109 protein-coding genes, 3 tRNA genes and 3 pseudogenes (2 of these 115 cut by a window edge) are annotated in these 113,820 nt (G+C 66.8%); 50 read left to right on the forward strand and 65 right to left on the reverse strand.

Annotated elements, in window-relative coordinates:
* Together JOF55_RS05005 and JOF55_RS05010 are read left to right on the forward strand one after the other, a co-directional pair.
* Positions 1-73, forward strand: the 3' end of a protein-coding gene (locus tag JOF55_RS05005; protein WP_310270283.1) for a TIGR02680 family protein. 4,100 nt of this gene lie to the left of the window's left edge; the window shows 73 of its 4,173 coding nt (coding positions 4,101-4,173); the start codon falls outside the window, past its left edge; the stop codon is at positions 71-73.
* Positions 70-1,344: a TIGR02679 family protein gene (locus tag JOF55_RS05010; protein WP_310270285.1), complete on the forward strand. Its 1,275-nt coding sequence runs from the start codon at positions 70-72 to the stop codon at positions 1,342-1,344. The genes JOF55_RS05005 and JOF55_RS05010 overlap by 4 nt, the downstream gene beginning before the upstream one ends.
* A 9-nt stretch (positions 1,345-1,353) precedes the next feature.
* On the opposite strand, the gene JOF55_RS05015 is transcribed toward JOF55_RS05010, so the two are convergent.
* The 3 genes from JOF55_RS05015 to JOF55_RS05025 all read right to left on the reverse strand — a co-directional run bounded on the left by JOF55_RS05015 (position 1,354) and on the right by JOF55_RS05025 (position 3,497).
* Positions 1,354-2,400 (reverse strand): saccharopine dehydrogenase family protein, encoded by a 1,047-nt coding sequence (locus JOF55_RS05015; RefSeq protein WP_310278287.1) that lies wholly within the window; start codon positions 2,398-2,400, stop codon positions 1,354-1,356.
* Between the two features lie 199 nt (positions 2,401-2,599).
* The gene (locus JOF55_RS05020; protein ID WP_310270288.1) at positions 2,600-2,779 is read right to left on the reverse strand and encodes a DUF397 domain-containing protein; all 180 of its coding nucleotides are present in this window, start codon (positions 2,777-2,779) and stop codon (positions 2,600-2,602) included.
* Between the two features lie 139 nt (positions 2,780-2,918).
* Complete coding sequence (locus JOF55_RS05025) at positions 2,919-3,497, reverse strand: TMEM165/GDT1 family protein (protein ID WP_310270292.1); 579 nt, start codon at positions 3,495-3,497, stop codon at positions 2,919-2,921.
* A gap of 507 nt (positions 3,498-4,004) precedes the next feature.
* Between JOF55_RS05025 and JOF55_RS05030 the strand changes: the two genes are divergently transcribed.
* On the forward strand, positions 4,005-5,465 hold the full coding sequence (locus JOF55_RS05030) for an MBL fold metallo-hydrolase (protein ID WP_310270294.1): 1,461 nt from the start codon (positions 4,005-4,007) through the stop codon (positions 5,463-5,465).
* A 63-nt stretch (positions 5,466-5,528) separates the two neighbouring features.
* Here the strand turns inward: JOF55_RS05030 and JOF55_RS05035 are convergent, their stop codons facing one another.
* Positions 5,529-6,479, reverse strand: coding sequence for a bile acid:sodium symporter family protein (locus JOF55_RS05035; protein WP_310270297.1), 951 nt, complete (start codon positions 6,477-6,479; stop codon positions 5,529-5,531).
* A 232-nt stretch (positions 6,480-6,711) separates the two neighbouring features.
* Between JOF55_RS05035 and JOF55_RS05040 the strand changes: the two genes are divergently transcribed.
* The 4 genes from JOF55_RS05040 (at position 6,712) to JOF55_RS05055 (ending at position 10,792) form a co-directional block, all read left to right on the forward strand.
* On the forward strand, positions 6,712-7,623 hold the full coding sequence (locus JOF55_RS05040; RefSeq protein WP_310270299.1) for a Rieske (2Fe-2S) protein: 912 nt from the start codon (positions 6,712-6,714) through the stop codon (positions 7,621-7,623).
* Positions 7,624-7,679: 56 nt separating this feature from the next.
* Positions 7,680-8,666 (forward strand): Acg family FMN-binding oxidoreductase, encoded by a 987-nt coding sequence (locus JOF55_RS05045; protein WP_310270300.1) that lies wholly within the window; start codon positions 7,680-7,682, stop codon positions 8,664-8,666.
* A 91-nt stretch (positions 8,667-8,757) separates the two neighbouring features.
* A complete protein-coding gene (locus JOF55_RS05050) occupies positions 8,758-9,450 on the forward strand; it encodes a DUF429 domain-containing protein (protein ID WP_310270302.1) in 693 nt (230 codons plus the stop codon).
* A gap of 166 nt (positions 9,451-9,616) precedes the next feature.
* Positions 9,617-10,792 carry a 4-hydroxybenzoate 3-monooxygenase gene (locus JOF55_RS05055; protein ID WP_310270304.1) on the forward strand — a complete coding sequence of 392 codons (1,176 nt, stop codon included), beginning with the start codon at positions 9,617-9,619 and terminating at the stop codon, positions 10,790-10,792.
* A 58-nt stretch (positions 10,793-10,850) separates the two neighbouring features.
* Here the strand turns inward: JOF55_RS05055 and JOF55_RS05060 are convergent, their stop codons facing one another.
* Positions 10,851-11,717 (reverse strand): IclR family transcriptional regulator, encoded by an 867-nt coding sequence (locus tag JOF55_RS05060; RefSeq protein WP_310270307.1) that lies wholly within the window; start codon positions 11,715-11,717, stop codon positions 10,851-10,853.
* A gap of 165 nt (positions 11,718-11,882) precedes the next feature.
* Here JOF55_RS05060 and JOF55_RS05065 point away from each other — a divergent pair, with 165 nt between their 5' ends.
* The gene (locus JOF55_RS05065; protein ID WP_310270310.1) at positions 11,883-12,812 is read left to right on the forward strand and encodes an oxygenase MpaB family protein; all 930 of its coding nucleotides are present in this window, start codon (positions 11,883-11,885) and stop codon (positions 12,810-12,812) included.
* A 96-nt stretch (positions 12,813-12,908) separates the two neighbouring features.
* Here the strand turns inward: JOF55_RS05065 and JOF55_RS05070 are convergent, their stop codons facing one another.
* Positions 12,909-14,081 (reverse strand): DUF2267 domain-containing protein, encoded by a 1,173-nt coding sequence (locus JOF55_RS05070; RefSeq protein WP_310270313.1) that lies wholly within the window; start codon positions 14,079-14,081, stop codon positions 12,909-12,911.
* A 320-nt stretch (positions 14,082-14,401) separates the two neighbouring features.
* Here JOF55_RS05070 and JOF55_RS05075 point away from each other — a divergent pair, with 320 nt between their 5' ends.
* Together JOF55_RS05075 and JOF55_RS05080 are read left to right on the forward strand one after the other, a co-directional pair.
* Positions 14,402-15,082 (forward strand): DNA-3-methyladenine glycosylase I, encoded by a 681-nt coding sequence (locus tag JOF55_RS05075; protein WP_310270316.1) that lies wholly within the window; start codon positions 14,402-14,404, stop codon positions 15,080-15,082.
* Positions 15,083-15,869: 787 nt separating this feature from the next.
* Positions 15,870-16,643 (forward strand): helix-hairpin-helix domain-containing protein, encoded by a 774-nt coding sequence (locus JOF55_RS05080; RefSeq protein ID WP_310270318.1) that lies wholly within the window; start codon positions 15,870-15,872, stop codon positions 16,641-16,643.
* A gap of 52 nt (positions 16,644-16,695) precedes the next feature.
* Here the strand turns inward: JOF55_RS05080 and JOF55_RS05085 are convergent, their stop codons facing one another.
* Complete coding sequence (locus tag JOF55_RS05085; RefSeq protein ID WP_310270321.1) at positions 16,696-17,646, reverse strand: thermonuclease family protein; 951 nt, start codon at positions 17,644-17,646, stop codon at positions 16,696-16,698.
* 452 nt (positions 17,647-18,098) lie between these two features.
* Between JOF55_RS05085 and JOF55_RS05090 the strand changes: the two are divergent.
* Positions 18,099-18,300 (forward strand): annotated as a pseudogene (locus tag JOF55_RS05090) (IS5/IS1182 family transposase); the annotation flags it as partial.
* 144 nt (positions 18,301-18,444) lie between these two features.
* Positions 18,445-18,957: a hypothetical protein gene (locus JOF55_RS05095; protein ID WP_310270323.1), complete on the forward strand. Its 513-nt coding sequence runs from the start codon at positions 18,445-18,447 to the stop codon at positions 18,955-18,957.
* Here JOF55_RS05095 and JOF55_RS05100 read toward each other — a convergent pair.
* Both JOF55_RS05100 and JOF55_RS05105 read right to left on the reverse strand, forming a co-directional pair.
* Positions 18,921-19,139 (reverse strand): hypothetical protein, encoded by a 219-nt coding sequence (locus tag JOF55_RS05100; RefSeq protein WP_310270326.1) that lies wholly within the window; start codon positions 19,137-19,139, stop codon positions 18,921-18,923. The genes JOF55_RS05095 and JOF55_RS05100 overlap by 37 nt on opposite strands.
* Positions 19,140-19,314: 175 nt before the next feature.
* Positions 19,315-20,238 (reverse strand): AraC family transcriptional regulator, encoded by a 924-nt coding sequence (locus JOF55_RS05105; RefSeq protein WP_374727395.1) that lies wholly within the window; start codon positions 20,236-20,238, stop codon positions 19,315-19,317.
* 306 nt (positions 20,239-20,544) lie between these two features.
* Between JOF55_RS05105 and JOF55_RS05110 the strand changes: the two genes are divergently transcribed.
* The 5 genes and pseudogenes from JOF55_RS05110 (at position 20,545) to JOF55_RS05130 (ending at position 24,844) form a co-directional block, all read left to right on the forward strand.
* The gene (locus JOF55_RS05110; RefSeq protein ID WP_374727396.1) at positions 20,545-21,759 is read left to right on the forward strand and encodes a cytochrome P450; all 1,215 of its coding nucleotides are present in this window, start codon (positions 20,545-20,547) and stop codon (positions 21,757-21,759) included.
* 62 nt (positions 21,760-21,821) lie between these two features.
* Positions 21,822-22,859 (forward strand): NADH:ubiquinone reductase (Na(+)-transporting) subunit F, encoded by a 1,038-nt coding sequence (locus tag JOF55_RS05115; protein WP_310270336.1) that lies wholly within the window; start codon positions 21,822-21,824, stop codon positions 22,857-22,859.
* 64 nt (positions 22,860-22,923) lie between these two features.
* A pseudogene (locus JOF55_RS24385) lies at positions 22,924-23,502 on the forward strand (alcohol dehydrogenase catalytic domain-containing protein); the annotation flags it as partial.
* 14 nt (positions 23,503-23,516) lie between these two features.
* Positions 23,517-23,977: pseudogene (locus JOF55_RS05125) on the forward strand (MBL fold metallo-hydrolase).
* Between the two features lie 237 nt (positions 23,978-24,214).
* On the forward strand, positions 24,215-24,844 hold the full coding sequence (locus tag JOF55_RS05130) for a hypothetical protein (protein WP_310270343.1): 630 nt from the start codon (positions 24,215-24,217) through the stop codon (positions 24,842-24,844).
* 199 nt (positions 24,845-25,043) lie between these two features.
* On the opposite strand, the gene JOF55_RS05135 is transcribed toward JOF55_RS05130, so the two are convergent.
* Positions 25,044-25,334, reverse strand: a complete 291-nt coding sequence (locus JOF55_RS05135) for a hypothetical protein (RefSeq protein WP_310270345.1) — start codon at positions 25,332-25,334, stop codon at positions 25,044-25,046.
* Between the two features lie 207 nt (positions 25,335-25,541).
* On the opposite strand from JOF55_RS05135, the gene JOF55_RS05140 reads away from it, so the two are divergent.
* Positions 25,542-26,771, forward strand: a complete 1,230-nt coding sequence (locus tag JOF55_RS05140) for an IS4 family transposase (RefSeq protein ID WP_310270347.1) — start codon at positions 25,542-25,544, stop codon at positions 26,769-26,771.
* 302 nt (positions 26,772-27,073) lie between these two features.
* Here the strand turns inward: JOF55_RS05140 and JOF55_RS05145 are convergent, their stop codons facing one another.
* Positions 27,074-27,967, reverse strand: coding sequence for an SMP-30/gluconolactonase/LRE family protein (locus tag JOF55_RS05145; RefSeq protein WP_310270352.1), 894 nt, complete (start codon positions 27,965-27,967; stop codon positions 27,074-27,076).
* Between the two features lie 126 nt (positions 27,968-28,093).
* Entirely contained in the window at positions 28,094-29,083 is a 990-nt protein-coding gene (locus tag JOF55_RS05150; RefSeq protein WP_310270355.1) for an LLM class flavin-dependent oxidoreductase, read from the reverse strand.
* Positions 29,084-29,279: 196 nt separating this feature from the next.
* Here JOF55_RS05150 and JOF55_RS05155 point away from each other — a divergent pair, with 196 nt between their 5' ends.
* Positions 29,280-29,972, forward strand: a complete 693-nt coding sequence (locus tag JOF55_RS05155; RefSeq protein WP_310270358.1) for a TetR/AcrR family transcriptional regulator — start codon at positions 29,280-29,282, stop codon at positions 29,970-29,972.
* 83 nt (positions 29,973-30,055) lie between these two features.
* Here JOF55_RS05155 and JOF55_RS05160 read toward each other — a convergent pair whose 3' ends face one another.
* The 6 genes from JOF55_RS05160 to JOF55_RS05185 all read right to left on the reverse strand — a co-directional run bounded on the left by JOF55_RS05160 (position 30,056) and on the right by JOF55_RS05185 (position 34,300).
* Complete coding sequence (locus tag JOF55_RS05160) at positions 30,056-30,232, reverse strand: hypothetical protein (protein ID WP_310270361.1); 177 nt, start codon at positions 30,230-30,232, stop codon at positions 30,056-30,058.
* A 67-nt stretch (positions 30,233-30,299) separates the two neighbouring features.
* Complete coding sequence (locus JOF55_RS05165) at positions 30,300-30,776, reverse strand: hypothetical protein (RefSeq protein ID WP_310270364.1); 477 nt, start codon at positions 30,774-30,776, stop codon at positions 30,300-30,302.
* A gap of 449 nt (positions 30,777-31,225) precedes the next feature.
* The gene (locus JOF55_RS05170; protein WP_310270366.1) at positions 31,226-33,040 is read right to left on the reverse strand and encodes a tyrosine-type recombinase/integrase; all 1,815 of its coding nucleotides are present in this window, start codon (positions 33,038-33,040) and stop codon (positions 31,226-31,228) included.
* A gap of 89 nt (positions 33,041-33,129) precedes the next feature.
* Positions 33,130-33,204 (reverse strand) — tRNA-Val (locus JOF55_RS05175).
* An 83-nt stretch (positions 33,205-33,287) separates the two neighbouring features.
* A complete protein-coding gene (locus JOF55_RS05180) occupies positions 33,288-33,752 on the reverse strand; it encodes a peroxiredoxin (RefSeq protein ID WP_310270367.1) in 465 nt (154 codons plus the stop codon).
* Between the two features lie 110 nt (positions 33,753-33,862).
* Positions 33,863-34,300: a DUF3052 domain-containing protein gene (locus JOF55_RS05185; RefSeq protein WP_310270371.1), complete on the reverse strand. Its 438-nt coding sequence runs from the start codon at positions 34,298-34,300 to the stop codon at positions 33,863-33,865.
* A gap of 305 nt (positions 34,301-34,605) precedes the next feature.
* Here JOF55_RS05185 and aceE point away from each other — a divergent pair, with 305 nt between their 5' ends.
* The 9 genes from aceE (at position 34,606) to JOF55_RS05230 (ending at position 45,244) form a co-directional block, all read left to right on the forward strand.
* The gene (gene aceE, locus JOF55_RS05190; protein WP_374727228.1) at positions 34,606-37,383 is read left to right on the forward strand and encodes a pyruvate dehydrogenase (acetyl-transferring), homodimeric type; all 2,778 of its coding nucleotides are present in this window, start codon (positions 34,606-34,608) and stop codon (positions 37,381-37,383) included.
* 84 nt (positions 37,384-37,467) lie between these two features.
* Positions 37,468-37,935, forward strand: a complete 468-nt coding sequence (locus JOF55_RS05195; RefSeq protein WP_310270372.1) for a nucleoside deaminase — start codon at positions 37,468-37,470, stop codon at positions 37,933-37,935.
* Positions 37,936-38,164: 229 nt separating this feature from the next.
* Positions 38,165-38,413: a DUF3263 domain-containing protein gene (locus tag JOF55_RS05200; protein WP_310270373.1), complete on the forward strand. Its 249-nt coding sequence runs from the start codon at positions 38,165-38,167 to the stop codon at positions 38,411-38,413.
* A 166-nt stretch (positions 38,414-38,579) separates the two neighbouring features.
* Complete coding sequence (locus JOF55_RS05205) at positions 38,580-39,794, forward strand: PucR family transcriptional regulator (protein ID WP_310270379.1); 1,215 nt, start codon at positions 38,580-38,582, stop codon at positions 39,792-39,794.
* 484 nt (positions 39,795-40,278) lie between these two features.
* The gene (locus JOF55_RS05210; protein ID WP_310270382.1) at positions 40,279-41,223 is read left to right on the forward strand and encodes an ACP S-malonyltransferase; all 945 of its coding nucleotides are present in this window, start codon (positions 40,279-40,281) and stop codon (positions 41,221-41,223) included.
* Positions 41,224-41,237: 14 nt separating this feature from the next.
* Positions 41,238-42,203, forward strand: coding sequence for a beta-ketoacyl-ACP synthase III (locus tag JOF55_RS05215; protein WP_374727397.1), 966 nt, complete (start codon positions 41,238-41,240; stop codon positions 42,201-42,203).
* A 57-nt stretch (positions 42,204-42,260) separates the two neighbouring features.
* Positions 42,261-42,521, forward strand: coding sequence for an acyl carrier protein (locus JOF55_RS05220; RefSeq protein WP_310270387.1), 261 nt, complete (start codon positions 42,261-42,263; stop codon positions 42,519-42,521).
* Positions 42,518-43,765 carry a beta-ketoacyl-[acyl-carrier-protein] synthase family protein gene (locus JOF55_RS05225; protein ID WP_310270390.1) on the forward strand — a complete coding sequence of 416 codons (1,248 nt, stop codon included), beginning with the start codon at positions 42,518-42,520 and terminating at the stop codon, positions 43,763-43,765. The genes JOF55_RS05220 and JOF55_RS05225 overlap by 4 nt, the downstream gene beginning before the upstream one ends.
* A gap of 42 nt (positions 43,766-43,807) precedes the next feature.
* A complete protein-coding gene (locus tag JOF55_RS05230; protein ID WP_310270393.1) occupies positions 43,808-45,244 on the forward strand; it encodes an acyl-CoA carboxylase subunit beta in 1,437 nt (478 codons plus the stop codon).
* A gap of 73 nt (positions 45,245-45,317) precedes the next feature.
* Here the strand turns inward: JOF55_RS05230 and JOF55_RS05235 are convergent, their stop codons facing one another.
* From JOF55_RS05235 to JOF55_RS05245, 3 genes are all read right to left on the reverse strand, one after another.
* A complete protein-coding gene (locus tag JOF55_RS05235; protein WP_310270395.1) occupies positions 45,318-45,761 on the reverse strand; it encodes a hypothetical protein in 444 nt (147 codons plus the stop codon).
* Between the two features lie 244 nt (positions 45,762-46,005).
* A complete protein-coding gene (locus JOF55_RS05240; protein WP_374727398.1) occupies positions 46,006-46,482 on the reverse strand; it encodes a DUF3145 domain-containing protein in 477 nt (158 codons plus the stop codon).
* A 384-nt stretch (positions 46,483-46,866) separates the two neighbouring features.
* A complete protein-coding gene (locus tag JOF55_RS05245; RefSeq protein ID WP_310270400.1) occupies positions 46,867-48,297 on the reverse strand; it encodes a dihydrolipoyl dehydrogenase family protein in 1,431 nt (476 codons plus the stop codon).
* A 418-nt stretch (positions 48,298-48,715) separates the two neighbouring features.
* Here JOF55_RS05245 and JOF55_RS05250 point away from each other — a divergent pair, with 418 nt between their 5' ends.
* Positions 48,716-49,534 carry an LLM class F420-dependent oxidoreductase gene (locus JOF55_RS05250; RefSeq protein WP_374727399.1) on the forward strand — a complete coding sequence of 273 codons (819 nt, stop codon included), beginning with the start codon at positions 48,716-48,718 and terminating at the stop codon, positions 49,532-49,534.
* Positions 49,535-49,781: 247 nt separating this feature from the next.
* Here JOF55_RS05250 and JOF55_RS05255 read toward each other — a convergent pair whose 3' ends face one another.
* The 14 genes from JOF55_RS05255 to JOF55_RS05320 form a co-directional block, all read right to left on the reverse strand.
* Positions 49,782-50,174 carry a hypothetical protein gene (locus JOF55_RS05255; protein ID WP_310270404.1) on the reverse strand — a complete coding sequence of 131 codons (393 nt, stop codon included), beginning with the start codon at positions 50,172-50,174 and terminating at the stop codon, positions 49,782-49,784.
* A 460-nt stretch (positions 50,175-50,634) separates the two neighbouring features.
* Positions 50,635-51,120, reverse strand: coding sequence for a bacterioferritin (gene bfr, locus JOF55_RS05260; protein WP_310270405.1), 486 nt, complete (start codon positions 51,118-51,120; stop codon positions 50,635-50,637).
* Positions 51,121-51,239: 119 nt separating this feature from the next.
* Positions 51,240-51,449 carry a (2Fe-2S)-binding protein gene (locus JOF55_RS05265; RefSeq protein WP_310270408.1) on the reverse strand — a complete coding sequence of 70 codons (210 nt, stop codon included), beginning with the start codon at positions 51,447-51,449 and terminating at the stop codon, positions 51,240-51,242.
* A gap of 272 nt (positions 51,450-51,721) precedes the next feature.
* Positions 51,722-51,795 (reverse strand) — tRNA-Ile (locus JOF55_RS05270).
* Positions 51,796-51,935: 140 nt separating this feature from the next.
* Entirely contained in the window at positions 51,936-52,145 is a 210-nt protein-coding gene (locus JOF55_RS05275) for a hypothetical protein (RefSeq protein ID WP_310270411.1), read from the reverse strand.
* A 353-nt stretch (positions 52,146-52,498) separates the two neighbouring features.
* Positions 52,499-52,570 (reverse strand) — tRNA-Asn (locus JOF55_RS05280).
* A gap of 241 nt (positions 52,571-52,811) precedes the next feature.
* Positions 52,812-53,573: a trans-aconitate 2-methyltransferase gene (locus JOF55_RS05285; RefSeq protein WP_310270413.1), complete on the reverse strand. Its 762-nt coding sequence runs from the start codon at positions 53,571-53,573 to the stop codon at positions 52,812-52,814.
* A gap of 84 nt (positions 53,574-53,657) precedes the next feature.
* The gene (locus tag JOF55_RS05290) at positions 53,658-54,206 is read right to left on the reverse strand and encodes a hypothetical protein (RefSeq protein ID WP_310270416.1); all 549 of its coding nucleotides are present in this window, start codon (positions 54,204-54,206) and stop codon (positions 53,658-53,660) included.
* Positions 54,203-56,101: a DNA primase gene (gene dnaG / locus JOF55_RS05295; protein WP_310270419.1), complete on the reverse strand. Its 1,899-nt coding sequence runs from the start codon at positions 56,099-56,101 to the stop codon at positions 54,203-54,205. The genes JOF55_RS05290 and dnaG overlap by 4 nt, the downstream gene beginning before the upstream one ends.
* A gap of 135 nt (positions 56,102-56,236) precedes the next feature.
* Entirely contained in the window at positions 56,237-57,346 is a 1,110-nt protein-coding gene (locus JOF55_RS05300) for a serpin family protein (RefSeq protein ID WP_310270423.1), read from the reverse strand.
* Positions 57,347-57,526: 180 nt separating this feature from the next.
* Entirely contained in the window at positions 57,527-57,721 is a 195-nt protein-coding gene (locus tag JOF55_RS05305) for a hypothetical protein (RefSeq protein ID WP_310270425.1), read from the reverse strand.
* Between the two features lie 167 nt (positions 57,722-57,888).
* Positions 57,889-59,184, reverse strand: a complete 1,296-nt coding sequence (locus JOF55_RS05310) for a deoxyguanosinetriphosphate triphosphohydrolase (protein ID WP_310270427.1) — start codon at positions 59,182-59,184, stop codon at positions 57,889-57,891.
* A 49-nt stretch (positions 59,185-59,233) separates the two neighbouring features.
* On the reverse strand, positions 59,234-59,899 hold the full coding sequence (locus JOF55_RS05315) for a YdcF family protein (protein ID WP_310270429.1): 666 nt from the start codon (positions 59,897-59,899) through the stop codon (positions 59,234-59,236).
* Between the two features lie 93 nt (positions 59,900-59,992).
* Positions 59,993-61,378 carry a glycine--tRNA ligase gene (locus JOF55_RS05320; protein ID WP_374727229.1) on the reverse strand — a complete coding sequence of 462 codons (1,386 nt, stop codon included), beginning with the start codon at positions 61,376-61,378 and terminating at the stop codon, positions 59,993-59,995.
* A 435-nt stretch (positions 61,379-61,813) separates the two neighbouring features.
* Here JOF55_RS05320 and JOF55_RS05325 point away from each other — a divergent pair, with 435 nt between their 5' ends.
* Both JOF55_RS05325 and JOF55_RS05330 read left to right on the forward strand, forming a co-directional pair.
* The gene (locus JOF55_RS05325) at positions 61,814-62,251 is read left to right on the forward strand and encodes an ArsR/SmtB family transcription factor (RefSeq protein WP_374727400.1); all 438 of its coding nucleotides are present in this window, start codon (positions 61,814-61,816) and stop codon (positions 62,249-62,251) included.
* Positions 62,248-62,667, forward strand: coding sequence for a Fur family transcriptional regulator (locus JOF55_RS05330; RefSeq protein WP_310270435.1), 420 nt, complete (start codon positions 62,248-62,250; stop codon positions 62,665-62,667). The genes JOF55_RS05325 and JOF55_RS05330 overlap by 4 nt, the downstream gene beginning before the upstream one ends.
* 68 nt (positions 62,668-62,735) lie before the next feature.
* On the opposite strand, the gene JOF55_RS05335 is transcribed toward JOF55_RS05330, so the two are convergent.
* Genes JOF55_RS05335 through recO form a run of 4 tightly spaced genes read right to left on the reverse strand, consistent with a single transcriptional unit; the run spans position 62,736 to position 65,535 of the window.
* Positions 62,736-63,164, reverse strand: a complete 429-nt coding sequence (locus JOF55_RS05335; RefSeq protein ID WP_310270437.1) for a hypothetical protein — start codon at positions 63,162-63,164, stop codon at positions 62,736-62,738.
* Positions 63,164-64,009, reverse strand: a complete 846-nt coding sequence (locus JOF55_RS05340) for an isoprenyl transferase (RefSeq protein WP_310270438.1) — start codon at positions 64,007-64,009, stop codon at positions 63,164-63,166. Before JOF55_RS05340 ends, JOF55_RS05335 begins: the two co-directional genes overlap by 1 nt.
* 24 nt (positions 64,010-64,033) lie before the next feature.
* Positions 64,034-64,693: a GNAT family N-acetyltransferase gene (locus JOF55_RS05345; RefSeq protein ID WP_310270440.1), complete on the reverse strand. Its 660-nt coding sequence runs from the start codon at positions 64,691-64,693 to the stop codon at positions 64,034-64,036.
* Positions 64,693-65,535, reverse strand: a complete 843-nt coding sequence (gene recO / locus JOF55_RS05350; protein ID WP_310270442.1) for a DNA repair protein RecO — start codon at positions 65,533-65,535, stop codon at positions 64,693-64,695. Before recO ends, JOF55_RS05345 begins: the two co-directional genes overlap by 1 nt.
* A 140-nt stretch (positions 65,536-65,675) precedes the next feature.
* Here recO and JOF55_RS05355 point away from each other — a divergent pair, with 140 nt between their 5' ends.
* Complete coding sequence (locus JOF55_RS05355) at positions 65,676-66,110, forward strand: DUF4190 domain-containing protein (protein ID WP_310270444.1); 435 nt, start codon at positions 65,676-65,678, stop codon at positions 66,108-66,110.
* 53 nt (positions 66,111-66,163) lie between these two features.
* On the opposite strand, the gene JOF55_RS05360 is transcribed toward JOF55_RS05355, so the two are convergent.
* The 4 genes from JOF55_RS05360 to JOF55_RS05375 all read right to left on the reverse strand — a co-directional run bounded on the left by JOF55_RS05360 (position 66,164) and on the right by JOF55_RS05375 (position 70,217).
* Positions 66,164-66,580 carry a DUF2752 domain-containing protein gene (locus tag JOF55_RS05360; protein WP_310270445.1) on the reverse strand — a complete coding sequence of 139 codons (417 nt, stop codon included), beginning with the start codon at positions 66,578-66,580 and terminating at the stop codon, positions 66,164-66,166.
* Positions 66,581-66,647: 67 nt separating this feature from the next.
* Positions 66,648-67,415 carry an RDD family protein gene (locus tag JOF55_RS05365; RefSeq protein WP_310270447.1) on the reverse strand — a complete coding sequence of 256 codons (768 nt, stop codon included), beginning with the start codon at positions 67,413-67,415 and terminating at the stop codon, positions 66,648-66,650.
* Positions 67,416-67,536: 121 nt separating this feature from the next.
* A complete protein-coding gene (gene era, locus JOF55_RS05370; RefSeq protein ID WP_374727230.1) occupies positions 67,537-68,454 on the reverse strand; it encodes a GTPase Era in 918 nt (305 codons plus the stop codon).
* 14 nt (positions 68,455-68,468) lie between these two features.
* On the reverse strand, positions 68,469-70,217 hold the full coding sequence (locus JOF55_RS05375) for a chloride channel protein (protein ID WP_310270451.1): 1,749 nt from the start codon (positions 70,215-70,217) through the stop codon (positions 68,469-68,471).
* Between the two features lie 84 nt (positions 70,218-70,301).
* On the opposite strand from JOF55_RS05375, the gene JOF55_RS05380 reads away from it, so the two are divergent.
* A complete protein-coding gene (locus tag JOF55_RS05380) occupies positions 70,302-70,802 on the forward strand; it encodes a MarR family winged helix-turn-helix transcriptional regulator (protein ID WP_310270454.1) in 501 nt (166 codons plus the stop codon).
* Between the two features lie 87 nt (positions 70,803-70,889).
* On the opposite strand, the gene JOF55_RS05385 is transcribed toward JOF55_RS05380, so the two are convergent.
* The 8 genes from JOF55_RS05385 to hrcA all read right to left on the reverse strand — a co-directional run bounded on the left by JOF55_RS05385 (position 70,890) and on the right by hrcA (position 77,963).
* A complete protein-coding gene (locus JOF55_RS05385) occupies positions 70,890-71,258 on the reverse strand; it encodes a cytidine deaminase-like protein (RefSeq protein ID WP_374727231.1) in 369 nt (122 codons plus the stop codon).
* Positions 71,242-72,573: a hemolysin family protein gene (locus JOF55_RS05390; protein WP_310270458.1), complete on the reverse strand. Its 1,332-nt coding sequence runs from the start codon at positions 72,571-72,573 to the stop codon at positions 71,242-71,244. The genes JOF55_RS05385 and JOF55_RS05390 overlap by 17 nt, the downstream gene beginning before the upstream one ends.
* Before the next feature lie 10 nt (positions 72,574-72,583).
* Positions 72,584-73,165, reverse strand: coding sequence for an rRNA maturation RNase YbeY (gene ybeY / locus JOF55_RS05395; protein ID WP_310270460.1), 582 nt, complete (start codon positions 73,163-73,165; stop codon positions 72,584-72,586).
* Entirely contained in the window at positions 73,162-74,286 is a 1,125-nt protein-coding gene (locus tag JOF55_RS05400; RefSeq protein WP_310270462.1) for a PhoH family protein, read from the reverse strand. Before JOF55_RS05400 ends, ybeY begins: the two co-directional genes overlap by 4 nt.
* Positions 74,287-74,427: 141 nt before the next feature.
* A complete protein-coding gene (locus tag JOF55_RS05405) occupies positions 74,428-74,799 on the reverse strand; it encodes a histidine triad nucleotide-binding protein (protein WP_310270464.1) in 372 nt (123 codons plus the stop codon).
* An 85-nt stretch (positions 74,800-74,884) separates the two neighbouring features.
* Positions 74,885-75,646: a 16S rRNA (uracil(1498)-N(3))-methyltransferase gene (locus JOF55_RS05410; protein WP_310270466.1), complete on the reverse strand. Its 762-nt coding sequence runs from the start codon at positions 75,644-75,646 to the stop codon at positions 74,885-74,887.
* A gap of 32 nt (positions 75,647-75,678) precedes the next feature.
* A complete protein-coding gene (gene dnaJ / locus JOF55_RS05415) occupies positions 75,679-76,857 on the reverse strand; it encodes a molecular chaperone DnaJ (protein ID WP_310270468.1) in 1,179 nt (392 codons plus the stop codon).
* An 83-nt stretch (positions 76,858-76,940) separates the two neighbouring features.
* Entirely contained in the window at positions 76,941-77,963 is a 1,023-nt protein-coding gene (hrcA, locus tag JOF55_RS05420) for a heat-inducible transcriptional repressor HrcA (RefSeq protein WP_310270470.1), read from the reverse strand.
* Between the two features lie 364 nt (positions 77,964-78,327).
* Here hrcA and JOF55_RS05425 point away from each other — a divergent pair, with 364 nt between their 5' ends.
* The 3 genes from JOF55_RS05425 (at position 78,328) to JOF55_RS05435 (ending at position 79,789) form a co-directional block, all read left to right on the forward strand.
* On the forward strand, positions 78,328-78,654 hold the full coding sequence (locus JOF55_RS05425) for a type II toxin-antitoxin system VapB family antitoxin (RefSeq protein ID WP_310270471.1): 327 nt from the start codon (positions 78,328-78,330) through the stop codon (positions 78,652-78,654).
* 452 nt (positions 78,655-79,106) lie between these two features.
* Positions 79,107-79,382 carry a ribbon-helix-helix protein, CopG family gene (locus JOF55_RS05430; protein WP_310270473.1) on the forward strand — a complete coding sequence of 92 codons (276 nt, stop codon included), beginning with the start codon at positions 79,107-79,109 and terminating at the stop codon, positions 79,380-79,382.
* Complete coding sequence (locus JOF55_RS05435) at positions 79,382-79,789, forward strand: PIN domain-containing protein (RefSeq protein ID WP_310270475.1); 408 nt, start codon at positions 79,382-79,384, stop codon at positions 79,787-79,789. Before JOF55_RS05430 ends, JOF55_RS05435 begins: the two co-directional genes overlap by 1 nt.
* 3 nt (positions 79,790-79,792) lie before the next feature.
* Here JOF55_RS05435 and hemW read toward each other — a convergent pair whose 3' ends face one another.
* Positions 79,793-81,022 carry a radical SAM family heme chaperone HemW gene (gene hemW / locus JOF55_RS05440; RefSeq protein WP_310270476.1) on the reverse strand — a complete coding sequence of 410 codons (1,230 nt, stop codon included), beginning with the start codon at positions 81,020-81,022 and terminating at the stop codon, positions 79,793-79,795.
* Positions 81,023-81,103: 81 nt separating this feature from the next.
* Here hemW and JOF55_RS24390 point away from each other — a divergent pair, with 81 nt between their 5' ends.
* From JOF55_RS24390 to JOF55_RS05475, 9 genes are all read left to right on the forward strand, one after another.
* A complete protein-coding gene (locus JOF55_RS24390; protein WP_374727401.1) occupies positions 81,104-81,193 on the forward strand; it encodes a putative leader peptide in 90 nt (29 codons plus the stop codon).
* A 127-nt stretch (positions 81,194-81,320) separates the two neighbouring features.
* On the forward strand, positions 81,321-83,033 hold the full coding sequence (locus tag JOF55_RS05445; protein ID WP_310270478.1) for a nitrite/sulfite reductase: 1,713 nt from the start codon (positions 81,321-81,323) through the stop codon (positions 83,031-83,033).
* Positions 83,030-83,224, forward strand: coding sequence for a hypothetical protein (locus tag JOF55_RS24395; protein ID WP_374727232.1), 195 nt, complete (start codon positions 83,030-83,032; stop codon positions 83,222-83,224). The genes JOF55_RS05445 and JOF55_RS24395 overlap by 4 nt, the downstream gene beginning before the upstream one ends.
* Complete coding sequence (locus tag JOF55_RS05450; protein WP_310270481.1) at positions 83,221-83,946, forward strand: phosphoadenylyl-sulfate reductase; 726 nt, start codon at positions 83,221-83,223, stop codon at positions 83,944-83,946. Before JOF55_RS24395 ends, JOF55_RS05450 begins: the two co-directional genes overlap by 4 nt.
* Positions 83,947-83,961: 15 nt before the next feature.
* Positions 83,962-84,927 carry a sulfate adenylyltransferase subunit CysD gene (cysD, locus tag JOF55_RS05455; RefSeq protein ID WP_310270483.1) on the forward strand — a complete coding sequence of 322 codons (966 nt, stop codon included), beginning with the start codon at positions 83,962-83,964 and terminating at the stop codon, positions 84,925-84,927.
* Positions 84,928-86,280, forward strand: coding sequence for a sulfate adenylyltransferase subunit 1 (locus JOF55_RS05460; protein ID WP_310270485.1), 1,353 nt, complete (start codon positions 84,928-84,930; stop codon positions 86,278-86,280).
* A gap of 10 nt (positions 86,281-86,290) precedes the next feature.
* Complete coding sequence (locus JOF55_RS05465) at positions 86,291-87,055, forward strand: sirohydrochlorin chelatase (protein WP_310270487.1); 765 nt, start codon at positions 86,291-86,293, stop codon at positions 87,053-87,055.
* A 438-nt stretch (positions 87,056-87,493) separates the two neighbouring features.
* The gene (locus tag JOF55_RS05470) at positions 87,494-92,053 is read left to right on the forward strand and encodes a type VII secretion system-associated protein (RefSeq protein ID WP_310270489.1); all 4,560 of its coding nucleotides are present in this window, start codon (positions 87,494-87,496) and stop codon (positions 92,051-92,053) included.
* A gap of 200 nt (positions 92,054-92,253) precedes the next feature.
* Positions 92,254-93,774: a S8 family serine peptidase gene (locus JOF55_RS05475; RefSeq protein WP_310270492.1), complete on the forward strand. Its 1,521-nt coding sequence runs from the start codon at positions 92,254-92,256 to the stop codon at positions 93,772-93,774.
* 196 nt (positions 93,775-93,970) lie between these two features.
* Here JOF55_RS05475 and JOF55_RS05480 read toward each other — a convergent pair whose 3' ends face one another.
* Positions 93,971-96,886 carry an ATP-binding protein gene (locus JOF55_RS05480; RefSeq protein ID WP_310270495.1) on the reverse strand — a complete coding sequence of 972 codons (2,916 nt, stop codon included), beginning with the start codon at positions 96,884-96,886 and terminating at the stop codon, positions 93,971-93,973.
* Between the two features lie 269 nt (positions 96,887-97,155).
* Here JOF55_RS05480 and JOF55_RS05485 point away from each other — a divergent pair, with 269 nt between their 5' ends.
* Complete coding sequence (locus JOF55_RS05485; protein WP_310270498.1) at positions 97,156-97,932, forward strand: enoyl-CoA hydratase-related protein; 777 nt, start codon at positions 97,156-97,158, stop codon at positions 97,930-97,932.
* A gap of 22 nt (positions 97,933-97,954) precedes the next feature.
* Here JOF55_RS05485 and JOF55_RS05490 read toward each other — a convergent pair whose 3' ends face one another.
* The 7 genes from JOF55_RS05490 to JOF55_RS05520 form a co-directional block, all read right to left on the reverse strand.
* Positions 97,955-98,326: a barstar family protein gene (locus JOF55_RS05490; protein ID WP_310270501.1), complete on the reverse strand. Its 372-nt coding sequence runs from the start codon at positions 98,324-98,326 to the stop codon at positions 97,955-97,957.
* 51 nt (positions 98,327-98,377) lie between these two features.
* Positions 98,378-98,557: a hypothetical protein gene (locus JOF55_RS05495; protein WP_310270503.1), complete on the reverse strand. Its 180-nt coding sequence runs from the start codon at positions 98,555-98,557 to the stop codon at positions 98,378-98,380.
* Positions 98,558-98,605: 48 nt separating this feature from the next.
* Entirely contained in the window at positions 98,606-98,866 is a 261-nt protein-coding gene (locus tag JOF55_RS05500; RefSeq protein WP_310270506.1) for a hypothetical protein, read from the reverse strand.
* Between the two features lie 146 nt (positions 98,867-99,012).
* Positions 99,013-99,906 carry a 3-hydroxyisobutyrate dehydrogenase gene (gene mmsB, locus JOF55_RS05505; protein ID WP_310278294.1) on the reverse strand — a complete coding sequence of 298 codons (894 nt, stop codon included), beginning with the start codon at positions 99,904-99,906 and terminating at the stop codon, positions 99,013-99,015.
* Between the two features lie 53 nt (positions 99,907-99,959).
* Positions 99,960-101,018: an enoyl-CoA hydratase/isomerase family protein gene (locus tag JOF55_RS05510; protein ID WP_310270509.1), complete on the reverse strand. Its 1,059-nt coding sequence runs from the start codon at positions 101,016-101,018 to the stop codon at positions 99,960-99,962.
* Positions 101,015-102,202 (reverse strand): acyl-CoA dehydrogenase family protein, encoded by a 1,188-nt coding sequence (locus JOF55_RS05515; RefSeq protein WP_310270512.1) that lies wholly within the window; start codon positions 102,200-102,202, stop codon positions 101,015-101,017. Before JOF55_RS05515 ends, JOF55_RS05510 begins: the two co-directional genes overlap by 4 nt.
* A gap of 66 nt (positions 102,203-102,268) precedes the next feature.
* Positions 102,269-103,768, reverse strand: coding sequence for a CoA-acylating methylmalonate-semialdehyde dehydrogenase (locus JOF55_RS05520; RefSeq protein ID WP_310270515.1), 1,500 nt, complete (start codon positions 103,766-103,768; stop codon positions 102,269-102,271).
* A gap of 183 nt (positions 103,769-103,951) precedes the next feature.
* Between JOF55_RS05520 and JOF55_RS05525 the strand changes: the two genes are divergently transcribed.
* The gene (locus JOF55_RS05525; RefSeq protein ID WP_310270518.1) at positions 103,952-104,500 is read left to right on the forward strand and encodes a GNAT family N-acetyltransferase; all 549 of its coding nucleotides are present in this window, start codon (positions 103,952-103,954) and stop codon (positions 104,498-104,500) included.
* Here JOF55_RS05525 and JOF55_RS05530 read toward each other — a convergent pair.
* The gene (locus JOF55_RS05530) at positions 104,487-105,149 is read right to left on the reverse strand and encodes an MOSC domain-containing protein (RefSeq protein WP_310270521.1); all 663 of its coding nucleotides are present in this window, start codon (positions 105,147-105,149) and stop codon (positions 104,487-104,489) included. The two genes, JOF55_RS05525 and JOF55_RS05530, sit on opposite strands and share 14 nt — an antisense overlap.
* 355 nt (positions 105,150-105,504) lie before the next feature.
* Here JOF55_RS05530 and JOF55_RS05535 point away from each other — a divergent pair, with 355 nt between their 5' ends.
* On the forward strand, positions 105,505-106,038 hold the full coding sequence (locus JOF55_RS05535) for a DUF309 domain-containing protein (RefSeq protein ID WP_310270524.1): 534 nt from the start codon (positions 105,505-105,507) through the stop codon (positions 106,036-106,038).
* Between the two features lie 208 nt (positions 106,039-106,246).
* Here the strand turns inward: JOF55_RS05535 and aceA are convergent, their stop codons facing one another.
* A complete protein-coding gene (gene aceA, locus JOF55_RS05540) occupies positions 106,247-107,569 on the reverse strand; it encodes an isocitrate lyase (protein ID WP_310270526.1) in 1,323 nt (440 codons plus the stop codon).
* A gap of 118 nt (positions 107,570-107,687) precedes the next feature.
* Between aceA and JOF55_RS05545 the strand changes: the two genes are divergently transcribed.
* The gene (locus JOF55_RS05545; protein ID WP_374727402.1) at positions 107,688-109,154 is read left to right on the forward strand and encodes a helix-turn-helix domain-containing protein; all 1,467 of its coding nucleotides are present in this window, start codon (positions 107,688-107,690) and stop codon (positions 109,152-109,154) included.
* Between the two features lie 134 nt (positions 109,155-109,288).
* On the opposite strand, the gene lepA is transcribed toward JOF55_RS05545, so the two are convergent.
* On the reverse strand, positions 109,289-111,196 hold the full coding sequence (gene lepA, locus JOF55_RS05550; protein ID WP_374727233.1) for a translation elongation factor 4: 1,908 nt from the start codon (positions 111,194-111,196) through the stop codon (positions 109,289-109,291).
* Positions 111,197-111,352: 156 nt separating this feature from the next.
* Between lepA and JOF55_RS05555 the strand changes: the two genes are divergently transcribed.
* Entirely contained in the window at positions 111,353-112,972 is a 1,620-nt protein-coding gene (locus JOF55_RS05555) for an MFS transporter (RefSeq protein WP_310270533.1), read from the forward strand.
* Between the two features lie 79 nt (positions 112,973-113,051).
* On the opposite strand, the gene JOF55_RS05560 is transcribed toward JOF55_RS05555, so the two are convergent.
* Together JOF55_RS05560 and JOF55_RS05565 are read right to left on the reverse strand one after the other, a co-directional pair.
* Positions 113,052-113,432, reverse strand: coding sequence for a VOC family protein (locus JOF55_RS05560; RefSeq protein WP_310270536.1), 381 nt, complete (start codon positions 113,430-113,432; stop codon positions 113,052-113,054).
* Between the two features lie 80 nt (positions 113,433-113,512).
* On the reverse strand, positions 113,513-113,820 hold the 3' portion of the coding sequence (locus JOF55_RS05565; RefSeq protein ID WP_310270540.1) for a ribbon-helix-helix protein, CopG family. It continues 67 nt past the right edge of the window; the window shows 308 of its 375 coding nt (coding positions 68-375); the start codon falls outside the window, past its right edge; its stop codon occupies positions 113,513-113,515.

A 113,820-nucleotide genomic window follows, 5' to 3' on the forward strand; every position in this document is an offset into this window, starting at 1 on the left:
GAGCAGCGGGCACGGGATCGCCTGCACCCACACCACATGGGACGGTCGCGGCCTGGATCAGGGAGAACCGTGAGCGACGCCGAGAACATCCGGGCCGTCTGGGACACCGCCGAGCTGCGCGGGCTGTGGGCCAGAGCCCGGGAGATACTGGAGTCCCCCGAGCAGCCCGCGACGTTCCGCCTCGAACTCCCCGACGAGGACACCCGCAAGGCGGTGGGCGAGGTCTACGGGCGGCCGATGTGGGGCCAGGGCACCCGGATCAATGTGTCCAAATTGGACACACAACTGCGGGAGAACACGCGATTCGGCCTCGGCCTGGAACAGGTACTGGAGATCCTGCACGACCGCCCGATCGACAGGCGGGAGTCACCGACCGCCGCCCGCGCCGAGCGGCGGGACAGAGTGACCGACGTCCTGCACGCGGCCCTGGCCGAGCAGAACCTGGCCGAACAACCCTGGGCACGCCCCTGGATGCAATGGCTGCACCAGTACGGGCGCGTCGCCGAGAGCGAACTCGACAGTGTCGCGCGGCAAGCGGCGGCGGTACTCGCCCGCCTCGTTCTCGACCCGGGTCACTCGCCGCGGACCTGGATCTCCCGCGCGGAGCTGGCCGCCCGCTGCGGCGGTGGGGCCCACCGGCTCGACAGCGGCATGACGCTGAGCCGCGTCGTGCTGCGGGCGGCGGCCCTCGCCCACGGCGTGGAGGCTCCTGCCAACGAACGCGATCGCCGGAGGCTGTGGGAGCTGTGCGGGGTCACGCTCGATGCCGTCTCGGCCACGGCGCTGTGCTGGGCACTGCCGCTGGTCGGCTCGGACGAGTGGTCACGGGGTGTTCGTGGGCGCACGGAGCTCGGCTTGCCCGCACAGCTCACCCATCTCGACCTCGGCGTCGCACCGGAACACCTCGTCGAGGCGGGTACCACGGTCGCCGTCTGTGAGAACCCGCGCGTGCTGGAAGCTGCCGTGCGGGACGGGATCCGGCATCCGCTGGTGTGCGTGTCCGGCCATCCGAGCACCATCGTGACCGAACTGCTCCACCGGCTCGGTGCCGACGGCGCTGCCCTGCGCTATCACGGCGACTTCGACTGGGCGGGCCTGACGATCGCCCGCTCGCTGTGGAACCATCACGGTGCCGGGCCCTGGCGGATGGCGGCGGCCGACTATCGGGCGGCCCTCAACCAGGCCTCCGCCGAGCGGATCGACCTGCCGGTGCTGACCGGCGAACCGGCCGAGGCGCCGTGGGATCCGGAACTGCCCGAGCTCATGTCCACCGCCGGGCGTGCCATCGAGGAAGAGGTCGTGCTCGACGATCTCCTCACCGATCTGCGCACCGGCCTGGGCTGAATCGCCGTCTCAACGGCGGCTGGGCTCGATGACGCGGATGCCGTGGAGCTTGCGAACGAAATCCGAGCCGAAGGCGGTCGAGGGGGTGTGCGCACCGGCGGGAGCCGCACCCGCCTGCAGCTCGGCCACGGCGTGCAGCACGGAATCGGCGGTGAAGTCGTAGGTGTTCGGGCCGGTCAGCGCGGCGGAGACCTGCCCGCCCGCCGCGTCGCCTGCCTCGGCGAACACCTCGACGCCGCTGCCTGCTCGACGGCGTTCGTCCGGTCCCCGCACCAGCTTCTCGATCGCGGCCTTGCCCAGGCGCTGGGCGAGCGCACCGCCGAAGAGCTTCGGGCCCAATCCGGCCGTTGTCGGACCGATGCGGTCGAGTCCGGGAAGGTGGGCGAAGGTCGTGATGGTGCCGATACCCGTGCTGCGGTGAGCCGTACTCACATCTCCCCAGGGCAGCGAGACGGCCCGTCGCCGCGCGGAGGGGAACGGGACGTCTCGCCTGCGCCATCCGACCGGCACCGTCCGCAGCTCCCCGTCGATGCGGGCCCGGCCACCGAGGGCCATTCCTTCCCAGGCGCTCTTCATCGTCCCGGCGCTGATGCCTCCCCTGGCGTGGAAGGCCAGGTCCAGCCAGGTGGCCGTCGGCAGTTCGGCGGCCACCAGGGCCGCCAGGCAGTCGGTGGGCACGACATCGAATCCGGCGCCGGGCAACAGCGTCACGCCCGCGTTCCGGGCCTGCTCGTGCCGCGCGAGGACCGCCTCGAACACGTCGATCTCACCGGTGATGTCCAGGTAGTGGGTGCCGGATCGCAGACAGCCGTCGACCATCGGCGCCGAGGTGGCCGAGAACGGCCCGGCGCAATGGGCGACGGCGTCGATGCCGTCCAGGGCGGCATCCACGGCAGCCGGATCGTGCAGGTCGAAGGTTCGATATTCGAGACCGAGCGGAACCGCCACGTCGGCGACCTTGCGCACGTCGCGGCCTGCGAGCACCGGCCGCTGTCCCCGCTTGGCCGCCGACGTGGCGACCAGGCGGCCGGTGTATCCGTTCGCGCCGTAGACCATCCAGCTCACAATGTGTCCCTTCCGCCGTGGGTCGGCTCTCCACGATCCCTTGCCGGTTTACAACGCGCAGTGCTCCACCGAGTTACTACGCATCGGGATGGCGGGCGGGTGACCTGGCAGAGGGTGCTTCAGGTTGGCCTCGATGAGGTCGGACGTTTTGCCGAGAACCGACACGCCCTGCGCACTCCGCCGTGTGCGCTCAGCCCTTCAGGAAGGCCGTGAAACGCTCCCAGGCTCCGGGAGAGAACACCAGAGTGGCGCTGTCGCGGTCCTTGGTGTCACGCACGCCCACGGCGGCGGTGGTGCGGCCGACCTCGACGCAGTTGCCGCCGGAGTTGGACCGCGACGACTTTCGCCACGCCGCATGGGAAAGATCCACGGCCGCCCTCCTACGCCACCGTCTGCCGGTGTGTCTCGGCCTGCCCGGGATCTTTCCTGATCGAGTCCACGCTCCACACGCCATGCGGGTACGACCGGTGGAGATACCACTGCTGCTTCAGCCATTCCCGGCGCTCGATTCAGAGCAGGGTGGGCAGGGAGGTGCCGATCATCCAGGCGCCGAACAGCACGAACAGCGCCGCCGCGCCATAGCGGATCACGCGTTCGGGCAAGTGCCTGCCGAGCAGCAGCCCGACAGCGATCGCCAGGGCATCGGCGAGGACCATGCCCACAGTGGAGCCGATCCAGGTTCCGACCCACTCGTGCCGGGTGGCCAGGGTGACGGTGGCCAGCATCGTCTTGTCCCCCAGCTCCGCGAGAAAGAAAGCGGCCGAAACCGCCAGCACGGCCGACCCCGCCCCGCGCGCGGCCTTCGCCTTCTCCTCCTCCGTCAGGGAATCACCGCGCAACGTCCATGCGGCAAATCCCAGAAATGCGAGTCCGGCGAGCAGGCCGATCCATTCGATGGGCACGAGGTGACCGACGCCGAGACCCAATCCGACCGAGGCGGCGTGCACCACGGTGGTGGCCACGGTGATTCCGAGCAGCACCTGCCACGTGCGATACCGGGTGGCGAAGGTCATCGCCATCAATTGCGACTTGTCGCCGAGTTCCGCGACGAAGATCGCCGCCGAACTCACTGCGAAGCTGGTCAACACGCTTGCCGGCCGCCTCTCGATCGGTGCCGGCAACGAAGACACGAGACACTTCGGCCCGGCACGGTGTGCAGGAACCGAAGGTCTCGCCCACCTCGTGGAGAGGCTTCGCGACCGGGTGCCGATCGGCGCCAGTGTGTCGACCGCGAGATTACGGGCTACTCCCCTTCTTGGGCACCGACAATACCCGTTTTTCCGAATGAATCAACACCCATCACGGTGGCACATATCACCGAAAACAAAATACGCAGTGTCCAAATAACTGTTTCGGCGCGGCGCAACATATTGATTCGTCGAGGCGCGCACGATTTCTCGTATTTCGGCAAAACATATTCGATCCTCGTCACCACGTGGCGACGAAGCCGCAGGCAGCCGCAAGATCGCCGGGCTCGCCACGTCGCAGGCAGCGGTCGGCAGAAGTACTGCCGCATCGAGCGGGTACACCGACCATGGGGTGTGTGTCGTCCGTCAGCCCGGCGGGCACAGCCTCGTGGAGGAAGGAGGCACGCCATGTCCCTGCAGGCCGTGCGGGATTCCGCCTACACCCTCGCGGGTGACCTCGCCGTCGAGGTGATCGAAACCTCCTCGCTGGGCGATCGCAGTTACCTCGCCACCGACGGCGAGGTCGCCGTGGTCGTCGATCCCCAACGCGATGTGGACCGCATCCTGACCCTGGCAGGCCGGCTCGACGTGCGGATCACACTGGTGCTGGAAACCCACGTGCACAACGACTATGTCTCCGGGGGTCTCGAACTGGCCCGGTTGACGGGCGCGGACTACGGGCTCGCCGCCGCGGACGAGGTTCCCTTCACGCGCACGCCGCTGTCCGACGGCGAGGTCGTCGAGCTGTCCGACCGGATGCAGGTGCGGGCGCTGGCCACGCCCGGGCACACCTTCCATCACCTGTCCTACGCGCTCGAAGGTGTCGACGGGGCGGTGGGAGTGTTCACCGGCGGTTCCCTGCTGTACGGCACGACCGGGCGCACGGACTTGGCCGGGCAGCAGCACAGCGAGAAGCTCGCACGCCATCAGCACGCCTCGGCACACAAGCTGGGGGCGCTTCTGCCGGACGGCGCGCAGGTCTGGCCGACGCACGGATTCGGCAGTTTCTGCTCGGCGGCCGCGGTATCGGAGGGTTCCGGCACGATCGGGCAGCAGCACCGGAGCAATCCGGCTCTGACACTGGCCGAGAGCGAGTTCGTCGAGCAGACGCTGTCCGGTCTCGACGTCTATCCCGCGTACTACGCCCACATGGGCGTGCTCAACACCACGGGGCCGGAGCCACTGGATCTGCGCTCCCCCGCCCGGGCGACTCCCGAGGAGCTGGCCCAGCGCCTCGAACGAGGTGAATGGGTCGTGGACCTGCGCTCCCGCAAGGCCTACGTCACCTCCCACCTGGCCTCCACGGTGAGCCTGGGCTTGGACGGCCCCATGGTCACCTGGCTGGGATGGATGATCGACTGGGGAGCACCGATCGTCCTGCTCGGCGACTCCCCGGAACAGGTCGAGCGGGCCCAGCGCGAGCTGGCGCGCATCGGCATCGACACGTTCTCCGGCACCGCTGTCGGCAGGCCCCGGGAGCTGGCCACCGAGGCCGGGCAGCTCCGCAGCATAGCCTCGGCAAGCTTTGCCGACCTCGCCCGGCACCTGTCCTCGGGATCTCCGCCCTCGTCGCAAGCCCCGACTTCGGAACACGAGCATTATCCCGCACCGGACGTGGTGCTGGATGTGCGCACCAACAACGAATGGAACTCCGCCCACATCGACGGCGCCGTCCACATTCCGCTCTACGCGCTCAGGGATCGCCTGCACGAGATCCCTCCCGGAGCGGTGTGGGTGCACTGCGGCAGCGGTTACCGCTCCGCCACGGCGGCCTCGATCCTGGAAGGAAAAGGCCGCACGGTCGTGCTGCTCGACGATGCCTTCGGCAGTGCCGAACAGTCCGGAGTTCCCCTGGTCGGCCGGGCCTGACACGCACTGCCCCGGATCGGCCGGGTTGCCCGGGCGGTCCGCCGTCGTTCGGCCTGCTGCCGTTCAGCGCAGCTCCTCGGCAGGCTCGGTCACCGGTCGCCGCGACCAGTACATCGCGGCCAGGGATCCGGACATGTTGTGCCACACCGAGAACAGTGCCGCAGGCAGCGCCGCCAACGGCGTGAAATGTGTCGTCGCGAGGCCGGCCGCGAGCCCCGAGTTCTGCATGCCGACCTCCACGCTGACGGCGCGGCGGGCTGCCCTGTCGAGCCCGACGGCCCGCGCCGCGCCGTAGCCCAACGCCAGCCCGATCGCGTTGTGGACCACCACGGCCAGCGCCAGCAGCACTCCCGAGGCCAGCAGCGTGTCGACGTTGGTGCCCACCACGGCCGCGACGGCGACCACGATCCCGGTCACCGACACCAGCGGCAGCACGGGCAGCAGTCGCTCCACCCACCGGCTCGCGAACACGCGCACCAGCAATCCCGCTACCACCGGGATGAGCACGATCTGCACGATCGACAGGAACAGCCCCACCGCGTCGACCGGGAGCGCGGAACCGGCCAGCCAGAGCACCAGCACCGGGGTCAGCACGGGGGCGAGCAAGGTCGAGACCGAGGTCATCGCCACCGACAGCGCCACATCACCACGAGCGAGGTAGACCACCACGTTGGATGCCGTACCGCCGGGACTGGCTCCGACCAGAACCATGCCCACCAACAGCGCGGGCCCGAGCCCGAACGCGGTGCCCACCGCCCATCCGATCAGCGGCATCACCAGGAACTGCGCCACCACGCCGACGACAACGGCCTGCGGCCGCCGCACGACGATCGCGAAGTCGCCGAGCCGCAGGGTCAGTCCCATCCCGAACATGATCACGCCGAGGATCACGGGGATGGCCGGTTCGAGCGCGGCCGCCGGGCCGGACACCAACAGTCCGACGAGGCCGCCGAGCAGTACCAGAGCAGCGAACCAACGTCCCGCCAGATCAGCCAGGGAAGTCAGCAGAACCATCGGCCGCACCCCGAACCCTGCGAACCGACCCCGCTCACGCGCGGGCCGATGATCCGGTTGCTGTTGTTTCTCGCCGAGCACACGACCGAAGAGCCTATGATCACGCCCGCCGCAGGAGCGGAGCGGGGCAGGGCGACGGGCACCGTACTCGCGATACCCACCACCGCGGACTGCCCTCCGGCGGTCACGCACACCACCGCACCACCGACCGAATCCACTACGTTCGTCCGGTTTGCCCAGCCGAAAAGCAGGCAACTCCCCGGTCATGCGACCGTTTCGAGCCCTGGACCGCATCTCGGAGTGGTCGTGGCTGGACAACCCCGCGAAGACGGTGCGCGGTGCTGTCTCCACGATGCTTCCGGGTAGGCGACTTCGTGACCTGCTGCACGGCGTGTGGCTGGGGCATCCGCTGCATCCGATGGCGGTGCAGGCCCCCATCGGGGCGTTCCTCTGCGCCGGGCTGGTGGATGCGCTTCCCGACGCCGGTCCGGGGGAACGGCGAGTCGCCGATTCGCTGACCACGGTGGGCGTGCTGGCCAGCCTGCCCGCCTCGCTGGCCGGTGCGGCCGATTTCGTCCAGACCCAGCCGGACCAGCAACGCACCGGGCTGGTCCATGCCACCGCCAACAGCGCGGCACTGACCAGCTACCTGCTGTCGTTGCGCTGGCGTGCCACCGGGCGGCGGACAGCAGCCGTGACAGCCGGGTGGACCGGCCTCGCCCTCATCGCAGCCGGTGGAGTGCTCGGGGGGCACCTGTCGTACCACCAGGCCAATGGGGCCAACCAGGCCGAGGATGTCCGGCACATCGGGCCGCAGGAATGGACCGAGGTCGGCAACGTTCACGAGCTGCCCGACGGGGTTCCCACCCGGCGGATGGTGGGTGAGGTCCCCGTCGTCATCCTGCGGAACGGCGAGCACACACACGTACTCGCCGACCGGTGCAGCCACGCTTCGGGGCCGCTGCACCAGGGCACCCTCTCGTGGCCCTTCGGCCGAGGAGGTGCACCGTGCCTGGAATGCCCGTGGCACGGCAGCGTTTTCCGGGTTTCGGACGGAAGCGTGGTGCACGGGCCCGCGACAGCGACCCAGCCCGGCTTCCACACTCGCGTCGTCGGCGACCGCCTCCACATCCGGCTGCGCTGAAGGAGCGGGCTGAGGCCCACGGTGCTCTCCCGGACCTCGGCCGGAGGGGAAGGACGATGCGCTGGCGCAGAACGAAACCACGGCACGGTGCTGCGGTTGCCGGGCAACCGTGGACCTCGGAGGACATCGCGACACTGGAACGGACGGTCGACCGCGCACCCTCGGTGCACAACACCCGCCCCTGGTCGCTGACCGTGCAGGACCGGGCGGCCACGCTGCACGAACGCACGAACGCGGAGTTGGAGCAGCACGATCCCGAGGGGCGGGACCGGCGCCTCTCCTGCGGCGCAGCCCTGACCAATCTCATCCTCGCAGTGCGCAACCTCGGATGGGCGACGGAGACTCGACGGGAGCACAGCCCGGACCCGCCCGATGAGATCGCCGCTGTGCTCGGTTCCCATCGGGAACCCCCGAACGCGACGGAAGGACAACGCTACCGGGCGATCATCCGGCGCACCAGCTATCGCCGAGTCTTCGAACCCCGGGCGGTGTCCTACCTCTCTCGGGAGGCACTGCTCGCGGCAGCCACCTCACCCACCGTGTTCCCCCGGTGGGTGACGATGGGCGAGGCTCCGAGCGTGGCCGAATTACTGGCCTACGCCGCCCGAGTCCGCCGCAAGGACCGCAGCTACCAGCGTGAGCTGGCCATGTGGACAGTGGGTGCTCCGGGTGAGGTAGCCCCCGGGGAGGGGGTACCTGCCGATGCGTTCGGCACCGAAGGCGTACCCGCGGTCGGCCTGACCACCTCGGCGACACGAGTGCCGGACGAGCAGCGGCTCGCGGCGTGGATCGAAACCGAGTCCCTCATGGTGCTGAGCACAGCATCCGAGGACTACTACGACCACGTCAGCGCGGGCATGGCGATGCAGCTGGCGTGGCTGGCCGCGACGAGTTTGGGGCTGGTCGCCTCGGTGATGACGCAGCCACTGCACCTGACGGAGGTCAGGTCCGGCTTACGCGAGCGGCTCGGCCTGCCGGGAGAACCGCAGTTGCTGATGCGCTTCGGCTACCCCGCCGCCGTGCCGGGGCCACGCCGCCCATAGCGAGGGCGTTGGCGACCTGCGTGGAGGTCGCTCCCACCGATCGGCTCGCCTTTCGAATGGCGTAGCGGCGCACACCGTGCATCATTCCCCCATGGACGTTGCACAGGTACTCGGGGTGGACGCATGCAAGGCAGGCTGGGTCGGTCTCGCTCTCGGCGGGACCGCCCCGACCGCGTACTTCGCCGAAACGGTCGGTGATGTGGTGAGTCAGGCCGGTGCGGCACACGCCCTCGCCGTCGTCGCCATCGACATTCCCATCGGACTCCCGGAGCACAAACGGCGGCAGGCCGACGAACTGGCCAGAAAAGCAGTCGGCGGACTGTCCTCCTCCGTCTACATCACGCCGGTACGCAAAGCACTCGAGAAAGACGACCGCGATGCCGCCGAGGAGGTCAATCGCGGCATCACCGGTGAGGGGGTCTCGGTGCAAGCGTTCGGCCTCCGGGACAGGTTGTACGAGGTCGAGCAGTGGCTCGACCAAACGCAGCACCATGTCGTCGAAGTCCATCCGGAGGTGTCGTTCGCTCTGCTGGCGGGAACTCCGCTCAACGCCCGCAAGGGCACATGGACAGGAGCACGGCACCGCCACGAACTGCTCACCGAAGCCGGCGTCTCGCTGCCGAGCGACCTCGGCACCGCGGGGACCAAAGCCGCGGTCGACGACATTCTCGATGCAGCCGCAGCGGCCTGGACAGCACAGCGCGTCGCCCGAGGCACCGCACAGTCGTTGCCCGACCCGCCGGAGCAATTCACCGACGGCCGCTCCGCCGCGATCCGGGCCTGATCGAAAACCCGATCGAGTTCCTCCCAGCACAGTCGGTCTTCCGGTGAGCGGAATAGGGGCTGTCGCCCGGGAATGCATAAACGCACAGTAGTGGCTATCACCCTGTTGAGGGGGTCACAGGACGTAAGTCACACAAGCGCTGCGCATGTCGGGCGAAGGAGCACCTATGCAAACCCAAGTCGGGATCGTCGGGGCAGGCCCTGCCGGTCTGATGCTCGCTCACCTGCTGCATCTGAGGGGCATCGAATCAGTGGTTCTCGACACCCGGACCCGCGAGGAGATCGAAGGCACCATCCGTGCCGGCATCCTCGAACAGAACACGGTCGACCTCATGGCCGACTCCGGTATCGGAGACCGTGTCAAGCAAGTGGGTTCCGTGCACCACGGCATCGAGTTGCGCTTCGACGGCCGAGGACACCGCATCGACTTCGAGGAGCTCACGGGCCGCGCTGTCACGGTCTACCCGCAGCACGAGGTGCTGAAGGACCTGATCGAGCAGCGGCTGTCCGACGGCGGGGAGATCCGGTTCGGGGTGTCGGATGTTCGTGTCGAGGACATCACCGGTGACACACCGACGATCCGGTTCACCGACAACGACGGCACCGAGGAGGTCCTGCACTGCGCTCTCGTCGGCGGATGCGATGGCTCCCGGACCCAGACCCGCCCCCTCATCCCCAGCCCGGACGTGCGCCAGGACCACTTCCGCCAGTATCCCTTCGCCTGGTTCGGCATCCTCGTCGAGGCACCACCGTCGTCCGAGGAACTCATCTACGCCCACCACGAGAACGGCTTCGCCCTGATCAGCACCCGTTCCCCCGAGGTGCAACGGCTCTACCTGCAGGTCGATCCGGAGGACAGCGTCGACAACTGGTCCGACGACCGGATCTGGAACGAGTTGCACACCCGAGTGGCCGGGGATGACGTCGAGCTCAAGGAAGGCCCGATCTTCCAGAAGTCGATCCTGCCGTTCCGCAGTTTCGTGTGTGAGCCGATGCAGCACGGCCGGTTGTTCCTCGCAGGCGACGCCGCCCACACCGTGCCGCCCACCGGGGCCAAGGGGATGAACCTCGCCATCGCCGACGTCTACATCCTGGCCCGAGCCATGGGAGAGTTCTTCGAGTCGGGAGAAACCACCGCGCTCGACTCCTACACCGCCACCGCGCTCCCACGCGTGTGGCGTGCCCAGCACTTCTCCTGGTGGATGACCTCCATGCTGCACCGCATGCCGCAGTCCAGTGGCTTCGACCTCAAGCGCCAGACCGCGGAACTGGACACCGTGACCCGCTCCCGGGCAGGTCGCACCCTCCTCGCCGAGAACTACGTCGGCACCCCCCTCTACTGAGGACGCCGCTGCTTCCGGCGGGGCGACCGTCTCCAGCGGGACGGAGATCGGCGCGGGCTCATTCGGCGATTCTTCTCGTGGCCGGAGAGCCCGGGGAGGTGGGGGCGGCAGCCTCGCGCCGGGCCGAGGCGGGCAGCGCGAGAGCCCGCGGTGACCCCAGCGCACGGGAAATCCCCCGTGCAGCGGCTCGCACCGCCGGAATCAGCGTCCTCGGGTCGGACCCCTGAGAAGGCACGACGACGGAGAGCGCGGCAATGACCGTGTCCGTCTCGTCGTGGACGGGCGCGGCCACGGACAGGTTCGTCAGCTCGATCTGGCCGTCGCTGATGGCGAAACCGTTCCTGCGCACCTCGGCAAGCGCACGACGCAACTGCTGCGATGTGGAGATCGTCTTGTGCGTGAACCGCTTGAGCGGAGCCTCCAGCACCGCTTCCTGCACCGCCTGGTCGGCATGCGCAAGAAGCACCAGACCGACACCGGTGGTGTGCAGGGGGAGCCTGCCTCCCACCCGGGAGACCACCTGGACCGCCTCCCGGCCCGAAAGACGTTCGACGAAAACCACATCGAGTCCGTCGAGCACACCCAGTTGCACGTTCTGGTGGGTGGCTTCGTAGAGGTCCCCGAGGAACGGCATGGCCACTTCGCGCAGGAGAATCCCTCGTGGCGCGAGCGCGGCGAGTTCGTACATCCGCAAGCCGATCCGGTACTTCCCCTCGGAGTCTCGCTCCAAAGCACCCCAGCCTGCGAGTTCGCCGACGAGCCGGTGCGTGGTGGTCAGCGCCAGACCGCTGTGGCGACTGATCGCGGACAACGTCAGAGCCGGACGCTCCGGGGAAAAAGCATCGAGGATGCGGAACAACCGGGTCGCCACGGTGGGCGCTTCCTTGCCGCTCGCGGCCGAATCACCGCCCCCACCTCCGGCCATCACGGGCTCCGTTCATATCGGTGCAGTTCAACCCATCGATTCGATACCATACCGTCCAGTATGGTGTGTTTCACGGTACGGCGTGTTTCGCAACATGGTGTGTTTCGCAGCACGAATTGCGATTTTCGGTGTGCACTGCACAGCGAGGAGCAGGCGGGTGGACCGATGCAGCGGTACGAGTGGCGGGACCGGATCGAATCGATGGATCCCGAACACGACTTCCACGAGATATACCGGATCGTGGTCGCCCACGAATTTCCGTGGGACATGAACCAGTCGTTGAGCTTCGCGCTGTATCGCACGTACGCGGTGCCCGGGATCGGTGCACTGCTGGCCAGGACCGGCGAGTTCACCGAGCGCACCCGGAAACGCTATGACGACACCGGGCTGATCCTCGACGCGGTGCTCGAACACGGCTTCACCAGTGACACCGGCCGCTCCGCGATCCGTCGGATGAATCGGATGCATCGTGCGTACTCGATCTCCAACGACGAGATGCGGTACGTGCTGTGCACGTTCGTGGTCACTCCGATCCGTTGGATGGACGCCTACGGGTGGCGGCCGTTCACCGAAACCGAGCGCATCGCAAGCGCGAACTACTATCGCGAGCTCGGCCGCCACATGAACATCCGCGACATCCCGGAGACCCACCGGGAATTCGCCGAGCTGATGGATGCTTACGAGGCCGAGCACTTCGGCTACGATCCCGGCGCGCGCGCCGTGGCCGACTCCACCCTGGCGCTGATGACGACGTTGCCACCCCAGCATCATGCGCCCGCCTGGCTGATGCGCCGCTTCGCCATGGCACTGATGGACGATGCACTGCTCCGCGCGTTCGACTATCCACGACCCTCGCCGCTCATGCGCATGCTCTCCCGGGGTGCGCTGTGGCTTCGCGGGCGATTCGTGCGGTTTCTGCCGCCGCGCACCCAACCGCTGTACGCCCGCCAATTGCCCACGATCCGCAGCTATCCGGACGGCTACGACATCGACCGGATCGGCACCTTTCCCGCAGGCTGCCCTCTTCCCGAGCACGGCCCCCAACCCACCCGGGACGCCCGTACCGTTGGCGAGACCCCCGGCTCGCCACCGTGATTCTCGTGCTCCCTTCCCGGCCGAATCCGGGCAGCACCGCTGTCGAGGAACCACAAGAGCACGCGGTGACCTCGACAGCGGCAGCGTTTCCGGAGGCTACTCGGACCGCTCCTGCTCCTGCTCCTGCTCCTGCTCCTCGCGTTCGCGGAGTCGGGCGCGGCGCTGCTGCTCCCGTCTGCTGTAGGTCGCCTCGAGCACGGAGCCTTCGGTTTCCAGGCTGGATCCCAGTGCACCGGCGACGGTGCCCATCGAACTGGACAGCCACACCAGGGAGATGTAGTCGACTATGCCGACCGGATGCCCGAGGCGGATCCGTAAATAGCCCGCAGCGATCACGGCGATGGCCGCCAGCAACGTGACCGCGAACAACAGGATGTACATGCCGGCCACACCCAGAAAGAGGGTGAGCACGGTCGCGGCGTTGTACAGCACGGCCTTGCCCCGCTCGGCTTCACTCCGCGAACGTTCCCACAGACTGTTGTAGGCGATGAGCCACAGGACCATGATCATGATCGCGAAGAGGCTGATCACGAACAAGCGCGCCGAACTGAGCGCGTCGGCCATCCGCCAGATACTGGAGTAGAAAACGCCGAACGCCGCCGTGGCCGTAGCCGCGGCGAAGGCTCTGGACAAGCTGGGGATGAGACGCCACGGCCGGTTGTCGCGCACCATCCCGAACAGCAACCGCATCCGGCCCCGCCCACCGGTCAAAGCCAGGTACACATCGATGTCCTGATCACTGGGAGCGGGCACCTGCCGCACCGGGGAAACCCACTCGGTCGACCGGCGCCGGACATGATGATGAATCTCGTGCTGCTTGTCGTGACCGGTCCCCAGGTTCAGCGTCCCCCGGGCCAGAATGCCGAGGAGGTGCACGATCGTGTCCCGCACGTGGTGCTGCGCACGCATCCACCCGATGGCGGGCAGCGAAGCCAACGCCACCCCCTGAGCACTGCTGATGTCGGCGATGATCGGGCGGTTGCCGTTGATCCGGGGGAGGTCGGTCAGGCAGACCATGAGATCCCACCCTTCGTCGGGCATCTTCCTGCGCGCGATGCCCAGGATCGGCACTCGGTCATGAGCGTCGAGACCCAGATCCTCACAGAGGACGGACAATTTCCAATCGACCTGGTTGTTGACTTGCCGGGACAGTATCTCGGGGAGTTCTTCGGACACGCGCTGCGCGATCTCCAAGGGAAGACCGGGATCGGCCACCAGCCCCACCGTCACGGTGCGCTCACCTGCGGATTCGGCACTATCGTCGGACATCGCGGTGGCCCTCTCCCTCACGCATCGAAAAAAGCGACTGCCCGCCGGGCGGGCGCGACACAAGCCGATACCGGTGGGCACACCCGTGCCCGGTAGTGCGATACCGCCACAAGCAGCAGGTCTCGACACTCCGGCGAGCCCGACCACCGGCCTGCTCCGCGGTGTACCCACAATGCCGTAGCCATCACGCCCAGCAGCGCAGGCAATGCCGGTCGATGGCCACAACGCGGCGCCGGGCGGTGTCCGCCCTGCGCTGTCCTCCTACGATCAGCAGCGACCACGTGCACCGGCACAACCACAGCAATCACGGAAGGCAGCAGATGAACCACCCGACCGAGGATTACCGAACCGGCGAACCCCGACACGAGGGTTCGGCCCACCCCGGCTCCTCGGGGGCGGTGGTGTGCGACGACGGGTTCGCCAGGCCGCCGTGGGCGGCGGTCGATCCGCTGCTCCGGGACTACTACGACACCGAGTGGGGCATGCCCGTCCGCGGAGAGCAGGCACTGTACGAACGCATCAGCCTCGAAGGTTTCCAAGCCGGCCTGTCGTGGGCAACGATCCTGCGCAAACGTCCCGCCTTCCGCGAGGCCTTCGATGGCTTCGATCCCGATACGGTGGCGGCCTACGCCGAAGCCGATGTGGAACGGCTCCTGGCCAACCCCGCGATCGTGCGCAACCGCTCGAAGATCCGGGCGACGATCAACAACGCGCAAGCCACGATCGCGCTGCGCCGGGAGGGCGGACTGGATGCCTTCCTCTGGTCCTTCCAACCCGAGACCACCCCCGCGCCACGCACGGTCGCGGAAGTCCCCACGACCTCACCCGAATCCATCGCCCTGTCGAAGGCACTGCGCAAGAAGGGCTTCTCCTTCGTCGGCCCCACTACGATGTTCGCCCTCATGGAAGCGGTCGGCATGATCGACACCCACCTCGTCGACAGCCATCGTCGCGGTTCCTCCGGGATCTGGACCACGTCGTCGAGCAGGACCACGTCGTAGCAGTTCCGCGATCTCCATCGCGACCTCCCGATCCGAACTCGGCCCACAATCCGTTGCCCATCCTCCGCCGCCTACCACCTCCTGTTGAGCAGTGGGCACCATGCGCTCGAAAAATGCTGCGCCGACCGCGTAACCGGCGGGAACCTCCTCCGGGGAGACCATCTCCGGCAGCGCCATCTCCGGGCGGGCCGACGACGAGCGAGCCGGGACCGCTTACGCCAACCCCCGCACCCAAGCCACCACCCGAAACGTCGGAGCCGACCGGTGACTGCGCTCCCGGCTACGACCCGTGTGTGCCGCCACCGCCATCCGACCTGGACTGTGCCGATCTCGACGGGCCGATCAGCGTCTCCGGGGACGATCCGTACCGGCTCGATGGCGACGGCGTCGGATGCGAGTAGAGGCTTCGCACAGGCGCGCAAATATCCGTGCCTCGGTACCAAGAGGGCGCAGCGGAGCTTCCGGACATCCCGGGGCGATTCGGGTCCAAGGCACCGAAATCCCGGGCGTCGAGAAGGTCCGCGTCCTGTGCGGAGATATCGGCGGGAATCGCTTGCATAACAAGTCGGTAAGGTGGCGGTTCCTCCGCCTGGAGGCTGGCTAACGTTACTGGGCAGTCCTCTGTTCAGGCGTTCAGGAAAGCGCTGTGCGAAGAAACCCGACGGGTAGGGCCATGTCGGCGAATGAGGCGGCTGCCGCACTGACACAGGCTCGAACCGGGGAACACGGGGCAGCACCGGTCGCGGCGACGATGATCGAGCAGTTCTCACACGGGAAGTTGATGTAGATGAGCTCCAGGGGCGGCAAGTCCACGACATCGGGTTCGAATCCTGTGCCGGGAAAGCCGAGATCGATCGGTGCAGCACTCAGTGGGTGGGTATGGTTCGGAGGCTCCCTCGCACTGACGCTGGTCACGGCCGGACTGTTGGCGTGGGTGCCGTTCGTGCATGCCGCCATCAGGATGCGCAGTGCCGCGCTGGGGCGCCGCGCCGCGATCTACGCAGGCCTGGCCGTGCTGGTGGTGATTCTCGTCGCGGTCACTCCGAGCACTGCGCAGGGAGATCCCATCGGCACCACAAGCGGGCTGCTGAGCACGCTGATGGCTCTGATGGCGGTCGCGATGATGATTACCGCCGTAGTGCAGCAATGGTCGCTGCGCCGGACCCTGTTCCCTGCGGGCAGTGCTCGTACCCGCACCAGGGCGGACGCCGAAGCCGCATCCAATCCTGCGGTCGCCGGGATCCTGGCCGCCCGCGCTCGCCGTGACCAGGCCCGCGAGCTGGCCGCCGAGGATCCGCTGATGGCCCGTGAACTGCGCATCGGCCGCCCGGACCTGGCCCGCACCTACGACGACGGAGGCCTGGTCGACCTCAACAGCGCACCGGCGGCCGTGATCGCCCACATCTGCGAACTCGATCCCGCCGACGCCGACGCGATCGTGACTGCCCGCGAGCACCACGGCAGCGGACTCTCCAACATCGACGAACTCCTGGTACTCGCCGAAATGCCCATGCATACTTGGGAAGTGATCCGCGACCGCGCGGTCCTCATCGCCACCTGAACCGAACCGAGACTCAAGGTTCACCGACCACGCATTCGTCCGTGTCAACCGTTCAGCCTTCGCAGCCGATACCATCGCCATTGCTGTCGAACCGATGTGGGTCTCCCGGACGGACCCGGAAGTTGTTCGCCGAGACTTGCGAGCAATCCTTGTCCGGCGGAGGCGGTGGGAAGAGGTAGGCTCCCGCGCCGCTGTCCGTCTTCGATCGTGGCTCGGGTTGCGGCTCCGGTTCGGCCTCCGACTCGGAGGTGCTTTCCGGCTGTCCGCGAGGGGCGCAGACACCCCAGAGGTTCTCGCCGGCGCTTCGGGCATCCACTTCGGCTGCGCTGATCCTGTCCCAGTACTTGTCGTTGGGCTGGTAGAGCTCGGCTTCGGCGAAGCCGCCTCGAACCATCTCCAGATTGACGAAAGTCCCCTCGGCGTTCCACAGGTACAGCAGGTACCGGTCGTACTGGTCTTTCAGTTCCTCGTCACGCTGCACCCATACCGTGCTGCCCACAGGAATGAGTTCGGTGAGATGAGCGGCGGCTTCCCGGCCGTAGCACTGCACCGGCTCGGAAGGGTCCCGAGTCTCCGGAGTATCGATCTCCAACAGCCGCACCTCGACCGGGGACGTACCGGCCAGTGCGGTGCCTGCCGCGAGCGCGGCCAACTCCACGGTGTCACCATCCACGATCCGCCGGACCATGGCCTGCTGTGCTTCCTCCGGCACACCTTCCGGTACCGGGGTCTCCGGCGTCATGGAGGGCGGCCGGGAGGCGGTCGTCGACGGTGATCCGGTGTTGCTCGGGGCCGACTGCGCCTGATCAGCAGGTGGGGAAGGCGGCACGGGCGGGGCCACCGCCCCGGCCACGATGAGCACCGCGATTCCCATTCCCAGCCGCGCCAGGAACCCCTTGATGACGCCTCTGCGTCGGCGCCGGATGCGGCGTACTGCAAAAACCACAGCCCAGACCATCACCGCAAAAGCGACGAGCCCGAGCAGCGCGCTCAGCGCTTCCATGGCTTCGGTGATCCCACCTCGATGAGAAACTTCGGGATACGCGGATCCTTCGGGACTTGCATGCCGAAGTGGTGCTCCCACGATGACCACAACGGGAAAGGCCACCGAGACCGGCACGGGATCCAACACGACGACCACAGGAATTTGTGTCACAGCTCCGGCGTGGACGCATCCACAAAATTGGTGAAGCGTTCGGAGCTCGTACCGATGGCTCTGTTGGGCACGGGTCGGCCTGCGGATTCCTCTCAGCAAGTCGACGCCTGTCCTCCAGCAGGCTCGGACCGTTCGGCTCGCCCCACGGACGTGGCCACTCGGGTTCGGGTCCGGGCTCGGGTAGGTCAATTTCTCGCGAAATAGACCAACCTCCCGGCACTCGTTCACGGGCCGGTACGGCCGCGTCGCAGAGCTGCCGGGCATTGAGTGCACTCGCACCCGCGTGGCGCGTGCTGACCGGTGACAGAGCACCGATCCAGGCAGGACCCGCGCCTGATCGTGGGACGGCTGCACTCCTGGACGAACAACTTCGGCAAACACCGCCGAATCACCGACCGCGACGGCGCCATTGTCGATTTCTACCTCTACCTCGCCGCCGCCCTGATCACCGTGCGTCGTCTCATCCAACGCGCCCGCACCCACTACCGCCGGCCGACCTGACCCACCACCCGACGCCGCAAATAACTCCTACTGCCGGAGCACCACTGTGGAAACCACTCGGCAGCCGGCGGAGTGCTACTTCGGAGATCGACCGACATCATGGCCATCCCCTTCACGGTCTTGTCCGGGCTCTACGCTGGCAGCATGGCCGACTACCTGCTCATCATCGGTGATCGGGAGGCGCTCGGATGGGTGCTCACCGAACAACGGATGGCCTTTCCCGACTTCAAGCGTGCCGAGATACGCGCTCTCACGGCGGGTGACCGGCTCTTCGTCTACACCACGCGGGGATGTTTCGGTAATCCCACCCGGGACCGGGGACGGGTGATCGCCTGCGGTGAGGTGCGCTCGGCGGTGGCCGAGCTGGAGGAGCCCGTGGAACTCGGTGGTCGCCGCTTCCCGGCGGGATGCGACCTGCACATCGCCGAAGCCACGGCGTGGTCGGACGGCGTCGAGCTGGCACCCCTCGTGCCCGAGCTCGGCCTTTTCGAGGGCGCGGAAGAGCACTGGAGTATCCGGCTGCGCCGACCCCTGGCCAAACTCACCCCACACGACGCCGAGCTGCTCGACCGGCACCTCGCCGGACACCGGCGCTACCCGCTGGACCAGGTCCTGGCCGACTACGCCCGATGGTGGCAACCATCGAAGGCACCATAGCGTGCCGCCGTCCGCTCGAGCAGCCGCACCTGGTAGTCGACCTCTTCCGCAGCCCGCACACCCTGTACCCGGCGAGCTGCGGCGATCAGTTCAAAAGCCGGCATCGAGGTCGACGGCCAAGCATCCGTGTCGAAGGCACCGAAGAGTCCCGGCTCGGGGTTGGCCAGGACCGCCGTCTCCACGGGCACGATGCCCCGGGGGGATTCCTCGACCGTTGACCAATTCCAGTGGCCACGGGCGCTGATCGAAGAGCACGTCCACACCCTCCGCTTGGCGAGCGGCGCGGAGTCGGTGCACTGCGACCACGGCCCATATCCGACCTCATGGGATAGACATCCAACGACCGATTTCAGCGCGTCATGAGTGCAGGGACTCGGAGGGCGACATGCCGTACTTGCTCCGGTACGCTGCGGCAAACCTCCCGGTGTGCGTGAATCCCCATCGCGCCGCGACCTCGGCGACGGTTGTCGAATCGTTGGCCTTCGTCAGGTCTTCGTGAGCGTGCGCGAGACGGATGTTCCTGAGGCAGACCACCGGGGTCATGCCGACATACTGCTGGAACCCTTCCTGGAGACGCCGCACGCTCACCTCGGCGACTTCGGCCATGTCAGCGACCGTCCACGGTCGAGCCGGGTCGTCGTGCATCTGATCGAGCACCCGATTGACGATGCGTGGACGAGCGGGCGGCGTGGTTTCGAGGTCCGGAGTGACCGCGAGGATGAACCCGGTTGTGATGGTGCTGGAGACCTGCTTCTTCATCAGATCGCTGCTCAGTAGGTCCCGCATGTGCGGCAGGTCGTTGGAGAGCATCCGCACGAAGTGCATCCAGCTTCTGGTTGCCGCTATCCGGGGATCGATATGAGAAGGCACTTCGACCTTGCGGTGCACCGGGGAGGCCAGCACTCGTTCCATCTCTCGCTCGAGGCCGAAGCGATCAAACTTCACCCCGACGACCGTGCAATCCTGAGACCAGCGGGTAATAGGGGTTGCGATGTTCGGCGAGAAGATCGTGCCTTCCCCCTCACCGGAGACGACTTTCTCTCCTTTGTGCGCTGACTCGAGGAGTCCCGCCATCGGCATGTTCACCTCGTAGGCGTCCGGGTAGTCACAGTCGATGGCGACCTCGGCGCCCCAGCCGATCCGACCGACCGTCACGGAACCCAGATCGGCAGTACGCATCGAAAGATCGAGGTGGTCCGCAGGCGAAAGCAGTTTCAGCTCGTGCGGGAAGTAGGCACCCGAGACCGCCCGGGCAGCCTCGTTCCAGTCGTGCGTGTCCATCGCGCTGATGACCTCGGGGGACGTGCTCACTACCTCGCCTCCTCTCACCCCAAGCTTCCGCGCTCCGTTTCCATCGCCTCAGCAGCATTCAACCGCGTGACACCCGTCACCAAAAGATGTCCTGAGAGCCAGACCATAGTTCACCGCGCTTTTTGTACCTTGCCCGCGCTCGCCGGATCGACGGCCGATGAGGCCACGTGGTCTTCTTCCAGCTACCGCATAGCGGTTACCACTGCTGATCAGCTCGATGGTGCCTCTGCCAGGCACGGTCGTGCCACGCACTACCAAGGGAGCAGGTCCATGACCATGACGAGCCCGGACTGGATCGCCGACATCACGATGGAGGAGCTCGAGCAGAACCCGTATCCGTTCTACGAGCGCCTGCGCAAAGAAGCGCCGCTGGCCTACGTCCCGGCACTCGGTTGTTACGTGGCTTCGACCAAGGAGATGTGCAAGCGCATCGCCGGCGCTGACGACGGGGACTTCGAAGGCATCATCGCCCCGGCGGGCAGGCGCACCTTCGGGGATCCGGCGGTGCTCGACGCCAACGGCGAGCAGCACGACGAGCTGCGCGCCATGGTCGATCCCGGCCTGCAGCCCAGCCAGGTCGACCGTTACGTCGACGGCCTGGCACGACCCATCGCGCGTCGCTACCTCGAGCAGTTCGAGAACGACGGCCACGCTGATCTGGTCGCCCAGTTCTGCGAACCAGTCAGTGTCCGCAGCCTCGGCGATCTGATGGGGCTGCAGTCGGTGAGCTCGGACAAGCTGCGGGAGTGGTTCCGCAAGCTCAACGTGTCGTTCACCAACGCGGGAGTGGACGCCGACGGCAACTTCGCCAATCCGGACGGGTTCATCCCCGGTGACGAGGCCAAGGCCGAGATCCGCGAGATCCTCGACCCGCTGCTGGACAAGTGGACGGTCGAACCCGACGACAGTGCGCTGTCCCACTGGTTGCACGACGGCATGCCCGAAGGGCAGGTGCGCGACCGGGAGACCATCTACCCGAACGTGTTCGTGTATCTGCTCGGCGCGATGCAGGAACCGGGCCACGCGATGGCCTCCACCATCGCCGGGCTGCTCACCCGTCCGGATCAATTGGAGCGGGTGATCGACGACCCCTCGCTGATCCGTCGGGCGATCACCGAAGCCGTGCGCTGGACCTCGCCCATCTGGTCGGCCACCGCACGGCGCAGCACCAAGGACCTGACCATCGACGGCGTCGAGCTGCCGGCCGGCTCGGTGGTGATGATGTCCTACGGCTCGGCCAATCACGACGAGAGCGACTACGACGATCCGTCCCGGTACGACCTGGACCGCACGCCGATCCCGAACCTGGCCTTCGGTGCGGGCAAGCATGCCTGCGCGGGCACCTACTTCGCCACCGAGGTCGTCCGGATCGGCCTGGAAGAGCTGTTCGAGGCCATCCCCAACCTCGAGTCCAATACCGACTCCGAGACGGACTACTGGGGATGGGGCTTTCGTAGCCCGCTGGAAGTGCCCGTCGAGTGGGAAGTGTGACGGTCGACGGCCGAGCGGTGGCACACCGGACCCCGGCATCACCGGACAGAAAGGACGCACCGATGAGCGATACCCACGAGATCCGGATCAGCACGCTGGAAAAGTCCACGTCCTGTCCTGACGATCAGCCCGTTCTCGAGTCGTTCCTGCGGGAGGGCATCTGGCTGCCGCACTCGTGCACTCAGGGCACCTGCGGCACCTGCAAGATGAAAGTACTGGAAGGCGAAATCGATCACCGCGGCTCCTCGGAGTACACGCTCACGCTCGAGGAGCGGGACGCCGGCATCGCGCTGGGCTGTCAGGCCACACCGCGCTCGAACCTGATGCTGGAGCCGGTCGAACAGCTCGATCCCGACGACGGTGTGGTACGCCATCCGCTCAAGGACGTCATCGGCACCGTGGTGACACTCGACGACATCGCACGCGACATCCGCCGACTGGTCGTCGAACTCGACGATCCGATGAACTTCAACGCCGGGCAGTACGCCGAGATCAAGGTGCCGGGCACCGACGTGGCAAGGCAGTACTCCATGGCCAACCCACCGTCACAGACCGACCGGCTGGAGTTCCACATCAAGCGCACCCCGGACGGTATCGCCACCGACGGTTGGATGTTCCGGGAAATGCAGCGAGGAGATCGTGTCGAGCTCAAGGGCCCCCTCGGAGACTTCGGCATGAACACCCCGCAGGAAGAGCCGGCCATCCTGATCGCCGGCGGAACCGGTCTGGCTCCCCTGAAGTCGATCGTGCAGCACGCGCTCGCCGATGAACTGGCGCCACAGCTGTACCTCTATCAAGGCGGCCGCACCCGCCAGGACCTCTACGACATGGAGTTCTTCCACCGGCTGGAACAGCAGTACGAGCAGTTCACCTACCGGCCCTGCCTCAGCGAGGAGGAGTGGAACGGCGCAACAGGCATGGTCACCGATGCGGTGCTGGAGGACTTCACCTCGTGCAAGGGGCTCAGCGCCTACCTGTGCGGCCCGCCGCCCATGGTGGAAGCCGGGGTAAGGGCGCTCAAGCGACGGCGCATGGCTCCCCGCAAAATTTTCCGGGAGGAGTTCCTCGATGCCTCGCACACCGCTGCCGCAGTGAGCTGATGGCCTCAAGCTCCCACTCTTTCACGCATCACCACGACGAATCAGTTCTTTTGACAGGAAAACAATGATCGAGACACGTGCTGTCGTCGCCATGGCCAAAGGCGAGCCAGTCGATGTCGTCACGATCCATGTTCCTGACCCCGGACCGGGGAGACCGTGGTGCGGGTGCAGACCTGCGGGGTCTGCCATACGGATCTTGCACTACCGCGAGGGTGGAATCAACGACGAGTTTCCGTTCCCTGCTCGGACACGAGGCCACCCAGCCGATGCCCCTGGACGGCACGCCGCTGTCGCCGACGTTGGGCATCGGCGCGTTTGCCGAACGCGCCCTGGTGCACTCCGGGCAGTGCGCCAGGGTCGATCCGACCGCGCGGCCCGCGGTGGCCGGGCTGCTCGGCTGCGGGGTCATGGCCGGGATCGGATCGACGATCAACACTGGTCAGGTCACCCGTGGTGACTCGGTGGCGATCATCGGCTGCGGCTGCGTCGGGACTGGTGCTATAGCCGGCGCCCACCTGGCCGGAACGATGGTACTGGTGGGTGTTCACCCACTCCCGAGGTGCAACTGGAGCTGCCTCTGCTGGACGTATTCGCTCGGGGTGGTGCGTTGAAGTCCAGCTGGTACGGCGAGGTGCTGCGTTCGGTGGTGATGCTGTGATGTCCGCCCGCATCGACCACGCCACGACATCGGGAACGTTTTCCCCGGATGGCCAAACCTTCGAGGTGGACAACAACGTGTGGGTCGTCGGCGACGACGGGGAGTGTGTCGTGCTCGATGCTCCGCACGACGTGGACGCGATCCGGAAGCTGGTCGCCGGTCGCCGTACTCGAGCCATTGTGGCGACTCACGCTCACGACGATCATGTGCGCGTCGCACCCGGCGCCGTGTGTCTGCGCGCACCGCAGCTCGGTGCGGTCTTCTCACCGGCGACACCCTCTTCTCCGGAGGACCAGGAGCGACCGGTCGGCTCCTACTCCGACTTCATCGCGATCAACAGCTCGATCAGCGCTCGCCACTGACACTGCCCGAGGAGACCAGAGCGCTTCCTGGCCACGGTGACTCGACCACCATCGGAACCGAAAAACCGCTCTTGGACGAGTGGGTCAAATCTCGATAGCAGCTCTCGGCATGCTGCTTACAAGGCATCTCACCAGCACCGACACCCACCACGACCAGCGACGACGGCCACACCGTGGACCCCGCTACCCCGCTGTGGCCACCCTTGTTGACTCCGTTTCATGCCACGATTGATGCCACGCTAGCTCGCCGCTCTGACGTTGCACCCGGGCGTTCAGGACGGCAACCACCACCCGACACATACCGCGTAGGCGCTTCCAGCTGTTACACAGTTGGCATGGTCGAGATCGAGTACCAGGCTACGAGCGTGACGCCAAAGACCGGACGAGAGCCACTCACATCCCAAGTTCGGAACTACGGCGCGCACCTCGCCGACTTTTGGCGCTGGGCTTCATCGGATCTCCTGAGCAACACGTTACGCGGGACGCTCGCGGAATACATCGTCGCGCTCGCTCTCGGCGGGGTGGACGGCCGCGTGAGGAGGGAGTGGGATGCCGTCGACCTGATCACACCGGAAGGGATCAGAGTCGAGGTCAAGTCCGCGGCCTACCTTCAGACCTGGGTACAGGAGCGCCCGTCGCAGATCACCTTCGGCATTGCCCCCACCTACGGCTGGTATGCCGAAACGAACTCGTACTCGACCGAACGCCGTAGACAGGCGGATGCATACGTCTTCTGCCTGCTGCACCACACCGACAAGGCCACCGTCGACCCATTGAATCTCGACCAATGGACGTTCCTTGTCATGGCCACCTCAAAGTTGAACGAGTCGGTAGGCGACCAATCAAGGATCGGCCTCGCTGGGCTCCGGACGCATGGGGCCATCGAAGCATCGTTCGAGGACTTGTACTCGACATTCCACCGCGCGTTGAGTTCTCCACTCGATAACGACCCGACCCGTTGGTAGTCGTCTGCCCCCCTTGCAACAACGCCGCCTCGCGTGTCTCCTCGGCCACCATCGGCGATCCACCTCGACTGGCCTGACGACCATCTCAGCAACGTCCTCACGGGCTCGGCGGCTCAGCCGCACAAAGATGAGGCCGACGATGCAGCCCTGCAGTAGGTACTCCAAGCCAGCATCGACAACGTCACAGGAGCCGCGAAGGTCAGGGCTCCTCACTCGTGCTTGGGGCGGCTTCCTGCGCCACGGCATCGCTGCTCACGTTGGTCCCGTACTTTTCAACAGCCTTCCATAAGGGGTTGAGCTGCTCGCTCGACAGATTCCCGGCATCCCGCCACAGGTACCAGGCTTCTCGGCCATCGAAGCTGGCGCCAGTGCTCTTGATCAATGAAAGTTGATCAGTCCAGTGGTCAGGATGGTCGAATTGGGCAGTCGCAACGATGCGCAGGCGCACACGGTGGGACTTGGTCACGGACGTGATCGAGTCGGTAGCCATACGCGGAGGCTAACGGCGAGGACTGACAGCAACGGCTGTGCTCGTGCCTCCGTAGCAACTAGGCACGCAACCGACACCGTGCCGCCTGGCAAACAGGCTTTGCTGCGCTCCCCGACCCAGTGTTTACCGAGGCTGATGCCAGGTAGAGGATGTCCCCTAGACGCAATACCGCTGATTTAGGTTGGGTGTGGCTGGTAGTGTGTGTTCATGCCCAGGCCTGGTCAGGTGACGTCGTCGTCGCGGGAGCGGTTGCCGGATCGGATTGCGATTGGGGTGCTCACGCGGGCGTTTCCGCCGGAGTTGGTGGACGAGGTGCTGGCTGCCACGGGGCGGGTGGAGCAGCGCAAACGGCTGTTGCCGGCGCGGGTGGTGGTGTATTTCGTGCTGGCGATGTGCCTGTTTCGTCAGGAAGGCTATGAAGAGGTCACTCGCTTGTTGACCAATGGGTTGGCCTGGACACGGCACTGGCAGGCTCAGTGGCAGGCGCCGACGACGGCGGCGCTGTCGCGAGCCCGGGCCCGGCTGGGTGCCGAGCCGGTGGCCGCGTTGTTCGAGCGGGTGGCTACTCCGGTGGCTACCGCGGCCACGGCGGGGGCGTGGTATCGCGGCCACCGACTGGTTGCCGTGGACGGCACCACGTTCGATCTGGCCGACACTCCGGCCAACGGGGACTACTTCGGTCGGCCGGGCAGTTCCCGCGGCGACGGAGTGAGTGCCTATCCGCAGGCCCGCGTGGTCGCGCTGGCCGAGTGCGGCACGCACGCGATCTTCACCGCCACGTCGGCGCCGCTGACGACGACCGAGTCCAAACTGGTCCCGAAGTTGTGGCCCGCCCTGGCACCGGACATGCTGCTGCTGGCCGACCGGGCCTTGTTGAGCTTCGACGCCTGGCGGGCCACCACAGCCACCGGGGCCGACCTGCTGTGGCGAGCCCGGTCCAGCGCGGTGCTGCCCGTAACCCGCCAGTTCGACGACGGCTCGTATCTGTCCGAAATCGTGGCCGCCCGGGACAAAAACCGGCGGGCCGACCCGGCCACCGTGCGGGTGGTCGAGTTCACCCTCGGCGAGGCCGCGACGGTCTACCGGCTGGTGACCAGCCTGCTCGACCCGGAGCAGGCTCCCGCTGCCGAACTGGCCGCCCTGTATGCCCAACGGTGGGAGATCGAAACCGCCCTGGACGAACTCAAAACCCACCAAGGCGGGCCCAACCTGATCCTGCGCTCGCAACACCCCGACGGGGTCGAACAGGAACTCTACGGTTTCCTACTGACCCACCACGCCCTGCGCGGCCTGATGCACGACACCGCCGCCAGCGCCGAGACCGATCCCGACCGGATCTCGTTTCTGCGCACGCTGCGCGTGGTCCGCCGCCAGGTCACCGACCAGGCGGCTTTTTCCCCCGAACCGCCTGATGCGAGCACTACGGTGCACCCGTAAGGAACTGCTACGCCATCCGCTGCCGCCCCGCCGACGTCGTTCCAACCCCCGCGTGGTCAAACGCAAAATGGCCAACTGGCACCTCAAACGCGCCCACCACCGAGACCCACCCCCACCCAACATCACGATCACCATCGTCACCGCCACCAAACCGGCCCCACAACGCCGAAAACCACCAAAGTAAGCGGTATTGCCCCTAGCCGTAGTATGTCGACCCACAGTGAGGACCAGACCTACTTCTCCGGCTGCGGCTGGCGGTAGCCGGAGAAGTAGGTCTGGTGGCACCGCCTTACGGTCCAGCCCTATGGAAGTCCCGCATGGGGAGTATCGACGCGGGTTGTCAGCAGACTGGCCTCGCGCGCGTGCTTGCGGTTCTCCTCATGGAAATCGGGTGCGGCGCAGAGGAACAATGTGCGGCCGTCGGCCCCGCCGAGCATGCAGGCGAAAACACCGGTGCCGGTCTGGATTTCCTCGTCGATCTCGCCGCCTTGGTGTGCTCGGAGGACCCGACCGCCCACGGCGTCGGCAATCCAGAGCGCTCCTTCTTCGTCCACACAACATCCGTCGGAACCAACGGCTACTTGGGCGAGCAGTTTCTCGAGGTCCCGTTCAGTGGGCGGATTCCCGAACTGAGCCCAGGTGCGGCGGTTGGTTAGTGCGCCATCGTCGGTAATGTCGAAGGCAGTAACACGATTACCAAATGTCTCGCAGACCAAGAGTACACCATCGTCAGTGATTACACTGCCGTTGGGAAACCACATGCCGTCTGCAACCTCGTTGACGGTTCCGTCGGGATCGGCGCGCAGTAGACTGGCTGGCTCGAGAGGTGCGCCCCCCATGAGGTCGAAGCCGAATTCACCGATGAAGGCTCTGCCGTGGGAATCGACGACCATGTCATTGAGGTGCCCGTTGACATAGCCGGCCAAGTCGGCGTGGGTTACAAGGCTGCCATCGAACTCACGCCGCAGCAGACGTGCGTCACGCATCGAGATCACCAACAGCCGACCATCCGGAAGCCATCCCAGCCCGGAGGGCTGCTGGGGAACTTCGGCTTCAACCCGGAGGTCGCTGCCGTCCTCTGCGGCTGAGTACACACGGTAGGTGTAAAAGTCGGCAAACCATATCCGCTGGTCATGCCAACGAGGACACTCCAGGTAAGAGAGTTCAGTGACAACGGTATTGATCTCGCGACTCATGCATTCTCCATTGGGCGGTGCGCGGCGCAGTGAGTAGGGGACTCGTTCGATGGCTCAGTTCATGAAAGCGGATCTCGGCGGGTAGCGGCATTACTCGTATTGGCCTGTACGGGCTGGCGGAGCCACTCAAGAGACAGCAGCTTCTAGGAAGCGCTCCAACTCGGCTTGGATATTAGAACCACAGGGCTGGAAAACGATTTCGGTGAGGCCGCGGGAACGGTAGTCATCGAGAGTGCGTCGAATCTGATCACGAGTACCGCTGAGTGTGGCGTCTTGGAGTGTGGTGTGGCCGCCGACGCTCCAGGCAGCTTGGTCTGCGGCGTTGAGCTCAACGCAGTGCCCAAAGTGGACAGCTAGGTGGCGCTGGCCTGGGGGCGTGTCCTCGATGACCTCCAACCATTCGGCCCCACCGGGAAGAGCGCGCACAGCGTCGGGGCCTCCGAATTCGTAGGCCCCGTGGAACGACAGGGCCCAGCCCGGCCCGCCCGCAGCACGAGCGTGCTCGGAGTCGTTGTCTTCTTCCTCATCCAGCACCGTGCCCCACGCGAGGTAAGCGCTCCAGGAGTAGTCGGCCATGAACTCTGGCATCTGCAGAGTGGCGAAGAGGCCATCACCGAGTTCGCTGGCAACCTTGTTGCCCTTGGGGCCAAGGGCACTAATGAGGATCGGAACATCGATGGGCCGGGAGGGCGCGTGTCCGTCCGGGTGCAGCATTTGCATTTGGGCGCCTTCCCACTCCACGATCTCCCCGCGGAGCAGGGCACGATAGGCGCGGATGTAGGAATCCATGAATGCCCAGGGGATGGCCCGGTACCCCATAGCTCGACGGCCGGTAAATCCCGTCCCGAAGGCGACTGCAACGCGCCCCGGAGCAAGCGCGGTGAGTGTGGCGGTGGCGGTGGCGGTGACCATCGGGTGACGCAAGCTCGGGACGAGCACTCCGGGTCCCAAGCCGATGCGCTCGGTGCGCTGCGCGGCGAGCGCAAGAGTCATCCACACGTCCGGACTTTGGTGAGGTGTGTCGTAGACCCATGCCCGGTGGTAGCCGAGCCGTTCGGCCAGCGCAATGTTGTCTGGAGAGTCCAGGGCGGTTGGAAACGCACAGGACACGTCCATTGGTGCCCCCTTCCAGTGAGCGGTGCCAGCTCCGTCATCGCAAGCGCGGCGGTTGTTGACCAGAGCGCTAACTAAGCGCATAGTCACCTCTTCCGATGAGTGTGTCAAGTCACACTCGGCTGCGGTGCAGAACCTGCTGCGCCGCCACTGTGAGCGCTATCCTCCCCTACCTTGGGGAGGTTGAAAGGAGATAGCGATGGGCACCAAGCATTCCGATACGTCACCCCATGGCGAGCGCGCGTTGGACCCCAGGTTGGCGGACGAATCACCAGCGCTGTGGCAGGACGTTTTCGGCGAAGTCGCTCAAGGCCTGCTGACATCGGCGGTGCGGTGCTTTGCTACACGCGGTTTTCATGCCACGACAACCAGAGACATCACCTCGGCCGTAGGACTGTCTCCTGCGGCGCTTTACGTGCACTTCTCTTCGAAAGAACACATACTCTTCGAAATCACCCGTGCTGGACACAATAGCTCACTCGCGGCCCTGGAAGAAGCGGAAGGTGAGGATGCAACCTCATACCTGAGGGCGCTCGTCGCACGGTTCGTCGTCTGGCACGCTCGCCACCACGTAGCAGGCCGGGTCAGCCAGTACGAACTGTCAGCACTGACACCGGAGCACTACAAGGAAGTACTCGAACTGCGCCGACAGTCCACGATGATATTTCGTAAGGCCGTAACTCGGGGAATCGAGGAGGGATCTTTCACCGTGGTCGACGTGCACCGCGTCGTGCGAGCCATGCTCTCCTTGGGCGTCGACCTTGTCCGCTGGTACAGGATCGATGACACAGATTCACCCGAGCAACTCGGGGAATTCTATGCCGATCTCGCGCTGAGCATGACCAAAAGCAGAGCCGACAACGTTACAGAAATGGAGTGCCGCAAAGTTTAGCAGCGAATTCCGCATCTTGGCAAGCGCATCGACCCGGTTTCCTGTCGGTATTGCACCATTCACTACATGGTCCGTCGGGTGAGTTATTTATAGCATTCCAGGGTCACAGCAATGCCGAAAAATACCAAGGTTTGCTCAAAAAGGAGGAAGATACACTCAAGGTAGAACCGGCGCAGGAAATCCTGCTCCACAGTCAATCCATCCGCGAGCACTTCGGCCTGTCCCGCGAACTCCAAATCCTCCGATTCTGTGCTGTTCATGAATTTAATACATATGAATTAAACTGACCAGAAACTCTCCTTTCGGCCTAAGCAAAAACATCCTCAATTAGTATCGATCAGGGTGCAGACTACGCAGCCACCTAGCAAATCTGTCCAGTCGAATAGTGCTATTATCACTCAAGGGATTCGGACGAAAATGCATTACCTCATTACGAATTTCTCGAACCTCGTTCAGGGCGTCAATGAATACTGGGCGCTCTGGTTTCCAATTGAGTTTGTCCCATAGCTCCTGGTTGTCCAGCAGGCGCTGTGCCTGCCCCATTGTCAACTCATCAGCCGAAGAGGGGATGGTTCGCCTATCCTCCTCAGGAGATGCAACGCAGTTCAAGTCGCCCTCGTCGAAGGTTCGGTCGATCACTCGACGAAGGCGGCGTTCGATCTCAGATAGCATGAAAAATGGTCTTGTCAGCGCCGAAAAATGCTCTATCAAATCAGCAGGAGTGACGATACCGCAGATTATTCCGTCGCGGGCAATAACAGATACGTACCCCGCTTCGACAACTTTGGGAATTTGAGCAATCAAGTCATCCGTGCAGCGGATGCCTCGGCTGGGACCTTTGCATCGCGAAGCGTTGCCAGAGGATCTCCGATCCGTGCTTGGGCGATTGTCTTCCAACTGATCGCCCCTTTCAGGCACCGAACTCCCGACATCACTGCAAGTTGCGAATGATCCCAACGCATCATAAGGGCCTGTGCTTTTTCCAGAGAATGCTCGAGCGAGATACTGACAACGGGACTACTCGCCGACGGCAGGGCTTCGACCTGCAACGTTACGTCAGGCTCCGATTGATCATGCGACTTTGATCGGACCATTTTGCCCCTCTGCAAATTAGCAATACCAGTAGTGGATCACTAGTTCTGGTAGCTCACTTGCAGAGTAAGCGATAGTCAGCGCTTTGGCCATCGGAGATCCTAGAATCGTTACAGGAAATCTCGGCCACAGCTAGAACTATCGATCATCTGAAAACGCCGCTACGGCGCTATGGTGACGAAGGTGGTGAGGTGTTCGCCGCCGGGGCGGTGAACGTCGAGTTCGTAGTCGATAATCTCGAAGTTGTCGCGGCCGTCGCGGCGGACAGCGGCGGCGAGCAGGCGGCGGAGGTGATCGGGATTGGTCGGGTCGGCTTCGGCGCTGAAGGTACGGACCAGCTCCCCGAGGTGTCGCACTTGAAACTCAAGCATGGTCGGTCCGGTTTCAGCCGAGCGCGGCGACTCGTGCGGCTCTTGCGGCGCGGGTTCGGCGGTCGGAGTCGAATCGGAGTCCTCCGTGGCAAGCGGATCCGCATCGGCGGTCACCGTGGTTCGACGGCCCTGCAGGACCTCGACCATGCCCCACTCCTTCAGTAGCGCGATCGCTCGCTGGGCGGTGCCGATCGAGACACCGTGCTCGGCAGCGAGCTCTTTGAGGGGAAGGAGTTCATCTCCCTTGGTGAGTTCACCTTGCAGGATCTGCTCGCGGATTCGGGCCGCCAGCCGCTCGTAGGGGTTTCGAGGGTTCGTCTTCGCTCTCTCGGTCTGGCTCAGCTGCCGGGGGCGTTCGGGGACGCGGTTCGCCAAGGCAGCCGACGCCCGTTGGTCGGCTTCCGAGACCCACGCCGAGTACACCCGCAGGGTGGTCATTCCACCGCTGCCGTGACCGAGTCGGCCGGCCACCGTGCGAACGTCGACGCCCGAGGAGATGAGCTCGGTGGCCGAGTAGTGCCGCAGCTTGTGCAACGTCGCCTCGATGCCCAGGCGAGTTGCCATGCGCTCGTACCGCTGCGTCACCGAGCTCGGCACCAACCACGTCGAGGCATCCGGGCTGAGACTGAACACGAAGCCGTCGCCCGAGAGCGCCTCGCCGAGTGACTCGGCTCGAGCGCGGCAACGGTCGCGATGCTCGGTCAGGATCTCGACACTGACGTCGTCGAGCGCCACACGACGATGCTGATGGGTCTTGGTGCCCTTCTCGAACCACACCTTCTGCTCGGGGTCGAACGCGATCGCACGCTCCAGCGTCAGCACGGCCGCGGCGAGATCCACGTCGCGCCACCGAAGCGCGCACAGCTCCCCGCGACGTGCCCCGGTGGTCATAGCCCTCCACAGCAACGTGCCCCAGTCCGGGTCCTGCCAGGCCTCGTGCAGGAGCTGGACCGCTTCCTCGGCACTCGGCGGCTTCGGACGAGCCGGCGGCGATGCGGGCGGTTCAGCTTGGGAGACCGGGTTCACCGCCACCCACTTCCACCGCACGGCACGCTTGAACGCCCCCGACAGCAGGTAGTGAATGTGGCGGATCGCCGTCGCGCCGAGCGGCTTGCACTCGTGCGGGCCGCACCGGTGGTCGCACTCGTGCTTGCCGCTCGTGCGGTGATCCTTCCGCCGCTTGCCGGTGCAGTGGTCCCGGCAGCGCCGCAGCTCGGCATACAGCGAGTCCAGCGCATCGACGTCCAGCGAGCCCACCTTGACCTCGCCGATGAACGGGGCGATGTGGTGCTTCAAGTACGCGCGGTACTGCTGTCGCGTGCTCGGCTCACCGTCGAAGTACTGGTCCAGGTACCGAGTCACGAGCTGGTTGACCGTGGCAGCCGTCCGCGGGTTCCGCTGCTCATCGACCTGGTTCAGCAGACGGGTCTGCACCTTCTCGGCTTCGCGGTGCGCTTGCGGCCCCGCGGGCACCGTCTCCCGCAAGTAGTGCCGGCGCTTGGTCACGGGGTCGAAGCCCGCGTAGACCTTCACGCGGAGCGCCCCGCTGAGCAGCTCCTCGACCGTGCCCCGCGGACGCTTGCGGCGCGCTTTGGACCTCGCCATGGATCAAGGATAAGGCCCGTTCGCACCACGTTTGGGGCCACGAACTCCCGCGCCGGATCGACCGGCGCGGCGTTCTCGCAGTTCACAAGTGGTGGGCGCAGCTGGGTTCGAACCAGCGACCCCTTGCTTGTAAGGCAAGTGCTCTTCCGCTGAGCTATGCGCCCGAAGTGGTGGCAACCGAAAGCATCGGCCACGGCCGCTGCCTCCACGGCCGCTACATACTGTACCGGTTGCCCACCACCGGTTGTCACGCGGACAGGGCGAGAATCGCCTTCTTCCACGCCTCCTGGTCCCGGGGCTCGCCCGGCTGGTTGACTTCCGCGAACCGGACCTTGCCATCCGTATCGATCAGGAAGGTGCCCCGGTTGGCCATCCCGGCCTTCTCGTTGAACACGCCGTAGGCCTGGGCGACCTCGCCGTGCGGCCAGAAGTCCGACAGCAGCGGGAACGTGTAGCCCTGCTGCTCGGCCCAGGCCTTGAGGGAGAACGGAGTGTCGACCGAAACTCCGATCACCTGCACCTGGTCGTTCTGGAACTCCGCCAGCTCGTCGCGCACCTGGCACAACTCACCTTGGCAGACACCGCTGAAGGCGAACGGGTAGAAGACCAGGAGCACGTTCTTGTCACCCTGGAAGTCGGAAAGGGAAACCTGCTCCTTGTTGTAATCCGGCAGCGTGAAACCCGGCGCTTCGGCACCGACCTCGACCGTCATGGGCATGCACCCTTCTGTTCGGCGTGATCCTGTCGGCGCCGAACCTACACGGACCGCACACACAGCGGCACCGGTGGCTCAGGCTCCCAAGCCACCGATACCGCTGTCGATCACCGTTTGGACTTCGCTGCCTTCCGATACGCCAGCCTGGTTCCCATCCAGTCCTCACCGATGTTGAGGTTGGAGGTCTGTGCCAGGTTGGATGTCGATGCGGCCTCGTCGATGTCGCTGGGCTCGACATGCCCTTCTCGACCCGTCTTCGGAGTCATTACCCAGATGACCCCCTCGTCTGCGAGGGGAGTCATGACGTCGAGAAGTGTGTCCGTCAGGTCGCCGTCATCGTCGCGCCACCACAGCAGCACGACGTCGACCACGTCGTCGGCATCCTCGTCGAGCAGTTCACTCCCGCAACGCTCCTCAATCGCGGCGCGGACGGCGTCATCGACGTCCTCGTCCCAGCCGATCTCCTGAACCACCATGTCCGGCTCGATGTCGAGCTTGTCGGCGACGTCGACTTCACCTTTGCCGGCGTCTTCCGCGGCGACCACGGCTGTCTCACTCCTCCAATGGCGTCGATGCGGTAACCGTCCGGTTCCGCATCTCATCAGTCTGACACGGTCTTGCCGATAGCGAACACTGCGATCCTCCATCGGCGCAACTGCTGACGGCACGACACGCCGCAGCAATCCTCAGAGACTGACTGTAGACGTGCCCCCGGACAATCGGCCACCTGTGTACCGATCAGTAATGGTGACGGTTCGCGCGTCACTGACCAGGATGGTGGAAGATGAAGTGACCGGGTGCACAACTCAGCCCGGTGGTAAGCATCCACGGCGCAGTCGAGGAGTTCCCCTTGTCCCCGCACAACAGTGAGACCGGTGGCGCAGGTTCCCCGCAACGGGTGCGAGTGATCCGGGACGGGCTGGCTTCACATCTGCCGGACATCGATCAGGACGAGACCGAGGAGTGGCTGGATTCGTTCAACTCCGTTCTCTCCACGCACGGTCAGCAGCGCGCCCGGTACCTGATGCTGCGGCTGCTGCAGCGGGCGCGCGAAACCGGTGTCGGCGTTCCCTCGCTGGTCAGTACCGACTATGTCAACTCGATCCACACCGAACGGGAGCCGTGGTTTCCCGGTGACGAGGAGACCGAACGGCGCTACCGTGCCTGGATGCGCTGGAACGCCGCGGTGATGGTGCACCGCGCCCAGCGTCCGGGCATCGGCGTCGGCGGCCACATTTCGTCCTTCGCCTCCTCGGCGAGCATGTACGAGGTCGGGTTCAACTGGTTCTTCCGCGGTAAGGACCACCCGGGAGGTGGCGACCAGCTCTACATCCAGGGCCACGCTTCCCCCGGCATCTACGCACGCGCTTTTCTGGAGGGGCGGCTCAGCACCGACCAGCTCGACGGCTTCCGGCAGGAGTACTCGCATGCCGGGCCGGGCGGCGGTCTGCCCTCGTACCCGCATCCGCGACTGATGCCGGACTTCTGGGAATTCCCCACGGTCACGATGGGGCTGGGGCCGATGAACGCGATCATGCAGGCCCGGTTCAACCGTTACCTGCAGGACCGGGGAATCAAGGACACCAGTCAGCAACGCGTATGGGCCTTCCTCGGCGACGGCGAGATGAACGAGCCGGAGTCGCGGGGGCTGCTGCAGATCGCCGCCAATGAAGGCTTGGACAACCTGACCTTCGTGGTCAACTGCAACCTGCAGCAGCTCGACGGCCCGGTCCGGGGCAACGGCAAGATCATCCAGGAGCTGGAGTCGTTCTTCCGGGGTGCCGGGTGGAATGTCATCAAGGTGGTGTGGGGCCGGGAATGGGACGCCCTGCTGCACGCCGACCGCGACGGCGCGCTGGTCAACCTGATGAACAACACCCCCGACGGCGACTACCAGACCTACAAGGCCAACGACGGCGCCTTCGTCCGGGAGCACTTCTTCGGCCGGGATCCGCGGACCAAGGACATGGTCAGCAACTACACCGACGACCAGATCTGGGGTCTGCGGCGGGGCGGCCACGACTACCGCAAGCTCTACGCGGCCTACAAGGCGGCCACCGAGCACAACGGCCAGCCCACGGTCATCCTGGCCAAGACGATCAAGGGGTACGGCCTGGGGGCGCACTTCGAGGGCCGCAACGCCACGCACCAGATGAAGAAGCTGACCCTGGACGACCTGAAGCTGTTCCGGGACAGCCTGCGCATTCCTATCTCGGACGAGCAGCTCGACCAGGACCCGTATCGGCCGCCCTATTACCACCCGGGTGCGGACTCGTCCGAAATCGAGTACCTGCAGGACCGGCGCAGGCGTCTCGGCGGCTATCTGCCCGAGCGGCGCGTCAAGTCCAAGCCGCTGGTGCTGCCCGGCGACAAGGTCTACGACGTCATCCGGCGTGGTTCCGGCAAACAGGAAGTCGCCACGACGATGGCGTTCGTCCGGCTGCTCAAGGACCTGGCCAAGGACCCCGAGGTCGGACCGCGGCTCGTCCCGATCATCCCGGACGAGGCGCGGACTTTCGGGATGGATTCGATGTTTCCCGCCCAGAAGATCTACAACCCGCTGGGGCAGTCCTACACGCCGGTGGACTACCAGCTCATGCTCGCCTACCGGGAAAGCGAGCAGGGCCAGATCCTGCACGAGGGCATCAACGAGGCCGGCTCCACCGCGTCGTTCATCGCGGCGGGAACCAGCTACGCCACGCACGGCGAGCCGATGATCCCGGTCTATGTCTTCTACTCGATGTTCGGATTCCAACGCACGGCCGACGATCTGTGGGCGGCAGGGGACCAGATGGCCCGCGGCTTCCTCCTCGGCGCCACCGCAGGGCGCACGACGCTGGTCGGTGAGGGGCTGCAGCACGCCGACGGGCATTCGCTGCTGCTCGCGGCGACGAATCCCGCCGTGGTGTCCTACGACCCGGCATGGGCGTTCGAGGTGGCCCACATCGTCAAGGACGGCCTGCGGCGGATGTACGGCGAGGAGGCGGAGAACGTCTTCTACTACCTCACCGTCTACAACGAGCCGTACCAGCAGCCCGCCGAGCCGGAAGGGCTGGACGTGGAAGGCCTGCTGCGTGGTCTCTACCGCTATCGGCAGGCGCCGGGTGGCTCGGGCCCGCGCGCGCAGGTCCTCACCTCCGGAGTGGCGATGCCCGAGGCACTGCGGGCTCAGGAGATGCTCGCCGAGGAATGGGGAGTGCGGGCCGACGTGTGGTCGGCCACGTCCTGGACGGAGTTGCGCCGCGAGGCCGAGTCGGTCGATCGGCACAATCTGCTGCATCCGGATGCCGAACCGCGGGTGCCGTACGTGACCCGGATGCTGGAGGAGGCGCAGGGGCCGGTGGTCGCGGTGAGCGACTGGATGCGCGCGGTTCCGGATCTCATCCGGCCGTGGGTTCCGGCGGAGATGACCACTCTCGGCGCGGATGGTTTCGGGTTCTCCGACACGCGCCCGGCCGCGCGGCGGGTGTTCCTGGTCGACGCGGAGTCCACTGTGGTCGCCACGCTCACGGCTCTTGCCCGCAGCGGCGAGATCGATGCCGCCAGGGCAGGCGAGGCCGCCCGCAAGTACCGCATCGACGACGCACAGTCCGCAGGTCCGCAAACCACGGATCCGGGCGTCGCGTGAGCGAACGGGCGTGGGTGCGACACTCGCCCCACGCCCGTCCACGGACGGGTTTCCCGCGAAGCCTCCGACCCTGGAGACAGCACCATGCCTGCGCTCACCCCCGACGAGACGGCGCACCTGCGCCGCGCGATTTCGTTGGCCGGGCAGACCGCCCGCGCCGGGAACCGCCCGTTCGGGGCGGTGCTGACCAGTGCGGATGGCACGGTGCTCGCCGAAGGAAGCAACACCGTCGCCGCGACCGGGGACATCACGGCACACGCGGAATCCGTCGCCCTGCGCCATGCCGGGGCCGAACTCGACCTGGACGCGCTGCGCGGCACCACGATGTTCGCCAGTGGCGAGCCCTGCCCGATGTGCACCACCGCGATGTACCTCGCCGGGGTGACTCGGGTGATCTTCGGAATGCCGCTGCCTCGGGCACACGCCGCCTTCCCCGCCGACGAGCGGGCCATGGAGCTGCGCACCCGGGACGTGCTGGCGCTCCTACCGGAGCCGGTCGAGGTCATCGGCCCCGTCCTCGAGGAGGAAGCAGCCGCCGTATTCGGCGAGTGACCTCCGCAGCCTCCGGGCAGGGACGAGCGGCCTCCACGAGGCAGCCACCGCGGCACTTGCCCGCATCGACTGCCTCGTGTTCCAGGCCGACCACGGGGACGACCACTCCGCGCTTACGGCTGGTCACAGCGGCAAACCGGCCGGATGGCCTATCGAACAGGCGTGCCCATCCGGGTAGACTGGAGCCGGTGGGCAAAATCGGTCGGCGACGATGTGAGGGGCTCGGCGAGTGAACGACACGGACCGCGCCATCCTCGCCTTCGAGAGTGAGTGGTGGCATCAGGCGGGGAACAAGGAACGAAGCATCCGGGAGCGCTTCGGCCTGTCCGCGACTCGCTATTACCAGCGTCTGAATCGCCTGCTCGACGAGCCGGAAGCCCTCGCTCAGGACCCCGCTCTGGTCAAGCGGCTGCTGCGGCTGCGCGACTCGCGCGCACAGCGTCGTGCCGCCTCACCCCGGAGGGTGCAGGGAAGCTGAGGGGGTCACCGCCGGTCGCCGAGGCCCATCAGCAGAATACGTGCTGCTCGACCGCGAGCTTTTCCCATCTCCACAGCAACGCGGCGGCTCGCTCGTGCGTGAATGCGCGGGCCCGAAGGCCGGTACCCGTCGTGGCTTCGTTGTCCGGCATGGCAATCTGTCAGCCATGGGCAAGGGCAGCGCGGACGAGCAGGGTGGTACCGGGCGCACGCAGGTGTCGCCGAAGACGCTGCGGCGGCTCGAACACGCCTCGGGCGGGCTCGCCAACGCGAGTATCGCCGCGATGGAACAGCGACTGCCGTGGTTTCAACGTCTGCCTGCCGACCAGCGCGCGAGCGTACTGCTGGTGACCCAGACCGGCGTATCAAATTTCGTATCCTGGCTGCAGGATCCGACCGAGGCGATCCGGCTGACCGCGGAAGCATTCCGCGCCGCGCCGAAAGACCTGTCCCAATGGGTGAGCCTGCGCCAGACCGTCGAGATGGTGCGGGCCGCGATCGATGTCTTCGAACAGCAGCTCCCCGACCTCGCCGACGAGGAGGCCGAGCGCACCCTGCTGACCGAGGCGATCCTGCGCTACACGCGGGAGATCGCCTTCGCCGCGGCGACGTCCTATGCAGCGGCAGCCGAGGCGCGGGGAGCCTGGGACGCGCGCCTGGAAGCACTCGTCGTCGACGGGATCGTGCGCGGGGACACCGAAGAAGCCCTGCTCTCGCGTGCGGCCGCACTCGGTTGGGAACCATCGTCGGAGGCCACCGTGCTCGTCGGGAACGCCCCGTCGGACGATCCACCCAGCATCGTGTATCAGGTACGCAGCCGAGCGGCCAGGGTCGGGCGCTCGGTGTTGCTCGGCGTTCAGGGCAGTCGCCTGGTGGTCGTGTTCGGCGAGCCGTCCGACACCCGGGCAGGACGCGAGGCCGCGAGGAGTATCACCGAAGCTTTCGGCGAGGGTCCCGTGGTGGTCGGCCCGACCGTGTCGAGCCTGACCGAGGCGCACCGCTCGGCAAGCGATGCCATGTCGGCGTTGCGTGCGGTGGTGGCATGGCCTGCCGCGCCACGCCCGGTAGCCGCCGAGGACCTGCTGCCCGAGCGCGCGCTCGCAGGTGACCCCGAAGCCGAGCGCCAGCTCATCGAAAAGATCATGCTGCCGTTGGTCGATGCAGGCAGCGCCCTTCTGGAGACTGTGGACACCTACCTCGAAGTCGGTGGTGTCCTGGAAAGTTGTGCACGCCAGCTCTACGTGCATCCCAACACCGTGCGATACCGGCTGCGCCGCGTCTCCGAAATCACCGGCCGAACACTGTCGAACCCGCGCGATGCCCTCATCCTGCGTACCGCTCTGGCCACAGGTCGCCTGGCCAAGTCACGCGGCCTGTGGTGAAGTTCCGGTCAGACCGTTCTGGCCGCGCTGATCCGCACGAAATCCAGTGCCCACCCCTCCGGCACGATCCGCTGCTCGCTGTAGCGCCAGCCGAACTCCTCGGTCACCGCGAACGCATCGCGTTCAGCACCTGCTCCAGGTTCTCGGAGCTCCGGTCGAGGTTGTTCTTCAGCGAGTCCAGGCCCTCGATATCGACGCGGAAATCCAATGCTCTCCCCTCAAGCGGTGATCACGACCGCAGCAGGATAGCGACACGATCATCCCGCCGGGTGCGAATTCACCGGATGCTCATCGAGATGTGTGTCACGCCGATGAGTGGATACCTCGGCACGCCACGTCACCAATGAGTGACAGACAACAAAGATTCATGTTCCATACAGGCAGGACCCTCCGCTGTCGTTGTAGACACTCCACAACTTTCAGGCGCGGACTTCGTCCGTGTCAGCATCACGTCGACCGCCGGTGAACGTGTTCAGTGGCAGGCGTGATCGCGCTTCTTGCACCCGGCCAGGGGGCCCAAGCCCCCGGCATGCTCGCCCCGTGGCTCGAACTGAACGGGGCGGAGCAACGCCTGACCACCTGGTCGGAACTGACCGGCCTGGACCTGATCCGCCTCGGCACCACCGCCGACGCCGACGAGATCAAGGACACCTCGGTCACCCAGCCACTGGTGGTGGCGCTGTCCCTGATCGCGGCCGAGCAGCTGGGTTCCCGGGTCGAGATCCCGCAAGACGCGCCCGTGGCGGGCCATTCGGTCGGCGAACTCGCGGCCGCCGCGTTGGCCGGGGTCCTGAGCTTCGACGATGCCGTCGCCCTCGCCGCAGTACGCGGACGCGAGATGGCCGCGGCGTGTGCACTCGAACCGACCGGTATGTCGGCCATCATGGGCGGCGATCCGGACATGGTCGTGGCCTATCTGGACAAGCTCGGGCTCGACCCGGCGAACCGCAACGGCGCGGGCCAGATCGTCGCGGCGGGCCGCCGCCCCGCGCTGGAGGAACTCACCGAGGAACCGCCCGACGGCGCCAAGGTGCGGCCAATGCCCGTCGCAGGGGCCTTCCACACCCGGTTCATGGCCTCCGCACGGGAGGCGCTGAGCAGCCATGCGGCCGGACTCACCGTCTCCGATGCCGAGCGACCGCTGTTGTCGAATGCCGATGGTGCGGTGGTTGCCGAGTCGGCGACCGTTCTCCACCGCCTGGTCGATCAGGTCACCCGCCCCGTGCGCTGGGACTCGTGCATGGCGACGCTGGCCGAGCGCGGAGTCACGGCAACCGTGGAGCTGCCTCCCGCGGGAACACTGTCCGGCTTGGTGCGGCGCGAACTCAAGGGCACCCAGGCAGTGGCCCTCAAAACCCCCGACGACCTGGACAAGGTCGCCGAACTGCTGGCCGAGCACGGCCCGACCGATTCCAGGAGCCAGGCGTGACGACCCTATCCACGATGACACCGGCAGGCGGACCCGCCGCCACGAAACTTCTCGGGTTCGGCAGCACCCAGGGCAACCGCGTGGTCACCAACGACGAGCTGGCGCAGATCGTCGACACCAGCGACGAGTGGATCCAGCAGCGCGTCGGCATCGTCAGCCGCAGGCTCGGTGATGAGGACCAGACCGTGGTCACCATGGCGACGGAAGCCGGCGCGAAGGCGATCGCCGATGCGGGGCTCACTCCGACCGATGTGGATCAGGTCATCATCGCGACCTGCACCATGCCCAGTCCCATCCCGAACGCCGCAGCCCAGGTCGCCGACCGGATCGGCATCAAAGCTCCCGGCGCCTTCGACCTCAACGCCGCCTGCGCCGGGTTCTGCTACGCGCTCAACACGGCTTCGGAGTTCGTGCGCGGCGGTTCGGCGCGCCGGGTTCTGGTCATCGGTGCGGAACGATTCCAGGAATGGCTGGACTGGGAGGACCGCGCGAACTGCATCATCTTCGCCGATGGTGCCGGTGCCGCCGTCGTCGGTCCCGCCGACGAGCCCGCGATCGGGCCGGCTTCGCTCGGCAGCGCCGGTGATCTCGTGGACACCATCTATTTGCGGGACAACCGCTACATCTACCAGGAGGGCCAGGCGGTCTTCCGGTGGGCGACCACCCAGGTGGCACCGGTCGCTGCCCGCGCCGTGGAACAGGCGGGGCTTCAACTGCGCGATGTCGACGCTCTCGTCGCACATCAGGCGAACCTGCGCATCGTGGAGGCGATCGCGCGGAAGCTGCAAAGTCAGGGTGCCCGTGACGACCTCGTGGTCGCTCGTGACATCGTGCATTCCGGCAACACGTCCGCCGCCTCGATCCCGCTCGCGATCGACCACATGCGCTCGGCGGGTGAGATCAACAGTGGTGACGTGCTGCTCCTGGTCGGCTTCGGGGCGGGACTGTCCTACGCCGGTCAGGTGGTGGTCTGCCCGTGAGTGCAGCACACCGCAAGCATTCCTGAAAGTGCCTCGGGCAGGTCCGAGGACGGCAACATGAGCAAGGAAGGAACCACCGTGGCGAACGAGGAAATCACGCAGGGCCTCGCAGGCATCGTCGAAGAGGTCGCCGGTGTGGACGCCGACGACGTCTCGATCGAGAAGTCCTTTGTGGACGACCTGGACATCGACTCGCTGTCGATGGTGGAGATCGCCGTCCAGGCCGAGGACAAGTTCGGAGTCAAGATTCCGGACGACGAACTGGCCAACCTCAAGACCGTGGGCGATGCGGTGGACTACATCGCCAAGAACGCATGACAACGACCGATGTTGTAGTCACCGGGCTCGGCGCGACGACACCGCTCGGCGGTGACGTCGCGTCCACCTGGGACGGACTGATCAGCGGGCGCAGCGGGGTACGCAAGACCGAGGCCGAGTGGGTCGACACCTACGACCTGCCTTCTCGGATCTCGGCCCCGCTCGCCCAGGAGCCGAGTGAAATCCTGCCACGAGTGCAGCTGCGCAGGATGGACCGTTGCGAGCAGATCGCGGTGGTCGCCGCCCGACAGGCTTGGTCCGACGCCGGTTTCGACATGCCCACCGACGAGCAGCAGCCGGTCGATCCGGATCGACTCGGGGTGACGCTGGGGACCGGTATCGGCGGCCCGGTCACGCTGCTGGAGCAGAACGAGCTGCTCAAGGAGCAGGGGCTGCGCAAGGTGTCGCCACTGACCGTGCCGATGCTCATGCCCAACGGCCCGGCCGCGCACGTGAGCCTGGACCTCAAGGCTCGGGCGGGAGTGCACTCCCCCGCCTCCGCGTGCGCCTCCGGAGCGGAAGGGCTGGCCACCGGCCTGGACATGATCCGTTCGGGGCATGCCGATGTGGTGGTGGCAGGTGGCGCCGAAGCCTGCATCCATCCCATCACGGTCGCCGGTTTCGTCCAGTCCCGGACCTTGAGCACGCGCAACGACGAGCCCGAGAAAGCCTCCCGGCCGTTCGACACCGACCGCGACGGTTTCGTCATGGGCGAGGGCGCCGGTGTGGTGATCCTCGAAAGTGCCGAGCACGCCAGGGCTCGTGGTGCACGGGTCTACGCCCGGCTGGGCGGAGCGGGAATCACGTCCGACGCACACCACATCACCGGCAATCACCCCGATGGTGTGGGCCAGATCAACGCGATCACCAAGGCGATCTCCGCAGCCGGACTGTCCAACGACGACATCGGCCACGTCAACGCGCACGCGACCTCCACCGTGGTCGGTGACATCGGTGAAGCCGCTGCCGTGCGCAAGGCCGTCGGCGATCACGTCGTGCTCACCGCCCCCAAGGGGGCACTGGGACATCTCGTCGGTGGTGCCGGTGCGGTGGAAAGCATCGCCACGATCCTGACGATCCACACCGGTCTGGTCCCGGCAACTCGGAACCTGGACAACCTCGACCCGAAGGTCGAACTCGACGTGGTGGCAGGTGAGCCCCGCAAGGTCGAGCTGACCGCGGCGGTCAACGACTCGTTCGGGTTCGGCGGGCACAACGTCGCGCTCGCTTTCACCCGCTCCTGATCGGTTTCAACCACACCAGCCCGTCATCTGCGGAGGTATCCGATGACCGCTTTGGCCGCGCGTCCCGACAGTCAGCAGTCCGAGCAGGATCCGCGTGACCCGGAGTTGCGCTTGGCGCAGCTGTTGGACGCGGACTCGATCGTGCCGCTGCATCCGCGGGATGCCAGCGGCATGTACGCGGTGCGGGGCCGGATCTCCGGGGCGAAAGTGATCGTGTACTGCAGTGATGCCACGAAGAAGGGTGGTGCGCTGGGCTCCGAGGGATGTGGGCACATCGTCGAGGCCATCGACACGGCGGTGCGGGAGCGGTGTCCGGTCCTCGGTGTGTGGCACTCCGGGGGTGCTCGGATCCCCGAGGGGGTCGAGTCGCTGGATGGCATGGGTCAGATGTTCGCGGCGATGATCCGCGCTTCGGGCAAGGTGCCGCAGGTCTCGGTGGTGGTCGGTCCGGCTGCGGGTGGTGCCGCCTATGGTCCGGCGCTGACCGATGTGGTGATCATGGCTCCGGCCGGTCGGGTGTTCGTCACCGGGCCGGATGTGGTGCGCAGCGTGACCGGTGAGGAGATCGACCAGGACGGGCTCGGCGGTGCCGAGGCACACGGCAAGAAGTCCGGGGTCGTGCACGTCGTGGCCCGTGACGAGCCGGATGCCTACCGCCGAGCCCGGCACCTGACCGGGCTGTTCGCCCGGCCGGGCCTGTTCGACCTGCAGTCGGTGCAGACCGAGCAGGACCTGCGTGCGCTGCTGCCGGAAACCGCACGGCGGGCCTACGACGTCAAGCCGGTGATTCGGGGCATTCTCGACACCGATGCCGACGGGACCAGCGATTTCGCCGAGCTGCAGGGCAAGTGGGCGCCCAACGTCGTGACCGGACTGGGCAGGCTCGGAGGTCGCACCGTGGGTGTGATCGCCAACAACCCGCTGCGCAAGGGCGGGTGCCTGGACTCGCTGTCGGCGGAGAAGGCCGCCCGGTTCGTGCGCATGTGCGACTCGTTCGGGATTCCGCTGCTGGTGATGGTCGACGTGCCCGGCTACCTGCCCGGGGTGGGCCAGGAATGGGGCGGTGTCGTGCGCCGGGGCGCGAAACTGCTGCATGCCTTCGGTGAGGCCGTCGTGCCGCGGGTGACCCTGGTGACGCGGAAGTCCTACGGCGGTGCCTACATCGCCATGAACGCCCGCTCGCTGGGCGCGACCACGGTGTTCGCCTGGCCGGAGGCCGAGGTCGCGGTCATGGGCGCCAAGGCAGCGGTCGGCATCCTGCACCGCAAGGCCATCGCCGCCGCCCCCGAGGAGGAGCGCGAGGCCCTGCAGGACAAGCTCACCGAGGAGCACCAGCAGGTCGCAGGCGGCGTCGACCGCGCGAAATCCATCGGCGTCGTCGACGAGGTCATCGAACCCAAGGAGACCCGCCGCCGCGTCGCCGAAGCACTCGCCGCCGCCCCCACCGGCAGCGGCAACCACGGCAACATCCCCCTGTGAGGCGTACCACCACCGATCTCCGGTGATCGGTCGGTGATTCGGGGAGAACCGGATGTCCCCGGCAGGAACCGCGTCAGCACGGTCGGGGCAGGGAACTGTCGGGCAGGCCCACGCCGAACCGGAGTCCACCCGAATCCCGCACGACCGGATAGACCACGCGCCAACGCAGGCACGGAACCTGCATCGACGGGGGTGCATCCGAGGGGGCCTGCGTACTGGTGAACGTCAGCAGCACACGGAAGGAGTCCTGCGGACCGGGCATGATCCGCAGGACTCTGATGCTGCCGTCCCGGGTGGTCCGATACTCCGCACGCCAGCTGCTTTCCGGCAGCCGCCGCTGCTTCTCCGCCACGACCGTGGTTTTCCACCGGTCGTAGCGCTTGAGATTGATGGAATTGAAGTGCGTCTGCAGCAGGATGCGCACGGCAGCATGGTCGGGGTGCTCGGCTGCGCTCGGGCTCAGCTTGACGCGGGCCGAGCCCGGTGCTTTCTCCGGCACCGCCGAAGCGCTCGACACAGGCGGCTCCGACGTTGCGAGTGGCGAATCGCCGTACAACGTGCGCGCCGCCGCCCCGGCAGCGACGGCGGCGAAGAGGACGAGGACGGCGACAGGCGTCCCCCACTTCCACCACGGAAACCCCGAATATCCGGGGCGGCCAAACACACGCACCCTGCCGACCTTGCCACACCGGCTGGCGAGCACCGCCGGAGGCGTGGCGGGCTCCGGTGCACCCCCGTGGTCCTCCTGGCCGTCTCTTCGTCTACCCGACGTGGTGGAGCCAGGTGACCGGGGCACCGTCTCCGGCGCGGCGGAACGGTTCGAGCGCATCGTCCCAGGCCGCTCCCAGCAACTGATCGATGCGGTGACCGAACGCGTCGGCAACATCGCTGTTCGTCGCCAGCGTGCGCAACTGGTCCTCCTTGACCACGATGTCGCCGTTGGCGCCGGTACAGGCACGCCACAGGCCGAGTTCGGGAACGTGGCAGAACCGCTGCCCGTCCATCCCCGGACTGGGGTCCTCGGTGACCTCGAAACGCAGCATCGGCCAGGCGCGCAGGGCGCTCACCAGTCGAGCTCCGGTTCCCGGTTCGGCTGACCAGGTGCATTCGGCACGCAACTGCCCCGGTGAGGCCGGTTGTTCCGTCCAACGCAGATCCGTCCGAGTGCCGAGCGCACCGGAGATCGCCCACTCGACGTGCGGACAGACTGCAGCCGGCGACGAATGAACGTAAACCACACCTTCTGTCGGGCCACGGGCGCTGCCACGGGTGCTCACTGCTGACCTCCGCTGTTCGACGAGGGACGTCTTCCCCTACGGCCTCGTACCAGCTCGATCACCAGTCGATCACTCGCCGCATTATTCTGCATCGTCGGTGCGTACCCGCGCCACAGGAGATTTCCTTCGACACCGAGTCCGAACCGGGGCCGAGCGGAAGATCCACAGCCGTTCCTGCCCGCTCCCGTGGAAGAAAACCGCAGTTCCCGGCGCTATCGGACGCTTCCGCACTCCGCTGAACACAGCAGCGGATTCGGCGAGATACGCATATCGATACCACCCGAAAGAGTCAGTACCGGGATAGTCGGCAGCCCCGATCCACCGGTGCCGGATCCCGCACCGGACTCACAGTCCGTAGGACTCCAGCAAGCGCAACCACACTTCGCTGATCGTGGGGAACACGGGTACCGCATGCCACAGACGGTCGAGAGGAACCTCACCGGTCACCGCGATCGTTCCGGCGTGCACGAGTTCGGCCACATCCTGACCGACGAAGGCAGCACCGAGCAGCACACGGCGGTCCTCGTCGACAACGATGGCGGCTCTGCCCCGATACCCATCGGCATGGAGCACCGCACCCGCCACCTGAATATCGAGCTCGACGGTGCGGACCCGGTATCCCTCCTGCCGCGCTTGCGAAGCCGTCCGTCCCACCCTGGCGACTTCCGGATCGCTGAACACCACCTGCGGCACGGCATGCTGATTGGCCGTCGTCGTGTAGTGGCTCCACGCGGGTGCGTCGGTCACCTCCGTGCCGTTCGCCCGCGCCGCGATCACATCCGCCACAATGCGTGCGGCGTACTTGCCCTGATGAGTGAGCTTGGTCTGGTCGGTGACGTCTCCCGCCGCGTAGAGCCAGTTTCCCGGAACTCCCCGGACCAGGCCATGGTCATCGACCTGCAGCGGCTTGCCCGCCTCGAGACCCACCGTGTCCACCCCCAGGTCATCGGTGGCGGCGCGGCGCCCGGTGGCCACCATCAGATGCTGGGGTCGCACGGTCATGCCGTCGGCAAACTCCAGAACGAGTCCCGCATCACCTGCCGACACGCGCCTGAGATCGGCCTCCATGTGCAGCGTGACACCATCCGCACGCAGACCTTCGGCGACCAGGTCCCCGGCGAACTCCTCCATTCCGGACAACGGTCGCGCTTCGGTGTCGATCAGTGTGACCGCGCTGCCCAGTCGCGCCCACGCCTGCGCGAGTTCGACGCCCACTACCCCGGCACCCAGTACGGCCAGGCTGCGAGGCACCTCCTGCGCCGATGTTCCTTCCCGGGAACTCCACGTCTCGACCTCGTCCAACCCCGGAATCGGCGGTTTGCTCGACACACTGCCCGCACACAGCACGACCGCCTGCCGAGCCCGCAGCCGCGTGGTTCCCTCGGCACCGCTGACCGAGAGCTCCCGCTCCCCGACGACCCGACCACGGCCACGCAGGACCTCCACCCCCGCGTGCTGTGCCCAGTCGACCTGAGCGGTGTCCTCCCAGTACTCGGCGAACGCATCACGTCGCTCCAGCACCGCCCGCGTATTCAGCTGTTCGGGCCGCACCGCCTCGCGCGCACCACCGACCCGCCGTGCGGCAGCCAACGCCTGTCCCGAGCGCAGCAGCGCCTTACTGGGCATGCAGGCCCAAAACGAGCACTCACCGCCCAGCAGTTCCGCTTCGACCACCACCGCCGACAGCCCTGCGGCCACAGCCCGGGCAGCCGCGTTCTCCCCGGTCGGCCCTGCTCCGACCACCACGACGTCGTACTCGAGATTCGCCTCCACCATGCATGTCAGCCCAGTACATCCGCCCCCTTTCGGCAACTCGGCGCTTCCGTTCGTCCCTGCCTCCGCGGGCCGCGTAGGGCGGGAGATTCCGCAGGGCACCGACGGATGGCCCCCTTCGCCGGGGTACCTCGCTCACCCGGCCGGGCACCGGCTCGGCCGGAGCCACCGGATCATCGGCCGGTGGCATCACCTGATCGGGCAGCATCGACATCGGTGTGTTCGGCGAATCACCGATCGACCGGGGCGGGAATAATCGACGGCAACACGTGTTTCCCCGAATGCTCGGACATACACGATTGTCCACAGTACCGTGTTCTTCCCGACACATCGGTCACAGTGGACAATAATTGCCTGCGACAGCCCTGTGAGGAGGAAGGCGACTTCGTGATCCGCGCGACACGAAGGCGCCCAGATGCGAATGAAATTCGGTATCTCGACGTTCGTCACCGACGAGGGAATCGCCCCCGCCGAACTCGGCAAGGCCCTGGAGGACCGCGGATTCGACTCGCTGTTCCTGGCCGAGCACACCCACATCCCGGCCAGTCGGGAAACCCCTTATCCCGGCGGTGAGCCACTGCCACGGATCTACTACCGCACCCTCGACCCGTTCGTGAGCCTGACCGCCGCCGCCACCGCCACCGAACACCTGCTCGTGGCCACCGGCATCGCACTGATCATCGAACGTGATCCGATCACCACGGCCAAGGAGGTCGCCAGTCTCGACCACATCTCGGGCGGCCGGGCGATCTTCGGTGTCGGCGCGGGCTGGAACCGCGAGGAGATGCGCAACCACGGCACCGACCCGGCTCGTCGCGGTGCCGTGATGGACGAGCGCATCCGGGCCATGCAGGCGATCTGGACCCGAGACGAAGCCGAGTTCCACGGCGAACACGTCGACTTCGACCCGATCCACTCCTGGCCCAAGCCCGTTCAGCAGCCACATCCGCCCATCTACGTCGGCGGGGAAAGCAAACGTTCCGCGGAGCGTGTGGCCGAGTACGGCAGTGGATGGCTACCCCGCGCGGGCACGGAGGACCTCGGCAGCCGGATCGAGCGCGTGCGCGACCGGGCGGGATGGCGCGTCCCCGTGTCGCTGTATGCGGCACCGGACGACACATCCGCCCTCGACGACTATGCCCGGGCCGGAGTGGACAGAGTGCTGTTCTCGCTGCCGACCAGACCGCGGGACGAGACGCTGCAGTATCTCGACCGGCTCACCGGGGCAATCCAGGCGTGAGGGCTGCCCGCTCATCGGTTCCGCGATGACGAGCCAGCCGGAAACGGTGATGAAGACGGTAACCATCGGCCTGGCCACATCGCCATGCCCACGGCTACCGTCGTCAAGTAGGTGATTGTTGAATTACCTGTGCCGACCGGCAGCTTGCACCTGCCGGTCGGCACCTACCCGCACTGCGGGCACTTGGGTGGACCGCCGCCCTGAGGCGGAATCGTCGGCCCCCCGCACTGGGGGCACATCGCTGACGTCACTCCTGTTCGTGATGTACCTCCGAGCAGTCGTCGGCCGTGACCGCCTCAACCCAGAGGTCCAAACGGTCATGCTCACGGATGATCGAGACGTACACGCTGTCACCACGCGCGGCGGTGATCTCGTCGGCAAACCGGTCATGATCGAGGTGTCCGCTGTCACCGACGTGCCCCCATCCGGCATTCTCCCCGAGCAACTTCACCGCAGTCCGGAGTGAGTGCTCGTGGCTCATCTCCGCCAACCACCGGGCCACGGCTCTCGGATTGCACAATGCCTCGTCGGGCTCACGCGTGAGGCGGTCGGCACGCGTGGACGCATCCTGCTTCTCTCGGACTTCGCTGTAAGCGTGCCAGTGTTTGCCGCTTCGCTGCCAGTCATCCGGATCATTCATGCGCTTTACTCCGCTCGCGATCGTTCGTGCGCCCACCTCCCTCCCGTGGAGGCATGGAACGGTGAGCGATGTGCTCCGGGGCACACCGTTCGCTGACTTTGATCGATACAGTATCGCCGATCGCGATCTTCGGCCGGGCCCCCGTATTACTGGGCCATTCGGGCGGAACAGCATATTCGTGCGCTCCTCCGAGAGGAGCACCACAATGCATCCTGAACGGACCAATCGGGAAGGCGTCCGGATGCCGTGAATCGACCGCGAAAAGTGTGCCAGGAGGCACCGGTAAGCTGCGGCGCTACAACGCTGTCGGCAAGCTGATGGTGCGGGCTCGGCTGAACCACCCCAGGCGAAGCCGGCCGCGTGAGCCGAGCGGATTACTCATGCAACTGTCCGGGCCGGCACGGCGTCGTGCCGGCCCGGACAGCATGCATTGCCGAAAGGGCCTCCCGCGTACGGCAGCTCAGCCGCTTGTGGGCGGGCGGTCCACGAGCTGGCTGAGGTAAAGCTGTTCCCCCAGTTTGTCGATCAATTCCAGCTGGGTCTCCAGGTAATCGATGTGGTGCTCTTCGTCCCGGAGGATGGCCTCGAAGAGATTCGCCGTGGTGATGTCGCCCTTTTCCCGGCACATCGAGATGCCGGGCTTGAGGCGATCGATAACCTCGACCTCGATGGCCAGATCGGAGTTGAACTGCTCTCTGATCGTCTGGCCGATCCGCAGAGTGAACAGCCGCTGGTAGTTCGGCAGCGCTTCCAAGAACAGGATGCGATCACTGATCCACTCGGCGTGCCGCATCTCCTCGAAGGACTCCCCGCGAGTATGCTCGGCCAACTTGGTGAAGCCCCAGTTTCCCTGCATCTTCGAGTGCAGGAAGTACTGGTTGATCGCAGTGAGTTCACTGGTGAGCTGCTCATTGAGCAGCGAGATGACCTCGTCGTCGCCTTGCATGCGTTCTGACCTCCAGCCTCCAGGTTTCTCAGACTGTATAGCCAGGGCAAGCGGATACTCACGACAGCAAGAGGGCGTGCCGAGCAAAGCTACCCGATTCAGCGACACCCGCTGCGCTGTCAGGCGCTGTACGGCAACGAAGCGGAGGGATCGACCGCACTTCCCTCCGACTCGGTCTCATCGAGCATGCGGCCGAGCCGCTTCACGCAGCTACCGCAGCCGGTACCCGCACCGCAACGCTCGCCGATCTCATCCACCGTGCGCGCCCCTGCAAGAATGCAGCCCCGCACCTGCGTTTTGGTGACCGCAGCGCAGATGCATGCGTACATGAGATCAGACCCCTCTCATTCGTAAGGCAAGCCTAATCAAACCATCCGGAGTCCTCGGTGTGCAAGACCCAATTACGTTCTTGATCAGCGAAAACGCTGAGAGGAGGCCCACCACCGGGGCGCGTGATCAGGGGCGAAGGCCCGGTCTTCCGTGTGGAGAACACCTCGATGTGCCGGTTGCGTCTCTCCGTGACCGAGGGGACATTGAGGCGTTCCTCGGTGCACGGGAGGATGGTGCCGCCGGGAAAACTGCGGCACGGGTAACTTCGGAGTGGGGCGGGTCGGACTTGAACCGACGTCTAACGGATTATGAGTCCGCTGCTCTAACCTGCTGAGCTACCGCCCCTGTCATGTGGCTGGGGGGATCCTAGCGAGTACTCACGATACGGCGGAGTCCGGGGCGTTGATCGCCTCGGCAGCCGCGGAGCGAACGGGCCGGCGCCTCCCGTGGGACGCGCCGACCGTGGATTCGCCCTCGTACAGCGGTTACCGGCCCATGAGCACCGCGATGTCGAACGAGCCGGTGACCTCGCCGATGATCACTGCGGTTGCCAACAGCGCGCTGATGCCCGCCACCGTCAACACTGCCAGCATGATCAGGTAGACGAGCGCCTTGAGCGGCTTCGGCAACCGGGTCACCGAAGACAGGTCGGGCAGCCAGAAGTGTGGTTCCTTGCCGATCCCTGGTGTGGACATTGCTGCTCCCCCGTTCCGTTGCGTCCCCGTCTTCCGGCCCCACTGCTCCGGGAACGAAAAGCAATGGGCCTACTCTCGTGTATAACTCACCGTGAAGCCGCTCTGCCCGCTGGAAAATCCCCCACGAATCGGCGCGATCATCATCCGCATGCGTACTGGCCTGCGAAGATGGCGACATCTTCGCCGACCGGTACAGCAACGGCATCGCCCACGATCCCCGGATCGTTATCCGAGTCTGACCTCTTCGACACCCATCGCTCACTTAGGTGACGAACTCATCACGGGAGTACTCCTCGTGACCGTCCGCAAACACCGAGAGGGCGCCGACATCATCGGCGCCCTCTCGGTCTGAGCTCCTCCGACTGGACTCGAACCAGTAACCCTTCGGTTAACAGCCGAATGCTCTGCCATTGAGCTACGGAGGAATGTTCGGTTCTCATCACCGGCTGCCCGCTGACGTCACCCAGTTTAGCGCATGGTCCGGAGCGGGTTCACACCCCCCTCCCTTGCGCTTCGGTGAACCTGTGACCAGGAACTCCGCCACACTCGCAGTGGCCCCACCGCCGGAAGCTGCTGAGCGGGACTTTGCTATTGGAAGTCGCTGCTGGAGCTGCTGCAGCGGCACCACCGATCCTACCGCGCCGAGAGCAGCGATCCGCCGAGGCACTACTGCCGGTACGCGACGGCGAAGATGCGCCGGAAGGGGAACCACGTGGTGCCGTCGGCGCGCTGTGGGTAAGCCGTACGCAGGCGCGGCGCGAGTTCGGCCCGGAACCGCTGCCATCGACTCTCGTCGAGTGCCGCCTCGATGGGGCGCAGCGCCGTACCACCGAGCCACTCCAGCACGGGATCCGCACCACGCAGCCGGTGGACATACGTGGTTTCCCACGCGTCGACCTCGAGACCGAGGTCGGCGATCGCCTCGGCGTAACCGGTCGCAGGCAGCACGCAGTCCGGTTTGCACAACAGTTCTTCGAGATGATCGGGCCATTCCGGCTCCGCCACCAGTTCGTACAGGCTCCGGTGGGCAGGTGCCTCGAAGTTGCCCGGTACCTGGAACGCGAACCATGCCCCCGGCGGCAGAGCGGGCAGCCATGCCCGCAGCAATGCGACGTGTTCGGGAACCCACTGCAGCACGGCGTTGCACACGACCACGTCGGCATCCGCTGCGGGGCGCCAGTCGCGGACATCCGCCAACCGAGCATCGATACCTTCCGCGCGCGCTGCCCGCACCATCTCGGGCGAGGCGTCGGTCGCTTCGACCGTCGCTTCCGGCCACCGGACCGAAAGCAGCGGCGTGAGGTTTCCCGCACCACAACCGAGGTCGACGACGCGGCGAGGATTCCGCGCGCCGACCCGAGCCAGCAGATCGTGCGCAGGACGGTCACGGTGCTCGGCGAAGGCCAGATACTGCTGTGGATCCCACATGCGTGCCTCTCGTCCGGCAACGGGGCAGTATGCCCGTACTGTATCGCCGATGATCAGTGCACGCGAGTACTCGGCGGGCAGCGCTCACTGTCGGCGGGATTCGCGTACCGCACGCATCCGCTCGGACACCTCGGACGCAAACCCGGTCAGCGCTTGCTCGTCCGTGCCACGGTCGGCTCGTACCTGCAGGACGATGCCGTCCCGGCCGGGGATTCGGCGCTGTACGAACCAGGCACCTCCGCCGGGAAGCTCACGATGATGGCTCGATCGAATCGATCCCGTCACTCGCGCGTGCACCGTCTCGGGCACACGCCCGGGCGAGGACAGCGCGAACCGCTGCGCAGAGCGATCGCGTAGCAGCACGGCCGAACCCGCCGTGCCGGACTCCTCGGCCTCGATCAGGGTCAGCACTCCGCCATTCCAGGTCGCCTTGCTCAGCAGGTGCCATCCGACACGTCGTGGGGAATCGCCCTCCGGCAGCCACAGGCCCAGACTCGTGGCGACCAGCGCGCCGCCACCGCTTTCGGCAACAGCCAGGACCTGCTCGTCCGGTTCCAGGCAACCGCGGAAGTCACGGGGCAGGGCGGCCGTTCCGCTCAGGCGCGCCAGAAACCGCCGCAGCCACGAGATCATACGACACCACCCATGGCCTGCTCCAGCAACGACTTGCGGTACTGCTCCAGCGCCACCAGGTCACCGAACAGCGCATGATACTCATCGGCGTCATCCAGCGGCGACAACCGCTGCACGCGCGACTTGATGTCGGCAATCTGGCCTGCCACGAGGTTCTCCTGCAATCTGGCGATCACTCCGGTGACGTACCGATGATCCTGCTCGGATTTCGTGTCCGGCGTCTCCACGGCGAGTTGAGTGAGCAGACTGCGAGCCACCGCACTGTCACAGCACTGATGCACAGCATTGATCAGCGCCGGACCGGCAAGCCCCGACACGGTGCCACCCGCCGCGAGTATCGCCTGGTGCAGCTCTTTGTAAACGGGCTCGGTGAAGGCCTCCTCCGGCAGCGAGTCGTAAACCGGGCCGGCCAGGGCAGGCATCTGCAGCGCGGCCTTCAGCGTCTCGCGCTGTGACCAGCGAGGAAGATCATGCCGAGGCGGTCGTGGCGGCAGTTCGGCCTCGGTTCCCAGCGTCTCCTGCCCGGCAGGCCGTGCCTGCTTCCTCCGTGGTTTGGCGGAGGTCCCTCCGGCCGACTCACGAACGCGTCGTACGACCTGCTTCTCGTCGTCCCAGCCGGTCCACCACGTCAGGTTGACGGCATAACCGTCTCGGCTGGCGGGGTCCTTGATCTGGGCGACCAGCGGCACAGTGCGCTGCAGCGCCGCCACCCGGCCCTCCACCGAATCCAGGTCGTACCCGGTCAGCAGGCTGCGGATGGCGAATTCGAACAGCGGCCGCCGCCGCGCGACCAGATCCCGCACCGCCGCGTCACCGGAATTCTGCCGCAGCTCGCACGGATCCATGCCGTCGGGCGTGATCGCGACGTAGGTCTGGGTGGCGAACTGCTGCTCACCGTCGAAGGCCTTCAACGCGGCCTTCTGTCCGGCCTCGTCGCCGTCGAAGGTGTAGATCACCTCGCCGCGGAAGGCGTCGTCGTCCATCATGAGCCGGCGCAGCACGGCGACATGCTCATCGCCGAACGCGGTACCGCAGGAGGCGATCGCCGTGGGCACCCCGGCCAGGTGCATCGCCATCACGTCGGTGTAGCCCTCGACGACCACGGCCTGATGCCGTTTGGCGATCTCGCGCTTGGCCAGGTCGATACCGAACAGCACCTGTGACTTGTTGAAGATCGGCGTGGCCGAGGTGTTGACGTACTTGGCTTCGATCGGGTCATCGTCGAAGATGCGCCGTGCTCCGAAGCCGACCACGTCCCCACCCAGATCCTTCAGCGGCCAGAGCAGGCGCCGATGGAACCGGTCGATCGGTCCGCGGCGCCCTTCCCTGGACAGTCCCGCCTTGTAGAGCTCCTCCAGATCAAAGCCCTTGCCCAGCAGATGCTTCGTCAGCCGGTCCCAGCCGCTCGGGGCGAACCCACAGCCGAACATGGTCGCGGCGGCCTCATCGAACCCTCGCTCGGCGAGGAACTCCCGGGCCGGCTGTGCCTCCGGCGAACGCAGCTGTTCGGCGTAGAAATCCGCCGCCACACGGTGCGCCTCCACCAGTCGCGCCCGGGTACCCGGCTCGCGCCGCACCGTCGGACCACCATCGGAGTAGCGGAGTTCGACTCCCGCACGATCCGCCAGCCGTTCCACGGATTCGACGAAGCCGAGGTGTTCGGTCTTCATCAGAAACGCGATGACATCGCCGCCCTCACCGCATCCGAAGCAGTGGAAGGTGCCGTGACTGGAGCGCACGTTGAACGATGGTGTCTTCTCGTCGTGGAACGGGCACAAGCCCTTGAGAGCACCACCGCCTGCGCCGCGCAACGCGACATACTCGCCGACGACATCGTCGATCCGGTTACGTTCGCGGACTTCGGCGATGTCGCTTTCCCGGATCCGTCCCGCCACGCCCGCCAGTTTAGAGGTCGGGGGCAGGTCGGCCGACGGTCTCCCCATCACCCGGGCCGTTGTGAAATTTCGCGAGAAATTGGCAGCGCCCCCACCGGCATCGAGCAGGCAGGAGGCCGGGTACGGCGACACTGTTCAGCTCGGGTCGACCACCCGCGCGAGGAAGTAGAGCGCACCGGTCGGGCGGTGCCGCACGAGGAACAGGAACGGGCGATCGACCTCGACCCGGATCGGCTCCTCCTCCCGGACCGCGGAGACAAGGCGCATCACGGCGGCGGTGGCGGCGGCACCTTCGAGCCCGTGCTCGTCCACCCGCAGCACCGACTGGTGCACCATCGCCGACACGCGCAGTGGGGATGTGGTCAACGGGGAGAAGTCGGCCGCCGGGGTGAACAGCGTGTGCGCCCCGAGTGCGCCGAGCGGGCGTTGTAGCTCGGCATCTCCCGTCACCTCGAACCGGGGCAGCAGCAACTCGATGCGCCGCTGTCCGGCCGAGGACACCAGGGCATCCAGCCGCGCGGCGTCCAGACCGGACTCGGCAGGCCCCGGTTCACCGTCCGGGAGCAGCACCACGGCTTCGACATCGCCTGCGGTGGGCAGAGTCACCACCTGCCACCCGTCGTGGGAGGCATAACCGAGCAGGCGCGTCACTCGCATCGTGGGCACGTCTCGTCTCCCCCACGGGGTGTGGAAAGGAACGGGCTCGGTGGCGTGCTCGTCGAAGGGCTCGGTCCATGAAGCTTTCAGGTACAGGGCATTGACCAGGGCTGCCACCGTGTCGGGATCGACCGTGCCGGGGTGGAGCAATTCCGGGATCAAACCGCGCGTGGTTTCGGCGACATCGGCGTTGATCCGCCGACGCGCCTGGTCCGGAGCCGACCGGAATGCCGTGTTCCGCAGCGCGCTGCCCGGCCAGTCCCGGATCGCCTGCAGGTAGGACTCCTCGACCGGGAGTGCCTCGTCGGCCCACAGCGTATTGGCGACGGCCAGTTCCGGAGCGTCCTCGGCACCGAGGTTGCCCGGATCGGCCGCACCGCCGAGCAATTCGAGGAGTTCGGTGAGACCGGCGTTGCTTTCCGTGGCACGCAACGCTGTGAACAGTTCCGCACGGGTGCGACCGCCCGTAGCGGCCGCGGCCAACCCCAGGGCACTGGCCACCGAGTAGGGCGACCAGCAGAAGTTCTCCTTCGCAGGAGGGGTGAGCTGACGATGCAGGGACAGGCTGAAGTCGAGGTGGTTGCTCACGGCCGCGCTGGACTCCCTCCACATGGGCGGGTTCGACATCGATGATCGGTCGAACCGTCACCGAGTCTGCCAGTCGCAGGCGCCGGACGGAGCCCGGCGAGCCGCTCGGCAATCACCGAGGCGACTCGTCGGTACCCGGTCCACCGGTCTCTCTCACCGGCTTGCCCTATCGGGCCCGTCTCACCGGAGCGACTCTTCGATGTCCGACAGTCCCATGAGACGAAGTTCCTGGGCGATGTAGTCGGCTGCGCGCTGTGCTTCGGGGTCCTGCCAGCGCAGGTCGTTGACCCAGGCGGCCAGATCGTCGGTGTTGATGTACGGCTCGCCATCGGCGACGAGCTTCTGGATGTAGTGCCGGTTCGGTTGCTCGGTCACGGCGTTTCTCCTTGCGGCGTGGGCTCGGGGCGCCCGGCCGCAGAGTACGGGGTCGGGGTCGGGATCGGGGGTTCACCCGAATCAGCGACGCTGATCCGAATAAACGATACGCTGTGTAAGTATTTTGCCGAAAGGGGTCCGGCTTATGCCGCCTGACCTGACATAGGTCACATCATCGCCGAGTCGGTGCCTACACACTGTTGATGCCACGCGGAGGCTTGAGCATCGGTCAGCGAGGCAACCTGGTCCAGCACCACCCGGAGCCGGGCACTGTCGTCATCGGCACCCCGCCACGCCATGGCCAGTGCGGGATCCAGCGAACCCGGCGCCGTCTCGACGAGCGCCCGGACCAGCTCGGTCAACACCACGCGCTGGCGCCGCTGCAGCCGCAACCGTTCGGGATCGCTCATGACATAGCGCAACGCCACCGCCTTGAGGACCGTGACCTCGGCGACCACCTTCTTCGGAAGCACCAGGGCGGCGCGGTACCGCGTCAGCGGCCCCGGCCCGAACGCGCTTCGGGTGTCCGATACCGCGGCAGTGGCGAACCGACCGACGAGTTCACTGGTCAGTCGCTTCAATGCGACTTGAGCCTGCAGTGATCCGTCGTAATCCAGCACTGCGGCAACAGCGGGCAGCTCGACCAGTTCCATGGCGGCCGGTTCGAGCAGTTCGACGGTTTCCGGCGAGCGGGTTTCGTGCCGGAAGTGCTTCGCCGCCATCCGCACGATCTCCGTGCGCTCCTCCGGCCGTGCCAACGCCCGCAGTGAGATCCGACCGGAATGCACCCCGTCCTCGACATCGTGCACCGAGTACGCCACATCGTCGGCCCAATCCATGATCTGGGCCTCCAGGCATCGCTGCCCCGCAGGGGCACCCTGGCGCATCCACTCGAACACGTCGAGGTCGGAGTCGTACACACCGAACTTGGTGTTGCCCGGTTGCTTCGGCCACGGGTATTTGGTCGCCGCATCGAGGCTCGCGCGCGTGAGGTTGAGCCCGCGCCCGGTACCACCGGAATCGACCAGCTTGGGTTCGAGCCGTGTCAGGATGCGCAAGCTCTGGGCATTGCCCTCGAAGCCGCCACAGCCCTCCGCAAGGGCATGCAAGGCCTCCTCTCCGTTGTGCCCGAACGGCGGATGGCCGAGATCGTGGGCCAATCCCGCGGTATCGACCACGTCCACATCGGCGCCCAGTTCGTGCGCGATTCCCCGTCCGATCTGGGCGACCTCCAGCGAGTGAGTCAACCGCGTACGCGGAACATCACCCTCACCCGGCCCCATGACCTGGGTTTTCCCAGCCAGGCGACGGAGTGCGGCGGAGTGCAGTACCCGCGCGCGGTCCCTGGCGAAGTCGGTCCGGTTCGCCACTTCCGAACCGGGCAGGGCAGCCTCTTTCGGCGGCTCCGGCAGGAGCCGCTCGGTGTCGTGCTCACCGTATCCGGGCGGATCACCGGGTTCCATCGGCCACAGCCTACGATGCCGAGCCGTCGAACTCCCGCGAACGCGACCGCTATCCCAGGCCCGCCCCGGAAATCTCCGCGGAGGAGTGGGTCAGGCGGTAGTACAGCAGGGCCGCTGTCTCCCGCAGAATGTACTGCCGCTGGATCTCGCGAGTCCGCACGATCGGGCCGGTCCGGGTGGGTGATGTCCACGCCCGCAGTCCCGCATTGTCGGCCATGATCCGGGACCGCAGCGAGTGCCACGGGTCACTGACGATCAGTGCTGTCTGCCACGCGCGTTGTTCGGCCAGATTCGCCACCGCACGGATACTGCGCAGCGTGTCCCGGCCCGTTTCGACGTCGACGACGCTCTCCGGGGAGACACCGTGGTCGACCAGCCACATCCGGCCGGCCTGAGCCTCGGTGTAGTTGTCCCCGGCCTGGTTGCCCCCCACCGTCACGATGTACTCGGAATAGCCCTGTCGGTACAGATCGAGGGCGTGCTCCAGGCGTGCCTGGAGCACTTCGGAAGGCTCACCGTTGTACTGGGCGGCCCCCAGAACGACGATCATGTCGGCCTGCCGCGCCTGATCGACCCGAGCGACCTGCCACACCCGCACCCCGGTGCCCACGACCACCAACAACGCCACCAGTGCGGTACCGAAGACGAGACGCCGCCCCGGCCGAACGGGATGTGGCCTGGAACGGGTTCCTCGGGTGGTGTCATGGAAAGTCACGCCACTCATCGTTTCAGACCCTCACCGGATCCCGCGCTGTGGCAATTTCCGGCAAAACCGCACGCCCCCGCCACAGGACCAACCGGACACCGCCTAGCAGCCGATGAGGCGCGCGGCGAGGTACGACTCCAGTTGATCCATGGCCACGCGCTCCTGAGCCATCGTGTCGCGCTCGCGGACCGTGACCGCGTGGTCGGACAACGAGTCGAAATCGATCGTCACGCAGAACGGCGTACCGATCTCGTCGTGCCGACGGTAACGGCGGCCGATCGCACCCGCATCGTCGAAGTCGATGTTCCAGTTCCGCCGCAGGCGTGCGGCCACATCACGTGCCTGCGGAGACAGGTCGGCGTTACGCGACAGCGGCAGTACCGCGACCTTGACCGGTGCCAGCCGCCGATCCAGTTGGAGCACGACACGCTTGTCGACGCCGCCCTTGGCGTTGGCGGCCTCGTCCTCACGGTAGGCATCGATGAGGAAAGCCATCATCGGCCTGCCGACACCGGCCGCGGGCTCGATGACGTACGGGCGGTAGCGGGAGTTGCTCACCTGATCGAAATAGGACAGGTCCACCCCGGAATGATTGGAATGCGTCGAGAGGTCGAAGTCGGTGCGGTTGGCGACACCTTCGAGCTCACCCCACTCCTGGCCGGAGAAGCCGAAGCGGTACTCGATGTCGACGGTGCGTTTCGAGTAGTGCGACAGCTTGTCCTTCGGGTGCTCGTAATGGCGCAGATTGTTCGGATCGACTCCCAGGTCGGTGTACCACTCGGTGCGGTTGTCGATCCAGTACTGGTGCCACTGCTCATCCTCGCCGGGTTCGACGAAGAACTCCATCTCCATCTGCTCGAACTCGCGGGTGCGGAAGATGAAGTTGCCGGGCGTGACCTCGTTGCGGAACGACTTGCCGACCTGGCCGATGCCGAACGGTGGCTTCTTGCGTGCCGTGGTCATCACGTTGAGGAAGTTGATGAAGATGCCCTGCGCGGTTTCCGGCCGCAGATAGTGCAGGCCTTCCTCGGTGTCCACCGGTCCGAGGAAGGTCTTGAGCAGGCCGTTGAACATCTTCGGCTCGGTGAACCGGCCCCGGGTTCCGCAGTTGGGGCACGGCACATCACCGAGATCGCCCTCGGCGATGTCCTTGCCGGTGCGTTCCACGTATTCCTCGACGAGTTGATCGGAGCGGAAACGCTGGTGACAGAAGGTGCACTCCACCAGCGGGTCGACGAACTCCTGGACGTGACCGGAGGCCTCCCACACCTGGCGCGGCAGGATCACCGAGGAGTCCAGCCCCACGATGTCGTCGCGGCCCTGCACCATGTACCGCCACCACTGGCGCTTGATGTTGTCCTTGAGTTCCACGCCGAGCGGGCCGTAGTCCCATGCAGACCGAGTACCGCCGTAGATCTCACCACTCGGGTAGACGAAACCACGACGCTTGCACAGGTTGACGATCGTGTCGATCTGGTCGGCGGGCACGTTCACTCCACGCTGGTCAAGGGGGCCGATCCAGTCGGGGTTGGCCGAACTGGGATGACGATGATTCTCCCAGCGTACTCAGCCGGTGCCGAGGCGCGGTCCGCCCCCACCGCTGTCCGCCGGAACGCTCCCGTTTCGACGTGGCGGGCTCAGGTCCGCCGTACGCACCGGCTCGACCAGTACGATGGAGGCGGAAAACATCCGTGTTCGAGGTGAGGCGAATGCCCGAGGCTCACCGGAGAGGAAGTCATGCCCGCCGCCGGTCCGGATCCCGTTCCAGAAAAGGCGCGGCCGACCACGGATCGCGGTGATTCGACGAGCACGGAGAGACACGGCGCAGAGCGCCCCGTTGCGGAAAATCCCGAGCCCACCGGGCATCCGGAAATCGCAACACCGCCCGAAACCGCAGGATACCCCGAAACCGCAGGGCAGGATCTGTGCTCTCCGGAGCGGACCGCACCATATCCCGCTCCCCGCTACGCTGCAGCGACACTCTCCGAGGCAGGGGAACTGCTCCGGGCGCTGGCCGCACCGATTCGTATTTCCATCGTCCTGCAATTGCGTGCCGCCGAGTGCTGTGTGCACGAACTGGTCGATGCGCTCGGGGTGACCCAGCCACTGATCAGTCAGCACCTGCGGGTGCTGAAATCCGCCGGTGTCGTCCACGGACAACGCCGCGGCCGCGAGGTCGTGTACCGCCTCGTCGACGAGCACCTGGCGCATATCGTGGTGGACGCGGTTGCCCATGCGGAGGAAACCTCCGGTGCACAATCGTCCCGGGCGCAATCAGCCGGGACACCATCGCCCGGGGCCCACACCGAATCCACGGCAACTTTGGCACAGCACAGCCGACACCGACAGGAGACAGCGTGACCACCGGCGAGCATCCCGCAGCCGCGGTCCCCGGCCTCCGGGCCACCAAGCAGCGAGCCGCCGTGTCGAAGCTGCTCAACGAGATCAACGATTTCCGGTCGGCGCAGGAACTGCACGAGCAGTTGCGCAACCAGGGCGAGGGAATCGGCCTGACGACGGTCTACCGCACCCTGCAGAGCCTTGCGGAGGCCGGGGAGATCGACGTGCTGCGCACCGAATCCGGTGAGGCGGTCTATCGTCGGTGCTCCAGCCACCATCACCACCACCTGGTCTGCCGCACGTGTGGCCGCACCGTCGAGGTCGCCGACCCCCCGGTGGAGGACTGGGCGGAGCGGATCGCGCGGGAGCACGGTTTTTCCGACGTCAGCCACACCGTGGAGATCCTCGGCGTCTGCCCCGAGTGCAGGAGCAGCTGAGCCACCGGCCCCGCGGCCGCCCCGCAGGCGCCTGCCTCGGTATTGACGCCGTCAGTACTCGCCTCCCGTCACTGCTCGTTCGGGGCGGCCTCACCGATGAGTTCGGCGCGAAGCTGCGAGGCCGTGGAGACCACCAGCATCAGCAATGTGCCCAACGGCGAAGCCGCCATGCCCTGAGCGGGGAACGCGTAGCGCAGAGTCACGTCCATACCACGTTCGGTGCGAACGACACCGAGCGTGCCGAACAAGCCCTGTCCGGCCCGCTCCGCCGCCGACTGGGCCAGTTTGTCGTCCTGCGGAAGATCCCACGCCACGACGCAGGTCAGGCTCAGCACCGTCAGCCCCTCGGCCAGCTGCATGGCCTGAACGGCGCAGGGCACCTCGGAGTGCCGGAACGTCAGCGCGCCGTCGTCGTCGACGTGCACATCGTGATAGGCCTCCAATGCTTCCTTGGCCGCGGTCAACAACTCCGCGGTCGTGGCTGCCTCCTGAGTCATCAATGGCCCTCCTGGGCTGGTTCGGTGGAATTCTCACCCTGCGCACTGCGATCGATCGCACCGCCGAAACGCCGGTCCCTGCGCGCATAGGCCTCACATGCGCGCCACAGGTGACGACGATCCACATCGGGAAACAGGGTGTCCTGGAACACCAGTTCCGCGTATGCGGACTGCCAGAGCAAGAAGTTCGAGGTCCGACGCTCTCCGGAGGGCCGGATGAACAGATCGACATCCGGCATCTTCGGTTGATGGAGATGGCGGGCCACGGTCCGCTCGTCGACCTTGTCCGGATTGATCTTTCCTGCGGCCGCCAACCTGGCGATCTCCCGTGCGGAATCACCGATCTCGGCACGACCGCCGTAGTTGACGCACATGGTCAGGTTCATGACCTGGTTGTTCTCGGTTCGGGACTCGGCGGAACGCAGCTCGTTGACGACACTGCGCCACAACTTCGGGCGTCGCCCTGCCCACCGCACGCGGACACCCATCTCGTCGAGCTCGTCGACCCGGCGACGGATGACGTCGCGGTTGAAGCCCATGAGGAACTTCACTTCCTCCGGACTGCGCTTCCAATTCTCGGTGGAGAAAGCATACAGCGACAACCACTGCACACCCAGTTCGATGGCGCCCTTGGCGAGTTCGAGCACCACCGCTTCACCCTGCTTGTGCCCCTCGACCCTCGGCAGGCCGCGCTCGTTGGCCCATCGCCCGTTGCCATCCATGACGACGGCGACATGGTTGGGCACCAGCTCCGGGGGAAGTTCCGGTGGCTGAGCCCCGTCCGGATGTGGATCCGGTGCCCGCACACTCGGGTCGTCCTCTCCTCGCCCACGGCGTCGCAGCATGTGTGGTGTCTCCTTCGTCCTTTGTCAGCCGAGTCCGTTGTGCACCGGCTGTTCATTCTCCCGGAGCGGACGGCTCACACCGTGGAGTGGTTGCCCGAACCGGACCGCGAGTCCGCCACGGGAGGCCAGCCTGTCCATGCCGATGGCACGGTAGAAAGCCTGAGCCCCGGTGTTGCTCGCCCGCACGCCCAGTTGCACACCGGGTGAGCCCGCACGGGCCAGCTCACCGAACAGGGTTTCCAGCAACAGTCGTCCCGCACCCTGACGCCGCGCGCTCTCCAGAAGATTGATGTGCAGGTGCGAAGGATAGGTGTCGAGATCCGTCGACAGCAGGCGGCGCGGCTGGTGCAGCAGAGTGCGGAGCTGTTCATCGGCGTCACGCATGTCGGCAGCGCAACTCGCGGGGTGACTGGCGACGAAACGCGGCGCCCACTCCAGCTGCCAACGCGCGTAGAACTCGGGGGAGTTCAACGCGGCGACGACGTATCCGAGTACGACACCGTCATCGCGTTCGGCGACGAAGGCCATCTCCGGCTGCAGCAGCAGGTAGGGGTCGGCGAACACGTAGGCGGCCAAGTGCGGATCCCGCAGGATGCCCGATGCCGGGTCCCCGGCATCCCCGGTGGCCACACAGATCCGGTGTACCGCCTCGGCATCGCGCGGTCGGTAACTGCGAACCCGCATCAGTCGAATACTTCCGAGGTGTTCGACAACGCGGTCACACCCCCGGCGAGGTCGCTGTTGTCCAGCTCCGCGGCGCGTTCCCGGATGATCTCGGGGGTTTTGCTCTCCGATCCGCGACGTTCCACCAGCGGCAACGACCGTAGTTGCCGCTCCAGGTGCCACTGCAGGTGTGCGGCCACCAGTCCACTGCCCTCGCGCCGCACCGGCTCGGTGGCGGACTCCGCCGCGGCCCAGTCACCGTGCAACAGCGCCTCCAGCAGAGGCAATGTCCGCGGCGCCGGGCGCACCGAACCCGCGGGCCTGCATTCGGGACACACCGAGCCGCCCGCGGCGACACTGAACGCTTCGTGCGTGCCCGGCGCCCCACACCGAGCGCACTCGGTCAGCGCGGGGGACCAGCCCGCGAACGACATCGCGCGCAGTACGAACGCGTCGAGCACCAGAGAGGCATCCCGCTCCCGCCCGGAGAGCGCGCGCAGGGCACCGACCACCAGCAGGTACGCCCGCAGGACCGGCTCGCCTTCTTCCGCCACGAGCCGATCGACGGTTTCCAGCACCGCGCACGCCGAGGTGTAACGCTGATAGTCGTCGACGATGCCGCCGCCGAACGCATCCAGGGTCTGCACCTGCGTGATCACGTCGAGGCTGCGCCCGGTGTGGAGCTGGACGTCCACGTGGCAGAACGGCTCCACGCGGGCACCGAATCTCGACGTCGTGCGGCGCACTCCCTTGGCCACGGCGCGCACCTTGCCGTAGCGGCGGGTCAGCAGGGTGATGATCCGATCGGCCTCGCCCAGCTTCTGCACCCGCAGCACAACCGCGGAATCCCGGTAGAGGCTCACGCCGCCATCTTCCCACTCGCGGGGAGAAGCACGGCAGCGTGCCCGAGGCAGGCCACCCAACACATCCCCACCTGTGGGGCGGTTTGTCAAGATCCACCACATTGTTTAGGTTTCCTGCCGCGACCACGGAAAGGGCATCGATGACCAACCCATACGGCCAGGGCTACTACGGCAGCCAGGGTCCGCACCAGTACGACCCGTACGGCTCCGGCTCTCCGCTGGGTTTCCCGCACAACATGCCGCCTGCTTCCGAGGCTGCCCATCCACAGGCTTCCTACCCGCAGGCAGGGGTACCCGTTTACGGCTACCTGGCGCCCTACCGGCCCACGCACTCGTTGGCGACGGCGTCGTTGATCCTGTCCCTGGCCGGTCTGGTGTGCGGGCTGCCTGCCATCGGGGGTGTGATCACCGGCCATATGGCGCGCAAGCGCATCAGGGAGGAGCCGTACTACGACGGTGCGGGAATGGCTCTCGCGGGTGTGATCATCGGGTGGATCATCACCGGCTTCATCCTCGCCTACCTGACATTCGTGATCCTGATGATGGTGGTGGCCACCACAAGCACTCTCGGATAATCGGGCACCGGCACGCAGTGCCCGAGTCTCCACGGCTCGGGACTTCACGATGCTCAGGCGCGTAGTGCGGTGAACGGCTCGAACGGCAGGTTCCGGAGCACTCCCCACGCCACCCCCGCGGTGATCAAGGCGTATCCGGAAACCCGGCCGAGTACGCCGCGCGGCCAATGGCTGCTCGCATACCCGAGTTCCCGGCGAGCCATGGCGAACAGCACCACGGCGACCAGTGGTAGCAGGATCAGCAGCGCGAAAGCGTTCAGGTCCAGGACCCTCGCGAAGTCGGCTCGCAACAGCGCACCGATCATGCGGCTACCACCGCAGAACGGGCAGTCCAGGCCGGTCACCAGGTTGAGCGGACACGGAACGGGCAACACACCGGTCCCCAGAGCGAGCCCGAGGGCACCGGTGACGGCGATCAACCGGGAGGTGCGCGGCATCCTCCCCACGGGGATGCGGGCGTACTCGAGCACTGCCCGATCACCTCTGTTCGAAAGCGCGGTCTTCCGGACGGTGCGGCCGAAGACCACGTCCGACGGATCACCACTGCTGCGGTGGCTGACCGTATCCGGGTGGCTGAGCAGGAAAGCCACCACTTGGATGACCCGGTTGGGCCGGGTAGCCCGCGTAGCCCGCGTAGCCCGGCTGACCCATCGGCGGCATAGCGGATCCCGGCTGCTCGACAGTGACCACCACGGTCCGCATGATCTTGTCCGCCCAGGTCTGGTTCTTCTCCTCCCACAGCGGTGCGAGGAATCCAACGTTGCAGGGAGCCGAGTCCAGGATGTGACAGAGCTGCCGCAGGAACGCGTTGCCGAAGCCGATGGGCCCGCCGTGGTCCTCGCTGACGGTCCTGATCTTGACGACCTGCTGGCCGATGGTCTGGCCCGTGGTCCCCCGCCGGTACGCTACGTTCCAGATACTGAACGCCGTCGATCCCAGGCTTCCGAGTAGCAGCATCACGATGAGAAATACAGTCGCGGCGGCGTCACTACCGTTACCGGCGATGAGCGAGCCGATCATGAACCCGAGAAGGATGGAAATACCGGCGGCAACTCCGGGGATGCCTCCATCCAGCAGGTACCCCAGCACGCGCGTGCCCCATTCAGCCGGCCGACCGTAAGGATGGACCACCATTCCCGGATGGCCGGGAACCCCGTAGGCCGAAGGCACACCGTACGGCGGCCCATAACCCTGCTGCCCGTACGGCTGCGGCGGCACGGGGCCGGACGGTGGGCCGTAGCCCTGCTGGCCGTGGGGCTGTTGGGGCTGGGGACCGGACGGCGGACCGCCATACGGATTGCTCACGAACGCTTCCTTCGAATTCTGCGATGCGGGCTACGGCCGACGCTGTACGCGACCGCGCAGGAACGTACCCCAGAAGCAAGCCCCGTGGTGCCGATTCCGGACGATCTCGACCAAACGGTGATCAGAATCCCAAACGGCGAAGCTGTTTCGGATCACGCTGCCACTCCTTGGCGATCTTGACATGCAGATCCAGGTAGATCTTGCTGCCCAGCAAGGCCTGGATGTGCTTGCGGGCTCCCGCCCCGACCTCGCGGAGCCGTTCACCACCCCGGCCGATGACGATCGCCTTCTGGCTCTTGCGCTCCACATAGATCACGGCATAGATGTCGATGAGGTTCTTGTGCCCCTCGCGCGGGTGCATCTCCTCGATGCCCACGGCCAGCGAGTGCGGCAGTTCGTCCCGCACCCCCTCCAGCGCCGCCTCCCGGATCAGCTCGGAGATCAACGTGGCTTCCGGCTCGTCGGTGATTTCACCGTCGGGATAGAGCTGCGGACCTTCCGGCATGTGCTGCACGAGAAGATCGGAGAGCACATCCACCTGGTACTCGTCCACGGCCGAGACGGGTACCAGATCGGCGAATTCCATCATCTCCTGCAGGGCGAGCAGTTGCTCGGCCACCTGCTCCTTGCGCACCAGGTCCGTCTTCGTGACGATGCCCACCACCGGAGTGCGCCTGGCTACCTTGGCCAGTTCCGCCGCGATGTAGCGGTCACCGGGTCCGATCTTCTCGTCGGCGGGAACGCAGAACCCCACCACATCGACCTCGGACCACGTCTCGTGCACGAGGTCGTTGAGACGCTCGCCGAGCAGTGTACGTGGCCGGTGAACACCGGGGGTGTCCACGATGACCAGCTGGGCGTCCGGGCGGTGCACGATGCCGCGGATCGCGTGTCGCGTCGTCTGCGGCTTGCTGGAGGTGATCGCCACCTTCGTGCCGACGAGCGCGTTGGTCAGCGTGGACTTGCCTGCGTTGGGGCGGCCGACGAAACAGGCGAACCCGGAGCGGTGCGTTTCGGTTGAGCTGGTCACGTCACCCATTGTCGCTGGTCGCCTCAGCGGGTTCGGGCGGCGGTGCACATCGAGCCCAGGAGCGTCTGGTGGCTGATCCAGCCCACCAGCCCGCTCTCGTCGGCATCGAGCACCGGCAAGCCGGTTCCTTCCGCTTGCACGAGGACATCCAGCGCGTCCACCAGCTTCATCGTGGTCGTCACCGTGGGCGGGAGTTCGGCGAGCTCGCCGACGGTCTCCTCGAGGCGCTCGCCGTCACCGAGCACCTCGGCAACCGCGCGGGCCGTCACGCAGCCCCGGTACTGCCCCGCATCATCGACCACGGGCAACACGGCGTGCCCGGAGCGAGCCAGCAGCTCGCTGGCTTCCCGAGGTGCCGTGGCGGCAGGAATCCTGTCCGGAAGTTCCTCCATGACCGTACCCACCATCCGATCCGGCAGCTTGCCCCGCCGATTCCGGGCGTCCAGGTCGATGCCGCGGCGCCGGAGCTTGGCCGTGTAGACGGTGTCGCTGCTGATCGTGCGGCTGACCAGGGTCGCGACCACGACGGCCAGCATCAGCGGCAGGATGATCGAGTACTGCCCGGTGAGCTCGAACAGCACGATCACACCGGTGATCGGCGCCCTGGTCGCACCGGCGAATGCCGCACCCATCCCGATCAGCCCGTAGGTGCCGGGCGAGCCCGCCATTCCGGGCAGGAGTTCGTGCGCCACCATGCCGAAGGCGGTGCCCCCCATCGCCCCGATGAACAGCGACGGCGCGAACACGCCACCGGAACCACCGATACCGATGGTCAGGCTGGTGGCCAGCATCTTGCCGAACAACAGCAGCACGAGAAAGGCGATCGTGTAGCTGCCGGAGATCGCGTTGCCGAACACCGGGTAGCCGACGCCGTACATCTGCGGCAGGACCAGCAGCAGCAGTCCCAGCAGCAGGCCACCCACCGCGGGACGCAGCCATTCCGGACCTCGCCACACCCGGTCGCACAGATCCTCGACGGCATACAGGACCTTGTTGAACAGCACCCCCGAAGCACCGATGAGCACGCCGAGCAGCGCGAACAGCAGGAACTGCGAGGGGTTGTGCAGCTGAAAGGCCGGTAGGGACAGGAACGCTTCGTTGCCCATCACCGCACGGCCGACCACGCTGGCCGTCACGCTGGCCAGCACCACCGCGCCGAACGACTCGACCGTGAAGCTCTGCAGGATCAGCTCCATCGCGAAGAACGGCCCGGCCAGCGGCGCGTTGAACGTGGCCGCGATCCCGCCGGCCGCCCCACAGGCGACGAGGATCCGCAGGCGATGTTCGGTGAGCTTGGTCAGGCGCCCGAACGTGGACCCCAGTGCGGCGCCGATCTGCACGATCGGCCCTTCCCTGCCGACGGAGCCGCCGGAGCCGATGCACAGTGCCGAAGCGAGTGCTTTGACGAGACTGACCTGCGGTTTGATGCGGCCGCCGCGCTCGGCCACCGAGTACATCACCTCGGGGACACCGTGTCCGCGTGCCTCGCTGGCGAAGCACTGCACCAGGGGGCCGTAGATCAGGCCCGCCACGGCGGGGGCCAGCACCAGAAACCAGACGCCCAGTCCCGGCAGCCAGGGATGGGCCGCGCCCGGGGTGGCGGCGTAGTCGGTGTGTCCCGAAAACAGCAGGGTCGCCTGGGTGATCAGCCAGCGGAAGGCGATGGCGCCGAGTCCGGCGCCGGCACCGATCACGAGTGCGAGGGCCACCAGGCCACTGCCGCGTTCTCGTAGCCAGATGCCGAGCGGACGCCGTACTGGTACGGGGATCATTCCGTCTCTCCCCCCAGTTTCGGTCGAAACCACTTTTGCATTATGCAAATCTTGCACGCTGCGGGTCAATGTGACAATAGTGACATGACCGAGGATGTCCCGCCGAACGGCGATGAGGTGGACGCGATCACCGAGACCGTGCTGACCGCCTCCCGGCTGCTGGTGGGCGTTTCGGCGAAGTCGGTGGCAGCCGTGGCCGGGTCGATCAGCCTGCCCCAGTTCCGCCTGTTGGTCGCTCTGGGCTCACGGGGACCGCTGAAACTGGTCGCCCTGGCCGAGCTTCTCGGTGTGAATCCCTCCACCGCGACGCGCACCGTGGATCGGCTGGTCAGCGCCGGATGGGCGGAGCGCAACAGTAATCCGGTATCGCGGCGCGAGATCACGGTGGGGCTCACCAAGTCCGGGCGGGAACTGGTGGACCAGGTCACCGACTATCGCAGGCGCGAGATCGCCGCCATCGTGCAGCGGATGCCCGTGCGGCGCCGCGAGGAACTGGCCGAAGCTCTTCAGGCGTTCACCGAGGCCGGCGAGGAACCGCCGCCCCGCACCTCGCCCTACGACGCGGGGCTGACCAAGTGGGACTAGAGGGTGCCTGGTTGATCTTGCTTCCGGCCGGGGTTGGCCAATTTCTCGCGAAATTGACCGACCCCACGCAAGCCGACAAAGCAGGTCCTAAACCCGGGCGACGACCTCGCCGTGGCGATCGGCCCGGAAGACCGGAGCACTCGCACCGAGGTCCCGCACGACCGCCACGGAATCCGCATCGACCTCGGTCGCATCGGTGACGACGGCCGCGGCCTCCAGCCCTTCGGCACCACTGGCGACCGCATTGGCCACCGCCGCCTGCAGTGCGGTCAGACGCAGCGAGGACAGAGACACGGTGCACGCGGCATAGGTTCGACCATCGGTGTCCCGCACCGCAGCTCCCTCGGCCGCACCGACCCGCGCACGCGCCGAGCGCGCCAGCGTCACGATCTTGGCATCCTCCGGGTCGAGCTCGTGCGGCATCGTTCCCTCGACGTTGTCAGCCACGGCCGGCATGTCCTTCCTGCTCGGCACCGCACAGCGGTGCGTTTTCCTCGTTCGCACAGCGCACCAGGAGCGCGTTGATCCGGATGCGCCCGCGGTGGTCCTTGCCTCCCTCGGCACGCAACCGAAGTCCGGAGATCTCCGCTTCGGCGCCGGGCAACGGGACACGACCCAGCCGCTGCGCGAGCAGGCCACCGGCCGTTTCGACGTCGGAATCGTCGAACTCGACACCGAACAGCGAACCGAAGTCCTCCACCGGCAACCGGGAGCTCACCCGCACCACGCCGTCCTCCAGCCGCTCGATCGGCCGGTACTCCTCACGGTCGGACTCGTCGGTGATCTCACCGACGATCTCCTCGATGATGTCCTCGATCGTGAGCAGACCCGCAGTTCCGCCGTACTCGTCCACCGCGACCGCCATGTGGCTGTGGGAGAGCTGCATCTCCCGGAGCAGCTCGTCGAGCCGCTTCGAGTCGGGCACGAAGCTCGCCGGACGCATGAGCTGGGCCACCCCCGGCCCGGCATCGTGGAGATTGCCGCGCTCCACCATCACCCCGGCCAGGTCCTTCAGAGTGACCACGCCGACGATGTCGTCCACGCTCTCGCCGATCACGGGAACGCGGGAAAAGCCCGAACGCAAGGACAATGCGAGCGCCTGTCGCACCGACTTGGTGTGCTCGATCCAGATGACCTCGGTGCGCGGCACCATCACCTCACGGGCGGTGGTGTCCCCCAGCTCGAACACCGAGTGGATCATCTCGCGTTCGCCCGCCGCGACAACCCCGCGCTCACCGGCGAGATCCACCAGCTCGCGCAGCTCGACCTCCGAGGAGAACGGACCCTCGCGAAAACCGCGACCCGGTGTGATCGCGTTACCGATGAGAATGAGCAACCGGGTCAACGGGTTGAGCAGCCGGGCGAGGACGCGCACCGGAGCGGCGATCACCAGCCCCAGACCGTACGGATGCTGGCGTCCGATCGTACGAGGTCCGACACCGACCAGTACGTAGGAGACCAGCAGCATGGTCACGATCGCGGACAGCACCGCCCATCCGGACGAGGCGGTCATGCCCAGCACGACGACGGTCACCAGCACGGTGGCGCTCAACTCGCACGCCAGGCGCAACAGCAGAAGCAGGTTGATGTACCGGGGCCGCTCGGTAAGTACCAGCGCGAACTGCTTGGCACCACCACGGCCCTCGCGAACGAGTTCGTCGACCCGCGCCCGGGATGCGGTTCCGATCGCCGCGTCCGCCGCGGCGAACACACCCGCTGCCACCACCAGCAGCACCGCCCATATCAGCGGCACGGTAATACCGGAGAACACCGTCGTCGCCCTAGTTCACACTGCCGTGGTCGGCCGCGGACTCGTCCGAGTCGTCCAACCCCACCGTGCCGAGCACGCGCGAGTCGGCGTCGCGCTGCTGAGCCACCCGATCGGCATCGGCCTTGGCCTGTCGAAAATCGGCCAGGATCCGATTCTGCAACGAGAACATCTCGCGTTCTTCTTCGGGCTCCGCGTGGTCGTAGCCCAGCAGATGCAGAACCCCGTGCACCGTCAGCAGATACAGCTCGTCGGGCAGGCTGTGCCCGGCCTTGCGTGCCTGGTCCTTGGCGAACGCCGGGCACAGCACGATGTCACCGAGCAGCGCGGCTCCGGAATCGCCGCCTGCGGAGTCATTGCCCGAGGAGGTGCGCTCCGAGTCGTACTCGTCCATCGGAAACGCCATCACGTCGGTGGGCCCCTCGAGGTCCATCCACCGCTCGTGCAGATCGGCCATCACGTCGAGTTCGACGAGCACGATCGACAACTCCGCGAGCTGGCTGACACCCATCCTGTCCAGCGCATACCGGGCCGCCGAAACGATCGCGGTTTCCTGCACCTCGACGGAGGACTCGTTGGCGATCTCGATACTCATGTGCGCCCCCGTCGCTGCCCGTGCCCGGCACGCTGACCATCGCGTTCTCCGCCACGCTCACCGCCACGCCTGCCGGAATCCTGTTCACCGCCGTTGTCCCCGCGCTCCTCCGAGGCCTGCCAACGGTCGTAGGCGTTGACGATGTCGGTCACCAGCCGGTGCCGGACCACGTCCTGACTGTCCAGCACGCTGAAGTGCACATCCTCGACACCATCGAGGATCTCCCGCACGACCTTGAGACCACTGCGCTGACCACCGGGCAGATCGATCTGGGTGACGTCGCCGGTCACCACGATCTGGGAACCGAAGCCCAGCCGGGTCAGAAACATCTTCATCTGCTCGGGCGTGGTGTTCTGCGCCTCGTCCAGAATGATGAACGCGTCGTTGAGCGTACGGCCACGCATGTACGCCAGCGGCGCGACCTCGATGGTGCCCGCCTGGGTCAGCCGGGGGACCGACTCGGGATCGATCATGTCGTGCAGGGCGTCGTAGAGCGGCCGCAGGTACGGATCGATCTTCTCGTACAACGTGCCCGGCAGGTAACCGAGCCGTTCACCGGCCTCCACGGCGGGGCGGATGAGAATGATCCGGTTGACCTGCTTGGCCTGCAGCGCCTGCACGGCCTTGGCCATGGCCAAGTAGGTCTTACCGGTACCTGCGGGTCCGATGCCGAAGACCACGGTGTGCTCGTCGATCGCATCGACATAGCGCTTCTGGTTGGCGGTTTTCGGACGGATGGTACGTCCACGCCGCGAGACGATGTCCAGGGTCAGAACATCGGCGGGCGACTCACCGTGCTCGGCGGAGAGCATCGCCACGCTGCGACGTACGACATCCGGGCTCACCGGGTTACCCCGGGAGACGAGCGTGGTGAGTTCATCGAACACCCGTTCGGCGAAGGCGACGTCCGCGGAGGCGCCGGAGAGGGTCACCTCATTGCCACGGACGTGCACATCGGCGTCGATCGAATCCTCGATGACCCGGAGGTTCTCGTCCCGGGTTCCCAGCAACGCCAGGATGGCGTTGTCGGGGACGGTCACCGTCGATTGTGCTTGTGCGGTCTGGGTCGGCTGCTGGTCTCCGGACTGGGCTGCGGCCCCACCCGCTGCGATTCCGGCCACGTGCTTTCGGGCCTACTTCCTGCGCGTGCGCGCGAGTCGATTCTTCATTGTCGTCGCCACCGATGGTAGAGCAACCCGCAACGCTCTCGCCGGTTGCGCACAACCTCCACCGGGCCTGCACAGCAAGCCGGGTGGCCGTTTTTATTCCGGAACCGGCCCGTCCACGAGCCCACCGAGGGGACGGCCCCCCAGAAGATGCAGGTGCACGTGGAAAATCGTCTGGCCGGCATCGGCGTTGGTGTTGAACAGCGTCCGGTAGCCGGACTCCGCCACACCGTCGCTCTCCGCGATCTCACCCGCGAGCCGGAACAGTTCGGCCAACAAGGTCGGATCCTGGGCGGCCAGTTCCGTGGCGTTGCGGTAACGCACCTTCGGCGCGAGGAGCACGTGCGTGGGCGCTTGTGGATTGACGTCACGGATCGCGATCACGTGGTCGGTGTCGCGAACCACCTCCGCTGGAATCTCCCCGGCGATGATCCGCTGGAACAGGGACTCGGCATCGCTGTCGCTCATGCCCGGCAGGTTATCCCAACACGCTCTCCGACTGCGCCACGAACGCGCAAGGAACGAAACCCCGCTGCACGCGCCCGCCCCGGGCTCACCGATGGTGACCGCTCCGGGACGACCACCTGTCCGTCAGCACTCCCAGCGCTCCGAGTGCCACCGCTGCGGCCGTGGAGGCCCGCAGCACCGACGGCCCGAGGCGGACCGGCTGCGCACCCGCTGCGCTCAGGGTGGCGAGCTCGTCGGCGCTCACTCCCCCTTCGGGACCGACGACGACCACGAGCTCGCCTTCCTCCGGAAGCTTCACCTCCGGCAGAGAGGCCTCCGCGGCCTCGTGCAACACCACGGCCGCATCCACCTGACGCACCAGCTCGGCCAACTCCCGAGTCCCGCGCGGCTCGTCGACCTCGGGAACCCACGGTCGCCGCGCCTGCTTCGCGGACTGCGCGGCGGCATTGCGCCAACGTCCCAACGCCTTGGCACCACGCGGGCCGTCATCCCACTTCGCCACGGAACGGCCTGCACGCCAGGGCGTCACCGCATCCACACCGGCTTCGGTCGCCAGCTCCACGGCCAGTTCCCCGCGCTCCCCCTTGATCAGAGCCTGCGCCAGACGCACCCGGAGGTTCGGAGCAGGCACATGCCATGTGTGCTCCACAGCGAGGCGCAGCATGTCCCGCCCGGTTTCCAGCACTGCGCAGCGGGCGAAACCGCCGCGACCGTCGGAAAGCTGCAAGTGCTCACCGGCACGCAGTCTGCGCACGGTCGCGGCGTGCTTGCCCTCCGGGCCGTCGAGCGTGGTTTCGGTCCCGTCCGGCAACTCGGACACCGAGAACACCGGCAGCGATGATGACACCGACGCCCCCTCACGCACCGTAGGAACAGACCTCAGCGGTGACCGAACGAGCGGAAACGCGAGAACAGGCCACTGCGGTGACCATTGCCGTTCGCGGTGACCGTCGGCTCGGGCTGTTCCTCACCACGCGCGGTCGCGAGTTGACGAAGCAGGTCACTCTGCTGCTCATCCAACTTCGTGGGAACCACCACATCGAGATGAACGTGCAGGTCACCGTGGCCGCTGACGCGTCCGTTCGACCGCAGCTTCGGCAGGCCCTGGCCGCTGAGCACATGCTCGGTCCCGGGCTGGGTGCCGGGCTCGACGATCAGTTCCTCGTGGCCGTCGAGAGTGTCGAGACCGACGGTGGTCCCCAGCGCCGCGGCCGTCATCGGCACCTCCACTGTGCAGTGCAGGTCGGCGCCGTCCCGGACAAACCGATCGTGCGTCTGCTCCTCGACCTCGACGAACAGGTCCCCCGGCGGGCCACCTCCGGGGCCGACCTCGCCTTCGCCTGCCAGCCGCACACGCATGCCGTCGCCGACACCCGCGGGAATCTTGACCGTGATCGTGCGACGTGCCCGGACCCGGCCGTCACCACCGCACTGCTGGCACGGGTCGGTGATGACCTCACCGAAGCCGCGGCAGACCGGGCAGGGACGCGAGGTCATGACCTGACCCAGGAACGAACGCTGGACGGACTGGACCTCACCACGCCCGTCACAGGTGTCACACGTCGACGGGGCGCTGCCCGCGCGCGAGCCTCCGCCGTCGCAGGTGTCGCACATCACCGCCGTGTCCACGGTGATGTCGCGGTTGACGCCGCTGGCGCAGTCCTCGAGTGTGAGTTCCAGCCGCAGCAAGGCATCGGACCCCTGCTGGACCCGGCTGCGCGGGCCGCGGCCGCCGCCACCGGCGGCACCGCCCCCGCCACCGAAGAACGCGTCCATGATGTCGCCGAGGCCACCGAAGCCCGCGAACGGATCTCCGCCGCCTCCACCGGCGCCGCCGCTGCTGTCCAGCGGGTCACCACCGAGATCGACGACCTGACGCTTCTTCGGATCGGACAGCACCTCGTAGGCGTTGGTTACCTCCTGGAACCGCTGCTGGGCACCGTCCTCCTGGTTGACGTCGGGGTGTAGCTCCCTGGCGAGTTTGCGGTAAGCCCGCTTGATCTGCTCCGGCGTAGCATCCTTGGCCACCCCGAGGGTCCCGTAGTAGTCCCTGGCCACCTTGTGCGTTCTTCCTCTGCTCGTTCGACAGGTACCGGAGACTTCCGGTCCGATCGGTGGTTGTCCGACCCATCGGGTCGCCGTCACCGGCCGGCCAGAATCTCTCCCACGTAGGCGGCAACGGCACGAACCGCTGCCATCGTTCCCGGATAGTCCATCCGGGTGGGGCCGACCACACCCAAGCCCCCCAGCACCATCCCATGCGTGCCGTAGCCGGTGGACACCACCGAGGTCGTCTGCATTTCCTCGGCCTCGTTCTCCATCCCGATGTGCACCGTGATGGTGTCGGAGTCACGGGCGGCCGCCAGCAGTTTCAGCACCACCACCTGCTCCTCGAGCGCCTCGAGAACCTGCCGCAGCGATCCGGGGAAGTCGGCGACGTTGCGGGTCAGGTTGGGGGTGCCACCGAGCACCATCCGTTCTTCGGGTTGTTCCACCAGGGTCTCGATGAGCACGCTGCAGACTCTGGTCATGGTGTCGCGCAACTCCGGGGGCGCCTGCTCGGGAAGTTCGGCAACCGATGCCGAGGCATCGGCCAGCCGCTTCTCGGCCATGGCGGAGTTGAGCACGGTGCGGAGCCGGGACACATCCTCTTCGCTGGTCACGTCCCCGAGGTCGACCATACGCTGATCAACGCGCCCCGTATCGGTAATCAGGACCAGCATCAACCGCGCAGGGGTGATGGTGACCACCTCGACGTGGCGCACCGTGGAGTGCGCCAGGGTCGGGTACTGGACGACCGCGACCTGCTGGGTCAACTGGGCGAGCAGGCGCACGCTCCGGCGCATCACGTCGTCGAGATCCAGAGCACCTTCGAGGAACGCCTGGATCGCCCGGCGTTCCGCCGGGGTCAGCGGCTTGATCTCGTGCAGCCGGTCGACGAACAACCGATATCCCTGGTCGGTGGGGATCCGGCCCGCGCTGGTGTGGGGCTGGACGATGAGCCCCTCCTCTTCGAGGACCGCCATGTCGTTGCGCACCGTAGCACTGGACACACCGAGATTGTGCTGCTCGACGAGCGTCTTGGAACCGACCGGTTCGTGTGTGGACACGTAGTCGGCAACGATCGCACGCAGCACCTCGAAGCGGCGTTCGTCCGCGTTCACCGCGTCACCTCCTCCTCGGTGCGTCCGCCCGCATGAGCGCCTGCCCGCAGGAACACTTGCCCGCAGGAACACCTGCCGGGAGACAGCCACTCGGGCGCCTGTCCGGCAGATGCCCACTCGGGCGCCTGCCTGCGTGGGCGCTTGCCTGCGTGGGCGCTTGCCACCACGGCCGGACAGGATACCTGCTCCGCCCATCCAGTTTACGGTCTTGCTGCAGCGAACCCGAGGAGATCGCAGTACGGTTCACGCCCGGGCCGGTGCACTCCGGGGAAGCGATAGCCTCGGCGCAGCGCGCCGGACTCGGCACCAGGACGGCAACAACGGCGACAAACGAGGCCGCACCGACCCGGAGGTATCGCCGACCGTGATCTTCAAGGACGTCCGCGAAGGTCGGCCCTACCCCGACCACAACCTGTCCACCAAGGACTGGTCTCGGATCCCGCCCCGACAGGTGCGGCTGGAACAGCTCGTCACCACGACCACGGTGCTCAAGCTTGATCGCCTGCTCAGTTCGGATTCGACCTTCTTCGGCGACTTGTTCCCCCATGCCGTGCAGTGGCACGGGGAGCTCTACCTCGAGGACGGCCTGCATCGTGCGCTGCGCGCCGCCCTGCACCAGCGCAGCGTTCTGCACGCCCGCGTTCTCGAACTCGACGCCGTACTCCGAAAGGCACCTTCTACGTTTTCGTAGCACTTTCTCCCCATGAGTGAGGTGCCCGTGCGCGTGCTCAACCAAGAGACCTCGACCGTCCTCGGCAGAGTGAAGCAGGGCGAGGAAATCGACATCACGGAACGCGGCGTCGTCATCGGCCGGATCGTGCCCGCGGCGCCGGACCGCTTCGGCGCTCTCATCTCCGCGGGCAAGCTGCATCCGGCCACCGTAGGCGGGCGGATCCCCGTGCCGTCCGGGCCACCGCCGCCGCATACTCCTCGACCACACTCCGCTCTCCCGACGCGATCCACGTTGCTACGGCGCAGGCGGTCTTCGGTGCCGAGCCGACCGCATTCGTCACCTATGACCGCAAGCTTCTCGACGCCGCCACCGAGATCGGCCTTCCGGCCGCTTCCCCCGGAATGTGAGAAGCCACTCCACGTCGAGCACTTCGGTACCAATACTGGCCCCACTACCGGTACCATGGCCTCATGGCTCTCAATCTCCGCCTGCGCGAGGAAGCCGAAGAGGCCCTCCGCGCCGAGGCCGAGCGCTCGGGGCGCTCTCAGCAGGAACTGCTCCGGGAGGCCGTCGATCGCTACCTGGATCTCACGCCTGCCGAAGGACCGAAACACGAGTGGGACCACCTGATCACCTCGGGCAAGGTTCTTCCCCCCAGAGGCCAGTACCGCAAAGTGATTCCGACCAAGACCCTTCCCGAAGGGCAACGGAGCATCGATCTGCTCGACCGTGAAGACCGCTTCTGATGCGCGTCTATCTCGACAGCAGCGCTCTGATCAAGCGCGCCGTACTCGAAGCGGAATCGGAGCCGCTGGCCGAGGAGATCGACCGCCTGTACCACGCCGAAGCGATGCTCGTATCCACATCTCTGGCCTGGACGGAGGTTGCTCGGGTACTGCGAACACGAACGAGCGTTTCCTACCGGGAGATCGCCGACGAACTACGCACAGCGATGTCGGGGATAGCCGAGCATCCTCTGGACGCCGAGATCATGAACCTTTCGCGCCGAGTCGAGCCCGCGCGGCTTCGGCCCCTCGATGCGATACATCTCGCTGCCGCCATCGCCCTGGACGTGGACCTGATGATCACGTATGACGCGCGGTTGGCCGAAGCATCGACGGTCAACGGCATTCCGGTGAGCTCACCGGGCTGAGACTCAGCCCAGCAGGCGTCGAACGACACCGTCGGCCAGCAGCCTGCCCCGGTCGGTGAGCACGCAGCGCCCGCGCTCCAGCGCTTCGCCGTGCAGCAAACCATCGGCCACCGCCTGCTTCGCCGCGAGATGCCCGGGATCGTCGAGGACATCGACGGGCAGCCCGGTCGCCAGGCGCAGCTCCAGCATGATCCGTTCGATCCGCTGGTCCTCGGTGTCGAGAACTTCCCGGGCGGCCGCCGGTGATCGCCCCGCACCCAGCACCGCCGAATAGCGCGCGGGATGCTTGACATTCCACCAGCGCACCCCACCGATGTGGCTGTGCGCTCCCGGACCGGCGCCCCACCAGTCACCGCCCTGCCAGTAGCCGATGTTGTGCAGGCAACGGGCCGAGTCGCCCGCGGCCCAGTTCGACACCTCGTACCAGCCCATCCCGGCCCCGCTCAGAACCGAATCGATGAGCTCGTAGCGATCGGCCAGCACGTCCTCGTCCGGCATCGGCAACTCACCGCGGCGGACCTTGCGGGCCATGGCGGTGCCGTCCTCCACGATCAGCGAGTACGCCGACACGTGGTCCACACCCGCCTCGAGCACGGCATTCAACGACTCCCGCAGGTCCTCGGTGCGCTCACCGGGAGTTCCGTAGATCAGATCGAGGCTGACGTGCTCGAACCCGGCTGCCCCGGCCTCTTTCGCCGCCTCCACGGCGCGCCCCGGAGTGTGCCTGCGCTCCAGCACACGCAGCACGTGCTCGGCGCTCGACTGCATGCCCAGCGACACCCGGGTATAGCCTGCCCGCCGCAGCCCGTGGAAGAACTCCGGGGAGGTGGATTCGGGGTTCGACTCGGTGGTGACCTCGGCCTCGTCGTGCAGGCCGAACGAGGACCGCACCGCGTCGAGCACCTCGCCCAGCCCCTCGGCACCGAGCAGCGACGGCGTGCCGCCGCCGACGAACACCGTGCCCGCGGGCGGCACCGGCCCACCACCGGCGGCAAGGACCTCGGCGCCGAGAGCGAGTTCGGCTCGGAGACCATCCAGCCAGCTCCGGAAGCCGCTGTTGGAGTCCAGCTCGTCGGCGGTGTAGGTGTTGAAGTCACAGTAGCCGCAGCGCGTGGCGCAGAACGGCACGTGCACGTACACGCCGAACGGTCGCTGCCCCAGCGTCGCCAGTGCGCTCGCGGGCAGCGCCCCGTCCGACGGGGCGGTTTCACCGGTAGGCGGTTGTGCGGTCACACTCCCAGTGTCCCACTGCCTGCTGTCCCAACATGCGGATGGCGTTGGACCAGCGGGCGAGCACATGGCACTGTGGCAACCATGGACGCGACCACGACGCTGCTGCTGGTCGCCCGTCGTTATGTCGATCTACGACGGGTGTCGAGCGCGCTCTGCCGGAGCATGGGCTAGTTCCCGCCGCCGCGTTCCTTACTGCTGTCCAGTCGGCGCCGGGCACGCCGACCAGGAGAATCGCCACCGTCATGACGACGGACTTCTCTGCGGCGTCACCGCGCCCTGTCAACCCGGAGATCGGACAATGGTCCCCCCCACGGAAGCCCCGAGCCAGCCGCAGCGCCGCACCCCCGCCCGTAAGAACAAGACCCGCGGTGAGGGCCAGTGGGCCCTGGGCTACCGCGAACCGCTCAACGGCAACGAGCAATCGAAGAAGGACGACAATCCGCTGAACGTCCGCAAGCGGATCGAGAACGTCTACGCCCACGGTGGATACGACTCGATCGACCCCTCCGACCTGCGCGGCCGGTTCCGCTGGATGGGTCTGTACACGCAGCGCGCACCCGGCATCCCCGGAGCCCGTACCGGCACGATCCAGCCGGAGGAGCTCGACGACTCCCACTTCATGCTGCGGATCCGCGTGGACGGTGGCGCCATGACCACCGAGCAGCTGCGAGTGGTGGGGGAGATCTCACAGACCTACGCGCGCGACACCGCCGACATCACCGATCGGCAGAACATCCAGCTGCACTGGGTGCGGATCGAGGACATGCCCACCATCTGGCAGAAGCTGGAAGCGGTCGGCCTCTACACCACCGAAGCGTGCGGTGACTGCCCCCGCGTGGTGCTGGGTTCACCGGTGGCCGGGATCGCCGCGGACGAGATCGTCGACGCCACTCCGGCGATCACCGAGATCGCCGACCGCTACATCGGTGACGAGTCCCTGTCGAACCTGCCGCGCAAGTTCAAGACCGCGATCTCCGGTTCGCCGCGCCAGGACGTCGTGCACGAGACCAACGACATCTCCTTCATCGGCGCCGAGCACCCCGAGCACGGACCCGGTTTCGACCTGTGGGTCGGTGGCGGGTTGTCGACCAACCCGAAACTGGCGGTCCGGCTCGGCACCTGGGTTCCCCTGGAGGACGTGCCCGAGGTCTGGAACGCGGTCGTGCAGATCTTCCGGGACTACGGCTACCGCAGGCTGCGCAACCGGGCACGGATGAAGTTCCTGGTCGCCGACTGGGGTGCGGAGAAGTTCCGGGAGATCCTGGAAAACGAGTACCTCGGCCGCAAGCTCACCGACGGGCCCGCTCCGCCGATCCACGAAGGGCCGCGGGACCACGTGGGCGTGCACGAGCAGCAGGACGGCAACTACTACGTCGGCGTCACGTCGGTCGCCGGGCGCGTCAGCGGCTCGAAGCTGATGGAGGTCGCCAAGGCCGCCGAGCGGGTGGGCTCGCAGCGGGTCCGCACCACGGTCGAGCAGAACCTGCTGGTCCTCGACGTCGCAGGATCCGAGGTCGAAAACCTCGTCACCGACCTCGATACGCTGGAACTGCAGGCGCGGCCGTCCTCGTGGCGGCGCAGCGTGATGGCCTGCACCGGTATCGAGTTCTGCAAGCTGGCCATTGTGGAGACGAAGGACCGGGCCCGCGATCTCGTGGAGGACCTGGAGAAACGACTGGCCGACGTGCAGGGGGATGTCGAGAACCCCGTCACGGTCAACCTCAACGGCTGCCCGAACGCCTGCGCGCGCACCCAGGTTTCCGACATCGGCCTGAAAGGCCAGCTGGTCCCGGACTCCGAGGGCAACCAGGTCGAGGGTTTCCAGGTTCACCTCGGCGGCGGACTCGGCAACGACGCGGGCTTCGGCCGCAAGATTCGCGGGCACAAGGTCACCTCCGCCGAGCTGGGCGACTACGTGGAGCGGCTGGTGCGCCGCTACCTCGACCAGCGCGCGGAGGGGGAACGGTTCCCGCAGTGGGTCAATCGAGTCGAGGACGACGATCTCAAGTGAGTGCCGGAGAAGGGGCGGCCGAACCGAGCCCCGAGAGCCGGGCTGCGCCGTTCTACTGCCCATACTGTGGTGACGAGGACCTGCTGCCGGAACCCGAACCGGTGGGCGCGTGGAAGTGTCAGGCTTGCCGTCGCGTATTCACGGTGAAGCTCAGGGGCTTAGCACTGACCGAGGAGGACGAAGAGCCATGACTGCCGAATCCCCCACCGATATCGGTCTGCGGCGCAGCGACGAGGAATTGCGCGACCTCGTGGACGAAGCCGCGCCGCGGCTTGCCGAAGCCACGGCCACCGAAGCGCTCCGCTGGGCCGCCGACACCTTCGGCGACGGCCTGATCGTCGCCTCGAACATGCAGGATGCCTCACTCGTCGATCTCGCCGCGAAAGCCAAGCCCGGCGTCGACATCCTGTTTCTGGAAACCGGATACCACTTCGCCGAGACGATCGGCACCCGCGACGCCGTGAGCCAGAGTTACGACGTCAACATCGTCAACGCGATGCCCGAGCAGACCGTGGAAGAGCAGGACGCCAGTGAGGGCCCGCAGTTGTACAACAGCGACCCGAACCGCTGCTGCTTCCTGCGCAAGGTCCTGCCGCTGCGGAACACTCTCGCGCGGTACGAGGCCTGGGTCACGGGAGTGCGCCGTGTCGAAGCACCGACCAGGGCGAACACCCCCATCGTCAGTTGGGACGAACGTAACAACCTGGTCAAGGTGAATCCACTGGCAGCATGGACGGATGAGGACATGGATTCCTACATCGCCGAGCACAACGTACTGGTGAATCCACTGGTTCCGGCCGGGTTCCCATCGATCGGGTGCCAGCCGTGCACGGCGAAGCCGGCGCCCGGCGCCGATCCGCGCAGTGGCCGCTGGGCGGGCACGTCGAAAACCGAGTGCGGCCTGCACGGCTGACCGTAAGGGGACGTAATGACCATTGACACATCCACGGACCGAGCTCCCGATCTTTCCGGGGAGGAGCCGACGCTTTCCGAGATTCCGCCGCAGGCGGACAATCTGGATGCACTGGAATCCGAGGCGATCCACATCTTCCGGGAGGTCGCAGGCGAGTTCGACCGCCCGGTGATCCTGTTCTCGGGGGGTAAGGATTCCACGGTGCTGGTGCACCTGGCGCTGAAGGCGTTCCGGCCCGCGCCGGTGCCGTTTCCGCTGCTGCACGTGGACACCGGACACAACTTCAGTGAGGTACTGGAGTTTCGCGACGAGCTGGTCTCGCGTCATGACCTGCGCCTGGTGGTGGCCAAGGTGCAGGACTGGATCGATGACGGCCGGCTGAGCGAACGACCCGACGGTACTCGCAATCCGTTGCAGACACAGCCGCTGCTGGGGGCGATCGAGGACAATCGCTTCGACGCGGTGTTCGGCGGTGGTCGCAGGGACGAGGAACGCGCCCGTGCCAAGGAGCGCATCTTCAGCCTGCGTAACGCCTTCGGCCAGTGGGATCCGCGGCGGCAGCGCCCGGAACTGTGGAACCTCTACAACGGCAAGCACCGTGCGGGCGAGCACATGCGGGTTTTCCCGCTGTCCAACTGGACCGAGCTGGACGTGTGGCGCTACATCCAGCGGGAGAAGATCGAGCTGTCGCACCTGTACTACGCGCACCGCCGCGAGGTGTACGCCCGCGACGGCATGTGGCTGACGTCCGGCCCGTGGGGTGGCCCCAGCGAGGACGAGCCCGTCGAGGAGAAGGTCGTGCGCTACCGCACCATCGGAGACGGTTCGTGCACCGGCGCCGTGGAGTCCGAGGCGTACACAGTGGACGACGTAATCGCGGAGGTCGCAGCCAGCCGACTCACCGAGCGCGGCGCGACCAGGGCCGATGACCGGATGTCGGAGGCCGCGATGGAGGATCGCAAGCGAGAGGGCTACTTTTAGATGACCGACGAAACCGAGACCCTCGTCCGCACCGCTCCGGACAGCGGCGCACAGGTGACGCTGCCGGTGCACACCGATCTGTTGCGGCTGGCCACGGCCGGTTCCGTGGACGACGGGAAGAGCACGCTGGTCGGGCGACTGCTGCACGACACCAAGTCGGTGCTGGCCGACCAGCTCGATGCGGTACACCGCGCCAGCGCGGACAGGGGGATGAGCACCCCGGACCTGTCACTGCTGGTGGACGGACTGCGCGCCGAGCGTGAGCAGGGCATCACCATCGATGTCGCCTACCGCTATTTCGCCACTCCGAAGCGCACGTTCGTGCTGGCCGACACGCCGGGACACGTGCAGTACACCCGCAACACCGTCACCGGCGCCTCGACCGCGCAACTCGCGGTGCTGCTGGTCGACGCGCGCAAGGGCGTGCTGGAGCAGACCCGCAGGCATGCCGCGGTGCTGGCACTGCTGGGGGTGCCGCGCCTGGTGCTGGCGGTCAACAAGATCGACATGGTGGATTTCGACGAGTCGGTGCACACGCGGATCTCGGAGGAATTCACCGAGCACGCTCGTGCACTCGGTTACACCGATGGCGACGTGGTGACGGTTCCGGTCTCGGCACTGCACGGCGACAACGTCGTCGAGCGGTCCGGGCGGACTCCGTGGTACTCGGGTCCCTCGCTGCTGGAGCACCTGGAGACCGTGCCGGTCGCACCGGACCCGCACGATGCGCCGTTGCGGATGCCGGTGCAGTTCGTCATCCGCCCCCGCACGGCCGAATACCCGGACTACCGGGGCTACGCGGGGCAGATCTCGGCAGGCGTGGTCTCGGAAGGAGACGAGGTCGTCGTTCTGCCCGCGGGTCTCCGCAGCCGAGTGTCCAAGGTGGACACACCGGATGGTTCGGTGACCCGAGCGGCAGCGGGCCGATCGGTGACCGTCCTGCTCGAAGACGACCTGGACATCTCCCGAGGGGACGTTCTCGTCGCCGCCGACTCGGCACCGCGGGTGACCGACGAGATCGACGCGACGGTGTGCTGGCTGGCCGAAAAGCCCCTGCAGCCGGGTGCGCGCGTGCTGGTCAAGCACGGCACCCGCACGGTGCAGGCGATGCTGACCGAACTGTCCGCGCGGTTCGACGAGCAGGAACTGTCCAGTGTCGACACACCGGAGGCACTGCAACTCAACGAGATCGGCCGCGTCCAGCTGCGTACGGCGGAGCCACTGCCGGTGGACGACTACGCGGACAGCCGGCGCACCGGATCGTTCCTGGTCATCGACCCGTCCGACGGCACCACCCTGGCCGCCGGACTCGTGGGTCTCCCGCTGACGCAGCTGGCCTCCGCCGGGCGGTAAGGGTTCACGCATGACCACCCCCCTGGTAGCGGTGGCGCACGGCAGCCGCGATCCGCGCTCGGCGGGCACCATTCACGCCCTGATGGACGTGGTCCGCTCGACGCGCCCGGACCTGGACGTGCGCACCGCCTTCCTGGATCTGTCGGCCCCGCGGTTGGGTGACGTGCTCAGCGCGGTGCACGGCGACGGACACGAGGAAGCCGTCGTCGTGCCGCTGCTGCTGGGGCGGGCTTTCCACGCCCGTGTCGACGTGCCCTCGGCCATCGCCGAGACCCAGCAGCGGCATCCGAGGTTGCGGGTACACACCGCCGAGGTCCTCGGTCCGGACCGGCGACTGGCCGAGGCCGCGTGGCACCGGTTGTCGCAGGCCGGAGCGGACCCGTGCGATCCCGAACTCGGCGTCGTCCTGGCCGGGGCGGGCTCGTCGCACGGCCCCGCCAACCAACTGGTGGCCGATGTCGCGGCACGCTGGCAGGCAGGCACGCCATGGGCCGGAGTGATCGCGGCGTTCGCCGCAGCCGCCGACCCCGACGTCCCTGCCGCGGTGGCGGCACTGCGGGCACGGGGCGCGCGTCGTTTCGCCGTCGGCTCCTGGTTCCTCGCGCCCGGACTGCTCCCCGACCGGATCATCGACCAGGCCCACGAGCAGACCGGAGATCCCCTCATCGCCGCACCCATGGCCGACGATCCCGGCGTCGCCGACCTCGTCCTCCAGCGCTACACCGGCGCCCTGGCCGCCGCCACCCACCCCACGCAGTACTCCCGAGCGCAGTAAGTGACTACGCCGAACGGCGTAGCGGGTTGGGCCGTTGTCGCGAACTTCGGCTCAATCTCACCAATACGGCCACACGCCCGCCGCTGCACGGGCATGATGCGTGCCGTGCTGCCCACCGGGCGCACAACCCGGCAACGGCACGGAAAACCCCGACATTCCGGTCCGTTGCCGGGTCCCGTACCGCTGTGCCCCGCCATCCGGCGGACGAAGACACTCAAGTGTACTCCTTCGATCACGGAACGGTTTCGACACACTTTCGGTTTCACTCCATCAGGTCATGAGACAGTACTGCGCAAGCGTGCTACGTCGGGAACCGATCGCAGCGTGCACACGTCGGACAGCAAGACCCACCGTGCCGGGTGAAGATCGCATCGAGTGATCACTCCCGGAAGTTGCCGCAAACATCGATGCCGGACCGGGAATCGGGGGACAACGGGGATGAACACTCAGCAGGAGAGCCGACCGACCATCACACCTGCCATGCGGGAACAGGCGGCCAAGCAGCCCAACACATGGCTGTACGTGGTTGATCCGATCTTCACCGACCCCGGCTCCGAGATCCCGTCGTGGGGCTTCGTCGGTGGCTACCGGGTCGACGAGCGCGGTGAACTCACCGACGACTTCTCCCCGAATCCGAACTACCGGCCGTCACCGGTGGCGCTCCGGTTGCCCGCACCGACCAACGATGTCGAGCGCGCCCTGCAGTTGACCACGACGGGATACACCCACGGCGAAACACTCCTGTCCGCGCTGCTGGATGCCGAACTGATCCTGTTCGCCCAGCCGCAGGGAAGCGGCCTGTTCACACTGGAACACGAGTCCGGGCGACGACAGCTGCAGGTGTTCACCTCGGAGACCTATCTGCCCGCGAATTGGACCACATGGCAACGCATGACCGGCAGCGAGCTCGCGGGCCAGCAGCCTGCCGGGATGGACTTGCAGATCAATCCGACCAGTCCGGTCAAGGCCAGGGTCCCCGGTGAGGATCTGATCCAAGCTGCGGGCTCGGAACCGCACCAAGCCGCTGCCACACCGACTCCCGCACCATCCACCGAGGAGCAGGCAACGGCCGACCCCGCCGACCCCGCCCACTCCGATGTCGGACAGCGCTTCCTCGCAGCTTTGCTCGCCGGAGCGATCGGTGACGCGCTCGGAGCCGCGGTCGAGTTCCACCCCGTGGACCTGATCCGCAGCCGCTACGGCAAGCAGGGTGTGACCGACTACGACCGTGACGGCGATCAGCCGGGCGCGTTCACCGACGACACCCAGATGGCCCTGTTCACCCTCGAAGGACTCGTCCGTGGCCACATCGCGATGCGCACCGCAGTGGCCGAAACCCCGCTGCCCGCGGTGCAGCTCGCCTATCAACGCTGGCTGCACACGCAGGGCTATGCCTGGCAACGAACAGCGGGGCCGTTTCTCGCCACCCATCCGGAGCCCGACGGGTGGCTGATCGAACAGCACGAGCTGTTCAACGTGCGCTCGCCCGGCAGCAGTTGCATCACCGCCTTGCGGGAGTTCGCCGCCGGATCCGGTCCCGGTACCTTCGATCATGCTCTCAACAACTCCCGGAGCTGCGGTGGAGTCGTGCGCGCAGCACCGGTGGCGCTGTGGTCCGAGGATCCGAGGGAGGTCTTCGAACTCGCCGCCGCGACCGCCGCGCTGACCGACTCGGCTCCGAGTGGCTACCTGCCTGCCGGAGTGCTGGCCGTACTCGTGCACCAGCTGGTGCGGGGCGAGTCGTTGTTCGAGTCGATCCGCCGGGCTCGCTCCGTGCTGACCGTCCATGACGGCCATGCCGACACCGACCGTGCGCTGCAGGCCGCTGTGGACCTCGCCGGGAAGGGCACACCACGCCCGGAGCAACTCAAGGACGCACTGGGCAGCGGTTGGTCCGGCGACGAAGCACTCGCGATCGCCGTATGCGCGACACTGAGTACCGATACCATGGCCTCGGCCATCATGGTGGCGGTCAATCACTCCGGCGACAGCGACTCCACGGCCGCGATCTGCGGCAATCTCGCCGGTGCCCTGTACGGATCCGCCCAGCTGCCCGGAGTGTGGCTTCGCGATCTGCGGCAGCGGGAGATCATCGAAGCTCTGGGGAGAGACGCCCTACTCGAGTTCGGTCCCCGGCCTCCGGAATACCCGGCCGATCAGCGGTGGGCACAGCGATATCCGGCCAGGGGCGATACCTCGCAGCTGGCGTTCGTATCCAGTCCGAAACCAGCGAGTGCACCGGAACAGCCGAACGGGGCCGACACGGTCTTCGCCACCCCGAATCCGGCCGGACCGGAACCCTCCCCAGAAGTCCCCACCACATCGATCCCCACCACATCGATCCCCACCCCGGAGGCCTCCACCCCGGAGGTCTCCACCGCAGAGGTGTCCGCCGCCGCAGGGATGCCCACCGGAAAAATCCCCATCGGAAAGGTACCTGCCGAAGAGGCATCCACGTCCACCATGATGGTGCCGGTCGCCGAAGCGTCCACCTCCACCGCGATGATTCCGGTCGGAACCGGGCATGGGTCCGCGCCGGACCGACCCGCCCGGATTCTGGGCTGTCTGCTCGGCGGGGCCATCGGAGACGCGCTCGGCTATGCCGTCGAGTTCGAGTCACTCGACGTGATCCGGCACAAGTACGGCAAGGCGGGGCTGACCGACTTCGTCGACGCGCACCGCCCCGGCGGTTCGATCAGTGACGACACGCAGATGACTCTGTTCACTCTGGACGGGCTCATCCGGGCGAGTATCCGACGGCGCCTGTACGGAGAGATCGAACCGGCCACCCGGATCCAGCACGCCTACCAGCGCTGGCTGCACACGCAAGGCTACGACTGGAAGAACGCGGGTGGTCCCATCGCGACCTCCCCACCCGACGGGTGGCTGATCCGGCAGCGGGGTCTGTTCGTTCGGCGTGCTCCCGGGACGACCTGCGTACAGGCGCTGCACGACTACGCGGAAGGAACGAAGGCGGGCTCGTTCGACAACCGGCTCAACGATTCCAAGGGCTGCGGTGGCGTGATGCGCGCTGCCCCGGCGAGCCTGTGGTCCGAGGACACCTCCGAGGTGTTCCGCGTCGGAGCACTGTCGGGCGTGCTCACGCACGGGCATCCGAGCGGGTTCCTGCCCGCCGGGGCTCTCGCGGTGATCGTCCAATTGCTGCTGGCAGGCCGCAGCCTGCGCGAAGCCGTGGACCGTGCGCTGGCGGAGCTGTCCGCCTGGGAGGACCATCACGAAACCACCGCGTGCCTGCTTCGGGCGCGCGGACTCGCCGCCGAGGGGCCGCCGAGCCCCGAGCGTATCCAGAACGAACTCGGCAGAGGCTGGGTGGGTGAGGAAGCACTGGCGATCGCGGTGTACGCGGCGCTGGCGCGCCCGGAGTCGTTCTCCGACGCGATCGTGCTCGCTGCCAATCACTCCGGCGACAGCGACTCCACGGCCGCGATCTGCGGCAATATCATGGGTGCGGCTCTCGGATCGACCGCGATTCCTCGGCAGTGGCGCGAGAAGCTCGAATTGTGCGAGGTCATCGAGCAGCTCGCACTGGACGCGGTCCAGGAGTTCGGGGCGAACCCGCCCACCGCTCCCGCCTGGTTCGAGCACTACCCCGCCGGCGACACCCCCGGACAAGCCGTTCCCCCGAAAAGCGACGCTCCGTCGACGTCGGACACCGATTCCGACACGGACAACTCCGCGGCCCGCACAGCGAGCAAGGCGGGCGACTCGCACGGTCCCCTGTCCGAAGAGGAACTCCGGCTGTTGGCGGCGTGGCGGAAGTTCCGCGACAACGGCGACACCACGAGCGCCACCTCGGGGGGATTGCATCAGCTCCTGAGCGAGGCGTTCGGTGCCGAGCGTGCCTCCCAACTCGTCGCCGAAACGGCCGGGGAACCCCTGCATCAAGGGCGCCTCGCGGCGGAAGTCCCGCTCGATATCAGCCCCCGCGAACGCCTGGCGGGCTGTCTCCTCGGGGGCGCGACGGGAGATGCGCTCGGTGCCCCCTGGATATTGGCCGACCTCGACAGAGTCCAGCGGGACCAGCCGCACGGCGTCCGCGAGCTCGCCACGGCTTTCGGACGACGCGGTGCCGTCACCGCCCACACTCAGCAGGCCGTGTTCGTCTTCGATGGTCTCATCCGCGCGGACATCAGCAGCAGAATGCAGGGAGTCGGCGTCCACCGGGCGGGCATGGTGCGATGCGCCCTGGAGCACTGGTTGTGCACCCAGGGAATTCCCTTCGAACCGTCGATGCCGGGCAATGCTCTCAGTGAAGCGGCGATCCTGTGCACGCAGCGCTTCCCGGACGAGCCGAGCATGACGGCGCTGGCTCAGTGGGGCGGTCGCCAGGATCTTCCCACGACGGCTCATCCACCGAACGCGGCGCGCAACGCCGCGGCGACCACGCGCGGTGCCGTGGTGGGGTTGTACGCACAATGCCCCTCGACCGCCGTGTCCCTCGGCGTCGAGATCGGCGTGATCACGCATGGCCACCCGGACGGCTACCTCCCGGCAGGGGCGCTGGCGGGACTGATCAGCGCGCTGGCCCACGGTCGGAGTCTCGCCGACAGCGTGCGTGTCGTACTGACCGAACTGGACACGTTCGAAGGCAGCGACACCACGATGCGAAGCTTGCGGGAGGCCGTGGCCCTCGCCGAGCACGGTCCCGTTTCGCCCGTCGCCCTCGAAGGACTCGGCTCCGGTTGGGAGGCGGCCACCGCACTGGCCATCGCGGTCGCAGCAGCCCTGTCGTACCCGAACTCCTATCCCGACGCGGTGTCGCTGGCCGCCACGCACTCCGGCAACAGCGCGGCCACGGCCGCGATCTGCGGCAGTCTGCTGGGGACGGCGCGCGGGACGGAAGGAATTCCCGCGGAATGGGCGCAAACGCTGGAGTTGCGGGAGGTTCTCGACGAGCTGCTGGCCGACCACGACCGAATCGGGGCGGAAACGGCCACCGGCCCGTCCGTCCAGCAGGAACGTGCCCTGCCGGAGTAGGAGATTGTGGACGGTCCGTCGCCGACGGACCGCGATTTCCCGATGAATAGGTACGGATACTCACCGTTTCCCGGGTTGTTCCACGGCCGAAGTTGATCGATCCTCTTGATCACCGCTACCAACGCGGTGCGGTCACCCCCGCCAACCGTCGGCAGCGGCTGCCCCGGTCGCCCTACAGGCGGCACAACTCAGGAGGAGCGATGCAACACGCACGGAAAAGCCGCAGCAGACTCGCCGACCTGTGTGTCGGCGCTGCGGTCATCACCTCGTTCGGACTCGCCGGTGCGGTCCCTGCACAGGCAGCCGAGGGAAAAATCCTGCACACGGAGGGAAAGGACGCCATCGCGGACAGCTACATCGTGGTGCTCGAGGACGCCGCCGCGAACGGGCCCGGCGGTGTCCAGGCCGCTGCACAGGATCTCTCGGCACAGTACGGCGCACAGGTCGGTCACACCTACGAGCACGCGCTGCGCGGATTCTCGGTCACGGCCGACGCGGCCGAGGCCAAGCGGTTGGCGACCAATCCGAGCGTCAAGTACGTCGAGCAGGATCAGCGGGTCCACGCGTTCGGCACGCAGGAGAACCCGCCGTCCTACGGTCTGGACCGGATCGATCAGCGGGACCTGCCGCTGAGCGGCTCCTACACCTACCCGAACGAGGGCAGTGGCGTCACGGCATACGTTCTCGATACCGGTGTCCGAACCAGCCACAACACCTTCGAGGGACGGGCGAGCAGCGGCTACGACTTCGTCGACGGTGACAGCGTCGCCAACGACTGCAACGGCCACGGCACCCATGTCGCGGGCACCATCGGCGGCGAGCAGTACGGCGTGGCCAAGAACGTCGACGTGGTCGGCGTCCGGGTGCTCGACTGCCAGGGTTCGGGCTCGTACTCGGGCGTCATCGACGGCATCGACTGGGTCACGCAGAACGCCGAGGGTCCCGCGGTGGCGAACATGAGCCTCGGCGGCCCGGTCAGCACAGCGGTCGACGATGCGGTCAGGACCTCGATCCAGTCCGGTGTGACCTACGGCCTGGCTGCCGGGAACGCGAGTTCGGACGCCTGCAGCACCACCCCGGCCAGGGTCACCGAAGCCATCACCGTCGGTGCCACCAACCGCCAGGACAGCGAGGCGAGCTACTCGAACTACGGAAGCTGCCTCGACATCTACGCTCCGGGCAGCAACATCACCTCCGCCTGGATCGGCAGCGACACCGACACCAACACCATCAGCGGAACCTCGATGGCGACTCCGCACGTGGTGGGGGCCGCAGCGCTGATCCTGTCGGCGAATCCCTCGGCGAGCCCGGCGCAGGTCCGCGACACGATGGTCAGCACCGCCAGCACCGGCAAGATCGGCAATGTGAGTGCCGGTTCGCCGAACAAACTGCTGTACGTCGGCGGTGACAACGGTGCGGAGCCTCCGAAGGACCCGGGGAACACGGCTCCCTCGGCCGGTTTCACCGTGAGTTGCTCCTACGGCTCCTGCTCGTTCGATGCGAGCGGATCCAGTGACTCCGACGGCACCGTGGCCGACTATGCCTGGGACTTCGGTGATGGCAGCACCGGCAACGGCAAGACCGTGACCCACCGCTACGCCGGCGGCGGTGACTTCACCGCGACGCTGACCGTGACCGACGATGCCGGGGCCACCGACTCGGCAAGCACGCAGATCCGGTGCTACGCGTTCGGCGGCGGGTCGACATACTGCTTCAGCTGAGGCCCCCGCGACGGGGATGATCGCAGTGAAGCATTCCGGCGGCGGGCAGCCAACGGTGCGGCCGCACCGTTGGCTGCCCGCCGCTGTGCGTTTCGATGCGCGGCGTTTCGATGCGCACCGCCGTGCGCGCCGGTGGACGTTTCGATGTGCGTCCGCGGTGTCCATCCCGACGCCGTCTTCGGAAGAGGTGTGGTCCTCACGAATCCACCACGACGTCGGCACGGGACCGTACACCGAGTTTGCGCAGCACCTTGGCTATGTGGTTTTCCACGGTGCGGCGGGACAGAAAGAGGACCTCGGCGATCTCCCGGTTGGTACACCCATTCGCCAGCAGGCGAGCGACCTCCCGCTCTCGTGGTGAGAGTTCGTTGCCGTAGCCGCGACGTCCCCGCTTCGACGGTGACCGTGTCCCCAACCGGCGCAACAGATGCCTGCACCTGGCCGCGTCCCTCGTCGCACCGAGCTGGTCGAAGGACTCGGCTGCCGCACGAAGTGTGGATTCCGCTTCGCCGGTGGCGAGCCGAATGCGGGAGCAGGCGGCGTGTTCCGCGGCCAGCGCCGCATCATGGGACTGCGGAAGCGCCCGGTAGCCGTCAGCCGCGTGATCCCACCATGCGCCTGCCTGGTCAAGCTCACCTCGAGCCGCATGCATCGCCGCACGGCACGATGCCTCGGCCGGCCCGGTCACCGGCGCGTCCCGATCCCCCACCGCGGCGGTGAACTCGTCGAGCACCCTGGTCGCCTCGGCCATCCGGCCGCAGCGGCCGTAGACGTCGACCGCGACCGGGGCGAGTCCGGCGGCCCATACCCACACCCCCTTCCGCCGGGTCACGGCCAGCCCTCTGCCGATCTCGACCACGGCCTGCTGCGGATCGTCGCGAGCCAGGCACATCCGGGCGCGTGCCGCCGCGGCCGCGATCACCACGGGAGCGAACGATTCGTCCGGGGCCTCGACACCGGTGGCTTGCAGTCGCGCTTCTGCTTCGTCCCAGTGGCCCTGTGCCGCGGCGATCGAACCCAGCACCAAGGACAGTTCCACCCGCACCGGGTACAGATCGGCGTAGTCGGCCAGCAGGCCGCGAGTGCGCTCGGCCAAACCGTCCCAGCGGCCGGTGAGCCAGTCCAGCCGGACCTCGGTGCATTGCAGCGCGGTGGACAGGTACGGAAGTCCGTCCGATTCCTCCGCCCTCCGCGAGGCGCTGGCGAGATACTCGCGGGCTCGAGCGTGATGTCCGATCGAGGCGAACGCGTCGGCGAGGTTGCCGTGGACCTTGACCACATGCCACTGCTCGGTCATCGAGCCGGGCTTGCGGGGCAACCGGTCGAGATGCCGCCGCATCCGTGGTGGATCCCCGAGCTGCACACGCGCGGGAAGGACGTTGCCGAGCAGCTCGGTGACGACTTCGGTGTCCTCGGACCGGGCAATCACCTCCTCCACCCGCCGCATCCACCGTCTGCTCTCCGCGATCGGTGTCGTGCCCACGTGCGCTTGTGCGAGAACGGCCATCCCGACGGCGGCCCGCGCAGGACGATCGCGAAGGTCGGTGATCGCGAGCTCGATCTCGGAACGTCCCGATTCCAGGGCGTGCGTCTGCCGCAGCAGAAGCAAACCGAGACAGAGCCGGACCTCTCCGCGGACCATGTTGGACAGTCGCCGGTCGGTGAGGACACGGGTGAGTTCCGCGGAGACGTCATGGTGGGCGAGCCCGCCCACCGCCGCCGCACTGAACTTGGTCGCCAGCCGATCCACGTCGTCGCCGCTCAGCACCGGCTCCCTGAGCAGGGCACGCAACAGGTCCGTGGCCGTGGCGGTGTCGCCGACCTCGGCAGCGTGATCGGCGGCTTTCTCTCCGTAGTGGATCCAGTCGAGATCCCGTCCGGCGGCCTTGCTGTGCTCGGCGAGCTGCACCAGGGGTAGCGGATCGACACGAGCGAGGCTGTGCACCGCACGAGCGTGCAGCTTCTCCCGCTGGGGCCCGCTCAAGGTGTCGTAGACGGCTTGTCGAGCGAGTGCGTGGCGGAAACCGTAGCGCCGGCTGCCGATCTCCCGGAGCACGCTGCTGCGCAGAGCATGCTCGAGCGCGTCGTCGACGTTCGCGCTCCCGACCCCGGCCACGGTACCCAGCAGACAGGTGGTGGCGGCGACATTGAGCACGGCCGCTGCTCGCACGACCTGCACTGCGGCTTCGGGCAGCGTTGCCAACCGCTCGGCCATGGCCTCGCGCAGCAGCACGGGCACGTCGAGATCGGCGAGCAATCGTCGCGCGGTCGCTCCGTCGGCCCGCACCGCCCCCGCCGGGTCCTGCAAAGCGCGCAGGGTCTCCTCGATGACGAACGGGATCCCGGCCGTCTGCTCGTGCAGTTTGTCGGCGAACTCCGGCGAGACCGACTGCTGCCCGAGTAGCGCCGCAGCCAACGTGCCCACCTGGTCACGGCCGAGCGAACCGAGCCGTACCACCGCACTGCCCGCGTTCTCCGGAGGCCGGTACGCACTTCCGAGAGGCCCCCTGTCTCCGAGGTCCTCGCGCCGATAGGTCAGCAGGATCGACAAGTTCGACGTCGGCGCGGCCACCAGGAAGCGCAGCAGCTCGCGTGAACCCTCATCTGCCCAGTGCAGATCCTCGATGACCAGGAGCACCGGTCCGGCCGCGGCGAGCAGGGCGCGCACGGCCCGGAACAGTCTGTGCCGTTCGGCAGCGGGGTCACCGAGATCACCCGGCTGCTCCGGGAGGTGGTGGGCGAGTTCGGGAAGCAGCGGACGCAGAACACCGGTCACCGGGTTCGGGTCCACCGAATCCAGTGCCGGGCCGACGGCGCGCAACGCCTCCAGAACGGGACCGTAGGGGAACGGTTCTCGCAGTGGCCGACAAGCGCTCGTCAGCACCCGCCGCACCGCCACGGCAGGTTGCTCGAGCAGTTCGCGGACCAGCCGTGACTTACCCACACCGGCTTCCCCCTCGAGCAGTAATACGGCGGGGGGTGTGGTCATGAGCTCGACCATGGTGCTCAGTTCGGTGTCTCGACCGACGAAAACACGGGAGCTCGTGTGAACACACGTCTCCGAAGGCGGTGTCCAGTCGTCCTTTCCGGAGATGTGCTCTGTCTGCGCCATCGTTCGCCCTCCGGGTATCGGGAACACTGAGTGACCGAAGCACCCCCGAAGAAAGATGATAGTCACTCGAAAGAGTGATAGTCGTCACCTCAATGGGTGGAGAGGACTCATACTATTGTCGGTGCTCCCGAACGCCTGCCTGCGTCTTGCGGCCCGGGCGTCTTGCGGTTCGGGCGCCGTGGCCCCGATGACGTCCTTCGAGATTTTCCGCCGTTTTCCCGCGAGGCAACCATGTCCTCAGCACAGCCGGGGAAGATACGGTCTTGCTCATGGGCGACGAACTCGTGCACCGCACCGTGGCAGGCGGCGTGGCCACCATCACGCTGGACTCACCGCACAACCGCAACGCGCTGTCCAAGCAGTTGCGCGGGGAATTGAACGATGCGCTGGCCGCAGCGCTCGACGACGACTCGGTACGGGTGCTCGTGCTGGATCACACCGGTCCGGTGTTCTGTGCGGGTATGGATCTCAAGGAGTCGCGCTCCGGCAGCGCCGACGAACAGGGCATCAACGAACTCCCCGCGATCCTCGAACGGCTCTGGACCAGCCCCAAGCCGGTGGTGACCAAGCTGGCGGGCCCGGCCCGGGCGGGTGGTATCGGACTGGTGGCAGCCTGCGACGTCGCCGTGGCGGTGGACTCCGCCACGTTCGCCTTCACCGAGGTGCGCATCGGCGTGGTGCCTGCCGTGATCTCGACCACCGTCCTCCCCCGGTTGCATGCGCGGCAAGCGCACGAACTGTTCCTGACCGGCGAAACCTTCGAGGCCACACGCGCGGTCTCGATCGGCTTGGTGAACTCCGCGGTCCCCGCCGAGCAACTCGATGCCGAAACCACCCGCTACACCGACATGCTGGCTTTGGGCGGCCCGACGGCGCTGGCCGCAACCAAGGAGATGCTGCGCCAGTCCCGCCCCGCCACCATGAGCGAGGACTTCGCCGACATGCTCGCGCTGTCGGCCAAGCACTTCGCAGGCGAGGAGGGCCAGGAAGGCATCCGCGCCTTCGCCGAGAAGCGCAAGCCCTCATGGGTGCCGCAGCAGGAGTGACAGCGTCCGTCTGAAGTCGGATTCAGTCGCGGGTGATCACGGCGGAGAAGTCGCGGTCGGAAACCGTATCGTCCGCGGCATCGCGCAGGACCGCGCCGATCCCCCGATAGGTCTTCGGGTCATGAGCGGCCAGCACCTGCGAATCCGACCAGATCAGCACATGTTCGCCCTCGGACAGCCAGGACAGGTCGGTCAGGCAGTCGTACAGGGCGTCCAGGTTGCGGCCGGCCCACTCGGGAAAGGACAGCGCGGCGGCGATGCCGCACAGCGCCGTGCGCTTGTTGACCAGTTCCGTACCGTCCAGCACGTGGGGGATGGCCCCACGGCTCCATGCCTCCTCGGCGGCCTGTTGAACGGTCACCGCCGCGGAAAGCCGCTCCGGCTCATCCGCCACCGGCTCTTTCCGCGCGCGTTTTTTCCTGAATTCTGTCGCGAACATGGCACATCAACCATCAACATCGATGATGAACGAACTCGGAGTGGACTGCTGGACTGCTGCTGAGGAGGTGACCGTACCCCTCGGACGAGCCGGAGCACCATCCCCGGCCTCGCGGGCGAACCATCCGATGATCACCAGCAGGATCATCCCCACGAGGGCGATCGTGATGCGTTTGCGCGAGCTCATCTCGCCCTGCTCCAGCCCGGACAGTGGACCGGGCCGCAGCGGCGAACGTCATCGAACACCGTGGTCACCTGCCACGGTTCCGCCTGTCGTCCGGCTCTCGTCGGGACGTTCCCGCCTGCCCGGCGGGGGTTCCGCGTCACGCACTCCGGTCACCTTCGCCGACACTTCGTCGACGCCCCGGTCGATCACCCATGCCACGCTCCAGCACAGCGGTAGCAGCACCACCAGCATCAACGTGGCCAACAGCGGATAGGGCAGCTGCACGAGCCACAACTCGAAGCCGTCCCACCATGCGACCAGCCATTCCATCACGAGGCGACAGCGTACGCCTGGTTCCGAGCGGGCGTGTGCCGCCCGGCCCTACTCCGGTGCACGACCACGCCGGCTCGCGGTGAACGGTTCCGCGCGAAGCAATAAAAATGCAGTTTCGCGCGAAACCGTAAAAACCACCGGTGTCAGCTCGTGCCGCCGGAGCGCTCCCGGATGGAGTTGATGACGGCACCGAAGTCGTAGCCGCCGCCGCCCTCGTCGTTGAACCGCTGGTAAACCTCGGTGGCGAGGCGTCCGATTTCCGTATCGGTGCCGCTCTGCTCCGCCGCCGACACCGCGAGCTTGAGGTCCTTGAGCATCAGCGCCGCCGCGAAACCCGGCTCGTAGTCGTGATTGGCCCGGCTGGTCTCCACCATGTCCGGTACGGGACAGTTCGTGGTCAGCGACCAGCACTGGCCGGTGGAGACCGACGCGACGTCGTAGAGAGCTCGATTCGACAATCCCAACTTCTCGCCGAGCACGAACGCCTCGCCCACCGCGATCATGGAGGCACCGAGGATGAGGTTGTTGCACATCTTCGTGACCTGACCGTTGCCCGCGCCACCGCAGTGGATGACCTTGCGGGCCATCGGCTCCAGGATGGGCTCGGCACGCCGGTAGGCCTCCTCGGCGGCACCCACCATGAACGTCAGGGTTCCCGCCTCCGCACCGGCCGTTCCCCCCGATACCGGAGCGTCGACGGAACCGAACCCGGCGTTCGCGGCGAGCTCGTGCGCCTTCCTGGCATCGGCGACATCGACCGTGGAGGAATCGATCAGCAACGTGCCCGGTGAGACCGCGCCGACAATGTCGCCGTAGCAGTCCAGCAGATGCTGCCCACCGGGCAACATCGTGATCACCGCATCGACCCCGCCGACGGCCTCGGTCACGGAGTCGACCGCCGTGACACCGTGGTCGGCGGCGGCCTGCGACGCCTCCGGTGCGAGGTCGAACCCTTTCACCGTGTGACCGGCCTTGACCAGGTTCGTCGACATCGGACCGCCCATGTGTCCCAAGCCGATGAATCCGATGGCAGCCATGCTCACTTCCCTTCCTCGAGAGCCGAAATTCCCTGCTCGGCCGACCGGCACGCTCAGCCGGACAGGCCGAGCTCACCGGTTGCCGGCGTCTCGAAGAACTCGGCGACGAACGTGTCATCGACCTCTTCGAGACGTTCCGGGGACCACGCCGGATTGCGGTCCTTGTCCACCAGCGTCGCCCGCACACCCTCGACGAAATCGCCGATCCGCACACACGCCAGCGACACGCGGAACTCCTCGTCGAGCGCCTGCTCCAGCGAGTGCAGTCCGGCAGCCGACCGCAGCGAACGCAGCGTGACCTTCAACGATGTCGGTGATTTCGTCTCGATGGCGTCGGCGGCCGAGTGAGCGGCCTCTTCCGAGCGCTGCCGGAGCCGTTGCACGATCTCCTCGACCGTGTCCGCCGAGTACGCGGCATCGATCCACGTCCGGGCGGCCTCCAGCGGGGACTCGGGAGCCTTCTCGGCGTATTTCTCCAGAGCCGTGTCGACCGCGCCGGTGGACAGCGCGGTGATCAGCTCGTCCAGGTTGTCGCCTGCGACGTAGTGATCGGCCAGCCCGCAGTACAGGGCGTCACCCGCACCCACCGGCTCTCCGGTCAACGCCATGTGCGTACCGAGTTCACCGGGAGTGCGGGAGAGCAGGTATGTCCCTCCGACGTCGGGGAAGAAGCCGATACCGGTCTCGGGCATTCCGACCTTGGAGCGTTCGGTGACCACCCGGTGCGAACCGTGCGCGGAGATACCGACACCGCCACCCATGCAGATGCCGTCCATGATGCCCACGACCGGCTTGGGATAGCGGGCCAGCATCGCGTTCATCCGGTATTCCTCGGCCCAGAAACTTCTCGGCAGCGCCTCGTCCCCGGCCTTGGCCGCATCGTAGAGAGTGCGGATGTCGCCACCCGCGCACAGGCCTCGTTCCCCCGCACCCTCGATCAGCACCGCCTGGATCCGCTCGTCGTGGCGCCACTGCTCCAGCGCCGCCGTGATCGAGCGGACCATGCCCAGCGTCAACGAGTTGAGCGCTTTCGGGCGGTTGAGGGTGAGGCGCCCCAATGCGCCCTGCTCGGTGAACAGGACCTCCTGGTCCGGGGTGGCTTCCGACGTCATGATTGTTGCTCCAGCAGTCCACGGGAAATGATCAAACGCATGATCTCGTTGGTTCCTTCGAGGATTTGATGCACCCGCAAGTCGCGGACGATCTTCTCCAAGCCGTACTCGGCAAGGTATCCGTATCCACCGTGGATCTGAAGGGCCTCGTTGGCCACCGCGAACCCGTTATCGGTGGCCATCCGCTTGGCCATCGCACACAATCGGGTCGCCTCCGGAGTCTTGGCGTCCAGCGCCGACGCCGCCCGCCACAGCAGCATCCTGGCCGCCTCCAGCTCGGTGGCCATATCGGCGAGTTTGAACTGCAACGCTTGGAACTCGCCGATGTGCACGCCGAACGCCGTGCGCTCACGCACATAGCCGAGGCTCTTGTCCAGAGCCGTCTGCGCTCCGCCGAGGGAGCAGGCACCGATACTGAGCCTGCCGCCGTCCAGCCCGGCCATCGCGATCTTGAACCCGATGCCCTCCTCACCGAGCCGGTCGGCCACCGGTACCCGCACGTCGGAGAACACGACCTGGCGAGTGGGCTGGGCGTTCCAACCCATCTTGTGCTCGTCCGGACCGAACGAGATTCCCTCGCTCTCGCCGTCGATGACAAGGGTGGAGATGCCCTTGGCCCCCGACTGCCCGGTGCGGACCATCACCACGTACACCCCCGAGCTCCCGGCCCCGGAAATGAACTGCTTGACACCGTTGACGATGTAGTGATCTCCGTCCCGCACGGCGCGGGTTTGCAGCGCACCCGCGTCGGACCCGGCCTCGGGCTCGGTGAGGCAGTAACTACCGAGCCGTTCCATCGAGCACAACGACGGGAGCCACCGCTGCCGTTGCTCGTCGTCGCCGTAGGCGTCGATCATCCAGGCGACCATGTTGTGGATGGAGATGTAGGCGGCGATCGTCGGACAACCGGTCGCCAGCGCCTCGAAGATCAGTGCGGAGTCGAATCGGCTCAGTCCGCTGCCGCCGAATCGTTCGTCGATGTAGACGCCACCGATGCCGAGTTCGCCCGCCTCGCGCAGCACGTCCACGGGAAAGTGCTTGTCCTGATCCCACTGGACGGCATGGGGTGCGATGCGCTCTGCGGCGAACTCACGTGCGGTGTCCCGGATCGCCAGCTGGTCCTCGTTCAGCGAGAACGGTGACGCCGGTGGGGCTTCCGATCTCGCTGCCGTTGGCGCGGCCACGGTTCCTCCTTTACCGGTTGGTGTCCCGGTGTTGCGGTCGCGATGGGACCGGCCCGGTCGGGGCCGTCAGTCCATCGTGGGGATGCTGAAGCTGGCGCCTTCCTTACGGCCGGAGGGCCAGCGCGAGGTGACCGTCTTGGTCTGGGTGTAGAAGCGGATGGAGTCCGGCCCGTGCTGGTTGAGGTCTCCGAATCCGGAGCGCTTCCATCCACCGAAGGTGTGGTAGGCGATCGGCACCGGGATCGGCACGTTGATCCCGACCATGCCGGTGTCGACCCGTCCGGCGAATTCCCGCGCGGTGTCGCCGTCGCGGGTGAAGATCGCGACGCCGTTGCCGTACTCGTGTTCGCTGGGCAGACGCAGCGCCTCCTCGTAGTCGGCGGCGCGCACCACCGAGAGCACGGGGCCGAAAATCTCCTCCTGGTAGATCCGCATGTCCGGGGTGACGTGGTCGAACAGCGAACCGCCCATGAAGAAACCGTCCTCGTGCCCCTCCTTGCGGTATCCGCGGCCGTCGACGAGGAGCTCGGCGCCTTCTTCGACACCGACACCGATGTAGTCGGTGACCTTCTGGTGCGCTTCCCGGGTGACCAGCGGACCGAAATCGGCGGACTCGTCGAAGCTGGTGCCGATCCTGAGCTGCTCGACGCGCTCGGTGAGCTTGTCCACCAGCGCGTTCGCGGTGGGTTCACCAACGGGCACGGCCACGGAGATCGCCATGCAGCGCTCACCCGCCGAGCCATAACCCGCACCGATCAGCGCGTCGACCGCCCCGTCGAGGTCGGCGTCGGGCATGATGATCATGTGGTTCTTCGCGCCACCGAAGCACTGCGCGCGCTTCCCGTGCGCGGCGGCGGTGGAGTAGATGTACTCGGCGATATCCGAGGAGCCGACGAAGCCGACCGCATCGATGTCCGGATCGGTCAGTACCGCGTCGACGGCGGTCTTGTCGCCGTTGACGACGTTGAGCACTCCCGGGGGCAGTCCGGCCTCGATGAACAATTCGGCCAGCCGCAGCGGCACGGAGGGGTCCCGCTCCGAAGGCTTGAGCACGAAGGAGTTCCCGCAGGCGATGGCCGGTGCGGCCTGCCACAGCGGGATCATGGCCGGGAAGTTGAACGGCGTGATCCCCGCCGCGACACCGAGCGGCTGACGCATCGAGTAGACGTCGATGCCGGTACCCGCCCCCTCGCTGTACTCACCCTTGAGCAGGTGCGGGATCCCGGCGGCGAACTCCACGACCTCGAGACCGCGCTGCACATCGCCCTTGGCATCCGGGACCGTCTTGCCGTGTTCGGAGGCCAGCAGGCGGGCCAGCGAGTCCATCTCGTCCTGGCACAGCTGCAGGAACTTCATCAGGACACGGGCGCGCTTCTGCGGATTCTGCGCGGCCCATTCGCGCTGCGCCTCGGCCGCGTTGGCGGTGGCGGCGCGGACCTCCTCGACCGAGGCCAGTGGCACGCGGGACTGCACGCGGCCGGTGTTCGGATCGAACACGTCGCCATAGGCACCCGACGTGCCTGCCACACGCTTGCCACCGATGAAGTGCTCCAACTCGTTGGCCATACCGCAACGCACCCTTCGCCGAGACCACTCGTACGGTTCCCGAGGACAAATCTAGGAACTCAAACTTTTGGGCTTCCTATTATTCACCGATTCCACTGCCACGCAACAGGATGACCTACATCACAGTGGTGCACAGGGCCTTCGGGAGCGGATCTCGGCGCCCGGCAAGCCCCGGATCTTCTCGTGGTGTTGACTGGGGGCGTGGACGTCGGCATCGCACCCTTCGATCTCGGCGCGCGGCTGTGGGACACCGCCACGCTTGCCCAGGACGCCATGGCCGCGGCCCAGCAGCCCCATTGGGGACTGACCGCGCGGCATTTCGGCGGACTCACCGAACTACCCGGCCTGCTCACCCTGGCCGCCCACCGGCAGGGCCGGTTGTTCGGCGTTCTTGTCGGCTTCCCCACCGCGAGCCGTGACTGGTGGCCGAACCAGGTACGTCCGGCGTTGGCGGCGGCGGAGAATCTGCACTGGCTCGACGACGCCTTCGAACTCGCCGAGCTGCACGTTCACCCGGACGTGCAGGGATGTGGCCTGGGATCGGCCCTGCTCAACGAAGCCGTGCGTCGGATCGACCAGGGTCGGATCGTGCTCAGTACCGGTGCCGTCGGGAACCTGCAGGCCCGCAATTTCTACCGGCGGCACGGCTTCCGGACACTCACGGCCCCGTTCCAGTGGCAGGGGATGCCGCTGCGTGTCTTCGTGCTCGGTCGCGAACTCACCGACCGTTGAGCGCCGGAACGACATGCTCGGCCAGCTTGTCCGGCAGATCGGACAAGCCACCGGCAATGTGCTCGGCAAGATCCCTGCGCCCCTGCGCGCGGAACGCGAAGTAGTCGGCCACGGTGACGCCGTGTTCGGGACTCGACAACACCTCCACACGGTCGCGGGCACGGATTTCACCCTGCTCCTCGACCGCGAGGTAGGCACCGGGGCGGCCGCGTGCCGTGAAGCGTTTGACGAGGTCGGGAATGTCCCAGAAACCTGCGAACACCCTGCACGGGATGCGCGGGCCGGTCACGCGGAGAACCGCGGTGCCGATTCGCCACCGCTGTCCGATCACCGCCCGGCTCGAGTCGCAGCCGGACAGGGTCAGGTTCTCCCCGGCGTTGCCCGATGCGAGTTCCTTGCCGAGCTCAGTGGACCAGGAGCGTAGATCCTCGACGTCGAAGGCGTACAACGCCTGGTGCCTGCCACCGTGGTGATCGGCATCGGCCACCGTGTCACCACGGGCACCGGAGCCGTCGTCTCCGTGCGCTCCGGTCCCATCGAGAAGCAACGGACCATCCACCGGACGCTTGTCGATGCCGGTTCTGCCGACACGCCCGGTCCAGTCGCCGGTCCGAACCATCGCGACGTTCACGGATTCCACGTAGCCCACGGCCACAACCTACTAGCGATCAACCAGGGGAAGTGAACTGCCCACACTCGCTCTCGGGCCCACCGAGGTGGTCTACAACTCGGGTTGATGCGCTAGCATCTTGGCCCTGGCTGCAGCTCACGGCGGACGCCTGGTCACCTTCGACCACTCGCTCCCGCTCCCCGCCGTACACGGCGCCACCGACGACCACCTCACGGTCCTGTAGGAGGAAAGCCGAGCGCGGCGAAGGCACGCTCCCGCAGCACCAGGTATTGCTCACTCGCTCGCTTCGGGCGTCACTCGGGCGTCGACGATTTCGCCGCCAGGCCTTCGTGGTCCGGCGGAGGTACTCGGCCGACGTGGGAGACTGGAGGTCATGGGCGACGAGCACGAACAGGAAACCGAATCCGGGCGAACACGAGCTCCGGCTGGTGTGCGCCGGGACCGGGACGAGGAGGGACGAGCCCGCAACGCCCGGCCGCGGGACGGACTCGGCAGACCGTTGCCGCACGGGGCCACGGGTGTGGAGCGCCAGCCCGAGGGAGTGTCGCGCACACCCGAGCAGGCACTGACGGAAGCTCAGCAGCTGCTGGACGACGGCAAACCCTTCCACGCCCACGAGGTGCTCGAGGATGCCTGGAAGGAGACCTCCGACCCGGACGAGCGGGCACTGTGGCGCGGCATGGCGCAACTGGCTGTCGGGATCACCCACGCCGCGCGCGGAAACACCAAGGGCGCCCAGTCCCTGCTGCGGCGGGGTGCCGACAACATCCGCCCCCACTCGAGCGCTCCGCCGCACGGCATCGCCGTCGCAGGGCTGGTCGACTGGGCGGAAGCCCTCGCCGACGAGCTGGACTTCCGCACCGACACCCCTGCTGCCGAGGCCATCGCACCTCGCCTGTCTCGCTGACTGTCCTCGCCGAGCCGACCGGGCGGGCCAAGTAGCCGAGTAGCCGAGTTCGGCGACACACGGACACGAAAAAGTGGGCGGGATCCCGGCGCCGGGAATCCCGCCCACTCGCACCATCGCGATCAAACACACCCCGCCACAGGGCCGCTGGTGCGTCTCGGGTGAGCGCCCTCGCAGGAGAACAGGGCGCTCACGGTCTTGCGGTGCCTCAGAACTGGGCGGCCTCGGTCGAGCCGGCCAGCGCGGTGGTGGACGATTCCGGGTTCACCGCGGTGCTGATGTGATCGAAGTAGCCGGTGCCGGCCTCGCGCTGGTGCTTGGTCGCGGTGTAGCCATCCTTCTCGGCGGCGAACTCGCGGTCCTGCAGGTCGACGTAGGCCGTCATGTCCTCGGAGGCGTAGCCCTTGGCCAGGTCGAACATGCTGTAGTTCAGCGCGTGGAAGCCGGCCAGGGTGATGAACTGGAACTTGTAACCCATCTGGCCGAGCTCGCGCTGGAACTTGGCGATGGTGCTGTCGTCCAGGTTCTTGCGCCAGTTGAACGACGGCGAGCAGTTGTAGGCCAACATCTGGTCCGGGTACTCGGCCTTGATGGCCTCGGCGAACCTGCGGGCCTCGTCGAGATCCGGTGTGGAGGTCTCCATCCAGATCAGGTCGGAGTGGGGAGCGTAGGCCAGACCGCGCTCGATGCACGGCTCGATGCCGTTGTTGACCCGGTAGAAGCCCTCGCTGGTGCGCTCACCGGTGACGAACTTCTGGTCGCGCTCGTCGATGTCGCTGGTCAGCAGCGTGGCGGCCTGCGCGTCGGTCCGGGCGATGATCAGTGACGGCACGCCCGCGACGTCGGCGGCCAGGCGCGCGGAGTTGAGGGTCTTGACGTGCTGGCCGGTGGGGATGAGCACCTTGCCGCCCAGGTGACCGCACTTCTTCTCCGAGGCGAGCTGGTCCTCCCAGTGCACACCGGCGGCACCCGCCTGGATCATGCCCTTCATCAGCTCGTAGGCGTTGAGCACGCCGCCGAAGCCTGCCTCGGCGTCGGCCACGATCGGGGCCAGCCAGTGCCGGTCCTCGCTTTCGACCTCGGTGCCCTCGGCATCCAGTGCCTCGGCCCAGGCGACCTGGTCGGCGCGCTTGAGGGCGTTGTTGATGCGCCGCACGACCTGCGGGACGGAGTTGGCCGGGTACAGGCTCTGGTCCGGGTAGGTCTCGCCTGCCAGATTGGCGTCGGCGGCCACCTGCCAGCCGGACAGGTAGATCGCCTGGAGACCCGCGCGCACCTGCTGGACGGCCTGGTTCCCGGTCAGCGCACCGAGAGCGTGGATGTAGTCGTTGTCGTGCAGCAGGTTCCAGAGCCGCTCGGCCCCCTGGCGCGCCAGGGTCTGCTCCTCCTGCACCGAGCCACGGAGGCGGACGACGTCACCGGCGGAGTAGGTGCGCTCGACGCCCTTCCAGCGTGGGTCGGTGTCCCACTCACGCTGGAGGTCGTTGGCGGCCTGAAGGGCCTGCTCGCGAGTGCCAGGCTGGGAGCTCATGGTGTTCACCTTTCGATCGCGCTTGCGGCCTGTTGGGACCCAGTCTTGCCCCCACGCCAGAGGTTGACGAGAAGAAAACGGGGAGAAATTTATGGTTTCTTTCGATAGGATGAAGCTCATGCAGGACTTCACCGAAGAAGAAGACCGTAATTTTTCTAGCGATCAAGACCTGTTGGTCTTTGGTCAGCGGTTGCGCCACTTGCGTCGTTCTGCCGGATTGACCCTTGTCGAGCTGGGAGAACGCGTCGGACGGGCGCCCTCGCAGCTCTCCCTGCTGGAGAACGGTCACCGCGAGCCCAAGCTGTCCCTGCTGCGCTCACTGGCCGAGGCACTCGGCAGCTCGGTCGACGAGCTGATGTCCAAGAAAGCGCCGAACCGGCGCGCCGAACTGGAGATCGCCGTGGAGCAGGCCCAGCTCGATCCGCTGTACCAGCAGCTGGACGTGCCGCCGCTGAAGATCGGCAAGCGAGTCCCCACCGAGGCGCTCGAACACGTTCTCGCCCTCTACGAGGAGCTGCGGCGACGTGAGACCAAGCAGGTTGCCACTCCGGAAGAGGCCAGGCAGGCCAATGCCGAACTGCGCAGCACCATGCGCAAGCACGGCAACTACTTCCCCGAGATCGAGAAGGCCGCCTCGGACATCCTCGACCGCGTCGGCTACCAGGGTGGCCCGCTGTCCGAGGGCGTCATCCAATCCATCGCCACTCACCTGGGTTACGGTCTGCGCTTCGTCACCGACCTCCCCCGTTCGGTGCGCTCGGTGACCGACCTGCGTCACCAGCGGATCTTTCTGCGCAGGGAGTCGCTGGGCATGCACAGCCCCCGCACCATCCTGCTGCAGACCCTCGGGCACCTCACGCTCGGCCATCGCCAGCCGCGCGACTTCGCCGACTTCCTGCGTCAGCGCGTCGAGGCCAACTACTTCGCCGCAGCCGTCCTCGTTCCCGAGCGTGCGGCGGTGAGCTACCTGCAAAAGGCCAAGGCCGATCGGGACCTCGCCGTCGAGGACCTGCGTGACGTGTTCTCGGTGTCCTACGAGATGGCCGCGCACCGCTTCACCAACCTCGCCACCGAGTACCTGGACCTGGTCTGCCACTTCGTGCGCAATGACGAGACCGGCATCATCTACAAGGCCTACGAGAACGACGGGCTGGTGTTTCCGAGCGATCCCACCGGCGCCATCGAGGGGCAGCGGATGTGCCGCCACTGGGCAGGACGACAGGTCTTCGCCTCCGCCGACCGGTACTCGACGCACTACCAGTACACCGACAAGCCGGGCGCCACCCACTGGTGCGTGGCCCACGTCGACCCCAGCCGCGGCAAGGACTTCGCCATCACCCTCGGCGTGCCCTACACCGAGTCACGCTGGTTCCGGGGACGCGACACCACGAACCACTCGAAGTCCGGCTGCCCGAGCGGCGAATGCTGCCAGCGCCCACCCGCCGAGCTGGCCAACCGCTGGCAGGGCATGGTCTGGCCGTCGGCCCGGGCGCATTCGCACGTGTTGTCGGCCCTGCCCTCGGACACCTTCCCCGGCGTCGACGAGGCCGACGTCTACGCCTTCCTGGAGGCCCACCAGGGGTGAGGCCCACTCCTTCGCGGGGCACGGTCACCGGAGCAGTTCGCGGGCGCACCGCTCAGCACCACGCCAGGGAGCTGGGCGGTGCCCCGCAGGCGATGGGCGACCACGGGACAACGAGGTCCCGGGCGCACGGCCGGCTACTTCTTGCCCTTGGCGGACTTGTCGTCCTTGCCTGCCTCCTCGGTGGACAACGCGGCGACGAAGGCCTCCTGCGGGACCTCGACCCGCCCGACGGTCTTCATCTTCTTCTTGCCTTCCTTCTGCTTCTCCAGCAGCTTGCGCTTACGGCTGATGTCACCGCCGTAGCACTTGGCAAGCACGTCCTTGCGCATCGCCCGCACCGTCTCGCGGGCGATGATGCGTGACCCCACAGCGGCCTGAATCGGCACCTCGAACTGCTGGCGCGGGATGAGTTCGTGCAGCTTGCCCGCCATCTTCGTGCCGTAGGCGTAGGCGTCGTCCTTGTGCACGATCGCACTGAAGGCGTCCACCGCCTCCCCTTGCAGCAGGATGTCCACCTTGACGAGGTCGGAGTTCTGCGTACCCGACTCCTCGTAATCCATCGAGGCGTAGCCGCGCGTACGCGACTTGAGGTGGTCGAAGAAGTCGAACACGATCTCGCCCAGCGGCATCGTGTAGCGCAGCTCGACCCGGCTCTCCGAGAGGTAGTCCATCCCGTCCATCCGCCCGCGCCTGCTCTGGCACAGCTCCATGATCGCGCCCACGAACTCCGACGGTGCGATGACCGTGCACTTGGCGATCGGTTCACGAATCTCGCGGACTTTGCCCTCCGGCCAGTCCGAGGGGTTGGTGACCTCCACGTCGGTGCCGTCCTCCAGCGTCACGCCGTAGACGACGTTGGGGGCGGTGGAGATCAGGTTCAGTCCGAACTCGCGCTCCAGCCGCGCCCGGGTGATCTCCAGATGCAGCAGGCCGAGGAAACCGCAGCGGAAACCGAAGCCGAGAGCACCCGAGGTCTCCGGCTCGTAGGTCAGCGCGGCATCGTTGAGCTGCAGCTTCTGCAGGGCGTCGCGCAGCACCGGGTAATCCGAGCCGTCCATCGGATACAGGCCCGAGTACACCATCGGCACCGGATCGCGATACCCGCCCAACGGCTGTTCGGCGCCCTTCTTCTCGAAGGTGACGGTGTCACCGACGCGTGACTGGCGGACGTCCTTCACACCGGTGATGAGGTAGCCCACCTCGCCGACCCCGAGCCCCTTGGAGGCCTTCTGATCGGGCGAGATGATGCCGACCTCCAGTAGTTCGTGAGTCGCCCCGGTCGACATCATCCGAATCCGCTCACGAGGGGTGATCCTGCCGTCGACCACTCGGATGTAGGTCACCACGCCCCGGTAGGTGTCGTAGACGGAATCGAAGATCATCGCACGGGCCGGGGCGTCGGCATCGCCCTGCGGCGCAGGCACGCTCAGCACCACCGCATCCAGCACCTCGGAGACGCCCTCGCCGCTCTTGGCCGAGACCCGCAGCACGTCGGACTCGGAGCACCCGATGATGTGGGCGAGTTCGGCGGCATAACGATCCGGCTCGGCAGCGGGCAGGTCGATCTTGTTCAGGACCGGGATGATCTCCAGCTCGTGTTCCATCGCCAGGTACAGATTCGCCAGCGTTTGCGCCTCGATACCCTGCGCCGCATCGACCAGCAGGATCGCACCCTCACAGGCGGCCAACGACCGGCTCACCTCGTAGGTGAAGTCGACGTGGCCGGGAGTGTCGATGAGATGCAGTACATGGTCCTCGCCATTGACCTGCCACGGCAGCCGCACGTTCTGGGACTTGATCGTGATGCCGCGCTCGCGTTCGAGATCCATCCGGTCGAGGTACTGGTCGCGGTACGCGCGCTCGCCCAGCACCCCGGTCAGCTGCAACACCCGGTCGGCCAGCGTCGACTTGCCGTGGTCGATGTGGGCGATGATGCAGAAGTTCCGGATGCGCTCCGGAGACGTGAAGGTGGTATCCGCGAACGTGCTCACTGAGTTTCCTCGCACAGATGTCGACTCTCGTACGGGCAGGGACCCCTCCATCGTCCCACGTGTCCGGGACTGCTCTGTGTCCAAGTCGGGAACGGGCACCGATGACGGTCGTATTCGCCGTTTGTCACTTCGCGCCACCCCGCTGAGAGGGCCATGCTGCGGACACGTCGGTACGACCTCGCTCCGGCGGGTGTTTCGGGAGTGTTCATGACGGCGAACGACGCGGAGGCCGATGGCGGTCGGCCGGTGCAGGCACGCTTGGGCGAGCCTGCAGGCCGATGGATTCTGACGGCCACGGTGCTCGGTTCGGGGATGGCGGCGCTGGACGCCACCGTGGTCAATATCGCGTTGCCGGTTCTGGGTCGCGAACTGAACGCCGGGCTGGTCGGGTTGCAGTGGGTGATCAACGGATACACGTTGACGCTGGCCGCCCTGATTCTGCTGGGCGGATCCCTCGGGGACCGCTACGGGCGCAAACGCATCTTCCTGGTGGGGACCGTGTGGTTCGCACTCGCCTCCCTGGGATGTGCACTGGCTCCGACCATCGAGATGCTCATCGGCGCCCGTGCTTTGCAGGGCATCGGCGGGGCGCTGCTGACACCGGGGAGTCTGGCGATCATCCAGGCTTCGTTCGTCTCCGAGCACCGCTCCCGAGCCATCGGTGCATGGTCGGGATTGGCGGGAATCGCCGGTGCCGTGGGGCCCTTTCTCGGCGGATGGCTGATCGCAGCGGGCAGTTGGCGGTGGATTTTCCTGCTGAACCTCCCACTGGCCGTACTCGTTCTCGTGGTCACGTCGCGGCACGTGCCGGAAAGTTCCACGCCTGCCACGAGTCACCATCCGGACATTGCCGGTGCAACACTGTGTGCGCTGGGACTGGGCGGCGTGACCTACGCGCTCAGCGTAGGTGGAGAGTCGGGAGTCACCCCGGCCGTGATCGGAGTCGGCCTCGGCGGCGTCGTGGGGCTCATCGCGTTCGTGCTGGTCGAACGGTTCAGCGCACGCCCCATGCTGCCACTGGGCATCTTCGCCTCCCGACGCTTCAGCGCGGTCAACCTGGTCACGCTCGCCGTCTATGCCGCGCTCGGCGGAGTGTTCTTCCTGCTCGTGTTGTATCTGCAGGTGGTGGCCGGTTTTTCACCGCTGCTGGCGGGAGCGGCGCTGTTGCCGGTCACGGTCATCATGTTGGCCCTGTCCTCCCGCGTCGGGGCACTGGCACAGCGGATCGGGCCGCGCCGACCGATGGCCCTGGGTCCGGTGGTCGCCGCCACCGGACTGCTGCTGATGCTGCGCATCGGACCCGACGCCTCGTACCTGACGGAGGTGCTGCCCGCGGTGGCCGTCTTCGGATTCGGGCTCTCGATCACCGTGGCACCGCTGACCAGTACGGCACTGGCCGCCGCGGGGCCGCAACACACCGGGCTCGCATCCGGGGTCAACAACGCCATCGCACGCACCGCCCAGATGTTGGCGGTGGCGGTACTGCCCGTGGCAGCCGGAATCTCCGGTGGCGCCTACACCCGGCCCGCCCTGTTCAGCCGGGGCTTCGACACGGCCATGCTCATCTGTGTGGGTCTGCTCGTACTGGGCGGGGTGTTGTCGGCTCTGAGCATCCCGAACAGCATGCTGGACACGGCGGAACCGGTACCCCGTCCGGCGCCGTCGGAACCTCGGCAGAGCCCGGCCCAGCAGCGTCCTACTGCTCCTCGGGAGTCCGCCCGGCAACGCTCCGCCCAGCAGGGTTCTGCTCACCGGAGCCACTGCGCAGTGGACGGGCCTCCGCTGTACTCCGGGAACGGGGCGCCGGGGGACGAGAAATCCTCCTGAGCAGGCAGCCGCAGGCGGGCATTCACCTCCGAAACCGGCGCACGCGGCTCGCATCCCGTACAACCCCGCCGACTGTTGATCAGTGCTGGCGCACGTCCACGCGCAACGGGTGATCGCCGGGAACTTCCACGAGAGCGATCCGCATCCCGTCCGGATCGGTGATCCAGGCCTCGTCCAATCCCCACGGTTTGCGTTCGGGCTCGGCCAGCACCGCCACACCCCGCTCGCGTAGCTGCTCGAACTCCGCGCGAACATCGCGCACCTGCAGCCACAGCACCTGGTCCGGACTCGGCCCTTGCTCGGCCTCACCGGACAGTTCCAGGAAGCCCTGGCCGAGGAAGAACACCGTTCCGCCGGGGAACTCGCGGTGGATCGCCAGGCCCAGGATGTCCCGGTAGAACTCCAGGGACCGCTGACGATCCTGTGGGCGCAGTATCATCCTGCTGTTCAAGATCTCCATGGTCCCGTTTCTACCCGCCGATCTCCGGGGTCATGCCGAGTCCGACCACTCGCCCCTGGCAACACGGCTACCCGCGGCGATCAACTGGCTCTACGTTCCCCCACAGCGGGCTCGACAAGCGCCTCGGCACTGCGCAACAGATCCGCGACCCGGCGGAGATCCGCCTGGGAAATCGCGGTTTCAGTGCTGGGCCGTGCTGCCGCGAGCAGCGTACGTCGAATCCATTCGGACCTGCTCGTTCCGGCCCTCTCCGCTGCCTCGTCGATCAATCGGGCATCGGCGACCGGAAGCCGGAACGATCTCGTCACCTCGAACGTGGGTGCGAGTTCCACCTCGACGGGTTCGTAGTCACCCTGTTCCCACTCCGCATCGAGTTCGTCCTTGTGCG

The organism is Haloactinomyces albus, from assembly GCF_031458135.1.
GTDB lineage: Bacteria > Actinomycetota > Actinomycetes > Mycobacteriales > Pseudonocardiaceae > Haloactinomyces > Haloactinomyces albus.

What these genes read in the sequence shown, in the direction of transcription:
- JOF55_RS05230 (WP_310270393.1), top strand. Translation starts at nt 43,808, where the DNA reads ATGACCGCTTTGGCCGCGCGTCCCGACAGTCAGCAGTCCGAGCAGGAT.
- JOF55_RS05405 (WP_310270464.1), bottom strand. Translation starts at nt 74,799, where the DNA reads ATGAGCGACAGCGATGCCGAGTCCCTGTTCCAGCGGATCATCGCCGGG.
- JOF55_RS05135 (WP_310270345.1), bottom strand. Translation starts at nt 25,334, where the DNA reads ATGGCTACCGACTCGATCACGTCCGTGACCAAGTCCCACCGTGTGCGC.
- JOF55_RS05130 (WP_310270343.1), top strand. Translation starts at nt 24,215, where the DNA reads ATGGTCGAGATCGAGTACCAGGCTACGAGCGTGACGCCAAAGACCGGA.
- JOF55_RS05465 (WP_310270487.1), top strand. Translation starts at nt 86,291, where the DNA reads ATGACCACCCCCCTGGTAGCGGTGGCGCACGGCAGCCGCGATCCGCGC.
- JOF55_RS05340 (WP_310270438.1), bottom strand. Translation starts at nt 64,009, where the DNA reads ATGCTGCGACGCCGTGGGCGAGGAGAGGACGACCCGAGTGTGCGGGCA.
- JOF55_RS05075 (WP_310270316.1), top strand. Translation starts at nt 14,402, where the DNA reads ATGAACCACCCGACCGAGGATTACCGAACCGGCGAACCCCGACACGAG.
- JOF55_RS05275 (WP_310270411.1), bottom strand. Translation starts at nt 52,145, where the DNA reads ATGTCCACACCAGGGATCGGCAAGGAACCACACTTCTGGCTGCCCGAC.
- JOF55_RS05030 (WP_310270294.1), top strand. Translation starts at nt 4,005, where the DNA reads ATGTCCCTGCAGGCCGTGCGGGATTCCGCCTACACCCTCGCGGGTGAC.
- JOF55_RS05080 (WP_310270318.1), top strand. Translation starts at nt 15,870, where the DNA reads ATGAGCTCCAGGGGCGGCAAGTCCACGACATCGGGTTCGAATCCTGTG.
- cysD (WP_310270483.1), top strand. Translation starts at nt 83,962, where the DNA reads ATGACCATTGACACATCCACGGACCGAGCTCCCGATCTTTCCGGGGAG.
- JOF55_RS05520 (WP_310270515.1), bottom strand. Translation starts at nt 103,768, where the DNA reads ATGGCCAACGAGTTGGAGCACTTCATCGGTGGCAAGCGTGTGGCAGGC.
- JOF55_RS05285 (WP_310270413.1), bottom strand. Translation starts at nt 53,573, where the DNA reads ATGTGGGATCCACAGCAGTATCTGGCCTTCGCCGAGCACCGTGACCGT.
- JOF55_RS05345 (WP_310270440.1), bottom strand. Translation starts at nt 64,693, where the DNA reads ATGCGGGTTCGCAGTTACCGACCGCGCGATGCCGAGGCGGTACACCGG.
- JOF55_RS05385 (WP_374727231.1), bottom strand. Translation starts at nt 71,258, where the DNA reads ATGCCGGCCGTGGCTGACAACGTCGAGGGAACGATGCCGCACGAGCTC.
- JOF55_RS05310 (WP_310270427.1), bottom strand. Translation starts at nt 59,184, where the DNA reads ATGGAACCCGGTGATCCGCCCGGATACGGTGAGCACGACACCGAGCGG.
- JOF55_RS05290 (WP_310270416.1), bottom strand. Translation starts at nt 54,206, where the DNA reads ATGATCTCGTGGCTGCGGCGGTTTCTGGCGCGCCTGAGCGGAACGGCC.
- lepA (WP_374727233.1), bottom strand. Translation starts at nt 111,196, where the DNA reads ATGGAGGGGTCCCTGCCCGTACGAGAGTCGACATCTGTGCGAGGAAAC.
- bfr (WP_310270405.1), bottom strand. Translation starts at nt 51,120, where the DNA reads ATGCAAGGCGACGACGAGGTCATCTCGCTGCTCAATGAGCAGCTCACC.
- JOF55_RS05115 (WP_310270336.1), top strand. Translation starts at nt 21,822, where the DNA reads ATGAGCGATACCCACGAGATCCGGATCAGCACGCTGGAAAAGTCCACG.
- JOF55_RS05470 (WP_310270489.1), top strand. Translation starts at nt 87,494, where the DNA reads ATGAACACTCAGCAGGAGAGCCGACCGACCATCACACCTGCCATGCGG.
- JOF55_RS05480 (WP_310270495.1), bottom strand. Translation starts at nt 96,886, where the DNA reads ATGGCGCAGACAGAGCACATCTCCGGAAAGGACGACTGGACACCGCCT.
- JOF55_RS05145 (WP_310270352.1), bottom strand. Translation starts at nt 27,967, where the DNA reads ATGAGTCGCGAGATCAATACCGTTGTCACTGAACTCTCTTACCTGGAG.
- JOF55_RS05335 (WP_310270437.1), bottom strand. Translation starts at nt 63,164, where the DNA reads ATGACTCAGGAGGCAGCCACGACCGCGGAGTTGTTGACCGCGGCCAAG.
- JOF55_RS05475 (WP_310270492.1), top strand. Translation starts at nt 92,254, where the DNA reads ATGCAACACGCACGGAAAAGCCGCAGCAGACTCGCCGACCTGTGTGTC.
- JOF55_RS05245 (WP_310270400.1), bottom strand. Translation starts at nt 48,297, where the DNA reads ATGGTGGAGGCGAATCTCGAGTACGACGTCGTGGTGGTCGGAGCAGGG.
- ybeY (WP_310270460.1), bottom strand. Translation starts at nt 73,165, where the DNA reads ATGAGTATCGAGATCGCCAACGAGTCCTCCGTCGAGGTGCAGGAAACC.
- JOF55_RS05110 (WP_374727396.1), top strand. Translation starts at nt 20,545, where the DNA reads ATGACGAGCCCGGACTGGATCGCCGACATCACGATGGAGGAGCTCGAG.
- JOF55_RS05495 (WP_310270503.1), bottom strand. Translation starts at nt 98,557, where the DNA reads ATGAGCTCGCGCAAACGCATCACGATCGCCCTCGTGGGGATGATCCTG.
- JOF55_RS05510 (WP_310270509.1), bottom strand. Translation starts at nt 101,018, where the DNA reads ATGACGTCGGAAGCCACCCCGGACCAGGAGGTCCTGTTCACCGAGCAG.
- JOF55_RS05045 (WP_310270300.1), top strand. Translation starts at nt 7,680, where the DNA reads ATGCGCTGGCGCAGAACGAAACCACGGCACGGTGCTGCGGTTGCCGGG.
- JOF55_RS05255 (WP_310270404.1), bottom strand. Translation starts at nt 50,174, where the DNA reads ATGAATGATCCGGATGACTGGCAGCGAAGCGGCAAACACTGGCACGCT.
- JOF55_RS05555 (WP_310270533.1), top strand. Translation starts at nt 111,353, where the DNA reads ATGACGGCGAACGACGCGGAGGCCGATGGCGGTCGGCCGGTGCAGGCA.
- JOF55_RS05485 (WP_310270498.1), top strand. Translation starts at nt 97,156, where the DNA reads ATGGGCGACGAACTCGTGCACCGCACCGTGGCAGGCGGCGTGGCCACC.
- JOF55_RS05220 (WP_310270387.1), top strand. Translation starts at nt 42,261, where the DNA reads ATGAGCAAGGAAGGAACCACCGTGGCGAACGAGGAAATCACGCAGGGC.
- JOF55_RS05070 (WP_310270313.1), bottom strand. Translation starts at nt 14,081, where the DNA reads ATGTCCGACGATAGTGCCGAATCCGCAGGTGAGCGCACCGTGACGGTG.
- JOF55_RS05035 (WP_310270297.1), bottom strand. Translation starts at nt 6,479, where the DNA reads ATGGTTCTGCTGACTTCCCTGGCTGATCTGGCGGGACGTTGGTTCGCT.
- JOF55_RS05445 (WP_310270478.1), top strand. Translation starts at nt 81,321, where the DNA reads ATGGTCCCCCCCACGGAAGCCCCGAGCCAGCCGCAGCGCCGCACCCCC.
- JOF55_RS05375 (WP_310270451.1), bottom strand. Translation starts at nt 70,217, where the DNA reads ATGATCCCCGTACCAGTACGGCGTCCGCTCGGCATCTGGCTACGAGAA.
- JOF55_RS05460 (WP_310270485.1), top strand. Translation starts at nt 84,928, where the DNA reads ATGACCGACGAAACCGAGACCCTCGTCCGCACCGCTCCGGACAGCGGC.
- JOF55_RS24390 (WP_374727401.1), top strand. Translation starts at nt 81,104, where the DNA reads ATGGACGCGACCACGACGCTGCTGCTGGTCGCCCGTCGTTATGTCGAT.
- JOF55_RS05545 (WP_374727402.1), top strand. Translation starts at nt 107,688, where the DNA reads ATGCAGGACTTCACCGAAGAAGAAGACCGTAATTTTTCTAGCGATCAA.
- JOF55_RS05250 (WP_374727399.1), top strand. Translation starts at nt 48,716, where the DNA reads ATGAAATTCGGTATCTCGACGTTCGTCACCGACGAGGGAATCGCCCCC.
- JOF55_RS05180 (WP_310270367.1), bottom strand. Translation starts at nt 33,752, where the DNA reads ATGACGGTCGAGGTCGGTGCCGAAGCGCCGGGTTTCACGCTGCCGGAT.
- JOF55_RS05535 (WP_310270524.1), top strand. Translation starts at nt 105,505, where the DNA reads ATGGGCGACGAGCACGAACAGGAAACCGAATCCGGGCGAACACGAGCT.
- JOF55_RS05015 (WP_310278287.1), bottom strand. Translation starts at nt 2,400, where the DNA reads ATGGTCTACGGCGCGAACGGATACACCGGCCGCCTGGTCGCCACGTCG.
- JOF55_RS05500 (WP_310270506.1), bottom strand. Translation starts at nt 98,866, where the DNA reads ATGGAATGGCTGGTCGCATGGTGGGACGGCTTCGAGTTGTGGCTCGTG.
- mmsB (WP_310278294.1), bottom strand. Translation starts at nt 99,906, where the DNA reads ATGGCTGCCATCGGATTCATCGGCTTGGGACACATGGGCGGTCCGATG.
- JOF55_RS05560 (WP_310270536.1), bottom strand. Translation starts at nt 113,432, where the DNA reads ATGGAGATCTTGAACAGCAGGATGATACTGCGCCCACAGGATCGTCAG.
- JOF55_RS05170 (WP_310270366.1), bottom strand. Translation starts at nt 33,040, where the DNA reads ATGGCGAGGTCCAAAGCGCGCCGCAAGCGTCCGCGGGGCACGGTCGAG.
- JOF55_RS05050 (WP_310270302.1), top strand. Translation starts at nt 8,758, where the DNA reads ATGGACGTTGCACAGGTACTCGGGGTGGACGCATGCAAGGCAGGCTGG.
- JOF55_RS05225 (WP_310270390.1), top strand. Translation starts at nt 42,518, where the DNA reads ATGACAACGACCGATGTTGTAGTCACCGGGCTCGGCGCGACGACACCG.
- JOF55_RS05095 (WP_310270323.1), top strand. Translation starts at nt 18,445, where the DNA reads ATGGCCGACTACCTGCTCATCATCGGTGATCGGGAGGCGCTCGGATGG.
- JOF55_RS05150 (WP_310270355.1), bottom strand. Translation starts at nt 29,083, where the DNA reads ATGGACGTGTCCTGTGCGTTTCCAACCGCCCTGGACTCTCCAGACAAC.
- JOF55_RS05380 (WP_310270454.1), top strand. Translation starts at nt 70,302, where the DNA reads ATGACCGAGGATGTCCCGCCGAACGGCGATGAGGTGGACGCGATCACC.
- aceA (WP_310270526.1), bottom strand. Translation starts at nt 107,569, where the DNA reads ATGAGCTCCCAGCCTGGCACTCGCGAGCAGGCCCTTCAGGCCGCCAAC.
- JOF55_RS05085 (WP_310270321.1), bottom strand. Translation starts at nt 17,646, where the DNA reads ATGGAAGCGCTGAGCGCGCTGCTCGGGCTCGTCGCTTTTGCGGTGATG.
- JOF55_RS05355 (WP_310270444.1), top strand. Translation starts at nt 65,676, where the DNA reads ATGACCAACCCATACGGCCAGGGCTACTACGGCAGCCAGGGTCCGCAC.
- JOF55_RS05205 (WP_310270379.1), top strand. Translation starts at nt 38,580, where the DNA reads ATGGGCAAGGGCAGCGCGGACGAGCAGGGTGGTACCGGGCGCACGCAG.
- JOF55_RS05160 (WP_310270361.1), bottom strand. Translation starts at nt 30,232, where the DNA reads ATGAACAGCACAGAATCGGAGGATTTGGAGTTCGCGGGACAGGCCGAA.
- JOF55_RS05155 (WP_310270358.1), top strand. Translation starts at nt 29,280, where the DNA reads ATGGGCACCAAGCATTCCGATACGTCACCCCATGGCGAGCGCGCGTTG.
- JOF55_RS05450 (WP_310270481.1), top strand. Translation starts at nt 83,221, where the DNA reads ATGACTGCCGAATCCCCCACCGATATCGGTCTGCGGCGCAGCGACGAG.
- JOF55_RS05195 (WP_310270372.1), top strand. Translation starts at nt 37,468, where the DNA reads ATGCCTGCGCTCACCCCCGACGAGACGGCGCACCTGCGCCGCGCGATT.
- JOF55_RS05060 (WP_310270307.1), bottom strand. Translation starts at nt 11,717, where the DNA reads ATGGCCGGAGGTGGGGGCGGTGATTCGGCCGCGAGCGGCAAGGAAGCG.
- JOF55_RS05105 (WP_374727395.1), bottom strand. Translation starts at nt 20,238, where the DNA reads ATGGACACGCACGACTGGAACGAGGCTGCCCGGGCGGTCTCGGGTGCC.
- JOF55_RS05140 (WP_310270347.1), top strand. Translation starts at nt 25,542, where the DNA reads ATGCCCAGGCCTGGTCAGGTGACGTCGTCGTCGCGGGAGCGGTTGCCG.
- JOF55_RS05065 (WP_310270310.1), top strand. Translation starts at nt 11,883, where the DNA reads ATGCAGCGGTACGAGTGGCGGGACCGGATCGAATCGATGGATCCCGAA.
- JOF55_RS05055 (WP_310270304.1), top strand. Translation starts at nt 9,617, where the DNA reads ATGCAAACCCAAGTCGGGATCGTCGGGGCAGGCCCTGCCGGTCTGATG.
- JOF55_RS05215 (WP_374727397.1), top strand. Translation starts at nt 41,238, where the DNA reads ATGACACCGGCAGGCGGACCCGCCGCCACGAAACTTCTCGGGTTCGGC.
- JOF55_RS05430 (WP_310270473.1), top strand. Translation starts at nt 79,107, where the DNA reads ATGGCTCTCAATCTCCGCCTGCGCGAGGAAGCCGAAGAGGCCCTCCGC.
- JOF55_RS05435 (WP_310270475.1), top strand. Translation starts at nt 79,382, where the DNA reads ATGCGCGTCTATCTCGACAGCAGCGCTCTGATCAAGCGCGCCGTACTC.
- era (WP_374727230.1), bottom strand. Translation starts at nt 68,454, where the DNA reads ATGGGTGACGTGACCAGCTCAACCGAAACGCACCGCTCCGGGTTCGCC.
- JOF55_RS05265 (WP_310270408.1), bottom strand. Translation starts at nt 51,449, where the DNA reads ATGTACGCATGCATCTGCGCTGCGGTCACCAAAACGCAGGTGCGGGGC.